Below are 115,343 nucleotides of genomic sequence, written 5' to 3'. Positions count from 1 at the left end.
ATCAAGGGACAGCGTTTCCATGAGCTCGCCTCCGATGCGTGACGAGAGTCCGCCAAGCACAACATCGGGAGCGAGCGATTCGCGCGTTTTCGCAACCCGAAATCCGTTGAGAGGATCAAAGACCACAACGCCATCGAAGCCGCAACGCTTCAGAACCTCCCAAATGGAATTGATAGTCGTATCCGGCCTGCAATCGTCACCAATCACAACAGGGTGCAAATCGTGGATATTCCCGAAAAGCACGAAGGTGCCGGTCGTTGGCAAGGAGGCATACAGAGAGCGCATCCACATGGGAGTATCCTTGCAATCCGGGTTAAGCCACGATGCATTATCCGCGGCAGAAGCATCGCAATTATCCATTATGCATTCCTCTCGCGTCTCTTCTTTTGCCCTTCGGAGCGACGCTGCCGCATTGAGGTCCTTGCGACCTTGGCCACCTCAACGGGCACCTCGCCCGGCTTCCTCTCGGATTGGAGCCGCACGCCTATCCCCGCTTCGGAAAGCTTGTTCGCAGCCGCGAATACCGCCGCGCAGCTACGTTCCTCCTCCGCCTTATCCTCTGCCGCGCTCGTAAGTCCATCCGACACCACCCGCGAGTACAGGCCGCCATTACCCGGGCTGTATTGGAAGCGAATTGCGTGGTGGGGAGCCTCTTTGATTTCGGCAAACGCCACATCACCGTAGCTTGTTGCAGTAAACCCTTCCCCTACGGAATACCCCATAGTCTCAAGTACTTCCTTTAAGGCGTTCTCCACATAACGCTGCTCTCGCATTGCCTGATCTTCGTCAACCACGTCGGCTATCATCATGCGAAGCGTACCGAGAGACTGCCTATCACATACCGTCTCTGCGAAATTGCGCGTTTCAGAGGCGGAAGCGGAGTTTACATGAGAAATGGCTTCGAGCTCTTTTCGCGCAATCGCCTGAAGGTCCTGTTTGTCCAGAACAAGGTTCACTTCTGTTTTTACCTCCAGAATTGCGCGATGGCGCGCTTTCGAGTCTTCCAAAGACTGCGCGCCTTCAAGCAGGCTAACCAGTTTTTCTCTCTGAGAGCTATCGCCAATGCCCGCAATCGCCCTCAGGGCAGACTCAATGTCGTCTCGTCTGACCTGCTTATCCCCTACGCTCGTTTTGCGAGAAGACGCAGGTGTCGCATTGGCATCGATTTTAATCGCAGAAAGGTCAACCGCCCCCGCAACGCTACGCGCACGCACCAGCACATCCCGCTCCCACTGTAGAGCAAGCTGCTCGCCGCGCAGCCTCACCTCCTCCTCTTCGACCTTCTTGCAAATCCAATCCAACTCCGAATGCCACTTTTTCACTTCAGCAAGGGAACTTGCCTTTAACCTGGGCAAAGGCTTGCTCGCTGCGACAACCTCGCATCCTCCCAGCTTCGCTATCTCCGAGCCAAGCGTACGGCAGGCCTCCCGATGTGCCTCGATGCGCCTGATAAGGCTCTCGCAGGCATTCAGACACGCCTCCCTCTCCCTCTCCTCTCTCAGCCTTTCTTGCTCCCAAGCGGATAGTCTGATATCGAAACCTTTCGGTCCGCTCATAGTCCTCCCCTATCTGAAACGACGGACTCCCGTAGGCGCTCTGCAATTTGGCTAAACGCATTTCGCGCCTCCCGTTGCCATTGCCTCCATTCGAGTCGACCACCCGTACCTGTTACATCGTCGAACTGCACGACTTGCCAGTCTGGCGATTCGACCCGCTCGTCTTCGACGCGAGATACGTCGTCGAAAAGCTCGAGGGAATGACTTTTTTCCGAGCCCCTTCTCACAAAGAAAATGAGCGGACGGACGGATGGGATGCCTTTTTCCGCCCAGGCGAGCTGTTGCTCCCTGAGCGCTTGAGCGGCCTCAGCAAAAGCCCGGGGAGAGTCGGCAACACCCCCGAACCGAAGAGAGGGAACGGAAAAATCCTCGATTCGACCGGGTCTGCTCCACACTACGCATTGCTGGCCTGCCTCGATAAAGCCAATTCGCACTCCTTCCCTGCCCCATCCCTCGCTCTTCAGCCGCGCGGTAAAACCGCTTGCAGCCTCCTGCAAAGCGCGCGTATAGAGAGCGGGAGCCGAACCTCCCGTTTCCACAACAACGAAGCAGGCTACATGGTCAACCGTCTGCGGGATCTCCAGCCCTTGCCTATTTCGCTGCGAGCCTCTCACCGCACCGCCATCTCTCGCATCCAGAAACAGGCCACGGGCAAAAGAAAGCTGCCTGCAACCGAGCAGGCAAACGCGATGAAATAGCTGCGAAGCGTCAGCGTCTTTCGCCTGCCGCAAACTTGGCGGAATACCCGCACGCATACAAGGCCTGCAAGCGACCCCGCTATAGCCAAAGCGACGCCAACCGAATACTCTAAAGCCGTCGTGAGGCCAAGCCCTTCCAGCGCCGCCGCCAAGACTGGCGCGGTTCGACCTGGCGAGCCAAAGCAATAGCTAAGCCCCGTCAGCAAAGCGAGGGCAAGCGTCACCCTGCCATATACCCGTTCGTCGGAAATAGGCAAATCAGCCCTCCCCGCCTCTACACCGACACGCAGAACGGCATCCCTTGCATCTTCGTCGGTCGCCGTCGCAACGCCGGCACCTTCGTTCTGTCTCGCATCGTGGTCAATAAGCATGGAGAGCATCGCCCGGGGACGACGTCCCAGGGCACGCAATCCCCTCAAGAGCTCTTCTTCCGCAGGCTGGCGACAGGAATCAGAACGTCCCGACCCCGTGCCAAACGCCCGCCTGAAGCAGCGGGAAAGCCGGAGAGGAAACCGCAGCGATGAAAGCCTGTACCGTCTTACAGGATACGTTCCCTTTGCGATGTCCCATCGCGGCAACGCGTAACTCATTTCCGCGATTTGGCGAGGAGACTCCTCAGGCTTTCTTTCGTTGCTCAGATTTCTGATTGAGTCCGAGCCGTTCCGAGCGAAACTCATCGGATGCCAGCCTCGAGACAAGAGGGCGAATACGTGAACGGCTAAGGCATATCGATCGCTCTCCTCGGAGTGACCCCCTGAACACAGGCTGCACAAATCCACACCCTGCAAATCAACCGGAAGCCACTCGGACGTTCCAGGGCCGAGGAACTTGCCTCTCTCCAGCCTAACCCCCGTCTCCGCAATGAAAACGCGGCATGTTCCAGCATCCACCAAAATGTTCCGAGGGTTCATATCACCCACGACCCAGCCGGTCTCATGAGCATGCTTGACTGCAATGCAGAGGTTCTCCGCTACACGCACTTTGCTTCCGAAGTGCATGGAGGGGAAATGCCCGTACAGCTTGCTGATCGGCACCCCTTCGGGCATGCAGGTGAGCACATAACCGACGAGCTCTCCGTCGCCGACACCCCCTCTAGAATGCACAACGTCGACTGGCCAGCAGATCTCGTTCTTAACGCGATCGGGGACGCTGAACTCGATCTGACGCCTCACCCGGTTGAGAACCCGCCACTGGACGGAAGACCGTAACGTCTTGACCGCGCGGCCTTCCGCTCCCTCTAGAGCATAGTAATCTCCCTCTTCGTCGCGAAAAAAAGGCGAATCGGAAGTAACGTAGGCGCGACCGCTCTCCCCGCTGAATCGCATCAGTTATCCTTGTCGGGAAGCCGGTTCCGAATGCTCTCCCCCATTCTCGCAGCGAAATCGGCAACACGTTGCGAAGCAGCTCCGAAGAGCTTCCTGCGGGCTTCCTCCCCTGTTTCCCCGGCGGCATCCTTGGCACTGCCCTCGACGCCACCGTCGACGTCATCCTCGGCAGCACCCCCGGTGCCATCAACAGCACCGTCTTCGGCGGCATCCCCGGCGTCGCTCTCCGCTTCCTCAACCGTCTCGCCCTCGAGACTCCCGTCGGCATCGATGCTGGAATCCGATTCGTCCTCGGCAACAAAGTCGGATTCGGCACTGGCTGCCTCTTCGGAGCCCCCCGTTTCAACGATTTCGCGATCCACCGATTCGGCTTCCCGAAAACCGCCGGCCTTCTTCGTCTCCTCCGTCTTTTCGCCTTTGGACTCAGACTCTTTCTTCGCCTCTGCAGCTTTCCTTTCGGCAGCCTCCCTCTCTTTTCGGGCTTCCTCCGCCTCCCTACGCGCTTTAAGTTCAGCAGCGATAGCCTCTTCACGCGCCTTTTTTTCCTCATCGGCAATACGGGCTTGCTCCCTTGCCTCGGCCTCCGCTTCCGCACGCTTGCGGATCTGCTCCGCCGCTTCGGCTTCCGCCGCAGCAATAGCCTCCTTCGCCTCAGCCAGCCGCTCAGCCTCCCTTGCCGCCTCAGCGTTGATCGCAGCCCTCGCATTCGCAATCTTCAAACGCTCTTGCTCTACGTACGCCTCCGCCGCGGCACGCGCAGACAGGATCTCTTTCTCCTTGTCCTTGGTCTTCAAGCTCTCATGCGCCTGCCTGTTGGCCTCCCGCATTGCCCTTGCGGCCGCCCGACGCTCCGCTTCTGCCTCGGCAAGAGCTTCCTTCCTCTTTTTCCGCGCTATCTCATAGGACTCTTTAATCGCCCTTTTCGCAGCAGCAGCCTGCCGCCTTTCGTTTTTCTCCCGCTCGCGAGCAATTCCTCGCTCCTTTTTTGCCACGCGGCGAGCATTGCGCTCCTCTTGGCGAATCACCGAAGGAAGCTGCGCGGCCTCGTATTCCTCCCGAATCTCCGCCGCACGAGCTTCGCGCTGCTCGCTTACCGCCACAAAAGCCCGCGTGTTTGCCTCTTTGATATCGGCGACGCGCTGGCCGATGATTTCACCACGCCTCACCTGTATAGCCGCTAATTTGCGGAGCTCCTCCAAGTAAGCCTCCACGAGAGGCATTGCCTCTGCATCGTAGGTTCCGCTATGAAACTTGTCTTCAATACGAACCATCGCATCGGCAAGCTCTCCCCGCAAAACCCCAGGCTCATTATGGCGGGCCTTTGTGTTAGCGCTTACTGCGGGATCTCCGAAAAGCAAATCGTCGAAACCGAGACTCTCGAGGCTGCCCATTGCTTCCCGCGCCTTCCTCCGACGCAGGAAAGGAAGGGGGCTCTTCTTGACCCCGAACTCCAAGCTCCTAACCCAGAGCGAGCCGCGGTCTCGAGTCGGAGGCGCACCGCCAACCCGATCTGCTGAGTTAGGCGGCTTTTCGGCGGAACCGCTCCCTTGGCTACCTGAATTGTCGAAACGAGCCATACAAGCTCCTACTCTCTAGCCAGCCATCTAGCTCAAGTCTGGATCGTAGCCAGCAAACCGCTCGTCGTGGCGGCGCCTCGGGCCGTTACTCAACGATCCATCGTTGACCATTTCTGGAGCCACTCGAACATAGCGAGAAGCCCCGTAAAGGTAAATCGACAGTTTTCTGAGATACTCCTGGCGAACAATCCCCTCGTGGGTTGCCCCTATGTCCTCGGCATCCCGGTAATCCTCCGCCGCCGCAGCCATACTGACAGCAATCCCGCGGATTGACTTTCTCAGCGTCGCTTCCTCTTCGTCAAAACAAGCACGCGCGTCCCTCTCGCGCTTCGCCTTCCGCTTGCTCACAAGATAGTCGCTTGTTCCCGCATCGCCATCAAATGTGGCGTTTCGAATCGCAGACAATACGGCGTCGCGCTCTCCGTAAAGCTCGGTAAGGCGTCCGTACAGCGTTTCGCGACGAGTCCGTTCGTGCTCCAAGAACACGCGCAGGTCAAACATTATTCCATCGCATTTCAACCATACAGCCGCAATCTGTGAGTTTGCTTCCTGGATCATCATCTCGTTGAACGGAGAGACCAGCTCACCCTCTTCACTCACGTACGTCAGCCGTCGTTTGGCATCTCCACGCCCTTGGCGCAGGAGCTCCCTTCTCTCCTTGGTGGTCAGCTGCGGGGGCGAGCAGAGCGTACGTCTCGCCTCCACCAGCACACTTCTCGGGGGCCTTGCTGCCAGCCCATTCGTTGCAGTATTTGCGTCTTCAGCCATGTCGGGTTACGCCCTACTCCTCAGCAAACCGAAGCTCGACGAACCTGTTCTTCCTGTCCGTCTCTGCCCTCTCTTCGTCGCTCGCGCCTTCTTCGTACTCATAGGGACCCTCGCCCCCTTCTTCAACAACAACCTGATAATCTCGGGCGCCGCCATCCACGAGAACGCTTTTCACTGCTTCCGCACGCAACAACTCAAGCTCCCCGTCTCCATGCCTGGTGTTTCCGCCCGCATGAGCGGTGAACCCGGTAACATGCACCGTCAAATCAGGATGGTCGGCCAACTCAGCCGCGTACTGCGCAAGCGCTCGCGATGCGACATCAAGGTCAACGAAATCCGCCTCGTCGGGCAAGAAGTAAATACCGCTATCGTCGCGAAGCTCGATCTTGGCCCCCACAAAAGTCGAAGGCTCGGGCATCTCGACAACGCTTACTTCCGGAAGACCGTCAGCGGGAAGCGCTGGTCCCGGCACAGCTTCCTCCCAAATCAGATCGCCAGCAAACCCCGAAGCACGCAACACCGACTCGTACAGGTTTTTCATGCTCCTAATCATGCCAGGTGAAGGCTTATCCTGAGGCGCAGCCACATCTCCGAAACAGTACCAACGTATCTCATCAATACTGCTTAAATCGGGAAGCCTGCCTTCTTCCTCGGCCCAAGCCAAAAACTCGTCCGCATCTGCGGTAAGCCCTATTTCGAGAAAATTCAAACTTCCGGCGGTGGAAAAGCCGGGGTCAGAAATCACCACAATATTCCTACCGGAAGAAACCTTGTCCGCACTCGCAGTAGAGAGCTCCCTACCTGCTAACTCTAGGGCACCAAGCACATCTACCTCGGGCACCTGGGCAACAAGCGCATCACTTGAAATAACGCCCTGTGCTTCTTCCACCTTCCCGGCTATCTCGCTCTCCACTCTCGTCCTGTTGCGGCTTTCTATCGCATACTTTTGCTTGCCCACCAGTTGAGGGGACCCGTCAAGCAAGATAAGGCTCAGCGTGCCTTGAGACGACACTACGTCTTCTATAGCGGAGCCAAGCAGAGTGGGATCTGCTTGCGAATTCGCGTGGCGCCCATATATCAGAACACAGCTTTCTTCGTATTCGCTCCCCTCATCGCGAACCTCTTCGGTCCCAGAACAGCCCCCGCAAACCAAAAGGGCGACTAGCGTAAAGGCACAAACAATGGTCGCGTAAAGCTTTTTTGCCCTCATGAAACAAAACCGCCTTCCGTCGTGGTCGATGCGCAACAATGGTCAATCGCCAAACTGCTGGCGGATCGAAACTCTCGCGCGTCCGCCGGATCGAGAATCCCATTAAGCTGCGAGGCAAGGGAACTCAAGCTGAAGAGAACGCCTACAGCCTCTCTATCAAGCCGCCTTTCTGCCGCCTCGTATTCTCGTTCTTTGGCAGGGTCAGCCGCAGCGCGATAATAGGCAAGCCAATAAGCCCTGCTATCGTTATGCAGGTTAGCTTGGGCGCTCCGCAAAGTTCTGCCAGCAATCGGATCGCCTTTGTAATAAGCGACAACCATGCTGAGAAAGGCGCCTAGAAACATAATTGCTGCCAGAACCGCCGCATCAATGGCCGCATCAACAAGGACGTTATCGCTCACACCGCCAGCGAGGAAATCGGCAAAGCCCGCCGGGGTGAACACCTCCCAGCCAAGCCCCGCAGATGCCGAAGCGTCGCTGAACTCACTGAAAGCACCCGAAGACATGCCGGATCCCCCGCTCAACCCCGCCTCGAGCACCTTGCAAACCAGCCTGAAGAACGCGATGCAGACAAGAGCAAGCGCTTCAACAAGAGAGGCGACAATTGTCACGACGAGACTTGATGCATTGCGAAATTCTTTGTACTCGCGCGCCTTCTTGCCCACGAGATGGCCTATAAAAAGATACGAGAGCACGAGGGAGAGGGTTATGAAAAAAGTCGTCCCGCCCGCAAGGAGATGCTCGGTACCGCCCGACAGCAGACTTGGTATCAAGTCAACAGGCTTGGTTTCGTCGAGCGCAAGACAGACGAGGTCCCACATGATGTACAAGTCTGCCACGGCAGAAATAAGAATCGCAATCCTCAAAGCGCCAATCCACGATCGGCTCGACTTGGCCGCCTTTTTCAAGTCCGAGATATACCTGTCGCCCGGAAACGCTTGATACTTTCTTGCGAGCATATGCCGCGCCAACCCCTTCGTCTCTCTGCTGAAGAGTGGGTGGCAGTTCTCGCGACCAAGAGCTCGAGAAGAAGAGCACCCACCTGGTCGCCAAACCACAAGCTGTACCTCGCGCGGAGATCAATGTCTTGCTGGCAGATGCCCTTCTGCGCGGACATTTCTCTCCAGCGAGCGTCACCTCTGAGGCGTTTTCGCATAAAAACATACGAGGTATTGCGCCATCACGGATGATGGCTTTGTGGTTTGGCTTGACCGATTATATTTACGCACGCCAATCAAAGGCAAGAGCCAAGCCTGGAAACGGCCAGACTCTACATCCCGAGGGCGCAGTTTCCAAGGCACGAGCCCAGTAAACCCCTTTCTCTAAGCACCATCCGGGTTTGGCGACCAGGCAAATGAATCAACCTCTTAGTCAATGGTACTAAGAAAGGCGAATCCTTGTTGGGCAATCGAGCTTATACATGCCCCGCCGACTGCAGCCCACAGATAGCCAGTTCTATCACTGCTCCCTCGAAATACATGACGCAGGATATTTCTTCGCAAAGTAGTCCTGGTCAAGCGAAAGAAGAACAGATGCGGCCTGCTCGTGATAGTAGTTGTAACGTTTGTCAATCTCTTTCTGTGCCCTATCCGAATTCCGGTAACCCGACACGGGGTTGCTGCGAAGAAACTTACCCTCTCCATCGACAAACAACGAGCCCCCAAGGGACTCACCGTCTGGGGTGTCGAGACCCACGGAAAAGCACACATCCGAACCATCGGAATACAGCACCACGCATCTATCGCCCGATTCGGGATAAAGATAGTAGTAAACGTAATCGATTGCACTTTTAGGGCGCCCTTCCTCCACCCATTTGCCGTAATGGCAATCCAGCCTCACACCCAGCACTTTTTCTTCGTGGAATCTGACCGCAATTTCCGATCCTCCAAGGAAATCGTGGACCGACGCTTCGCAGTTCTGAAGAATGTTGCCAGCGTAGTCGGGACATTCTGGCACATCCTTTTCGAACGAATCGTAGCTACAGCCAGACAATTGCAAGCCGACCAGCAACGCTACAGTCGAAATGGCAAAAAGCAGTTTTGCGCGCAATCCGCCCACGCGACCTCCCCTCCTCCCGAAGCCAGCTCCCTCGCAACCGCAACAGCCGAGCACTCCCGCATGGCTCCAAAATCGCTTTCTTTACCCTCATAGCAGAGAGAAAACAACTACAAGCAGATAAAGCGAATACGCCAAATCGATAATTAGTAGGACGGCAATAACGACATTCGAAATACCCTTGCTGCGCTTCGTGATGTTATGGTTCCAGAGCGCACCGAAAAGAGGGCCGCCGAAGAAAAAGTTGAGCAATGATATAGCGAAACTCGACTTTGCTTTCGGCTCGGCTCCAAAAAACGAGGGGTAGATTACCAGCGCATAAACAATTTGGACGACAATTAGCGCAATCGGCACAGGGAGAACCATGAGGTATATCTCAAAAGGAAGATACCCTGTCACGTTCAGCATGATGTTGCAAACAATAAGGAGAAAAAGCCCGAGAAACGATCCTCCGACAGAGGTTTTCCATGAGTCGAGAACGGGCCGAGCGCATGCCTGGCTTGCGCCAGCGCTTGCAGTCTCCCAGCCAATCGGCCCTACATCTTGCTCGGTTACATTAATGGCACTGTTTTCCATATCCCAGCCTTTCTCTTTGCGTCTACGGGCGGATTGTACGAGCAAGAGCGCAAAATCGTTGCCCAATGGCCTACTCGCCACATGCTAGCTTTCGCCATCCGATAAGCGGTTATAATCTCCCGCATGAGAGACTGGAATGACATTGCAACTTCTGGGATGAACGACTGCGCCCAGCTTTGTTGGCCGGAGCACAGCAACCAGTCGAAAAGTAGTCGTGGCGATTTCAAATATGCCGCCTTCATCAGCTACCGCCACCTACCAAAAGATACAGAAGTCGCCCAGGTAGTTCAGCGATTTATCGAGACCTTTCGTCTACCCCGCGACCTCGCGTTGCCCCAGAACGCGACGTGGCCACATCCAGGTTCAACATTAGGCAAATGCTTTCGGGACGAAGACGAACTAGCAGCCTCTCCCTCCCTGCCAAAAAGCATCGATGACGCCCTCGCCCGATCACATTCCCTCATCGTTATCTGTTCCCCCGAAACAGAACAAAGCACGTGGGTCCGCCAAGAAATCGATACCTTCATCCGCTATCACGGCCGTGAGCGAGTTATCTGCGTCCTTGCGTCTGGGTCATCGGAATCTAGCATTCCTAGCATGCTCAAATCGCATTTTGAACCTGACGTCCATGGGGCAATTCGGGAAATGCCTTTCCACCCCCTAGCCGCGGATCTCCGCAGCAATGATCGGACAAGCGAAAATCTCGAGCTCCTTAAAGTAGTGGCAGGAATCGCAGGCTGCGGATTGGACGACTTACGGCGCAGAGAGAAAGCCCGCCGCCAACGCCGAATCATCACATTCGCGCTCTCCGCCATCGCCATCATGGGCTTCGTCTCCGCTCTGAGCTTCCACTCCTACCGCGCCTCCCAAGACGCTCTTATCGCCGAATCGAAAAGCCTAGCGGCACTTTCTCAAGAGCAGTTCAGCAGAGGCGAAAGACTGCAAGCGCTGGAAACGGTGCTAGCCGCACTCCCCGAATCTGCCGAGCACCCGAATCGGCCCATCGTCGAAGATGCAGTAACGGCTCTCGAAGCAGTCCTAGAGTTAGATACGTATCCGCCAAAACTATGGCACCCCACATTTGCAGCTGACCTGAACGAAGAAATAGTATCCATCGAGTCGAATCCCAGCGGGGGTTGGGTGGCCGCCCTCGATGCCAGCGGCATCGTTAGCGTGTTCGATGCGTTCACTGGGCACGAACTCAGTTCAATAAATCTACGGCAGTTCGCCTTCGACCCTGTTACCATCGACGCTTGGACATGGACCATGAAAGCAGCTGGTCCCGACAATCTGCTCATAGCCAGCGCTGCGAAAGACTGCGACTTCGTCTGCGTTGATGTCAGGAAAAACCAGGTCGTTTGGGACTTCGGCCCTCTCCCAATCGATGCGTTGGCAGTCTCCGACGACGGCGCATACTGCGCTGCAGCCACCATTACCGACGAGAGCAACCCTCTTGGACAAGGAGACCTGGTTGTCGCAGTACTCGACTCCCACGACGGCACTATTGTCTACCCCATCTCAACAAACTGCCCAGGGTTCTTCGTAGATGTCGACCCTCATGAGGTGGACGAAGATGGCAAGCATGCGCTGAACATCTTTCATCCCTTCGCTCTCTCCAACGACGAATCAATCTCTTGCTTTGGCGCCGGGAAGTTCGTCGCAATTCTTGACAAAAACCGAGGCTACGCCTTTTATGACTTCGGGAATGTTGCACTCACATCCCTTGCCATTTCCGACGCCTATCTTTTGGGCGCCACATACGACGTCGATTACGAAAGCTTTCCCCAAAACTGCCCCTACTCCTTTGGCGCCTACGACATTTCTGAATCAACTTTCGATGATTCTCTCTGGACCGTCCAAGGTGTTTTTAGTCCCTCGATATCAGGCGAGCCTTTCAATAACTACAGCTACTTTGGGCTTCCGACCATACAGTGCATAATCTTGACGAATGGACATGCTACCGCCGTTTGCAGCGCAGGTAACACCCTCCGCCTCCTCGAAGTCGAAAACGGAAACGAGCTCCATACCGAAGTCTTTCCCAGCAGTATCGTGTCAGTAGGGTCCCTTCGGCTTTCTGAGAGTGACGGCCTCGTCGTCGCCCTGAGCAATGGCTCCTTAGATTTTCTTTCTCCACTTGAGCTTTTCCCGTACGTGCAAAACGACACCTACCAATGCTCCATCCCCTACCAAATCGAAGACGCTATTGTCGAAGAGTTCGAGGGGTCAATCGTCGTCGCCGCCATCAAGCCGGCAAACCAGCCGGATCGACTCCTCTGCTATCGCTTTGACCTGGGATACGATGATCCAGTCGACTACTCGCTCGACGAGCTTCTGGCCCAGGCGCACGAGCTGCTCGAAGCCGAATAACGCGCGCTTGATGCCCTCACCATTGCCCAATACCGCCTACGGTAACCGTTATCATTAGCGCCTGTGAGCCAGGCGCTGTCGCATTGCGCCTGCAAACCCACCCCAGATGGCGGGCTGTGACGCTCTTCTAGCAGAAAGGGATTGGCCAACGGATGGCTAAGGGCAGAACGCAGACCGGCGGACCGACCGCCTTCGTGCGCGGCGCGATCGAGCGCGAGCGGGCCAAGCGCGGCGACACTCTGAAGCCCATCGAGATCGTCAAGGTAGCCCTTTCCGCCTACCTCGCCCGCACCTTCAGCGACGAGCCGACCGACGCGCTGCCCGCCGAGGTGGAGTCCCCCGACCGCACGAACCTGCGCCGCGGCACCCAGTCCGCCGTGGACCGCCTGCTCTTCAACGCGAACTACTGGCGCGCCGCCTACGAGAACCGCATCGTGGCCGCCTGCACAAACCCCACGAACGCCCAGGCCTGCCTTGCCTCCGTTTCCGTCTGGACGGCCCACCCCCTGAAGCTGAACACGCTTACGCCCGAACAGGCCGTGGCCACCTTCGAGCGCTTCTGCCCGCCCTTCGCTGTGAACAACCGGCGCGGATCCCACGAGCGCGACCGCTCCGGCAAGGGGCCGCTGCCCGACTTCAAGCGCGCCATCGCCTCCATCGCCGACAACGGTTCCGAACCGCCCCAGGCCATCGCCGCTTTACGCGACGTGCTGCAGGCCATGGAAGCCGAAGCCGCCGCTTACGAGTCCCTGAACGCCGCCGGGGCTTTGGACGCGCTGTTCGTCATCCTGCCCGCCTGGTGCCTGCAGAACCGCATCGAGCTGGTGAGCGGCAGCTGGTGGGACGACTGCGCGGTCATGGGCGTCATCATCGACCTGCTGCGCGAGCGCTTCCTGGAGCTGGGCTTCGGGGAGGCGGCCGTGACCTACTTCGTCGACTCCTGCAACGAGTCCCTGGACGCCTACCACCGCGAAGTGTCCACGGACCTCTCACCCTACGCCGACTTCGAGGTTCCCCAGCTCATCGCAAGAATCCAGGAAGCCCGCGACGCCAACCCCAGCTTCGAGCAGGACGGCTACGGCCCCACGCTGCCCAGCTGGCTCATCGGCAAGGAGCAGCTGATCTGGAACATCCTGGTGTGCGCCCTCTACGGCCCGGCCACGGCGCGCCCCCTGCTGGTGGACTCCCCCGACCTGCTGGCGATCCGCGACTACGCCGGCAAGACCGACGTCATCACCGAGCTGGCGCAGACATCGTTCGCCCGCTACACCGCCGACCGCATAGCGTCCCAGGCCGACCAGGACTTCGCGAGCTTCGCCAGCCTGCCCGTCGACCTGCGCGATTCGTCCATCGCCTACATCACCAGCATCCACGACAAGCTGGAAACCCTCAACTACGAGGTGCTGCCCGCCGGCACCTGCTACCCCGAGCGGTGCGTGACCGCCTTCACCGCCAGCGAGGTGGAGTGCCTGGCCATCCTGGAGCACCGCCGGTGGCTGCGCGAGCGGCAGAAGGCCGGCTGGCACTACGGGCCGGCCAAGGACGTCGCCCGCCGACAGAGCCCCTACCTGGTGCCCTGGGAGGAGCTGCCCGACCGCGCCAAGGAATGGAACCGCTCCGCCGTCCGCTCCATCCCCAACCTGCTAGCCAGCGTGAACCTGGCCGTGGTAAGGTAGCCGGCACGCGTCAGCGCGATGCCCCAAACCCAAACAGGCAGGGGCATCCCCGACGGAATCCGTTCTGTCGCAATCTCTCTCGAATATAAATAACGGCGATTTCCGCCACCGTTATTTATACTTTTTCGGCAATGAGTATAAATAACGGCGACCCCAAGCACCCTTTATCTGCCGCGACACAGCCGCTGCTTGGCTTTTGGCTTCACCCGAAGGCCATTTTTCGACTTTTGGCGTGTTTTCAGGTCCATATTCCTTACCGGCAACTCGTTCCTCGAATCGCAGCCATCGTGCAACCGCAGGCCCTTCGCCCCTGTCGGAGACGCTTTCGCAACGCTGGCGCCACTGCCGCGGCGGTTTCGTCTATACTGAACCTTCCTTGTAAACTTGAGCGGCGATGCTTACGGGCCGGCTGCCGAAGCCCAGCCGGCAACCGCGCCGGGTGCGCCCGTCGCCCCGCCCGCATCGCCTGTCCGCACGTCAAACTAGGAGCTTGCCCCATGGCCCGCGAAACCTTCGGATCTCGTCTGGGATTCATCCTCATCAGCGCCGGATGCGCCATCGGCCTGGGAAACGTCTGGCGCTTCCCCTACATCACCGGCCTCTACGGCGGCGCCGCCTTCGTCGTCATGTACCTGGTGTTCCTGGCCGTCTTCGCGCTGCCCATCCTGGTCATGGAGTTCGCCGTGGGTCGCGCCAGCCACAAGGGCGTCGCCCGCAGCTTCGACACGCTGGAGCCCGCCGGCAGCAAGTGGCACCGCTTCAAATGGGTGGCCCTGTTCGGCAACTACCTGCTCATGATGTTCTACACCACGGTGGCTGGATGGATGCTGGCCTTCATGGTGTGCAGCCTCACCGGCACCTTCAACGGCCTGGAGGCTTCCCAGGTGGAGGGCGTCTTCAACGGTCTTCTGGCCGACCCGCTGCAGATGGCGCTCTTTATGCTCATCGTTGTGGCCATCGGCGTGCTGGTCTGCCGCGCGGGGCTGCGCAACGGCGTCGAGCGCATCACCAAGGGCATGATGGTGGCGCTCTTCGCGGTGCTCGCCGTGCTGTGCATCCGCGCCGTCACGCTGCCGGGCGCCGGCGAGGGCCTGGCCTTCTATCTGCTGCCCGACTTCGGCAAGCTCTTCGAGGGCGGCCCAGGCACTTTCGCCGACGCGGTGCTGGCCGCCATGGGTCAGGCGTTCTTCACGGTGTCGGTGGGCGTGGGCTCCATGTCCATCTTCGGCAGCTACGTGGACAAACGCTACGGGCTTACGGGCGAGGCAGTGCGCATCGCGGGCCTTGACACCCTGGTGGCCATCATGGCCGGGCTCATCATCTTCCCCGCCTGCTTCGCCTTCGGAGTGGAACCGGGAGCCGGCCCGGGGCTCGTGTTCATCACGCTGCCCAGCGTCTTCAACCAGATGCCCTTGGGGCAGCTGTGGGGGGCTCTCTTCTTCGTGTTCATGAGCTTCGCGGCGCTTTCCACGGTCATCGCCGTGTTCGAGAACATCATGAGCTTCTCCATGGACCAATGGGGCTGGTCGCGGAAGAAGTCCTGCGCCGTGAACGGCGTCGCCCTGGCGCTGCTGAGCCTGCCCTGCGTGTTGGGCTTCAACCTGTGGGCCGGCGTGGAAGTGCCCGGCATCGGAAACATCCAGGCCATCGAGGACTTCCTCATGTCCAACAACGTGCTGCCCTTAGGCGCCCTCGTGTTTCTGCTGTTCTGCACCACCAAGCGCGGCTGGGGCTGGGACCGCTTCCTAGCCGAGGCCGACACCGGGCGCGGCATCCCCTTCCCCCGCTGGGCGCGCCCCTACATCCGCTACGTGCTGCCGGCGCTCATCGTGGTGGTGCTCGTCAGCGGTTACGTCCCCATCGTGCAGACCTGGCTGGGCCTAGGCTAGCCTACCCTGGCCGCTGGGCGCATTCGCGGGCGCCGAAGCCCCGCCGCCCGCCCTCACGACGATCCCGCACGCGAGCAGCCGCGAAAGAAGCCCGCATAATCGGCAGGTTCGTGAGTATTTTTGCGCCAACCTGCCGATTGTGCGGGCTTCGGCGCTTCCTACCCTCGCCGCCTGGCGCGCTTGCTGGTGCCGAAGAACTGATCGTGCCATAGGATGAAGCTGTAGAACGACCAGATCCGCTGCATGTGCGACACGCCCGTCCGCGCGCCGGCGCGATGCTCGTCCAGAAGGCGCATAAGCTCGGCTGGCGCGAAGAACTCCCGGGCCGCGAAGCTGCCAAACGCCTCGCGCACGCGCTCGTAGTAAGCGTCCTCGCGAAGCCAGGAGGCAAGCGGCGAAGGGAAGCCCAGCTTCTGGCGGGAGGCCACCTGCCGGGGCAGCACCTGCCCGGCCGCCGCCCTCAGCGCGATCTTCGAGCGGTCGGAGGACGCGCGCTGCCCCACCGGCAGCGTCAAAGCCAGTTCCAGCACCTCGCGGTCCAGGTAGGGCACGCGCAGCTCCAAGGAATGGGCCATGGACATGCGGTCGGCCTTCAGCAGGATGTCGTAGGGAAGCCAGGTCTTCATGTCCGCGTACTGCAGCTGGGTCACCGCATCGGCCCCCGGCACCTCGTCGAAGTAGCGCCTCGACGCCTCCTGGGGGCCAGGCGACGCATCCGCCGCACGGCGCACGTCGTCGGACAAAAAGCGCAGCCGCTCCTGCGCGCCGAACACGTAGTCGGCCCGCGAGTTGCGCTGCCAGGGCTGCTTCGCCCCGCGCACAAGGAAGTTGCGGCCCCGAAACGCCGGCAGAGCGCCCGCCGTCCGTCCAAGAAGCGCTCGCATCGGGCCCGCAACCCGCCGCTCGTAGGCCGCCGTGCAGCATTCCTGCTGGTAGTTGGGGTAACCGCCGAACAGCTCGTCGGCCCCTTCGCCGGAGACGACCACCTTCACAAAGCGCGCCGCATCCTGGGCCAGGAAGTACAGCGGGTTCTCCGAGGGGTTCGGCAGCGGTTCGTCCATGAAGTACTGGATGTCGGCCGTGGCGTCGAAGAACTGCTCAGCCGACACCAGCGCTGCCCGATTGTCCACCCCCAGCTGCCCGGCCAGCCACTGCGCCTGCGCAAGCTCGCTGTAGCGCTCGTCCTCGTAGCCTACGGAGAACGTGCGCAGCCGGCTCCCCGCCGCAACCGCCCGCTGCACCAGGTAGCTGGAGTCCACCCCCGACGACAGGAACGCGCCCACTTCCACGTCGGCCACCAAATGCGCCGCCACCGAATCGTCCAACACCGCCTGGATCCGCTCGGCCCACTCCCCCTCCGACAGGCTGCGATCGGCCCGGTACGCCAGCTCGTAGTAGCACCCGGTGTCGAAGCGGCCGTCGCGCCACGTGAACCAATGGGCCGGCAGCACCTTCCGCACGCCCTCGAACAGGGTCTCCTCGTCGGGAAGGTAGCTGTAGGACAGGTAGTCGGCCAAGCGCTCGCACCGCACCGACGTCGCGAACCCCGGGTGGTCCAGAAACGCCTTCACCTCGGAAGCGAACAGAAACTCGCCGCCTCCATCGTACACGTACAGCGGCTTGATGCCGAAGATGTCCCGGGCGCCGAAGAGCGTGTTCGTGCGCTTGTCCCAGATCACGAAGGCGAACATCCCCCGCAACCGGTCCAGGATGCCCCGGCCGTACTCCTCGTAGCCGTGCAGCACCACCTCCGAATCCGACTCCGTGGCGAACCTGTGCCCGCGGCGCGTAAGCTCGGTCCGCAGCTGCCGGTAGTTGTACACCTCGCCGTTGAACACCAGCACGCAGGAGCCGTCCTCGTTGGCCAGCGGCTGGCGCCCGCCTTCCAAATCGATGATGGAAAGCCGCCGGAAAGCCAGGGCCACGCGCGAGTCCGCGTAGTACTGGGCGTCATCGGGTCCCCGGTGGGCAATGCGCTCGCCCATCAGCCGTGCCGTGGCCAGGGGATCGGCCACCCGGGCCGTTATCACGAAGCCTGCAAAGCCGCACACTGCTCCCCACCTCCGCTCAACAGCGCCTCTCCCACCGCCGCACCGTCCATCACGTACGGCCGCAACCGTTCGGCGAACGACCGATCGACCTCGCACCGGCGCACCGAGGCCCCGCATGCCGCCACGCAGGAGGCCGCCAGCACGTCTAGCGCATCCACCACCGCCATGCCGCCCATCTGGCTGGGCGCTCCCAGAAGCGACAGCTCCGTGCAACCCAGCACCACCGCATCGCATCCAACCTGGGAAAACATCGCCAGAAACGGCATGACCTGGCCCCACGACGGCACCTTGCCCGCCTTCACCTCGCCGTAGATCATCGCCTGCACCTGGCGCTGGCAAGCCGCATCGGGCATGACGGCCTCCACGCCCCGGCGGCTGAGCGCGTCGTCGTACACGCCGGAGGCCGCCGCGCCCTCGGTGACCAGCAGACCCACGCGCCGATACCCCGCCATCGCCAGCAAGCCCGCCGTCGCCTCAACCATGGACAGCAATCGTCCGCGCTGCAGCACCGCGGCAATTCGCGACGCCCGGGCATGGGCCGTGTTGCAGGGCGTTGCCAGCACCGAGCACCCCAGCGCCTCCAGCTCAAGCGCCGCCTGCTGCAAAGGCCCTACGAACGACGGCGCCCCCGGCACTCCTAAAAGGTAGGCGCTCCGGTCGGGGATCTGCGGGCGGTTCAGCACCGTCACCTCAAGATGGTCCTGGTCGCGCGACGCCTCGGTGAACTCCACAATGCGCCGCAGCAGCCGCGCCGTGGCGGCCGGCCCCATGCCGCCCACGATGCCCAGCCGCTGCCGCGCGCAGCGCCTCTCAACCATAGGATCGCCCCGCCCCGAAAAGGCGCACCCCCCCCCGTGGGACCTAATCATCTCCATGGCGCCTCCCGAAGCACTCCGCGTACTGCCGCCGGTAGTTGCGTTGGTTCATCTGGTAGCTCAGCCAACGCAGGGGCGAGCGGTCGGCACCGCCCCAATAGGTCCGCCGCACCTTGCCCTGGGCCTGCAGCCGCCGGGCCTTGCCAGCCGCCTCCTCCGCCGAATAGGCCGCCACCACCGAAAGCGGTACCATGGTCCACAGCACCTGGTCGGCGGGGCGCGCCGTCTGGAAGGGCAGCTCGCGGCCGAACACCGCGTCGTAGGCCGCATGGCGCGCTAGGTTCACGCCCGACGCCGTGGCGAAGTAGCTCGACCGGCCCTGCCGCGGGTTCAGCTCCAACAGCTTGCACGTGCCGTCGCGCCGGTCGTACTTCAGGTCGAAGTTGGAGAATCCCACGTAGCCGACGTCTTCCAGGAACCGGCGGATGCACCCTATCAGCGCATCGTCGAAGCCGGTCATAATGGCGCCGTAGCTGCCGATGCCTTCAGGGGTATGCTCCTCCAGCAGCACGTGCCCCAGCACCGCCATGGTCACCCGCCCGCGGCCGTTGCTATAGCAGTTCACCACGCGCATGGCGCTGTCGTCGCCGGGAACGAAGTCCTGCACGATCATGGGCCCATCGTAGTCCGAAGCGTACACCAGGGCCAGAATCCGGCCAAGCTCCGCCTGGTTGCGGGCAATATAGGCCTTCTTCTTCCCAGGAAACGAGCAACGCCGGTAGGCCACGTCGTCGGAGGGCTTCACGGCCACCGGGAAAGGAAGCGGCGACGCCCACCCGACCAGCGCCTCTTCGCGCGACACCTCGCACGTAGCCGGGAGGGGCAGCCCGTAGCGCTCGCAGGTACGGTAGAAGCGCCCCTTCGTGGAGAACAGCTCGAACAGCTGGGGGCTCACCACGCGAAACGCGTACTCGTCCCGCAGCACATCCTGGTGGCGCACCAGCAAGCGGGTGTAGTTGTCGCCGCAGGAAACCAGCAGTAGCCGCTTGCTCGGCTCCTCACCGTGCAGCTGCCGGGCGTAGGACAGAAGCGCCCGCACGAACACGTCGTCCTCGTCCAAGCGCGGCTCGGTCACGTCCACCGACAGCAGCCGGCTGTGCAGGCAGATGTGAAACGCCCCCTTGCACACCACGCGCGACCTCACGCCGAACTCCTCGTGAAACGACCGTGCCATGCCGTAAGCGTTCGCGTCTCCGCCTAGGAGCACCGGGATGAACCCTGCCGACCCGTCACCCATAACTTCTCCTCTCGTCGGCAATAAAGTTACCGAAACCCCAGGTAGAAGTCCCATAACGAAGGCTTAGACATTTCTTAAGGATACTTAAGAACCTGTCCGCACAGCCATAGGGCCTTAAGAATTGCTAGGCAGCCGCTGATGAAAGCATTAGGGCACCTCTGGAAAGCCGGTCGCTCCAACCGTCTTCCCGCCCAAGAGCACCTCTTCCGTTTTATCGCCGTCCGGCAACCAGACTCGGCGACCGCATGACTTGCTCGTCTGCCTCGGACGCTATACTGGTCGCATCCTGGGAAAGAAGGCTGCCGCAATGACTCGTTGCACAGCAAGCACTCGCCAACCCTGGACAAAGGTCCAATCAGCTTCTGCGACAGCCACGGAACGAGCAGCATCGACTCGCTGCTCTGCAGCCCATTCGGGGCCCCATCGAAGGAAGCAGCCCGACGATCACCAGACTGTCGCCTATCCGGCCTATCCGCGCCGTCAACGAGGTTTTTGATGACGCCCTGCGCCTTCCGGAAGCGGGAAACGCGAAGAAACCGTGCATACCGGGCAGGTTCGCACGCTTTTCTGTGCGAACCTGCCCGGTATGCACGGTTCGGCACAAGAAAGCGGGGCAAGCGCCTTGGCTGGCACTCGCCCCGCTTCTCTCTTAGCCGATGCCGTCCCTTACAGGATGCGCAGGCTCACTTCCTTGAGCTGGCGGCCCGTCACGGCGCTGGGAGCCCCGGTCATGGGGTCGGAGGCGCTGGAGGTCTTGGGGAAAGCGATGACGTCGCGGATGGACGCCTTCCCGGCCAGCAGCATGACCAGACGGTCCAGGCCCAACGCGATGCCGCCGTGCGGAGGCGCACCCAGCTCGAGCGCATGGATGAGGTGGCCGAACTTCACGTCGATCTCCTCGTCGATCAGGCCGCACACGCGAAGCACCCGGCGCTGCTCCTCGGCGTTGTGGATACGGATGGTGCCGCCGCCCACCTCGAAGCCGTCCATAACCAGGTCGTAGCTGTAGCTTCCGCAGGCAAGCGGGTCGGACTCGATCTTGTCCAGGTCCTCCTTCAGCACGTGGGTGAAGGGATGGTGCTCGGCGGCGTACTTCTTCTCGTCGGCGTCGTAGCGGAACATCGGGAAGTTCACCACCCACAGAAGCGCGTGGCCCTCGCGGGGGATGTTCAACGCGTCGGCCATGTGCAGGCGCAGGGCGGAGAGTACGGCGTTGGCCACCTCGGGTTCGTCGGCCGCGAACAACAGCAAATCGCCCGGCTCCACCTCCATCTCGGCCTTCAGCGCCGCCCATTCCTCGTCGGTGAAGAACTTCTTGATGGGGCCCTTCTCCTGGCCGTCGGTGGTGAAGGCCACCCAGGCCATGCCCTTGGCGCCGTTGGCCTCGGCGATGCTGGCCAGCTTCTCAACCTCGCCGCGGCTCCAGTCGCCGGCGCCCTTGGCGTTGATGGCCTTCACGATACCACCCGACTGCGCCACGGACGCGAACACCTTGAAGCCGGTGTTCTTCACGATATCGGTGATGTCGTGCAGCAGCATGCCGAAGCGCACGTCGGGGCGGTCGCAGCCGTACAGGCGCATGGCCTCGGAGTACTGCATCTTCTGCAGCGGGAACTGCACCTCGTCGATGCCCACCGCAGCAAGCGTCTCTGCCATGACCCCTTCCATCATGTCGGTCACGTCGTAGCCCTCGACGAAGGACATCTCGATGTCCACCTGGGTGAACTCCGGCTGGCGATCGGCGCGCAGGTCCTCGTCGCGGAAGCACCGGGCGATCTGGTAGTAGCGCTCAACGCCAGCGCACATGAGCATCTGCTTGAACTGCTGGGGGCTCTGGGGCAGCGCGTAGAACTTGCCGGGGTTCGGGCGGCTGGGCACGATGTAGTCGCGCGCGCCCTCGGGGGTGGAATTCGCCAGGATGGGCGTCTCGATTTCCAGGAAGCCGCGCTCGTCAAGCGCACGGCGCATAGCCTGGGTGACCGTGTGGCGCAGCTTCAGGTTGGCAAGCATCTCCGGACGGCGGATGTCCAGGTAGCGCCACTTCATGCGGGTGATCTCGTCGGTCTCGATGCCGTCTTCGATGGAGAACGGAGGCGTGACCGAGGTGTTCAGCACCTCCACCGCGCTGGCCAGCACCTCGATGGTGCCGGTGACCATGTTCGGGTTCACGGCCTCGGGCGCCCGCTCGCGCACGCGGCCGGTGACCTTCAGCACGTACTCGCGGCCCAGATGCTCGGCCTTCTGGAAGTCCTCGGCGCTCACGCAATCGGGGTCCACCACGATCTGGGTGTAGCCGTCGCGGTCGCGCAGGTCGATGAAGATGAGGCCGCCATGGTCGCGGGTGTGCCACGCCCAGCCGGTCAGCACCACTTCCTGGTTCACGTCGGCTGCGGAAAGCTGGCCGCAGGTGGCGGTGTGCATGCAGTACTCGTTCTTGAAGTCGGTCATGATCGTCCTTGCTCGTTATAGCCTGTGAGCAGCCGAAAGCCCTGCGCCCGCACCGTGCCCGCCGCCAATTCGCCCCCGCTCGAGGACGCCGGCGCAGAACCCTTGCGCGCGCAACCCGTCGGCCAATGCCGCAAAACTGGTTCATTCTACCGTAGCTTGGCAAAGCGGGACCCGGCCAAAGCCAACCCACACGCACATAACACCGCACGCCGACCTCATGCCATCATCCCCGTCCCCCTGACATAGCGCACCTGTCGAGGGGACGGGGATGATGGCATAATTGGTCCTCGCCTCCGCCGCGCTGCGGGCCGTCTGCCTCCCCTTAAGCCTCGTCCACCAGCTGCAGCAGCTCTTCGCGGGAGTTCACGCCCAGCTTCTTGTAGATGTTCTTCACGTGGGTACGCACGGTGCTCTCCGAAATGACCAGGGTGTTCGCAACGAACACGATGCCGTGGCCGCGCCCCAGGTAACCCAAGATCTCGGTCTCGCGCGGGGAAAGCCCGAACCTCTCAGCCGTCTTCTCGCAGCGGCCCTGCACGTCAAGGGCGTCCGCGCCGGCCGCCTCAGCTGCCGCGCCGCCAGCCGCGCGCCCGTCGGCCAGCAGGCTCGCCCCCGCCCCGGCACGCTCCCGATGCCAAGCGCCGAACAAGGGCACCGCCAGCAGAAACGCGAAGTAGCACGTGCTCACTACCAGAAGCGACGGACCGCCGTTATCCGCATCGAAGGGAGGCAGCGTACCGCAGAAGATGCCCAGCCACGACGCCGCAGCGAAGCAGGCCACGGTCAGCGAATAGATGAGCACCGGCGAGAACTCGCGGGCATGGGCCATGGCGCACAGGCTCGCCAGGGCCAGAATACCCATGGCGCCGTAGAACACATAGGTTGCATAGGCGGCGATGAACAGCGGAAACGTCCCACGGTAGAAGCTGTTGCAGATAATGAGGGCCAGCACGAACACCGGCACCAGCACCTGGTAGATGAACGGCAGCAGCGGCTTGACCCGGCGCAACGAGCACAACGGCAGCACCAGCGCCGCACCCACCACCACGCCCAGGACCTCGGCGCTCACCACGTCGAACACGAAGAACTTGCGCACGCCCATCATGAAGGCGAACATGAGCAGCCCGGCGAAGGGCACGATGAGCACCTGGGCCATCTGACGGACCGTGGCCAGAAACGACGTGGGGCCGCCCAGACTTCCGTAGAAGTCGTCGTCGCGGGAAACCAAAGGCGCCGCCTGTTCGCCCCAGGCACCGGAAAAAATGCCGCCGCGCACAGCACGCACCGCCGGAAGAACCGCCCCCAGCAGCGCAAGCAGGAAGAACACCGCAAGCCCCACTCCCACCTGCACCGACGCTAGCAGCAGCTGCAGCAGCGACGCACAGCCCATGGCTACGGCCACCCAACCCAGGGCATGGCGCAAGTCGAACCCCGACAGCATGGCGCCCCAAGCCACAGCCAGCTCCAGCGTGCCCGCCCCCAATGCCACGCCAGCACAGGCAACCGCCACCGTGGCCGCCGAACCACCCAAACCGAAGGCCGCAGTCGCCAAAGCGAACCCGCCCACATACAGCACGCAGCCCGCAACCACCCACGGGACCCTCAGGAAAAGCAGGTCGCGACGGCGCGAGGAAATCCAGGCAACCGCCACGCCCGCCAAAATGCTCGAAGCCATCAGCACGTTCACGAAAAGCGGCATGAGCTCGTCTGCGAAGGGCATCCCGTCATGAAACAGCACCATGTTCGGCGAATACAGCGGCATGGTGGCGAAAAAGGCGACGACCAGCAGGTATTCCGCCCGAAAGTCCTGAGTGAACCGCATGCAGCCCCTCCTCGCATGATTCCGTACATGAGTGGGAGTATAGCGCAACAATTCAGGCCGCGCCCGCTCTTCCGAACGTCAAGCAACCTCAAGCGCCGAGGGCGATGAGCCTGTCCTCCAAAGCACGGCGAGCAAAGGCGCTCGTGGAAATGCCCTCGCTTTTCGCCTCGCGCTCAATCGCCTTTTTCATGCCGGCAGGAAGTTTGAGCGACAGGACAGCCATGGTCTCCGCCGCAGGCGGACGCCCTGCGACAACATCGCCGACGTTATGCCAACCATCAGGCCATTCGTCCCGATCGAGCGCCTCGCACCAACCGTCAATCATAGCGTCGGTCACCATCTGCCCGTCGTTCGCCTTTATCGCAGCCATGGCTACCTCCTACCAAAACCAAGCTCGTTCCTGAACTTCTTCGTTGGGGGAACGAACGCATGAAATACGCACCACACCCCTGCTTCGTCCAAGAAGGCCACCAATTCCACCAACTTGCCATCGGGAAGAACTCCTATGGCAATCCAAAGGGGCGGATCATCGGTCCCATTCCTCTGCCTACAGCGTATTACGTTCTCCCAAGCATAGGCTATTTCCTCGTCGGTCAAACCGTGCTTCCGAGCATGGGAATGCACACGAATCATTGGCGCTCCTCGGATTACCATCACGTCTACCTATCGAGTATACCACATTTGTCTTACCAATCGTATTACGGATTGACAGCAAGGGGTGAACAGGGACTCCTTCAGGAGACTCCAAAACCTTCGATAACGCTTGCCAAAGCGCGAAAAGGCACAGCCCCAATGGGACCGCACCTTCAAGGAAGGGTGCGCTTTTGTCCTCCGCAATCTGCGCCAACCTGTCGCCAGCGCCCGCACCCAAACACAAAGTGCGGCCCCGCATTGCACGGAGCCGCACACAAGGGAGGGCTTTGTCGCCGGGGCAGAAGAGCCGCCCCGGGCATCAGATAGGCCTTACACCTGGTCCAGGAACTTCGCCACGGACTTGCCGCACTCGCGGCCGAGCACCAAAGCGAAAGCCAGCGAGCAGCCGGGGATGGGGGTCACGTACTCGGTGCCGAAGCGGCGGCCGCAGTCGTTGCCCGCCATGTACAGGCCGGGGATAGGCTCGTAGTTCTGGTCAAGGGCATTCTGCTCACCGTCGGTGATGATGCCGCCCATGGTCACCATGGTCTCGCCCAACACCGGGTCGAAGGTGCAGGCGTAGAAGGGACCGTCCTCCACGGGGAACAGCACCTTGGAGTCGCGACCGAACTGCTCGTCCACGCCGGCCTTGCAGTAGCCGTTCCACTCCTCGATCTGCTTGACGAAGTTGGTCTTCGCCTCGCCGGTCAGACCCAGCTGGTCGGCCAGGCCCTCAAGCGTGTCGTCGGCGATCCACTCCACGCCGGTCATGGGGCCGCCACCGCCACCGCCAGGGCCGCCCTCGCCGCCAGGGCCGCCACCGCCAGGGCCGCCCTCACCGCCAGGACCGCCACCGGGGGCGCCGCCCTCAGGGGCGCCACCGGGGGCTCCGCCGGCCGCAGCGCCTGCAGGCGCACCTTCGCCGCCGCCCTGCTGACCACCTGCCGACTCCTCTTCCACGTAGGTGCCGTTGAACTTCGCATAGGCGGTGTCCATGGCATCGCGCAGCGACTGGATGTTAGCCTCGGTAGCGGTAAATCCGGCGTGCTGGGGCAGCGTGTACTGGCGGTACTCGGTGAAGTTGTTGTCCACCACAGCGTACTTCGTCTTACGGCTCATGTAGACGGTCTGATAGCCGCGCTGCTCGGAAGTGGGATAGTACTCGTTGCAGAAGCGCTTGCCGTTCTCGTCGATCCACACTGCCTGGGGCAAGCAGTTCATCTTGCCCGGCACCGAGAGCCCTTTCATGTTCATACCCGCGACAGGCGTGGTCTCCAGGTGCGCGCCGGCCCAGTAGGCCATCTGCACGCCGCGGCCGTCGTTGGCCGACATGGAGGTCAGCTCGTCATCGCCGGTAAGCGCCTGGGCCATATCGGGCATGAAATAAGCCATCATGTCAGGGTTGCCGCCCATGCCGCCGCAGGAGCACACCACGGCCTTGCAGTTGAACTTCACGTAGCCGTCGGCGTTCTTCGCCACCAGGCCTGCCACCTTGCCGTCTTCCATGATGATGTATTCGGCGGTGTGGGCGTAGAAGAACTCAGCGCCCTTTGAGGTAGCCACATCGGCGTTGGTCTGCTGGATCTTCGTCTGGTTGCAGGCGCCGTAGAAGCTGCAGACGCTCGGCCAGAACTTGATGCCGGAAAGCTCGCTGAGCTGGTGGTCGGTGGGCGGGAAGAAGGCCGTCGTCATAGACGAGAAGTCCTCTTCGGTAAGCTCCGACATGTACCAGTTCGAATTCTCCTCGGAATTCTGGGCGAACTTCATAACCAACGTGGGATTAGGCTGGTTGCCCGTGATCTTCATGAAGTTCTGGTAGAACTCCACCGGGTCGATGTGGGGCACGCCGCGCTCCTGCAGGATGGCGGCGTTGAGCGAGGCGAACTCGTTGCCCACGGCCGCGTAGGTATCCTCGGGCTGCTTCTCCACCACCATGACCTTCTTGCCCTGCTCGGCAAGCTCGCGGGTTGCGGTCACGCCAGCGAAGCCGCGGCCGCACACCACCACGTCGCAGGTCTTCTCGTCCACGAAGTCGGTTACCTCGGCAGGCGGCGTCATCCAGCTGGTGTCCCGAACGTTGTGCACCACCGTGGCCGGGGTGGCGCCGGCGTTACTGGCGGAGCCGCTGTTGCCGCCATCCGACGACCCGCCGCTGCTCGAAGACGGCGTCGACGGCGAGCAGCCGGCCAGGCCCGCAGCACCCGCGGCCAATGCAGCCGTGGCGCCGAAGCCCAGAAACGCGCGGCGGGACATGCCCGCCTGGGACAGCTTCCCTTCCTTGCTCATACTATCCTCCCTGTGTCCTTGGGTTTCCCTCGCCCGGCCATCCAGCGTTGCCGACCGAGCAGGCCCATCATAGGAATCGGTGCGCCGCCGCGTAATCGCGCTTCTGGGGGAATCGCGGCCGGCCCGCCCTGCAACCCCTCGCGTTTTTGCGGTATCCGCCCCTCCTTTCGCCAGGTAAGATCTCTGCCGGCGCCGATCGCGCCCGGTTGCGGCGCTTGCGTTAGTTTTACCGTGAGGGCGCAAGCGGGCGGCCGGGCAGGCGCGCAACACGGATATAATGAAACGCCCGAGGCGCTAAGCGCACCGAATCTCGCGCGCAACCGGGCATCGGTCCCGCGACCACCCGGCAGAAGCACCGCCGCAACCATTGCACAGAAAGGCGCACCATGGCCATCAACGCACCCGAAGGAACCCGCGACCTGCTGCCTAACGAGGCGGCCTTCTGGACCCGCTTCAAGCAGCTGGCCTGCGACACCTTCGGCCTCTACGGCTACAAGCCCATCGAGACCCCCGTCATCGAGCAGACCGAGCTGTTCGTCCGCGGCATAGGCGAGGCCACCGACGTGGTGGGCAAGGAGATGTTCTCGGCGGTTTCGGGCGGCAACATGGCAAAGCTCATGGTCGGCGAGCACATCCGCTCGAAGAGCCGCCTGAGCCTGCGCCCCGAAGGCACCGCCGGCGCCGTGCGAGCCGTCGTGGAGCACGACCTGGTGCCCCAGGGATCGGCGCCGGTGAAGCTGGTGTACGCCGGCCCGATGTTTCGCGCCGAGCGCCCCCAGCACGGCCGCCAGCGCCAGTTCAACCAGGTAGGCATCGAATGCCTGGGCGCCGAGGAGGCCACGGTGGACGCCGAGGGCATCATCATGCTCATGGAGTTCTACCGCGCCGCTGGCATCCCCCAGGACAAGATGACCCTGTACGTGAACTCCATGGGCTGTTCCCAGTGCCGCCCGGCCTACCGCCAGCTGGTGCGCGACTACCTGCTGTCCCACGCCGACCAGCTCTGCGACGACTGCCGCCGCCGGGCCGACACCAACCCCCTGCGCGCCTTCGACTGCAAAGAGGAGGCATGCGCCGCCATCATGGCCGACGCCCCCAAGATCACCGACCATCTGTGCGACGACTGCCGCGACCACTACGATACCGTGAAAGGCTATCTGTCGGCCACGGGCCTTACGTTCACCGAGGACCCCACGCTCGTGCGCGGGTTGGACTACTACACGCGCACGGTGTTCGAGGTGCAGGTGCCCTTGGGCGCAGAAGGCAAGCCCTCGGCCATTGGAGGCGGCGGTCGCTACGACAAGCTCATGGAGGAAATCGGCGGCCGCCCCACTCCGGGCTTCGGCTTCGCCCTGGGCTACGAGCGCTGCGTGCTGGCGCTTCAGGAAAGCGGCGTGGACTTCGCGCCGATCCCGGGGCCGCAGGTGTTCGTGGCCTGCGTGGAGGCCGCCCAGCGCGCTGCGGCGTTCAGCCTGGTGCAGGCATTGCGCGCCTCGGGCGTGTCAGCCGATATGGACCACCAGAACCGCAGCCTGAAAAGCCAGTTCAAGCTGGCGAACAAGCTGGGGGCCGCCTTCGCGGTCACCCTCGGCCCCGACGAGGTGGCCGAGGGCAGCGCCACCCTGCGCAACATGGACAGTCACGAGGAAGCACCCTTCTCGCTGGCCGACCCCTCCTCGGTGCTGCCGCTCATCCTGTAGCGCGCCCGCAGACGCAGCCGGGGAAGCGACAAGCAGCCCGCCGAAGAAAAAGGCCCGCGGTTCGCACCGAACCGCGGGCCTTTCCTAATCGCTCAACGATCGAAGCACGTTGCTCAGGGCATCGTCGGGGCGGTAGCGCAGGCGCACGGCCAGAAGCCCGCGCGCTACGGGGAACAGGTTCTCCTGCACCGCCGCCACCACGGCCTTGTCTATCTCGTTGAGCAGGCACGGCCGGGGCGCCACGGGCACGCCGCCCTGACGCAGAGTGCGGTCCACCCGGGCCGGCTCCGGCGCCGGCATGGACGCCTCCTCCAGCAGCTCCTCCAGCTCCGCCTGGGCCTGGGACGCCACCACCGGAGAAATCTCCAGGCACTTGGCGTAGGCGGCCGCGCCCACCTCGGGCTTGCCCATCTTCCACAGCACGTAGGCCAGCTGGTAGTACAGCGCGGAGATGTCACCCGCAACCAATGCGGTCTTAAGCCCCGCCACCAACGTTTTGCGGGCACTTTCCATATCGCCGGTCAGCATGTAGGCGCGCCCGAGCACCCGGTACCCCAGCGCCACCGTAGGCGACAGCTCGATCAGGCGCTTGCCGTAGGCCACCGCCTGCTCGGTGTACTGGAACGACCGCTCCAGCAGCCGCGTCACCTCCGCATGGGCCACGAAGAACGAATCGGTGGTCAGCTCCACGTGCCTGCCGCCATCGGCCTCCACGGCGTCCACGCCGGTCACCACGCCCTCGCGCGCCAGGTTGTACAACAGGCGGCTGGCGTAGGTGTCAAAGGAGCGGAACACCGTGGTGCTGCCGTCGATGAACCCGTCTAGCGCCGCCGACTCGCGTATGGCATCGATGAGAAGCGACGCCGCCTCGTCGAATTCCCCCTGCTCGGAAAGGGCGTCTGCCCGCAGGTTGGCAAGACGGCAGCGGTCCTCGCCCAGGCACACCCCCACGATGGCGTTCTGGTCCCCCAGTCCCACGCTGCCCTCCGCCAGGGCCGTCATCAGGCGCGTACAGGCACTCACCCCGGGCTCGTTGCGCTTCTGGCTCTCCTGCTCCTGGGCGGCGCGGACCACGGCGATGGCCTGGGCCACGGTGGTCGCGTCCACGATGGAGTCCGCCAGCTCCTCGGCGAAGCGGCGCAGTTCGCCATCGTAGACGATGCGCACGTCGAAGGAGTTGCCGGCGCCCAAGGCCTTCGCGGCTTCCGGCCCCAGATCCTCGCGGCCCACTTCTGGCAGGTCCTTGCGCACTGCGGCGCTGGGCAGGCTGCGCACGGCGTCGAAGGGCCCTATACCCTGCAGCGCGAACTTCGACAGGATGGCGTCGTGTTGCCGGTACAGCGGCAGCGGATCACCCGCGCGAGCCTCCTTGAAGCCGTCGGTGGCTTCGAAAGCCTCGCGGCTCAGCGCCACCACGGCAACCCCCTGCTCCCGGTGCAGGTCGGCCACCACGGCCACGCCGTCGGGCTCCTGCTGGTTCAGGAACAGCGCGTCGAAATCGTCGCCGGACGCCATGAACCCCATGCTGCGCATCGGGCCGTCGCCCACGCTCTCGTCGTCCAGGGCGTGCAGGTACAGGTGCACCTTCGACACCGAATCGCTGGCCCGAAACGCCGTCGCCGCCGCGCACAGGCCCATGCGCAGGCCGTACAGAGACGCCGCGTCCAGCCCCCCAACCGCCGCGTCGTCGGAAGGCGCAGGCTCCTCGCTCGCGATCGAAGCCGTCGCCTCGTCGCCGGCCTGCGGGGCACTTTCCCCCTCGGCCGCCGCCGCAGCCTCGCCCTCCCCCGCCTGCATCGGCACCTCGTCGCAGGAGCGCATCATCTCCACCTGGGGCAACGTAACGTCCAGGGCCGCCACTCCCGCATCCACGTCGCTGCGGAAGGCGACGGACACGCGGAAGGGCACGCGCATGCGCTCCAGGGCCGCCGCGAACCGGCAGCGGAAACGCCATTCGGAATCGGGGAAATCCCGCCCGTCGATGTACTTGGGGCTGCCCGCCAACGGCCCTATGACCGGAGACTGGGTCGCAGCCAGGGCAATCACCTCGCGGTCGGCCTGCTGCGCCTCTTCCACCGTCGCCCGGCCCGCCGCGTCTCCCAGCCGCTCGGATGCCAGCAGAAAGCGATTGAGCGCCGCCTCGATGGCCCACACCTGCGACGCGGACAGGCGGTTGTCCTCGCTCTCGTTGCCCACGAAGAACGTGTCCCCGTAGCGAACGGTGCGCACCAGCCGCAAGTCCCCGTCAGCAAGCCCCAGCGAGCGAAGGCTTCCCCCCGCTGCCTCGTCGAGCCAACGCACCAGGCATTGCACCAGGCCGGGAACGGAAAGCGACGGGTCCCTCATCGCATCGTTCACATGGCCCACCATGGCCAGAAGCGACCGCACGAAGTTCTCGGAACGCAGCGAGTCGAAGATGCCGCCCAAACCCCGCGCCGGCACCGGCGTGGCACCTTGCGCCGGCCGGTACACGAAGGCAAAGAACGCCCTGGTCATGGCATCGTTGTAGGAAAGTCCCCTATCGTGGCCGCCGAAGGCGTACCAGGTGTCGCACAGCTCGTAGGCATCGTCCAAACACGAGTAGCGCGCCACATCCACGGCGTCTCCCTCGCCCGCGGCACCCCTCGCCAGCACGCTTCCCTCGATGCGGCGGCGTCCTTTGTTGTGCTCGTCGGGCTCGAAGCACAGGTCGGGAAGCCGAGCCGGGGGAACGGCGCTAGGCTTGTCCGTAGCGAAGGCGCGGCCGAACGGGTCGATGTAGGCCAGCACCCGCACCTGCTCGTCGTCCAGGAACTCCACCGCATAGCATCCACCGCCGGCAGGGGTGGGCAGCCCCCCTTCCACCCATCCGTAAGCCGGGCCCCCGATGGTGCCCACGCCCTCCGGCTTCGACGGCGTAGCTGCTTCAGCGGGTGTCGGCTTCGGCTCGCCTTGCCCTTCGCAAGCCTGGGAAGGCCCCTTCATCGCCAAGAGCAGGTTGGCACGGCTCCGCCGCTTCGGGAACGCGCCGGATGCTTCCGCCGGCTCTTCGGCGGCGCCGCCATCGGCAGAGCGCTCGGGCACGCCGCCCTCGCAGGCCACCGTGGCGCCGTTCGCTGCGTCTGGATGAGGCATCTCCCCCGGCTCAGGCGCGGGCGCAGATGCGGATGCACCGTCGGGTGCAGGTGCGGGCACAGCGGGCGGCAACCCGGGCACCCGGTCGGCTGCTGCAGGCGCTGGCAGCGCCGAGGCGTTGCCGCTTGCATCCGAAACCGGCGCAGCGGCAGGCGACCCGCCTTCCGCCTCCCCGGCAGGCGAGCCTTCGCTCCCAAGCGGCGCCAGCTTCACCGCGGCAAGGTTGCCCAGCTTCTTGCGCCCCGCCGACCACTCGGCCGCTTCCGACGACGCAGAGCTGCCCCGGCGCGTCGCCTCCCGAACGGGCGCCAACGCGTCGGCCAAGATCGCCTTGCGCACGGAAGCGCCGTCCAGCTGCGGCTGAAGCCGGTAAACGGCAGACGTAGATGCCTTGTCCTTGCGCGAATTGCTCACCGTGAAACCTCGGTCCTTCCCGATGCCGACCAGGCCGGCATCCCGTACAGGGGCTCGCCCCGATCATCGAGGCGTCATGGTACGAATCTTAACGGAGCGGCTATCCCCGCGCAGCCCCCGTCAGAATTTCGCTTCTATTTTTCCCGCCTCCAGCTTGCCGAGACGACGCATCTCCACGGCCATGAACACCACCGTGGTGAAGATGGACAGGAAGTCGGCCAAGGGCGTGGCGAAGTACAGGGCGTCCAGGCTGGTCAGCCCGTCGCTGAGCTGGGGGAGCACCAGCGGCATCACGAACAGCAGCGGCACGAGGAACAAGATCTGGCGCGTGAGCGACAAAAAGATCGACTTCGCCGGCTGGCCCGTGGCCTGGAAGTAGTTCGAGCCAACGATCTGAAAGCCCACGAACGGCAGCATGATCAGCTGGATGCCCAAGGCGAATACCGTGAAGTCGCGCAGGCCGCCCTCTTCGATGCCGAAGAACCCCACGATGGAAGGGGCGAACAGGTGCACCAGCGCCCACAGCACCACGGCGATGCCCGTGGCGCCGACAACGCCGCCCCAGAAGGTCTTGCGCACGCGGGCGAACAGGTGGGCGCCGTAGTTGAATCCCAGCAGCGGCTGGATGGCTATGGCCATGCCGATCAGGGGCAGCACCACGAAGCTGGCCACGCGCTGCACCACGCCGATGGAGGCAAGCGCCCCCTCGGCCCCTATGGGGTTGAGCGACCCGTAGTAGTTCAGCAGGTTGTTCAGCACGAAGTTCACCACGGCCATGCCGGCTTGGATCAGGCAGCTGGCAAGCCCCAAAGCGAAGATCTTGCGCACCGTGGCGGCCTTAAGCCCCATGAAGCGCAGCTGCAGGCGCATGGGCACGTTCTTCGTGAACAGGAAGTACCACAGCACGCAGCCGCAGGAGACGGCCTGTCCCGCTACCGTGGCCAGAGCGCTTCCGCGCACGCCCCAGCCCAGCACCATCACGAACAGGTAGTTCAGCGCCGTGCAGGAAAGGGCGCCCACCACCATGGTCACCAGCGCGCGGTTGGGGGCGCCGGCGGTGCGGATGAAGTTGTTCACGCCCATGCCGATGCTTTGGAAGATGAAGCCGAAGGAGATGATGGAGATGAAGGTATGCGCCGAGTCCCAATCGTCGGCAGTCGCGCCCGATACCGCCAGCACCCCGTCTATCACCGGCGGCATGGCGATGGCCGCAGCCACGATGGCCGACAATACGATGGACAGCGTCACGGTGTTGCCCAGGCTGCGGTTGGCCTCGTCGCGACGGCCCTCCCCCATGCGCAGGGCGGCTAGGGCGTTGCCGCCGTTGCCCACCAGCATGGACAGCGCCATGAACACCGTCATGATAGGCATGGCCACCGTGGCCGTAGCCAGGCCGATCTCGCCTACGGCCTGGCCCAGGAATATGGAGTCGATCACGTTGTAGGCACCGTTGACCAGCATGCCCGCAATGGACGGGATGGCGAACTCCACGATCAGCCCCGGGATGGGCGCCGACCCCATGCGCGTCACCTTATCCGCTTTGCCCGCCCTGCCCGGCCCCCTGCCGCCGTCCGACTTGCCCGCAGGGTTCGGGGCGCACTCCCCTCGGCCCGCCGGGACCTGCTGATTGCCGTTCTCGTGCTTCATTCGGCTTATACCCTCGATCCCTTAGGCGAAGTAGTCCACGCCGGCTTCGAAGAGCGGCATGTCGGCCCAGCCGGGGATGTTGCGGTACAGGCCCGCGCCGGTGCGTTCCGTATGGCCCATCTTGCCGAACACGCGCCCGTCGGGGCTGGTGATGCCTTCGATGGCCAGCACCGAACCGTTGGGATTGGCGGCCAGGCTCATGGAGGGAGCCCCGAAGCCGTCCACGTACTGGGTTGCCACCTGGCCGCCCTGCAGCATGGAAGCCAGCACCGCCGGCGGCGCCACGAAACGGCCCTCGCCATGGCTGATGGCCACCGTGTGGACGTCGCCCTCCTGGCAGCGCGCAAGCCACGGGCTCATGGCCGAGGCCACCCGCGTGCGAACGATGCAGCTCTGATGGCGGCCAATCTGGTTGAACGTGAGCGTGGGGCACGCGTCGTCCATGGCCACGATGTCGCCGAAGGGCACCAGCCCCAGCTTCACCAGCGCCTGGAACCCGTTGCAGATACCCAGCATCAGCCCATCGCGGTTCTGCAGCAAATCGCGCACCGCCTCGGTCACCTGGGGAGCGCGGAAGAAGGACGCGATCAGCTTGGCCGACCCGTCCGGCTCGTCGCCGCCGGAGAAGCCGCCGGGCAGCATGACGATCTGGGACTGGCCGATCAGCCGCGCCAGTTCGCGTGCGCTTTCCGCCACCGCTTCGGGAGACAGGTTGTTCACGATGAAGGTGGTGGGCACGGCACCTGCGCGCTCGAAGGCCGCCGCCGTGTCGTACTCGCAGTTGGTTCCCGGGAACACCGGGATAACCACGCGCGGCTTGGGGCACGAGGCGCCGAACGTAAGCGGCAGCGCGGAGGTGCCATGGACGAAGGGCACGGCGAAGGGATCGCTCGGACGCTCGGCAGATGCGCCCGGCTCGCCGGCCCAGGAAAGGAGATCCTCCCCCACGCCCGCCGCGCGCAGCTCGCCCACCAGCGTATCCACCTGGCCCTCCACCGCCGCCGCATCGCCGTCGCTGCTGCGGTAGGGGAACACGTCCTCGATGCCGCGCTCCCACGCTTCCTGCACCGCCGCCAAATCGGCCCGCTGGTCCTCGCATACCAGCGCATAATCCTTGGTCACCGGCCCCAGTTCCACCAGGTCGACGCCGTCGGCCAGGCCCGCCTCTTCCAAGCGGTCGGCCACCGTGTCGATGTCCTCGCCCGCCGCCAGCTCCAGCACGAAGGTGCCGTAGGCCGGCTCGAAGAGGGAGGCCAGGTCGATCGAACCCGACAGGTCGGCGCCCAGGCCATTGCCCGCGGCCATCTTCACCAGGGTCTCGGCCAAGCCGCCCCAGCCGCCGCTCGCGCAGGCCCGCACCACGCCGGCACCGATCAGGTGCTCGGCGGCATCAAGCGTATCGCGCAGGCTGGACGCTTCGGAATCCTCGAAGCACAGCCACACCAAGCTGTCACCCGGCTGCTTGAGCTCGGGGGACACGATGCGCTGAACCGACCCCACGGCCGTGGCGAAGGACACCAGGGTGGGCGGCACGTCCAGCTCCTCGAAGCTGCCGGACATGGAGTCCTTGCCGCCGATGGCGCCTACACCGAAGTCAACCTGGGCCATGAGCGCGCCCAGTACCGCCTGGGTCGGCTTGCCCCAACGCACCGGGTCGGTGCGCAGCTTCTCGAAGTACTCCTGCAGCGACAGGTACATGTCCTTGCGCTGAAAACCGGTGGCCACTAGCTTCGCCACGGAGTCGAGCACCGCCATGTAGGAGCCCGCATAGGGGTCGAACGCCGAAAGGTAGGGGTTGAAGCCCCAGGAAAGCCCCGACACCGTGGTGGTCTTGCCGCCCATCACCGGCAGCTTGGCCACCATGGCCAGGGAGGGCGTCAGCTGGCGGGCGCCGCCGAAGGGCATGAGCACGGTGCCGGCGCCGACGGTGGAGTCGAAGCGCTCGGAAAGCCCCTTGTTGGAAGCGCGGTTGATGTCGCCCATGAGCGCCTTCAGGGCCAGCTCCAAATCGTCGGCCTCGCACACGGCGTCCACCATGGGGTCGGCCAGCTCGAAGGACGCCTCGAAAGCGCGGTCGCAAGGGCTGTCGGCGAAGCTCTGGCGCGCAGGCACCTCCACCGAAGCATGCTTGGGAGCGCCGTTGCTGGCCAGGAATTCGCGGCTCACGTCCACGATGGTCTTGCCGCGCCATTCCATGCGCACCCGCGGCTCCTCGGTCACCACGGCCACCGGGGTGGCCTCAAGGTTCTCCTCGTGGGCCAGGGCTATGAAGGCGTCCACGTCCTCGGCCGCCAGCGCCACGGCCATGCGCTCCTGGGATTCAGAGATGGCGAGCTCCGTGCCGTCCAAGCCGTCGTACTTCTTGGGCACCGCGTCCAGGTTCACCCGCAAGCCGTCGGCCAGCTCGCCTATGGCCACGGACACGCCGCCGGCCCCGAAGTCGTTGCAGCGCTTGATCATGCGGCACGCCTCGCCGCGGCGGAACAGTCGCTGTATCTTGCGCTCCACGGGGGCGTTGCCCTTCTGCACCTCGGCCCCGCAGCTCTCAAGGGAGCTGGCATCGTGGGCCTTCGAGGAACCCGTGGCGCCGCCGATGCCGTCGCGCCCGGTACGGCCGCCCAGAAGCACCACCACATCCCCCGCCGCCGGCGTCTCGCGGCGCACGTGGTCGGCAGGCGTGGCACCCACCACGGCGCCGATCTCCATGCGCTTGGCGGCGTAGCCGGGATGGTACACCTCGTTCACCTGGCCCGTGGCCAGGCCTATCTGATTGCCGTAGGAGGAATAGCCGGCCGCCGCCGTGGTGACCAGCTTGCGCTGGGAAAGCTTGCCGGGGATGGTCTTCGACGCCGGCACTGTGGGATCGGCTGCACCGGTCAGGCGCATGGCCTGGTACACGTAGGAGCGGCCCGACAAGGGGTCGCGGATAGCGCCTCCCACGCAGGTGGCTGCCCCGCCGAAGGGCTCGATCTCGGTGGGATGGTTGTGGGTCTCGTTCTTGAACAGGTACAGCCAGTCCTGTTCCTGCCCGTCCACGTCCACCTTCACCTTCACGGTGCAGGCGTTGATCTCGTCGGACTCGTCCAGGTTGGTCAGGATGCCATGGGCTTTAAGCCACTTCGCGCCGATGGTGCCCATGTCCATCAGGCACACCGGCTTCTCGTCCCGTCCCAGCTCATGGCGCATGTCCAGGTACTTATCGAACGCAAGCTGCACGTTCCTGTCGGCGATGGACACCTCGTCCAGCACCGTGCCGAAGGTGGTGTGGCGGCAGTGGTCCGACCAGTAGGTGTCGATCATCTTGATCTCGGTGATGGTAGGCTGGCGCCCCTCCTCGGCGAAGTAGCGCTGGCAGAACAGGATGTCGGCCAGGTCCATGGCAAGCCCGCGCTCGGCGATGAAGGCCGCAAGCCCAGCCTCGTCCAGCTGGGTGAAGCCCTCGAGCACCTCCACGTCCGCCGGCTCCGGGTAGTCCACGGCCAACGTCTGGCGCACCTCAAGCGACGCCTCGCGGCTCTCCACCGGGTTGATGACGAAGCGCTTCACCGCTTCCACGTCCTCGGCGGACAAATCGCCCTCCAGGATGTACACCTTGGCCGACGCCACGCTGGGCTGCTCGCCCTGGCTCACCAGCTGCATGCACACGGCGGCCGAGTCGGCACGCTGGTCGAACTGCCCCGGCAGCGGCTCCACGGCGAACACCGCAGCCCCTTCCACCTGGGGAAGCTCCTCGGTGGCCCAGTCGGTCTGCGGTTCGCTGAACACCGTGGCCACGCACTGGTCGAACAGCGCGTCGTCCGCACCTTCAACATCGTAGCGGTTCAGCAGCCGCAGGCCCGTGATCGAGCCGATCCCCAGCGTCTGCCGCAGCTCGTGGAGCAGCTGAGAGGCCTCCACGTCGAATCCGGGCTTCTTCTCAACGTATACGCGCGAAACCATTGCGGCGCCTTTCTCTTGCGGGCGAAAGCTGGCAGGGCAAAGCTGGTGGACCGAAGGCTACTTCGAGGTCGAATCGGAGGCAACCTGATCGCTGGCCGCCTTCTTGGCCTGGTACTCCGCATCGGCTGCGGCCGCCTTCTCGGCCTTGGCGGCGGCGCGCTCGGCCTTCATCTGCTCGCGGTTGGCCAGGGAGAAGCCGCTGCCGAACAGGCCGCGGCGCTTGGGCTTGGCAGCCTCGGCGGCCTTGGCCTCGTCGTACTTCTGCTGGGCCTCGGCCTTCTGGGCGCGGGCCTGAGCCTTCTGGGCCTTCTCCGCCGCCCGGGCCTCCTTGGACTTGTGAGCCTCCATCTGCTCCTGGTAGCGGCGACGCTCCTTGCGGCGCAGGCCCAAATCGACGTAGAACGCGGCGATGATGGCGGCGTAGGCCAGGCCCAGCACCACGAAGCAGGGGATCTCGCCGATGTAGGGACGCAGCACCCACGAGAGCACCGTGAAGATGATGGCGCTGGCCAGAAGCGCCCACCACAGGCGCGTCAGCTTCTTGAAGCGGGCGGTGGGCGGATTGTAGTACTTGCGGTCCAGCTCCTGCTGCTTGGCGCGGGCCGCCTTCTGCTCGGCCTTGATCTCGGCCTTCGTCTTCACCGTGGACTGCACGCGAACCGACGAGGCGGCCTTGGACTTCGGACGGGCGGAAGCAGCGCTCTTGCGCGTCTGCCCCTTGCGGCCGTCGGCGGTGTAGCGGTCGTTCATGGGATTTCTCTGCGTCATGATGCTCCTTGGAATGGGCGCGGGAAACGAAATCGCGCGGGCGGAAGGCAGCGATACCTCGCCCGCGCAAGACAATCCTAGGCGGCGGGCACGAACTTCTGCCCGGTGATCAGCTCGTAGGCCTGGATGTACTTCTGGCTTGTCTTCTCGATGACGTCGGCGGGCAGATGGGGCGGCTCGCCGGTGCGGTCCCAGTTCGCCGACAGCCAGTCGCGCACGAACTGCTTGTCGAAGGAGGGCTGGTCGCCGCCGGGCTGGTAGGTGTCCCCGGGCCAGAAGCGCGAGGAATCCGGCGTCAGCACCTCGTCGGCCAGGATGATCTGTCCGTCCACGCGCCCGAACTCGAACTTCGTGTCGGCGATGATGATGCCGTGGGCCGCCGCATGGTCGCGAGCCTTCTCGTACACCGACACCGACAGATGGCGCAGCGCCTCGGCGTCCTCGTCGCCGATGATCTGGGCCAGGCGCTCGTAGCTGATGTTCTCGTCGTGGTCGCCGATCTCGGCCTTGGTGGAGGGGGTGAAGATGGGCGCGGGCAGCTTGGAGGAGTTCACCAGGCCCTCGGGAAGGGCGATGCCGCACACGCTGCCCTTCTGCTGGTACTCCTTAAGCCCGCTGCCGGCCAGGTAGCCGCGCACGATGCACTCGGCCGGGAACATCTCGCACTTCTTCACCAACATGAAGCGTCCGGCCAGGTAGTCGGCGTAGGGCTTGAACTCGTCGGGCAAGTCGGCTACGTCGGCCGAGATGAGGTGGTTTTCCACCACGCCCTCCAGCAGATGGAACCAGAACACCGACAGCTGGGTGAGCACCTGGCCCTTGTAGGGAATCTCGTCTGGCAGGATGTAGTCGAAGGCCGAGATGCGGTCGGTCGCCACCAGCAGAAGCTTGTCCCCCAGATCGTACAGGTCGCGGACCTTGCCCTGTGCTGTCGGCTTGATATCGATGGCCATCATGTGCTTCCTTTCCTCTTACGCCTGAGGACGCTTGCGGGCGTCCTTCTTTTCCCCGTGCTTCTTTCTGCGCCCGTCCTCGATCATGGGCAGGTGGATGGTGAAGCAGGCGCCCTTGCCCTCTTCGCCCTCCACGGTCACGTAGCCCTGGTGACGGTCGACGATCTCCTTCACCACCGCAAGGCCCACGCCCAAGCCGCCGCTTTCGCGGTTGCGGCCGGCGTCGGCGCGCCAGAAGCGACTGAACACCATCTTCGCCTCTTCCGGAGACAGCCCGATGCCCGTATCGCGCACGGCCACCGCCGCCATCTCGGGCCCGCGCGATACCGACACGGTGATGGAGCCCCCTTCGGGAGTGTAGCGCACTGCGTTGGAGATGAGGTTCGCGGTGGCCTGGCGAATCATGTCGGAATCGCCCATGACCCACACGTCGGGCTCGGCGCTGTAGGAAAGCGACAGGCCCGAATCCACTGCGAAGGCCTCGTGGGTGAGGATGATACCCTGGATGAGCTGGCCCAGATCGAGCGGCTCCTCCTTCATGGGCGTGGTGCGGCTTTCCAGGCGTGACAGCTTCAGGATGGCGTTCACCAGGCGGCTGAGGCGCTGCACTTCGGAGTTCACCGTTTCCAGGCGCTCCTCGTCGGCTTCGAACACGCCGTCCACCATGGCCTCCACGGTGGACTGGATGGCCATGAGCGGCGTGCGCAGCTCGTGGGCAACGTCGGTGGTGAGGCGCCGCTCAAGCTCGCGGTCGCGCTCGATGGAGTCGGCCATGGCGTCGAAGGTTTCGCCCAGGCGCGCCACCTCGTCCTCGCCGTGCAGCTCGGTGCGGGCCGACATGTCGCCCTCGGCGATGGCCTTGGCCGTCTTGGTCATGCGGTTGATGGGGCTCACCAAGGCCCGCGCGAACAGAAAGCCGATGCACGACGCCAAAACGATGGCAGCGGCCGCGGCTATGAGCATGGCCTGGTAGGACTGGTCGCGGAACTGCTCGTCGGTATGGGTGAGCAGCGCGTCGGAGCCGTACACCCACACGCGCACCGAACCCACGGCCACACCGTCCACCACGATGTTGGAGGTTTCTATGCCGGCGGCGGAGGGCGGCGGCGCCAAGGTGGGGCCGTTCATGCCCGTGAGCCCGATACCCGACCCTATGGCGGCCGAATCGTAGACGATGGAATGGTTCAGGTTGTTCGTGATGACGATGCCGGCGCCGGAGCTGAGGCTCTCGGCGTACTTGGCCACCGCGATCACCTCGCCATTGTTGTCCAGCCGGCCGGTCTCCCGGTAGATGTCCGCGACGCGGGTGGCCACGGAGTCGGCCAGGGACTGCATGTTCTCCTTCGTGTAGGACTGGAAATGCTGGTCCCACACGAACGACAGCACGCCGATGGCCACCAGCGCGGTCATGGCGGCGATGAGTCCGAAGCAGGCCGTCACGCGCATGGTGTAGGTGAAGCGGCTCCAGCGGTAGAAGAAGCCCTTGCGCGTGCTTTCGCGGCGCATGTTCGACGCGCTCTGGGACGGGCCCTTATGGCCCTCGCCGTCGGGCGTTTGGCCCGGGGCGCTCTGCTCTGGAACAGCAGAACACGCCGCCCCGTTGCTGGGTGCGGCGTGCGCCTGGGTATCGTAGGAAGGTGGTATAAACAAGGGAGAAGCCTAGTACCTTGCGGCGGATACGACGGTTGCTGCTACTGCCCGCTCTTCGAGGGGTCCTCGAACCGGTAGCCCACGCCGTGAACGGTGTGGAGCCACTTGGGATTGCGAGGGTTGTCGCCGATCTTGGCGCGCAGGTTCTTCACGTGGGAGTCGATGGTGCGCTCGTAGCCCTCGAAGTCGTAGCCGAGAACCTTCTCCACCAGCTCCATGCGCGAGTACACGCGGCCCGGATAGCGGGAAAGGGTGGTCAGCAGCTTGAACTCGCTGGCCGTAAGGTCGATCTCCTTGCCGGAGACCAGCACCTTGTGGCCCGACACGTCGATGGTGAGCTCGCCGAACTCCAGCACCTCGCGCTGAGGCTCGGAATCGGCGTGGACGCGGCGCAGCAGGGCGCGGGAGCGGGCCACCAGCTCGCGAGGGCTGAAGGGCTTCACCAGGTAGTCGTCGGCGCCCAGTTCCAGGCCGATGATGCGGTCTTCCACCTCGCCCTTGGCGGTGAGCATGATGATGGGCACGTCGGAGTTGTCGCGGATGATGCGGCACACGCGCTCGCCGGGGCAGCGGGGCAGCATGAGGTCCAGGATGATGAGGTCGAAGTGGTGCTTGGAGAACTCCTCCAGCGCATCCTGGCCGTCGCCCACGGCCGTAACCCAGTAGTTCTCGCGCTCAAGGTAGGCGGTGACTGCCTCGCGGATGGCCTTCTCGTCCTCCACCAGCAGGATGCGGCGGGTTTCTCCGTTGTTCATAGGCATGGCTCTGTTGTTCACAACTACATCCTCACACTCGTCAATGGGCATTGCGATCAACGTGGATTGGTTCCGTCTTGTTTGCGCTTATTGTAGCATTTACCCTCATAGGCTTACCCATCTGGGCGCTACCTGACACAATAGCCCCATGACAGAGAGCAGAGAGCGCACCTTCGGCGCTGGTACCCATACATCCCGCGGGCAGCGGGGGCGAACGTCTGCGCATGCCCGCTCCTCATCCCGGCCTTCCCGCCAAAGCACCTCCCGATCCTTTGGCTCCCCCACCGCCGGCCATGCCTCCTCGCGCCCGTCTCTGGGCGCCCGCAGCCACGGCCCCCATCCCAACCGCAAGCCCGTGTCGCGCACGGGCGGCTTCGACAAGCCGCTGCTCACCCGCCGTCGCTTCCTCATAGGGGCCGCCGGCGCGGGGGTGCTGGCCGTGGCGGGCGCAGGCGGCGCGTTCATGATCAACCGCTCCCGGCGGGCCGAGGAGGCCGACACCGTGGAGAACGTGCTGACCGTTCCCGAAGCGGCCGTGACCACCGTGGACGACCTGGAATATGCCGAGGACTCCACCGCCTACATGAGCAAGGTGATGGACGTCACCCTGCCTTACGGGTCTTTGGTCTGGGAAAACGACGGCAAGGTTGCCGCATGCCTCATCCCCGGCGACGACGGGACCCCGCTCACCCAGGTAGGGCTTCTGGACCTTGAGACCGGCACGCTGACCACGGCTCTTTCGCAAGCCGCAGGAGCCGCCGAAGGCTTCGAGATCTACGACGTGCGCGCCACCAGCCACGGGGCGCTGTGGATCGAGTCCGACATCATGGACGGCCTGTGGCGGGTGCTGAGCGCGAAGTCCGACGGCGAGGGCGGCCTGGGCGAGCCCGTGGTGATGGACGAGGGGCTGTGCGAGGAATGGCAGACGCCCACCTTGGCCATCGTGGAGGACCAGGGGTTCTGGCAGGTGCTTCCCTGCCTCGACGGACCCTGCTCCACCGAGGACTCGGTGCTCATGCAGGCGACGCTGGGATCGGCCGACGCCTCGGTGGCCTGCACCTCCCACGGGCGCATGGCCTGCGCGCCCTACGGGGCCGACGGGGCAGTGGTGGTGGCACCGCGCACGGACACCTCCTCCATCCACTACCAGCTGACCCGCATCGACGTGAAAACCGGCCAGGTCACCGACACGCTGGCCCTTCCCCGTTCCATGAAGCCGCTGGAAGTGGCCTTCGGGCCCACCGGCTTCTCGTTCGCCTTCGACGCCGGTTACGCCTACGGCGACGGCATCGCCAACATCGGCACCTACACGCCTGACGTGGATTCCGTCCCCTCCGGCGGCGATTACAGCCGCGTGCCCTGGTTCAACTACAGCCGCGTACCTACTTGCGCCCCGGCCTGGTGCGGTCCGTACTTCTTCGTGAAGTCCACCAGGTCTGTCTGCGGGGTCGACCTGGGGGGTAGCACCTACTTCGCCTTCGACGCAGAGGACGGAGCCCAGAGCTTCGGCGATTACCTTGCTAGCAGCGGCGCCAAAGACAGGATAGTCACCTACGCCAGCCTGCACGACGAGCCGGTTGACGGCCCTGAAGTGAAGCGCTGCAGCGTGCGCATCTGGGCACCGGTGTCGGCCTAGCGGGTTCCGAAGACGCGGCGGCGCGGCAGCCGCAAAAAACCAGCGAACGCATTCCCCTTGGGTCTCCCTTCGGCGGCCCAAGTGCTATGGATTGACTGTAGAACGGCTTCGCTGCTTCGGCTTTCATCAGTATAGAACCTGATGAAAGGGCTGCAAGGCATGAACGTCGCTGAAGTCTTCGCTACGAATGTGCGGAATTTCCGAAAGGCGCAGGGGTTGTCCCAGGAGAAGCTCGGAGAGGCTGCGGGGCTGCACCGCACCTACATTGGCAATATCGAGCAGCAGGTGGTGAACCCGTCGCTGTCCAACGTGGAGCGAATCGCCGAAGCCTTGGGCGTTCCCGTCTCGCTGCTGCTGATGAGCCCCGCCAACGACGCACAGGCCATCGTGGGACGTACGCGCAGCCGCGAGGACCGGCAGGCGCCGGTGCAAGACGACATGGCAAAACCCGGCGACTCCCAGCAAATCTTGGACAACTACGCCTTGGCTACGTTCACCGACGAGGGCATACGCCTGCAGCCGCTTACCGTAAGCAATCCCAGCCTGTCGCTGCAGCTGCTGGCCACGCTGGTGCTACAAGGGCAGCCCGACGAGCTGATCCCCCAGCTGTACGTCAAGTTGGAACGCGAGATGGTGGCGCTGCTGATGAGGACCAAGACGGACGGACCGGCCGCCCCGGAATCCCCCGTTCCGCCTGCGCTATCACGCGACGGCAAAGCGGCGCAGGCCAAGGGCCCGCGCGGAGCTACGGACTAGCGAAGCTCGCCCCCCCCCGACGCGCCCTAGTCGGTCCGGCCGGCGGCGTCGCCTTCGGTCGCCACGGCACCCGCCGCAGCATCGGCCGCCACGGCGCCTTCGCGTACGCTGGCGCCGCCTACGACGAGGCCCCGCCCCGCGAGCAGCTTGCCGTCCAGCACCTTGCTGGCCGCCGTGTAGAGCACCATGGTAAACAGGAACGACACCACCGGCGGCACGAAGAAGTTCGCGCTCAGGCACACCTGCCCCACAATGCCGCCGGCAATCCAACAGGCCAGGGCCACGGGATTCGACATGATGCCCATCTTCGGGTGCTTCACGAACACGCGCTCGGACACGATGAGCGCCGGCACCGGCGAGAGCAGCACGGACAGAAACGTGATGACCGGCAGCAGGTAGTCGAGGATGTTGCACAGGGCAAGCACGCTGGAGAGCGCCGTGATGAACACGGCCATCTGGGTGTGGGTGACCTTCCCTCCCAGCTTCGTCTCGCTCAAGATGTTCTGCATGGCAAGGCCGGCGCCGTAGATGTTGTTGTCCTGGGTGGTGCACAGGCACACCAGCGTGCAAGCCAGCACCAGGTACCCCAGGCCCATGAGCGCCGTGGCCTCGGAGAAGTTCGGGTTCTGGGCGATCTGGGCCACCACGCAGCCCACCATCTGGAACCCGAAGAGCCCCAGCAGAAACGCCCCGGCGCAGCAGACCACCACGTGGCGCTTGGATTTCGCGAACCGGCACACGTCGGCGGCGATCAGACAGCCGAACAGCCAGCTGCCCACGATGGAGGCGGTGGCGTCGGTGAACCCCATCTCCATGCCCGCAGGCGGCGCGAACGAGAGCAGCGATCCGTAGCCGCCGCTTTGCATGCCCACCATGACGAAGCAGATGACGCCCATGGCCACAGCGGTAGGCACGCCCATCCACGAGACGATCTCCATACCCTTGTAGCCGTGAGCGGCGGAGATGGACCACACCAAGATGATGACCACGCCTATGATCACGCTGGGCACGGCGATGGCCGGGAAGTTCGCCGTCACCATGGACCCGAAGGTGTTGCCGTTGATGCCGATCCAGGTGACCGACGACAGCACGATGAGCGCCGAGAAGATGGCCGAGCCGCGCTTGCCGAACACCATGCGCGATAGAAACGCCGTGGAGTATCCGGTGGCGAAGGCCGCCAGGCCCATCATGATGGCCACGGCGATAAGGAAGGCGTCGGCGCAGAGGAAGGCGGCGGTGGCCTCGGCGAAGGGCATGCGGTAGCCCACCGCGGCCCCGGTCACGAAGTTCGACACGGCTATGGGATAGCCGGCCAGCACCATGAACAGGCTGATGCCCGTCTTGCGCTTCGATTCCGGCACCGGTTCGAAAGCGTACTCGTAGGCGTTCTTGGCACCTTCGGCAGCCTGGCCCCCGTCCTGGGGCTTCTTCGATGCGGCCATGATGCCTCCCTTCCTCGGCTCCCCAACGCGAAGGCCCCGCCGCGCCGCACGCAGGGGAGCAGCGGGGCCGAAAACACTTACAACAGGTCGGACGCGTACTTCTTCACAACCTGGCGACCGGCGATGTGCACCATGATCTCCTCGGTGCCGCCGGCGAAGGAGTCGCCGCGGCAGTCCTGCCAGATGCGGCCGATGCGGCATTCGGTGGTGTAGCCGATGCCGCCGAAGATCTGCATGGCCATGGAGGCTACCTCGGTGCAGGTGCGGGACAGGTAGCGCTTGCACAGGGCGCTGTCCAGACGCACCGACATGCCCTGGTCGAACTCCCAGGCGGTGCGCAGCAGCAGATCGCGCATGGTCTGCACCTTGATCTCCATGTCGGTGAGCATCTCCTGGATGATCTGGTGCTTGTACAGCGGCACGCCGAAGGTCTCGCGCTGGGCGGCGTAGCGGGCGGCATCCTCCAGGGCGGCTTCCGCCAGGCCCAGGCTATGGGAGGCCAGCATGATGCGCTCCAGCTCGAAGTTCTTCATCAGCTGCTTGAAGCCCTCGCCCTTCTTGCCCAGCAGCATGGACTCGGGCACCACGACGTTGTCGAAGTACACCTCGTCGAAGTTCGTGATGGTCTGGCCGATCTTGTGCAGCGGGGCCATGGTGATGCCCGGCATGTCCTTGGGAACCAGGAACATGGACATGGACTTGTTGTCGTGGTCGGGATTGTCGTCCTTGCCGATGAACATGATGAAGGGCGCGGTCTCAGCGTGGCTGACCATGGTCTTCGTGCCGTTCAAGGTCACGGTGCCGTCGCCGTTCCACGTGCAGGTGGAAATCATGGACATGTTGTCCGAACCGGCGCAGGGCTCGGACAGCGCCAGGCTGAAGCACTGCTCGCCGGTCTTCGAATAGGCCTCCATACCCTCCTTGACCTGCTCTTCGCTGCCGAACTCGGCCAGGTCGAACATGGCCAGGCCGTAGGACATGAACGGCATGGTGGCGCCGGTGCAGCGCATGAGCTCGGAGACCACCAGGGCCAGCGTCACGGCGTCGCCGGGGATTCCGCCGTACTCCTCGGGCAGGAACATCCAGCCGAAACCGGCGTCCAGGTAGGCCTTGCACACCTCGGGGTCAACGCGACGGTCTTCGTACCACTTCTGAATCTTCTCTTCGGTCACCTCGCGCTCGCAGAACTCGCGCAGGCTGTCGAGCATCAGCTGTTGCTCGTCGGTAATCGTGAAATCCATGGTTGGTTCCTCCTTCAAGTAGAACTCGCCTAAAGCGAAGGCACCGTGCCTTCGTTCATCCGCCTGGGCATCGGGTCCGGGCGGAGTAACACCTTATTCGCGGCGCGCCTCCCGCCTGCGCTCCTCCAGCTTGCGCAAGGCCTTCTTGTCGGGCTTGGAGAGAAACGTCTTGGGGATGGCGTCGATGAACTCCACGTATTTGGGGCATTTGTAGGCGATCAGGTGCTCGTGGCAGTACGCCACGATGTCCTGCTCGGTAACGCAGGCCCCTTCGCGCAGCACCACGAAGCTCTTCGGGCGCTCGCCGGAGCGCTCGTCGGGCACGCCGATGGTGCAGGCCTCCACCACGTCGGGATGGGCGTAGAGCACCTCGTCGATTTCGCGCGGGAACACGCTGAAGCCGCCCACCAGCACCACGTCCTTGATGCGGTCGACCACGAACAGCGTCCCGTCCTCGTCGAAGTAGCCCACGTCCCCGCTGTACAGCCAGCCGCTGCGCAGGGCCCGCTCGGTCTCGGCCGGCGCGTCCAGGTAGCCCTCGATGATCTGGGGGCCGCGGAACACTACCTCGCCGCGCTCGCCGGCGCCCAGCGGCCTGGTGCCCGTTTCCATGTCCACCACCAGGATGTCGGTGCTGGGGGCGGGCACTCCTACGGCCCCGGGTTTGGTGCCTGCAAGCGCGGGGGTGAGCGCCACGGGCCCGGAGGTCTCGGTCATGCCGTAGTCCTCCACGATGCGGGCCGAGCTCAGCCGCGCGAACTCGCACCGCAGCTCCTGGGGGGTGGCGGCACAGCTCACCACCACGGCAGCCAGCGACGACAGGTCGCACCCCTGCGCCTCGGCCTCGCGGGTCACGCGGGCCAGCATCGCCGGCACGCTGCCCCACACCGCCGGGCGCACCTTCGCGATGGCATGGACCACATCGGCCACCGCAAGGCTTTCCGGCAGCACCGCAGCCCCTCCCGAGCATACGGCCCAGTTCACGCCCAGATCCAAGCCGTAGGCGTGAACCATGGGGCTTGTGACCAGCACCGACGGCGGCACCGCGCAGCGGCTGGCGGCAATGTCGGCGCCGGCGCCCCACGCGCGCGCCTCGGCTTCGGGCACCAGTGGGAACCCGTAGCCGGGAAAGACCGGCTGCAGCACCTGCTGGAAGAGCGCCTGGGCCTGCACCAGCATGGCGTTTGTCAGCGGGCAGCCCTTGCTCTTGCCCGTGGTGCCGCCGGTGAAGATGATCACCGCCGTATCGTTGGGGGAAACGCTTACGGCCGGCTCGCTTGCGTCGGGATAGGTCGCCAGCTCCGCCAGCGACACTTCGCTCTCGCGCAGGGAATCCAGCGCGGAGATGCTGCAAGCCGGACCGCCAAAGCCTTTCGCGACCACCACCATGAGCGCATCGGCGCCGACGCCGCCCAAAGCCTCGCGAGCCGCATCGGCGTGAACCTCGTCCACCACAATGGCCCGGGCCCTGCATTCCGCCAGCCGCTCGGCCAGCTCGCAGGCCGTGGAGCGGGCGTCGGTGCCCACCACCACGAAACCGCCCTTGTAGCAGGCCATGAACAACGCCACCAGCGCCACCGAATCTTCCAGGGCCGCCACAACGGCGTCGCCCTTGGAAAGGCCGCGGGCTGCAAAGCCGTTTGCAATACGGCACGCCTGGTCGTTCACTTGGGCAAATGTGAACAAACCGTTCGGCATGACCACGCACGGATCGCCTCCGTGGCGCCGCACCGTTTCAGCCAGGCATTCCTTCAGGGAAGGCACCGTCCGAAGCCCGCGGCGACTGACGCCCTCATCATAGGCGCGCTGCCACAACGGCTCCCAGTGCGCCAAAGCGCGCTCGAAGGCAAGACTCGTCGAAGCCGATAAACCCATGATGACCCTCCTTCCGAAACGACTCGCTGCCGAACACCGTTGCGACTACTTCGCCGCGTCCTGCTTGGCCCAGGCCTTCAGCTTCTTGCCCGCAGCCAAGGCGGCGAACAGCACCGCGATGGCCAGGGCTGCGAACACCATGTCCACGATGAACGCAATGTTGTAGGAGCCGGTCGCGTCGTAGATGAAGCCCCAGAACGACGAGCCCACCGCGGCGCACAGCGGCATGACCACGGCCACGTAGGCGAAGATGCGGTCGTAGGAGACGTTGCCGAAGACCGCGCGCACCACCTGGGGCACGTTGGTCGGTTGCACAGCGAAGAACAGGCCGAACAGGATGCCGCCCAAGTAGAGCCACATCGGGGAATCCTGGCCGAACAGCATCATGAAGGCCAGGCCGAAGATCATGGGCACGCAGCCCACCAGGTTCGACACCACGATGGAGCGGTCGTTGAGCCAGCCCAGGATGACCTTGCCCACCAGCGACGCGATCATGACGCAGGAGGCGACCATGGCGCCCACGGACAGGTCGTAGCCGATGGAGGTGGCAAAGGACGGGAAGAAGAAGTTCATGGTAAGACCCAGGTTCGCCAAACCGGCGAAGACGCAGCACAGGATGAAGGCGGAGGGCTTCTTGAGCGCCTGCTTCAGCGTGATGCCGTCCTGGCCGGCAGCCTTGGCCTCGGCCTCGCGGGCGATAACCTTCGGGTCGTCGGCGCCAAGCGGCTCGAGCCCCATGTCGGAGGGACGGCTGCGCACCACGAAGGCGGCCAAGGGCAGACACACCACCAGCGCCACGATGCCCTCGATCAGATAGCCCGTGCGCCAGCCTGCGTTCTGGATGACCTGGGCCAGAAGCGGCGAGAACACCGTGCCGCCGATGGAGGTCATGGCCATGGCGATGCCGATCATGAACCCGATGTTCTTTTTGAACCACCGGCCTACCACCACCGGCACGATCAGCCACAGAAGCCACGCGTTGGCGATGCCCAGGGCAATGCCGGCGCCGTAGAACACGTAGATGGACTGGGCCAGCGACATGGCGATCAGCGCGCCGCCCACCAGCACCACGCAGGTGCTCAGGATGATGCGCAGATCCAGCTTCTCAAGCAGCTTGCCCGCCCACAGCAGGTTGGCGACGCAGGCGGTGGCGTACACGAAGGTCATGTACAGGCCCACCTGGCCCTTGCCTACCCCGAAGGCCTCGGCGACGGAGTCGTAGTAAACGCTTGCAGTGTTGAAGGTGAAGCAGCACGGCAGCAGCATGCAAATGCAGACCGCAACGTACACCCACCATCCGTAGTACATCTTGGAGGGCTTTCCCTCCTTCGTGGTGGCCATGATCTCTCCTTTCGCTCGGGCCGGGCCCTTCCCAGCCCCTCAGCTTGCCGTTTGCAACCGGCGGGATGCGCGGGCCCGCCGGTTGCGCTCGCCTCTCTCGTAGATGCCCTTTGCGGGCGAGCCGCTCGGCTTTCCCGGGCACGCACGCGCCTAGCGCGAGTGCACCAGGTCGAAGTCGCGGTTGATGACGCCGGAATCGTAGAGCGCGGCAATCTGCTCGTCGGTGTAGCCCAGCTCGCCCAGGATCTCCTCGTTGTGCTGGCCGAACGCCGGGCACGGCGCCCATACCTTGCCGGGGTTGTTCTTGAACTTCGGCAGCGGGGCCACGGCGCGGATCTTGGTTCCCTTCACCGAATCCCACTCGATGATGTCCTCGCGCGCCTGCACGTGGGGGTCGTTCTCCACTTCGGCGAAGGTGTTGATGCGCGACACCGGGATGTTGTGGGCAAGCATGGCCTCCTCGGCCTCGGCTACCGTGGTGTTGGCCAGGTAGTCCTTAAGCGCCTGCAGGAAGATCTGGCCCCCTTCGGTCTCGATGCTCCAGGTGGCGGAGCCTTCTGGGAACACGTCGGTGCCGTAGGGCAGCCCTAGGAACTCGTTGCCGCGCTTCATGACGGCCGCGCCGTTGAAGCAGCAGAACAGGTAGCCGTCCTTGCAGGGGTAGGCGCCCCAGCCGGCGTTGATGTTCTGCTCGCCGGCCGTGGGGAACAAGCGGTGGTTCGTGAAGTAGTCGATGCTGTAGATGGAGGTGCGCATCATGAACTCGTACTGGGCCGAGTCGATGCTGTCGCCCTGGCCGGTCTTCTGCGCGTGATGCCAGGCGGCCAGAAGGGCGATGCAGGTGTAGAGCGCCGTGGTGTAGTCGCTGGCGAACTGGCCCACGGCGAAGGGTGCCACGCCGGGCGCCTCGTTCTCGCGCAGGTAGCCGGAGAAGGCCTGGCCGATGGCGTCGAACGAGGGGCGCTTCACGTACTCGGGAACGCCGGTCTGGCCGAAACCGGATACGTGGCCGATGACCAGCTTGGGATTGATCTCCCACAGCACCTCGTCGGAAAGGCCCAGGCGGTCGAACTGGCCGCCCTTGGACGACTCGATGAAGATGTCGGCGTCGGCAATGAGCTCCTTGAGGATTTCCTTGCCCTCGTCGCTCTTCAGGCGCAGGGCGATGTTGCGGCAGTTGCGGCGCTCGCCTTCGCACTGCCAGTTCGGCGTGCCGCGGGTGAAGTCGGGCATGTCGGCGTTCTCAACCCAGATGACGTCAGCGCCGTACTCGCCCATGATGGTGGCGATGAACGGACCGGCCAAGGAGCTGGAAGCACTCACCACCTTCAAATCCGACAAGGTACCGAATTCGGGTTTGCTCTGGTTCTTCCACATGACTCCTCCTAAGGTCGGTGTGGCGCGCTGCCGTCGTTCGCCCGGCGAACGGCTGGCTCGCCGCAGCTGAACTTTTCGGATGCGCCCGACGACGCCCGCCCTCCCGACGAAGGATCCGCCGTGCGGTTGGCGTCCCCCCGAAGAGGGTGTCCTAACCACGTCCCGTCCAGCTGCTTAGCTGATGGAGATAGTATGAAATTGAGTCAACTATGAATTCGGAATAATAGTTACTTGAAAACGTCCCGTTATCGAATGAGGGGACAAATTGTCACCTAAGGACAGCGCTCAACGTTGCGCAAAGCGCTACACCTTACAGAACCGCTAGCTAACCCGCGAACCAAGGGCCCTCCAGCTCGAAGGGGAGGCGGGGCGTCCCGCGCGCAGTTCCGCAGCGAAGCGAGGACTGTCTGAGCACGTGATGCCTCGGCTCCCCGCACCAGCACACGGAACGCGAACCGAGAACCGGCCAACCCGAAGGGGAGGCGGGGCGTCCCGCGCGCAGTTCCGCACGAGTGCGAACGCGAAGCGTTCAGTGCGAGCCCAGGACTGTCCGAGCACGGGATGCCCCGGCTCCCCGCACCGCGCGCAGAAATCGAGCATACCGGCAATCCTCGCCAGCAAATCGCGACGAGGCGCAGGATGCGCACGATTCGATACTGCGCAGACGGCTGCGGGCTAGCCGGCGATCCAGCGCTCGCGCATGGCGGCCCACTTCCGGTCGCGATCGGCCTCCACCTGGGCAATCTCCTGGTCGGAAAGCGCGCGGAAACGGGACTGGCGGCGCAGGTAGTCGGCGACGCTGGCAAACTGCGCGGGATTGCGGTTCAACGTGAAGCGCCCGAAGGGATGGTCGGCTCCGGCAAGGGCGGGGCCTTCGAACTCGGCCAGATACCACAGCCCGCAGTCAACCATGGCCCGCGCAATATCTACGGTCTCCTCAACGCCGCAGCCCCACCCGGTAGGGCACGGCGCGATCACGTGGATGTAGCGCGTTCCCTTGACGTCGCGCGCCCGCTCCACCTTGCGCATGAAGTCGGGCAGGTAGCCGATGCTGGCCGTGGCGGCGTAGGGGATGCCATGAGCGGCCACGATTTCGAACAGATTCTTCTTGCTCGTCAGGCACCCGTGGGCGTTCGAACCGGCCGGTGTCGTGGTAGTGCGGGCGCCGAAGGGGGTAAGCGAGCTCTTCTGGATGCCCGTGTTCATGTAGGCTTCGTTGTCGTAGCAGATATAGAGCACGTCGTCGTTTCGGTCGATGGCCCCGGAAAGCGCCTGCAGGCCGATGTCGGCCGTGCCGCCGTCGCCCGCAAAGCCGACCACGGTGCAATCATCTGGCTTGACACCCTGGGCGCGAAGCCCCGCCTCGATGCCGGAAAGCACGCTGGCCGTAGCGGCGAACGGAGTGATCATGGCGTTGTTGGCGAAGGACAGCTGCGGAAAGTTGAACCCGACCGCGCTCATGCAGCCAGCCGGCAGCGCCGCTACCGCGTTACGCCCGAGCACCTTCAAAGCAGCGCGCACCGCCAGCGACCCGCCGCACCCAGCGCATGCCTTATGCCCGAAGAACAGCTCGTCATCGGTCATGTTCCTTGCGTTCACAGCCATCGCCCGCTCACTTTCGCTCCAAAAAGTCTCATCTACCTACACAACCAACCCCGCCGCCCAACGCGAACCGAGGCACCGCCAACCTGAAGGGGGAGACGGGGCGTCCCGCGCGCAGTTCCGCACGAGTGCGAACGCGAAGCGTTCAGCGCGAGCCCAGGACTGTCCGAGCACGGGATGCCCCGTCTCCCCGCAGCCGCGCACGGAACGCGAACCGAAAACCCGCCAACCCGAAGGGGAGGAAGGGCGTCCCGCGCGCAGTTCCGCAGCGAAGCGAGGACTGTTTGAGCACGGGATGTCCTTCCTCCCCGCACCCGCGCGCAGAACGCAAGCCCTACCCGTCGATATCGAGGAAGCGCACCCGCTCGCCCCCTTCCGCATCGGAATCGCGCAGGCAGGCGAAGATGTCGCGCACCTGCTGAAGCGTGATGTCCGCACCTCCCAAGCCGCCGACGAAGTTCACCGTGGGGACGTTGCACCCCGCCTGGTAGAGCGCCGAGTTCACATCGGAGAACACGGCGCCCTCCGCGCCGAAGGACACATCCTGCTCAAGCACCGCCGCAGCCCTCGCCGAGCACAGGGCCTCCACGATGGCCCGCGACGGGAACGGGCGCATGTAGCGAATGCGCACCATGCCGGCTCGCACGCCGTCGGATCGCAGCTCGTCGACCACGGAGCGCACCACGCCGGCCGTAGCGCCCAGCGTAACCACCACGTAGTCGGCATCTTCGGCACGGTAGCATTCAGCCAAGCCCGGATAGCGGCGGCCAAACAGCTCGGCAAACCGCTCCTCCGCGCGCGCCACGGCCGCAGGCACAGCCTCGGCCATAGCCTTGTGCTCCTGGTACTTGTAGAACGCGTTGAAGGCGGGACCGGCGGAATAGCCCATGTTCACAGGATGCTGAAAGTCGAAGCGGTTGCCCGTAGCGTCGTAGGGCGGCAGGAAAGCATCGGCGTCCTGCTGGGAGGGAACATCAACCGGCTCGTAGGTGTGGGTGATGGTGAACCCGTCCAGGTTCACCATGAAGGGCGTGCGCACAGTCGGGTCCTCAGCAACGACGTAGGCCATAAGCGCCAGGTCAAGGGCCTCTTGAGCATCTTGGGCAAAGGCCTGGATCCAACCGTGGTCCAGAAGCGACAGAGCGTCGCGCTGGTCGCCGTAGATGTTCCAGGGCAGAGCAGTGGAGCGTGTGGCATTCATCATGACGATGGGAAAGCGGCCGCCGGAAGCGTAGGTAAGGCACTCGGCCATGTACAGCAGCCCTTGGCTGGAGGTGGCGGTGAACGTGCGTGCGCCGGTGGCAGCGGCCCCGATGGCGCAGGAGAGCGCCGAGTGCTCGCTTTCCACGTGCACGTACTCGGCGCGAAGCGACCCAGCCTCCACCATTTCGGACAGCCGCTCCACCACCACGGTCTGAGGCGTGATGGGATAGGCGGAAATCACCTGGGGCCGCGCCAGGCGCACGCCTTCGGCGAAAGCCTCGTCGCCGGACAGGAACATCCTCACTGCTGGCCTCCTTCCGTCGGCATTGCGTGCGACGGCTCCTGCAGGTGCGCACCGGCCGGCCCGTCGCCGCGCTCGGGCACCATGGCCAGGGCGTCGAAGGAGCACACCGCCACGCACACGCCGCAGCCCTTGCAGAAATCGTAGTCCACCGCCACGGCGGTAGCGGCACCCGATCGAGCCTGCGCCGGCGAAAGACCGGTCTTGTAGATGGCGCCGTCAGGGCAGTACAGGTAGCACTGCAGACAGCCCGTGCAGGCATCGGCGCTGATCACGGGTTTCTTGTTGCGCCAACCGGCGTTTCTGTCCGTCAGATGACCAGCCGCAAAGCACGTGTTGGCAGCAAAGGTTTGCCACGGCGGCAGCGGCTCGGCAGCGAGCGCCGGGATGCGGCACGCGGGCCGAGCGGGCGCCGAAGCCGCGCTAGGGCCGCAATCACAGTCGCGCCCCTCGGCAGAATCGACAGCAGGCCGCACAGGCGCGGCACCGCCGACGCCCCTGCAACCGACCGCATCCACCAGATCGGCCGCGGCGGACGAATCGGGGCCGGCGAGATCGCCTTCAAACGCAGCAGCCGCATCCATGGCGCGCACCGCCTGGGCGGCGGCCGCAACGATGGCCAGGTTGCCCTCGTGCAACTTGGCCGGCATGCCCGCGCGAACGGCTTGGCCGAGCGCCTGCTCGTCCACCCTGTCGCATAGCGCGCAGAGCGCCCCCAGAAACACCGTGTTGGGAATGGGCCGGCCCAGGTAGCGGCTCGATATGCCGTCCGCATCCAGGGGCACGATGCGCCCGTCGCCAAAGGCGGATGCCGGCTGCGTGCTGTTGACCAGCACTAACCCTCCCGGTTTGAGCTCGCTCTCCCACCCGTCGTCCAAAAGCGTCTCGTCCAGGTACACCACGAAGTCGGCTTGGGTTATCGCCGAGCGGTCGCCGATGGGTCTGCCGTCCATCTTCGTGAACGCCCGCATGGGAGCTCCGCGGCGCTCGGGTCCGAAAGAAGGAAACGCCAGTGCGTAGCTTCCCTCCTCCAAGGACGCCGCCGCGCCCAGCAACCGCGCCGCCGTGAAAGCCCCTTGGCCGCCGCGGCCGTGCCAGAGCACCTCGATCATCAGCACTCCCCTTCCTCTTGCGTCTCACAGCGCAAAGCGTCGTCTGCAGCCAATTCCGCCGCAGCGCCGCGCCCGCCGGCAGCCGCAGCCGCCGACCCCACATGAGGCGTGCCGCCCTCGGGCCCCACACATCTGCACATGCTCGAACCACTGCCGACGAACACCGCTCTCACCAGGTATTCCACGTTGCCTTCGGGCCCTTTGATGGACGACTCCACCACGCCGCCCGCCGCCAAGGGCACAGCGCTCGGGCCGCCGTCAACCGCAAAGCCCGCCTGCGCCAGGGCCCCGCACACCTCCGCCACCGTGCGCTCGCGCACCGCGCCGCTGGTGACCACGCCGCCGCAGGTCTCCCCCGGCCTGCTCTCGAACTGGGGCTTCACCAGGGCGACCAGCACGCTCCCCGGACGGCACAGGGCCGCGAACGTGCCGGCCAGGCCCGCCAGGCCGATGAAGCTCAAGTCGGCCACCAGCACGTCGAAGGGGGCGCCCAGCTCGACCGGATCGGCCATGCGAATGTTCGTGCGCTCGAAAGCCGTCACGCGGCCATCCTGCCTCAGCTTCCAGGCCAGCTGGCCGTAGTTCACGTCCACGCAGGCCACCGAGACAGCGCCCGCCTGCAGCAAGCAGTCGGTGAACCCCCCGGTGGACGCCCCTATATCGATGCAGCGCAGCCCGGCGACCGATTGCCCGAAGGCGTCCAGCGCCCCCTGCAGCTTCACGCCGCCGCGGCTCACAAAGGCCCGGCGTCCCTTCACGAACACGTCGGCATCGGGGCTTACCAGCGCAGCAGCGCTGCCCACGTACACGTCGTCCACGCGCACGGTGCGGGCGATCACCGCCCGCAGCACCTCGTCGCGCGTGGCGAAGGTGCCCCGGGCCACCAGCAAATCGTCCAAACGCAGCTTCTTGGGACGCTTCGCCGCGCCCACCGCGCGCTTCGCCCCCGCCGCGCCATCGCCGCCTCCCTGCCGCGATACCTTCCCCACGGCTCTACCGCGCGCCGCCCGCGTAGTAAGCGAACACCCGCTGCCGCTCGGCACCGATAGTGGTGGTATTGCCGTGACCGGGCAAAACAATAGTCTCATCCGGCAGCGTGGCCAGACGCTTCAGCGAATGCACCATGTCGTCCATGGAGCCGCCCGAGAAATCGGTGCGGCCGATAGACGCCTCGAACAGCGTGTCGCCCGCGATCAGCACCGGCACGCCGTCAGGGTTGCTGCCGAACTGCGGGGCCAAAAGCAGGCAGATGCTGCCCGGCGTGTGGCCCGGCGTGCCGATCACCTTCCACGGCATGGCGCCCAGTTCCACCACATCGCCATGGCTTACCACCACGTCCACCGGGCAGGGCTTCCAGCGGGGCATGGGCTCGGCGTCGGTGCGCTCGCCGCAGATGTAGGGGGCGTCGGCCGCTGAGGCGATCACCGGCGCGCCCGTGAGCTCGCGCAGATCGGCCGCGCCTCCCACGTGGTCGAAATGACGATGGGTCAGCACGATGGCGTCTATCTTGCCGCCGGCTGCCTCCAGGATACGCTGCGGCTCGGCGGTCGGGTCGACGGCGATAGTGGTAGCGCCGTCCGAGATAAGGTACACGTTGTTCTCCAACATGCCCACGACCAGGTACTCTATCGAGACGCACCCGCCCGCGACGTGCAAAAGCTGGCTCATGGCTATCCTTTCCTGCTGGCCTTGCTGTTCGACGGCATCATGCGCTTCGCCTCGAAGACGCCTTCGATACTCCGCAGCTTCACCAGCACTTTCTCAATGTTTGCCACGTCGGACACCTGGAACAGAAAGCGCATGTCCACGATGCCGTCGCGGTGGCTGACCGTGTTGCTGGACAGCACGTTGGCCCCCGAGTCGGACAGCACCACCACGATGTCGCGCAGCAGGTTCATGCGGTCCAGCGCCTCCACGTACACCTCGGCCTGGAACGACGAGTTCTTCGGCAGCTCGCTCTCCCACGACACGTCGATGATGCGTTCGGGGGATTTCAGCAGCTCGGCGGCGTTGGGGCAGTCGGCCCGGTGCACCGATACGCCGCGCCCGCGGGTCACGAACCCCACGATGTCGTCGCCGGGCACCGGGTTGCAGCACCGCGACAGGCGCACCAGCACATCGTCGATGCCCTTCACCACCACGCCGTTGCTGGCATGGGCCTCGTGCTTCTTCGGGCGCTTCACGCTGGTGAGCATGGGCGGCAGCTTGCCCGTAGCCATGGCGCCGGCGCCGAAACCGGGGACCTCGTCGGCCTCGGTGCCGCGGTCCACCAGAATCTTCAGCAGGCGGTTCGCCACATGCTGGGCGCTCTCCTTGCCGGTGCCGATGTTGACCAGCATGTCGTCGGCATCCTTGAAGCCCAGCGCGTCCGCTACGGTCTTGAGCGCGCGCATGGACTGGGCGCTGGAGATGCCCAGGCCGTGCTTGCGCATCTCACGGGTCAGCTTGTCGCGGCCGGCCTGCAGATCGTCACCGCGGGTCACCTTCGAGAAGTACGCGCGGATCTTGCTGCGCGCCGAAGGCGTCTTCACGATGTTGAGCCAGTCGCGCGAGGGGCTGGCGCTCTTCTGGGTGAGCACCTCCACGCGGTCGCCCAGCTGCAGCTCGTAGGTCAGAGGCACGATGGAGCCGTTCACCTTCGCGCCCACGCAGTGGTTGCCCACTTCCGTATGGATGGCGTAGGCGAAGTCCACCGGCGTCGACCCGGCGCGCAGGCTCATGACCTTGCCCTTCGGCGTAAACACGAACACCTCGGTGGGGGCCAGGTCCACCACGAGGTCCTTCAAAAACTCGCGGGAGTCCTGGGTCTCCTCCTGCCAGTCCAGCATCTCGCGCAGCCACGCCAGCTGCGAGTCCAGCGCGTCGCCGTCCTTGCCGCCCTTCTCCTTGTAGCGCCAGTGGGCCGCCACGCCATACTCGCTGGCCCGGTGCATCTCCTCGGTGCGGATCTGCACCTCAAGCGGACGTCCCGCAGGCCCTATGACCGTAGTGTGCAGGCTCTGGTACATGTTGAACTTCGGCATGGCGATGTAGTCTTTGAAGCGCCCGGGCATGGGGTGCCACAGCGCATGGACCGCGCCCAGGGCCGAGTAGCAGTCCTTCACCGACTTGGTGATGATGCGCACGGCTATGAGGTCGTAGATTTCCGAGAAGCCCTTGCCCTTCTTCGTCATCTTCTGGTAGATGGAGTACAGATGCTTGGGACGACCCATGATCTGGGCCTGAATGCCCACCTTGTCCATCTCGCCGTGCAGGATGCCGATGATCTGCTCCAAGTAGGACTCCCGCTCCGCACGGCTTTCGGTGACCATGCGGCTGACCTGCTTGAACTTGTTGGGCTCCATGTAGTAGAACGCCAAATCCTCAAGCTCCCACTTGATGGAGTTGATGCCCAGGCGGTGCGCGATGGGAGCGTAGATCTCCAGCGTCTCGCGGCTTTTGAAGATGCGGCGATCTTCCTTGAGGGCGCCCAGGGTGCGCATGTTGTGCAGGCGGTCGGCCAGCTTGATGACCACCACACGGATGTCCTTGCTCATGGCCACGAACATCTTGCGCATGGTGGCGGCCTGCTCGTCGGTGAGGCTTTCCACTTCGATGCGGGTGATCTTGGTCACGCCGTCCACCAGCTGGGCGATGCGCGGCCCGAACAGGTCGGACACCTCCTGGCTGGTCACGTCGGTGTCCTCCACCGTGTCGTGCAGGATGGCGGCGCAGAGTGTTTCCACGTCCATGCGCAGGTCGGCCAAAATGATGGCCACTTCCACCGGATGGGCGATGAAGGGCTCGCCGGACTTTCGGCACTGCCCGTTGTGGGCCTTGGCGGCGAACTGGAACGCCCGGGCCAAAACGGCCTCGTCCTCTTCGGAGAGGTAGGCCTCGGTCATGCGCTGCAGGTCCTCGAAGCGCTCCTCGGGCGTGCGGGATCTGGCCGCCTGGTTGCGCGCCTCGGTGGCGAAGGTCTTCATGGGAGCCGCAGCGCGCCCCAGCATGGACTCCGAAAGCGACGATGCGATGACGGCGTCGCTGTGGGGAGCAATCGCAGGCTTCGCCTCGGGGGCACCCAACAGCTCTTCGGGCTTGTCGTCCCTGGTCATGGCTCTCACTTCTCCTTTGGCTGGGTGGCCGGGGCGCCGTCGGGACAGACCGCGAAGCCGTCGAAGGGCCGGGTGGGCAGAATGGGGCTGATCACGCGCACGCGCACCGACGCGGCGTCGGTGTCGAGCGCCCACTGGCGGAACAGCTGGAAGTTCTCGCGCTCCTCCAGCCCTTCGCGGTAGCGCACGCTGTCGGTGAGCTCCACCTTCGACGAATCCTCGCGCACGCGCACCGAGCGCACCCGCACGCCGTCGGCATAGGCCGTGTGGGTCTCGATGAGCCCCAGCTCGCGGAAGACCGCCACGCCGCAGTCCACCGATGCCTTGCTCACCGGCATGAGCATGCTGGACGCCCGGGCCGCCAGCTCGTCGGCCGACAGCGGGAAGAACGGCTCGGCGCTTTCCCGCTGCTGGGTGCGCAGCTGGCGGTACACCTGGGCCATGCAGTCGCGGTCGGGCGTGGCCTCGCGCAGGATGCCCTCGTTGATGGTGCAGTCGCCCCGGCCGTAGAGCAGGTGTATCTGGGCCGGCTGCCCATCGCGCCCGGCGCGGCCGCTCATCTGGTTGAACTCGATCTCGTTGAAGGGCATGTGATAGAGCACCACGTTGCGGATGTTGGGGATGTTCACCCCTTCGCCGAACGCGCTCGTGGCCACCAGCACCCGCAGCGCGTCGGTGCGGAACAGCGCTTCGATGCGCTTGCGCTCGGCCCGCTCCAGGCCCGCATTGTAGAAGCCCACCTGCAGCGCCATATGGGGAAGGCGGCGGCGCAGCAGCCGCGCCACGGCCACCGACTGCTCGCGGGAGTTCACGTAGATGACCGTTTTGGCCCCGGACGCCACCAGGTTCACCAGGTAGTCGTCGCGGTTGCGCAGGTTGCGCTGGTCGTTGACCGTAAGGTTGGGCCGGTCGGTGCGGTCGAACACGCAGGCCTGCACCGGCAGCTCGCGGCGGATGTCCTCGCACACGGCGTCGTCGGCCGTGGCCGTAAGCGCCAGCACCGTGAGCGCGCGTCCCGGGTTCGCCCGCGCAAAGCCGGCAGCCAGCTTCGCCACCGAGGCGCCGATGGAGGCGTAGGCCACCCGCTGCCCGGCCTTCGCCAAGCCGATGTGGTGGGCCTCGTCGATGACGGTGAACCCGATGCGGCCGCATTCGGCCAGATCGTCGCCGTGCCATGCCAGGTATTCGGGGGTGGTCAGCACGATATCGCAGGACCCGTCGGCCAGCGACCGGTAGACGGACTTGCGTTCCTCGGGCGTGGACTCGCCGGTGAGCACCGACACCGACACGCCGAAGGCCTCCACGGCCTCGCTCAGATGGAACGCCTGGTCGGCGATGAGGGCCCGCAGCGGGTACACGAACAGACTGGCCGTGCCGTCGCGCAGGGCGCAGCGGGCGGCGTGCACCTGGAAGGTGAGCGACTTGCCGCGGCCCGTGGCCATGATTCCCAGGGTGGAGATGCCCTGGGCCAGGTTGTCCAGGATTGCCTGCTGGGCGCCGTGCAGCGAGCCCCCCTCGCCAATGATGGCGCTGATGATCTGGGACTGCAGCCCGTCCGGGTCCGAAGCCGCCTTCCGCTGCCAGAACTCGCGGTTTCGCTGCAGCGTCTCCTCGTAGGCCTCCACCTGGTCGGGGGACGGATGCACGTCCGAGCACAGCTCGGCGTCGCTGGCAGCGTAGAGGTCGTCCACGTAGGAGAGGTCCTGGCCGCTTTGGCAGGCGTTCAGGCAGGCGTTCAGCGCCTCGCACGTGCGCGCCGGCGCGATGCTCTGCAGCATGGCCTTCACGGTGCGCCGCCCGCGCCATTCGTCCACCTGCACCTCGAAGGCAGCGTTCACCACGGCGTCGGTGCCCATGAGGGCCGCGATGTCCGTGCAGTGGAACATGATGCCCGAGACCGTGGCCCGCCCGTCGGTGAGCGCGCAGCTGAAATGGTTCTTCTCGGCTCCCACGGCCCGGCAGTTCGACAGCATCACGTTCTGCGCCAGATACACCGGCACCGGGAACCCCTGGCCGAAGGGGGACAAGGCGTCCACCTGGGCCACGGCGTCCAACGTGAGCTCCGACAGCGACACGCAGGCGTCCACCGACACCAGCGGGTGGAAGGCCTGCTCGGGAAGCTGGTCCAGAAACTCGCACAGGCAGCGCTCGAATTCCGGCAGGTTCTCCTTGGGAAGGGTGATGCCCACGGCCGCCTGGTGGCCGCCGAAGCGCGTGAGCAGATGCGAGCAGGATTCCACGGCGCGGAACAGGTTGATCTGGCCCACGCTGCGGCCGCTGCCGCGGGCTTCGTCGCCCACGATGGTGAACAGAAGCGCCGGCACGCCGTAGTCGTTCACCAGGCGGCTGGCCACGATGCCCTTCACGCCCTCGTGCCAGCCCTCGCCGGCCACCACGAGCGCCCGCTGGCCATGGTAGACCTCGGCGGCCTGCTCGCGGGCCAGCTCCGACAGCTCGGACTCGATGGAGCGGCGCGCGTCGTTGATGGATTCCAGCTGCTGGGCCAGGCGCGTGGCCTCTTCGAAGTCGTCGGTCATCAGCAGGTCAACCGCCACCTGAGCATCCCCCATGCGCCCCGACGCGTTCAGGCGCGGGATGAGCGAGAAGCTGAGGTTGGTGGCCGAAAGCTCCTTGCCGGCGTTGCCGCTGGAGGCCAGAAGCGCTGCGATGCACGGGCGGGTCTGCTGGTTCAGCCGCGCCACGCCGTCGGCCACGAGCGCGCGGTTCTCGCCCTCCATGGGCATGAGGTCGGCCACGGTGCCCATGGCGGCGAAGTCGGTGAACTCGCGCCACAGATGCGGCTGGCCCAAGCGCCCGCCCAGCGCCTGCACCACCTTCAGGGCCACGCCCGCCCCGGCAAGCACGGCGCTCTTGCAGTCCTTGCCGCACTTCGGGTCGGTCAGCGGCACCCCTTCGGGAACCGCATCCCCCGGCTCGTGGTGGTCGGTGATGGCCAGGCCCAAGCCGGCGGCCACGATCTCGGCCGCCTCCTTCTTGCAGGAGATGCCGCAGTCCACCGTAACGATGAACTGGGGGCTGCACTCGCAGGCGCGCTTAAGGGCGGCGTCGGTGAGCGCATAGCCCTCGTCGAAGCGGCGCGGGATGAACGGGCGCGCGTCGGCGCCGAAGGCCCGCAGGCCCCGGGTGAGCACGGTGGTGGCGGTGATGCCGTCCACGTCGAAGTCGCCGAACACCAGGATGCGGTCGCCCCGCTTGACGGCCGCCTCCAGGGCGTCCACCACCTCTTTCATGCCGGGGATGTCGTAGGGGTTGAGCCAGTCGGTGTCGAGGGAGGGGTGCATGAACCGGCACGCCTCTACTGGCTCGGTGATGCCGCGGGCCACAAGCGTTGCCGCCACGATGCGCGGCAGGCTGAGGGCCTGCTGCAGGGCGGCGACCGCGCAAGGGTCTGCAGCTTTTATGCTGAACTGGGCTGACATACTGCTCGTACCTTACCGGGAGGCGCGTCCGCCTTGTCGGAGGGACGCGCGCGTCGTTTTGCGCTCCATTGTCCCACAAACCACCGCCGCTGTCAGCCGCCACCTTCACCAACCAGCGGCGTCAGCACCCGCTCGTCACCTAGAGACGCATCGGCGGAGGCGAAAACACTCCCTCGGTGGCGAATCCAGGGGGAATTCTCGCGACAAGAAACGCATGACGGCCGATCGCCTGCGCGCAAGTGGGGCATAATACATCTTGCAGGCGCCGACGGGAAAGGACCCATGATGCTTTTCGTGCTCACCGGGAATGTGCAGATCGGGAAGACCCGGTGGCTGCAGCAGCTTGTCGGCAATCTGGACGCCCACGACGTGCCAACCTTCGGCGTGATCGCTCCCGGGCAGTGGGCGCCCCGCCAAAGCCCCGCGCCCGGCGAAGAGCCCTTCGACAAGCTGGGCATTGACAACGTGCTGCTTCCCGAGGGCACCATGGTCCCCTTCGCAAGGCGCGCCGACCTGGCACGGGAGAACGGCACCTTCGACGAGGGCAGCCAAGCAGCCCAAGCCGAGCTGGCCTGGCATATATCCGACGAAGCCATAGCCGTTGTGAACAGCCATTTCGCAAAGGCGTTGGAAAAGGTGCCCGGCGGCGAGGGTGCCAAGCCCGCGGCACCCTCGGGCAGCCTGCTCGTAATCGACGAGCTAGGGCGCCTGGAGCTGCTGCACGACCAGGGCCTGACCGCCGCCGTGGCCCTGCTCGAGTGCGGCCCCACGCCGCGCTTTCCCCATGCCCTGGCGGTGGTGCGAGACTACCTGCTGCCCCAGGCCGTGCAGCGATTCGGCGCCGCCTGGAACGGCGCCACCGTCATCGGCCCCACCGCCCAAGCGCTTGAACTGGTGGAATCCGCAGTGCTGGGAGAGGCCCCCGCAGCAGCAAGCGCTGCCCCCTATTCCAGCCCGGCCAGCTGGCGGCCGACCAGGTAGCCGAAGGTCATGCAACGGCCCAGGCTGTTGCCGGCGAAGCGGGTGCTGTACTGGTTGGCGTAGAAGTCGCCCGCCGCAAGGCCGATGGCGTACAGGCCCTCGATGGGCTTATCGTCGGCGGTGAGCACCTGCGAGCGCGCGTTCACATGCAGGCCGCCCATGCACGCCAGCGACGCGGGAACGTCGTACTTCGTGGCGAAGAAGGGGCCGGTCAGCTCGTGCAGCGTCGCCGGGTCCTTGTGGAACTCCAGGTCCTCGCCGGCGGCGCAGTAGCCGTTGTAGTCCTCCACGGTCTTCTTGAGCGCATCGGCAGGCAGGTCGTAGGCGGAGGCGATCTCGTCCAGCGAGTCGGCCTTCATGAAGATGCCCTGCTCCACCAGGCCCTCCCACTTCGCCAGCAGCTCCTCGGGCGTGGCAGCCCACGACGGGTCGTCCGCCCGGTAGGAGATCGCCGGAAGCTGCGAGGCGTACTCGGCGTTCCACAGCGCCACCATGGTGCCACCCGTCTGGTTGAACTGGGCGGCGGCGAAATTCGACTGCCCGACGTTCTCGTCGATGAAGCGCACGCCCTCGGAGTTCACCATGACGTTCTTGATGCAGTTGGTGGAGCCCCAGAACATCATCGGCGGATGGTCGCCGTTGTGCTGCATGACGCCGCCGACCCACAGCGACTGCTTGATGCCGGAGCCGTCGCCCATGTTGAACTGGGCCACCTGGTCGCCCACGGGGTTATGGGAGACGATGGGGCAGAAGTAGTCGAGCATGGCGGCGTCCTGGCTGTAGGACCCGGTGGCGACGACTACGCCCTTCTTCGCCACGAACTTCGTGTAGGCGCCGTCGCCGTCGGTGGCGATGACCGCGCTCACGCGCCCGTCGCCTTCGCGGACGAGCTGCTGGGAGGTGTGCTTGAAGCGCACATCGGCCCCCTTGCTCTGGATATGCTGCAGGAGCGCCGCCAGCAGGTCGATCTCGGGCACAAAGCCCAGGCCCAGGTCACCGTTGTAGGGGTCCTGGTCGATGGCAGAGGTAGGCTCGTTCTCGCCGCCAATGAAGATGATGGTGCCCGGGTAGATGCGCTCGATCACCACGTCGTCGGAATGCTGGAGCACCGGATGCAGCCCATAGGGCTCAACGACGTCGGCAAACCAGTCGGCCGCCTCGCCGGAGCGGTTCGCCCAGGCCCACACGGCGCTTCCGTCCACGCGGTAGCTGCTGATGTTGAGGAAGTCCTTCACCGCCACCACCGGGTCGATGGCCTTGTCGAGCTCGAGCTGCGGCTTGGAATTGAACACGAAATGCGAGCCGCCGTTGGCGTTGAACGTCTCGTTGCGCTCGAGCACCGTCACGCTCAGGCCGTTCTCGATGGCCGACGTCGCCGCGTAGGTGCCCGACGCTCCCAGGCCCACGATGACCACGTCGGATTCCACGGTCTGGGCGATGTCGGCCTCGGCGATGGGGTCGGGAACCACCTCCCAAGGCTTGTCGCTTGCGGTCGCCTGGGTGGTCGACCCCTGGCTCGACGAAGCCACCTTCGGCTCGTCGGCCTTGCCCGCATCCTGCCCGTCGGCGGCCTTCGTCGGCGCCGGGCTCGCGCAACCAGCCAGCCCCAGCAATCCCAGCGCACCCGCGGCAACGCCGCCCGTCACGAAGCTCCTTCTTGAAAGTGCAGCCATCCGTATCCCTCCGCTCTCTTTCGTCTGCATGCGTTTCCGTTTCCGGACAATCGCAGCCTACCGCGTCACCTTGGGCGCCCGCCATCGCGCAAACCCTGCGAAAACGATGCCGCGACCAGCAAAATCAGGTGATTCACGTGATATTGCCGCCAGGGGAAATCGCGCTTCGGCTTATACTTTTGGCAGCGAAGGGAGGATATGGGCGTGCGAATTCCACAGCGGCAGAAAGAAGCGTCGGCGTTCGCGGGCGTTGCCGAATGCCTGCCCGACGTGGGATGGGGCTTTATCGTCGCCTGGGGATTGTCGACGGTGTTCACCGACGTGTTCTCCGCAAGCGGCTCGGCGAACCTGGGGCCGTTCTGGTTCGCCTCCATGGTGGGCGCGCCGGCCGGGCTTCTGCTGTGCTTCCTCGCTCCGCGCCCTGCGCACGCTGCCGTTCGCAACCTGACGCTGCTGGCAGCGGTGTCCAGCATGACGCTGGGGCTCATCTTGCTGGCGCTCTCGCTGCAAAGCGGCGCCGGTGCCGAGATGCAGGTGGCCGGCGGCTTCGTCTCGTCGCTGGGGACCGCGGTGTTCACCGTGTTGTGGGGCAGCCATTACGCGCGCCTGGACGCCGCCCGCATCGAGCGCATGGCCGCATGCTCGCTGACCGTGGCCTTCGGCTGCTACGCCCTTGTCCTGGTGCTCCCGCGCACTGCGGCAGCCCTGTTCGTCGGCTGCCTGCCCTTCCTCTCGTGCGCCTGCCTCATGATGCTCGAGTCGGCGCCCTCCCGCGCCCGCACCCCGCTCCCGCCTGCCGCCAAGCACCCCGAAAACGAGCTCGGGCGTCTCAACCTGGCGGGCTTCGCGCGGCTGGGCTTGGGCATCGTGGGCGCCACGTCCGTAGTGTCGGTTTTCTGGTCGTGGGCCAGCCAGGGCGCCATCCCCGTGCCGCCGACGGCGTTTTCGGCCTGCGTGCTGTCCGGGTCACTCGTAGCCGTGGTCATCATGGCCTACCTGGCGAAGTACGCCCGCTCCCTCAACCTGGGCATGCTGTACCGCTGGCTGCTCCCCATCGTGTCCGCCGCCATTGCGCTGCTCGCCTTCCGCAGCACGTCGCTGGACGTGTTCGCGACGTTTCTCGTATTCGCCGCCCAGGCGCTGCTCAACCTCATCACCTTCATCTACTTCGCCGAGCTGTCGCAGCGCACCGGGGCCTCCCCCGTCAAGGTGTTCGGGCTGGGACGATTCTTCCTGGAAGCCGGCTTCCTCGCGGGACTGCTGCTGCAGCCGGCGGCGAACGCCCTTGCCCAGGCCACCGGCTCCTACCAGGGCGCTCTCTGCGTGCTTTTGGCCGCGTTCGTGGCGCTGGCCATGATTTCCATCGCCAACCAGGACCGCCTGGCGTTCACCCTGGACGCCGACGATGAACCTGCGCCGCAAGCGGCAGACGCCCGCACCGACGAGACGGCATCGTCCAGCAATTCGCCTCGGCCCGACGGCCCCGTGCTGGACGATGGCACGAGGCCAGCTGACGAGCAAGGGCTATGCAACGCCCCGGCGTCCCCTTCCGGCGCCGACACCTTCGCCGAGGCATGCGCCGCCGCCTCCGACCAGTTCGGCCTCACGAAACGCGAGCGCGAGATCCTCCCCTACCTGGCCCAGGGCTACTCGCTTCCCTACATCAGAAACGAGCTGTACGTGTCGCAGTCCACCATCGACACCCACGTCCGTCACATCTACAAGAAGATGGGCCTGCACTCCAAAGAAGAGCTCATCACCTACGTGCGCCTCCGCAGCAAGCAGCAGTGAGCTCCCGCAGGAAGAACCCTTTCACGCGCGGCCCAAAGCACGCTCGTTGCTATATACTGTTTTATTGCAGAGACCTCACGTCGACAAACAAGAGAGGACGGAAGATGAGGAAATTCGCTATTGCGGCAACAGCCGCAGCCCTCGCACTTGCGCTCGCCGGCTGCGCAAAACAAAGCCAGGAGACCCCCCCCCCGACAGTAGCGTAAACGCTAACGCCGATCAGCCTGCAGAGGTATCCACGGCCACTGCGCTCGACACCGAAGGCACGTTCGGGGACATCTCGTACATGTATCCTTCCAGCTGGATCATCGACGTAGACACCGACGAAAAGCTCGCGCTCGCATCGCCCGACCGCGATAAGATACTCTCGGCAGTTTGCTCTGAAATACCGGGTTCATCGACTCTAGTATCACAGAATCCCGACGAGTATCGGTCCGCCCTCGAAGCTCTGGCGGAATCGGCAGCCTCATCCGCCCGTGATGGAGGAATGCCTCTCAACATCCGCGGCTGCACCATCGGCGAACTCGAAGGGATACGCTTCGAGTTCGAGGGGGGCGAAGGCTCCTTTTCCTATACAGCAAGTTCGATCGCCTTCATCTCGAACGACACGCTTTACTCGTTCTCTATTGCAAACACAACCGGCGAGCCCGACGCCCTTGACGAATCAATCCTTGACTCACTGAGAATCAACAAGAACACGGTACAAGCTAACTCGACAGATAAAAAGCCTGGCACCACAGAAAGCGAATCTAAGTCAGACAGCGAGGTTTCGGCCGAATCGCCCGAGAGCAACATTGAAAACAGGGCGAAAGAGGCAACTTCCGTCAGCGATTCCGAAAACCAAGCAGAATCGCAAGAAGAGCCTTCCGAACCCGCATTCCTTGCGTCTCAGCGCGACTTGATGAAGCAGGCCAGCCTAGCGTACAAAGAGAGTGTTCCGAACGACATGACCGGAAACTGGCGCTTGGCCTTCTCAAACGAGGGCATCCCGACTATCGATTACGCGATTGCATACTACAAAGAGCACTTCGCATCAGATAAAGAAGTCCATGCCATCGTGAACTACAATCTTGGAACGATTACGCGCTTGAACTACGGCAGCGGGCTTCTTTTTGTCGACACATACGAATATCGCTCAGGCGAGGAAGCCGACGCGAAATCCATGTTCGAGGGAGAAAAGCTAGACGAAATAGTCCTGAATGCCGAAACCGGTGAAGCGCTTCAATAGTTCGATACGATAAACCCCAATAGCAACTGATGCGCATGCTCACAAGCGCCATGAGCATGCGCATCAATCTTCGCCGATAACTGTTTCTCAACGGCTTAGGGCTGGCCTTTCCACGGCCCTCTTCGAAAATGAAGCGCAGGCAGACGGCCGTCTCACGAAACATCCCACAATCAAGCCAGTCGGATAAACACGCCGCAGCTCGAGACTAATACGTGAACTAGCGCAGAGTGCTTTCTGAATGTATACTTTCCCGCTATCGAAGCGCTGTCCCGTTAAGGAGAAGGTGGAATATGAGGAAGTTCTCCGTTGCGGCAACAGCCGCAGCCCTCGCGCTTGCACTTGTCGGCTGCGCAAGCCAAAGCCAAGAGACCCCCCATAGCGTAAACGCGAGTGCTGACGAAACGGAGTCGTCTCAGAACGAGCTACAATCCGACAATCAAGAAGTAGAGCAGGCCTCCGAAGAGCTTGATGCAAAAGTCGTATTAGGTAATCTTTCGTTCAAGTATCCCTCCTCATGGCCTGTTTCCGTTAACACCGATGACCATTTTCAGGTTGTGTCCCCTACCGGGGCTGTGACGGCAGCGATCCAATCTGTACAGTTTTCAACAGTACCTTTGGACGACGACCTCGTCTCGTGTGCTTATGGGGCCGCGAGTGCTGGAAAACCAGGCGGAGCGCCCTCGAATTATCAAAAGAGCAAAATATGGGGGTTTGAGGGAGCACGGTTCCAATGCGACCTAGATCTAGACGGTCGTACCTACGCAACGGATCACACATTGCTCATCTGTAACAAGACGATTTACGATTTCACCATTGGTTACAGCGACGATGCATACGAAGACGTTGCCAATAGTATCTACGAAAGCCTTTGGGTCACAAAAAACAGCTCACCTGCCGTCGAGACAGCTGCCTCGACCGACGAAAAGAATGACGATTCGTCTGGCAAACCAAACTCCTCTGATTCTGCCAACACCTCAGATTCCTCCAGGCCATCGAGCTCTTCCGGATCTTCGCACTCCCCAGACCCTTCCAGTTCCCCTGAGTCATCTAGCTCAATCTTCGAATTGGCCCCAGAGGAGTTCAACGAGCGCATGACTGGACACCTCGACGATCTGCATGAAGCGATGGACGATGCAATCGCCGCCATTCAGGCTGGAAAGAAAACCACCATCGCCCAAGCAAACAAAGACGCAGAGACTGCGTACAGCAGCATTCTGGCACTAAAAGACAAGGTGCCTTCCGGCTACGAAAAGGTATGGGAGCATCACGCCGGTTGCGCCCACGATATCAAATGGGGCATCGGCTATCTCGAAACCGCCGCGTCCCTTTCCTCTGACGCCGACCTATTCAACTACTATATGAACCTTGCGGCAGACTCATTCGAAACCGCTGCCGCTGAACTCGCCAAAGGAACTGAGGCTCTAGAAAGCATAAACGAGAATCTGAGGAAATCGAAGTAACGCTTATCCGTAATACGCCCCGCTTCCGTACCCCGCATAATCGATAGATTGGTGAGCTTTTCCGCATGAAGGCGTCGATTGTGCAGGCTTCGGGGCGCCCCTTGCCATGGGCGGTCACGGCTGCGGCCCCTAGGGCCTATCCGTTGATTGAATGACGAACGGGCAAACGGGGTGCTATCCGGTCGCCTATTCAGTACAATTGGCCGACGAAAACAGGTCCGACGCTGCTTCGCTCTTGCTTTCACCAGGTAAAACAGGGCGATACGGCATATTCGAGAACGCACCAGCGCGCTCTCGAAACCGGACTGGGCACCCGATGAATAGGACGTGCATGAACCCCGTAATCATCGTTCCTACGTTCGTATCGGCACGCCGTCGCGGCAATGGCGGCAGCGTGCTTACTACTTACGATCACGCCACCCCCCTGTCGCAGCCCGGCGAGCTGCCCCGGCTGCTCACCAGCTTGCAGAAAGTGCGCGGGCTCGGCCAGATCATCATATTGGTAGTGAGCGAGCGGGGCATCGAGGCCCAGGCGCTTCAGAAGGTGCAGGCCCAGGTGCTGCGCTTCCCCAACCTTCACACCCTGGTGGTGGGCATGCCCGAGCAGGAGCTGGTGCAGCAGCGCATGGCCCAGCTGGGCCTGAGCAAGCTGCAGATGGAGGTGGGTCTTTCCGGCTACGGCGCCGTGCGCAACCTGGGCGTGGTGCTGGCCAACGTCTTCGGCTTCGACTCCGTAGTGTTCCTGGACGACGACGCAGTGGTAGACGACGCCGCCTTCCTGGAGAAGGCCATGTACGGCCTGGGCAAGCTCACGAAAAAGGGCATCCCCATCATCGCCAAGACCGGTTTCTACTTCAACTCCGACGGCCAGTTCACCTCGAAGAGCCAGGACAAGTGGTACAACCATTTCTGGCAGCAGGGCAAAGCCTTCAACCGCTGGATCACCAAGGCCATGCGCGGGCCGCGCCTGTCGCGCTCGAACCACGTGTGCGGCGGCTGCCTGGCCCTTCACCACGAAGCCTACGACCGGCTGTCCTTCGACCCGTGGATCGCCCGCGGCGAGGACCTGGACTACATGCTCGACCTGCGCATGTACGGCTCGGACATCTGGTTCGACAACCAGTGGAGCATGCGCCATCTGCCCCCGGACACCGCAAGCGAGGGCACGCGCTTTCGCCAGGACATCTTCCGCTGGCTCTACGAGTTCCGCAAGATCGAGTACAGCGGCACCCAGATCGACCTCATCCAGGTGAAGCCCTCGTCGCTGGAGCCCTACCCCGGGCCGTTCCTGGAGCCGGGCATTCGCCGGCGCATCCGCATCACGGCGTTTCTGCGCAGCCTGGCCCGCCCCGACAAGAGCGCCTACCGCAAGGCGGCCAAGGCGGCCACCGGCGAGGCGACCACCTATGCGGCCCGCAACTGCTCGAAGTACTTCGAGTTCCAGTTCGTGTGGCCCGAGCTCATGGCGCGTCTTGCCGGCGACCAGATTCTGGCGAACGCCCTGGTGCAGTCCGCAACGCAGCGCGTAGAGGCCATGGACCCGGAACTGCTTGCGGCAGCTGCGGCCTCCCGCTCCGCCGAGGTGCGCCCCATATCGGGCGCCGACGGGAGCGCCGGAGTGGACCCGGGCATGACCAGCGAGATTCGCCTGAACATCGCGGAATAGGCCGCAGGCGGGCAGGACTTCCATGGACGCATCCTTCGCGCTTCTGGCCGGCGGCGTGGTCGGCGGCATCGTGGTCGGCATCTTCAGCGGCATGCTGGGCATCGGCGGCGGCACCCTTATGATTCCCCTGTTTCGCCTGGTGTTCGGCCTGTCTCCCCTACAGGCCACGGCTACGTCGCTGTTCTGCGTAGTGCCCACGTCGCTTTCCGGTGCCGTGCAGCATATGCGCAACAAGACCAGCCTGCTGAAACTGGGGGCAGTAGCCGGCGTAGGCGGCGCGCTCACGTCGCCTTTGGGCGTGCAGCTGGCCCAGGTGTCCCCGGAATGGCTGGTCATGCTTGCGGCCGCGGTCATCATCGTGTGGTCCGCCGCGAAGATGTTCTCGAAGGCCATCAAGATGCCGAAGGCGCACGGCGCACCCGAAACGCCGACGTCCGGCCAGCCGTCGGCACCGGAGGCGACCGCGGACGGCGGCTTGGCCGGCCCGCATGCCCCCACGACGGCTGCGCAGACGCCTGCTTCCGCGCCCCCGACCCTCACCCGCAGGCAGCTCGCCCAAGGAGCGCTCATCGGGCTGGGAGCCGGTTTGGCCTCGGGGTACGTGGGCGTGGGCGGCGGATTCCTGATGGTGCCCCTGTTCCTGTCGGTCATCGGCATCTCGGCGCGCCAGGCCAGCGGCACGTCGCTCGTGGCCGTGATGATACTGGCTATCCCCGGCGTCGTGCAGCAAGGTCTTCTGGGCAACATCGCCTACCTGGTGGGCATCGCCACCTGCGCGGGTTCCATCCCGGGCGCCCTGGTAGGCGCGCGCCTGGCCGCACGCATCCCCGAGCGCACCCTTCGCTTCGCCTTCGGCTACTTCCTGCTGCTGGCCGCGGCGTTGCTCATGGTGAACGAACTGGGTATACTCGGGTAGTCCACCCCTCCTTCGCACGAGAAAGGCGGCCGCCCTATGAGCAATCGCGGCGACCGGGCGCTCATGCCCCGCTTCTTCACCCTGGAGATGCTCCTGTTCACCATCATGGTCCTAGCCGGCATGGCCCTCATATGGAACCTGCTGTCGCTGGACAACGGCTTTCTGGGCACCGCGCTGGCCGGCATCGTGTTCACCCTGTCGCTCGTGCTGGTCATGCGCCTGCTCATGGACCCCGACTCCGTGCGCGCCCGCCAGACCGGCGCCGTCATGAAGCTTTCCAGCCAGATGCTGCACTGCATGGACAAGGGCATGGAGCGCAGCGCCGAGGGCGGCTCGGTCATGAGCCCCGAGACCGCCCAGGAGATTTGCCGGCTGCTGCTACCCGCCACCAGCGCCATCGCTGTGGCCATTACCGACACGCACCAGATTCTGGGCTACCGGGGGCACGGCGAGAAGGACACTCCGGCGGGCTTGGCCATCCGCACCGACGCCACCATGGCCACCATCGACGACGGCCAGATGCGCATCCTGCTGACCCCCGAGGAAATCGGCTTCAGCGCCGGAGCCGATGCCAAGCGCGGCCCCATCAGCGCCGCCATCATCGTGCCGCTGTTCGTAGGCCACAACAAGCTGTTCGGCACGCTGAAGTTCTACTACCGCCGCCCGCGCCACGTGTCGGAAACGCAGAAGTCCATCGCCGAGGGCCTGGGCGAGCTGCTGTCCACCCAGCTGGCCGCAGGCGCCCTGGAGGAGCAGACGAAGCTGGCCACCTCCATGGAGCTCAAGATGCTGCAGAGCCAGATCAACCCGCACTTCCTCTTCAACACCATCAACACCATCGCCTCGCTCATCCGCACCGATCCGAACAAGGCCCGCGGGCTGCTGCGCGAGTTCGCCGTATTCTACCGCCGCACCTTGGAGGACTCGGCCGACCTCATCCGCTTCTCCCGCGAGATGGAGCAGACCCAGCGCTACTTCAGCTTCGAGGTGGCCCGCTTCGGCGCCGAGCGCGTGGCCATGGAGACCCGCATCGAGCCGGCCGTGCGCGACATGCTGGTGCCGGCCTTCCTCATCCAGCCGCTGGTGGAGAACGCCGTGCGCCACGCCATGCCCGCCGAGGGCAAGCTCACCATCACCGTAAGCGGCATGGTGGTGGGCAGCGACGTGTTCATAGCCGTGTCCGACGACGGCACCGGCATGACCGAGGAGGCGTGCCGGAACATCCTGCACCCCGAATCGTCCACAGGCCTGGGAATCGCCGTGAAGAACGTGCACGACCGCATCAGCGGCTACTTCGGCGCCGACTCCCATATGGAAGTGGAAAGCAAGCTGGGCGTGGGCACCACCATGACCCTGGTGCTGGCGGACGCAGCCCCCGGGCCGGAAGACAACGAAGATGCAAGGCCGGCCGAGGCCGAAGGCATCCTGGGCCCGAATGCGGCAAGCGCGGGCGCAGCCGGGCAAGGCGAGATCTTGGGCGCTCTGGGCGCGCCGGTGCTGGCTGCCTCTACGGCCGCCGTCGCCTCCGCTGCCGCAGCGCCGAGCGACGACCTGGTGGAAGACCTGTTGGAAGGCGGTGCGCTGGCCTAGGGCGAAGGGCACCGGCAGCCCGTGCGGCTGACAGCGCGGCGGCAGTTGATGGTCGCAGCGCATCGCCCTTCGACGCTGGAGTTGGCCACCTGTTAATCCTAGTGCAATTATAGGATTTTTGCGAACCTTTGTACTGGATTCGCGGAAACCCTTGCCAGCACGCACGGGCCTCCTATACTGGGCGAACCATCGTTTACCTTTTGTTCCGAAAGGAATATCACTTGGACGTTTTGCAGATGATCATCTACGTGACGCTCATCCTGGGCTTTCTCGTGTTCATCCACGAGGGCGGCCATTACCTGGCTTCCCGGGCCTTCGGCGTGCGCGTAACGGAATTCATGCTGGGCCTTCCCGGCCCCAACATCGGCTTCAAGAAGTGGGGCACCAAGTTCGGCGTCACCCCTATTCTGCTGGGCGGCTACGCGAAGGTGTGCGGCATGGAGCCCGGCCCTATGAGCCCGCATCTCAAAGAGGTGCTGGCCAGCATCTACACCCGTGGCACGGCGAACATGGAGGACGTTGCCGCCGACTGCGGCATCAGCGACGACGAGGCCTACGAGGCCCTGGAGGAGCTGGTTGAGTGGGGATCGATCACCGGCCCCCGCAAGTCCGACCAGTACAACACCTACCGCGCCGCCGAGGTGGAGCCCACGAAGGCGCAGGTCCGCAAGGCAGAATCTGCTGGGCTACCCACGCCGCAGGGCTACGCCGAAGGCCAGGGCCGCCCGGTGCCCGACGCCCAGCAGCTCTTCGATTCCGAGTACAAGCAGCAGTATCGCAGCCTGCCCTTCTGGAAGCGCACCGTCATTTTGCTGGCCGGCATCGCGGTGAACCTGCTGTTCGCCATCGTGCTGTTCATCGTACTGTTCTCGTTCATGGGCATCGACATGCAGAACCCCACCACCGGCGTCATGCAGCATGTGGTGCTCGACCCGCTGCAGGCCGTGCAGTTCGGGTTCGCCTACATCGGCATGGTCATCCAGGCGGTCGCGAGTCTGTTCAACCCGGCGACGGCTGCCGAAACCATGCAGAACTCCGCCAGCATCATCGGCATCGCGGCCATGTCCAAGGACGCCGTGGATGCCGGCCTTGTCTCGGCGCTGCAGTTCATCGCCATGATCTCGGTGTCGCTGGGCATCATGAACCTGCTGCCCATCCCGCCGCTGGACGGCGGCCGCTTCGTGGTGGAGGCCTTCCAGAAGGTGTCGCGCCGGTCGGTATCGGCCAAGGCGCTGAACTACCTGTCCATGGCCGGCATGGCGGTGTTCGTGATGTTCTTCCTGGTCATGGCGAACCAAGACATCCAACGCTTCGTCTTCGGCAACTGGTAGGTGCGTGCGGCGACAGGGCGACGGAGATGCACGCCCCCCTGTCACCCCGAGGGTCGCCCTCCGCTATCTTGCCACCTGGCCTATTCGGCCGCAGAAAGCTCTTCGTCCAGCACGTCCAGAAACGCCTCGAGAGCGGGGGTTGCCGGCGCCTTCTTACAGCATGCCCATATGGGCATAGGCGAGCCCTCGATGGGAACGGTCACCAAATCGTCGCGGTGGGCGATGGGCGCATGACTCACGCACACGCACAGCCCGTAGCCCGCTCTCACCATAACCTCGACGCTTTGAGGGTCCTGCAGAAGCACACGCCGCTCGTTTACGTACTCTTGGCTCGGCTCGCGCTCGAGCAGGTCTTTTTCCGACAGAAGCACCTGCGGGAAACCGGCGAGGTCCCCAAAAGACACCTTCGAGCAGCTTGCCAGCGGATGATCGGACGTCATCACCGCCACATGGTCGTCCATCATCACCGGAATGCTGCGCAGCCAATCATGGGACTCCACGTAGCCTCCGTAGCCAGTCACGAAGCCCACGTCGATGTCCCCCTGGTAGATGCCGCTGACTATTTCGTGGGCGAGGCTTTGGCGCAGCGACACGTGCACAAGCGGCATGCGCTCCCGAAAGTGGGAAAGGACGCGCGGCAGAAGAGGGAGCACCACGTCGCCGAACGTAGCCAGAGAAAGGCTGCCCTCCTCGTTGCACGCCGCCTGATGGGCGGCCGTCTTTGCAGCGTCCATCTGGAAGAGCAGCTCCTGGGCGCGTTCGAGGAATACCGCGCCAGCATCCGTCAGCGCGAGCTTGCCCTTCTGGCGCGAGAACAGAAGCGTTCCCAGCGTCTTCTCCAGCTCGTTTACCTGGTACGTTACCGCAGCCTGCGTCATGAACAGGTCCTGGCCCGCCCGGGTGAAGTTCAGATAGCCCGCCGCGGTCACGAAGCAGCGGAGCTGATGCTCGTTCATAGGCTCTCCCCTCCTGCGCACACTTTACCACGTTTGCAGGAACGGCTCGCGAGCGGCAGGAAGCGAAAGTGCAAGGATGACGAAGCGCGCAGCCAGTGCAGGCAAAGAGGCCTCCCGCCGCGCAAGCGGCAGGAGGCCGAGGGAAATATGAGGCCGCAATACCGCCTCGCCGAACAACCGCGATTCCGCGGCGAAGCACCTACTTTCCGTACTGGTAGGCGTCGATCGTGGTGCCCTTGGCCAGGTTCTGGCCCACCAGGCGCCCGAATACGAGAGCGCGCCCATGGCTGATGCCCGGCACCGCCACCGGATAGGAATTGGCGAAGAAGTCGCCTTGGGCATTGCCCACCGCGTACAGGCCCTCGATGGGCTCGTCATCATCGGTGCACACGCGGGATTCGGTGTCCACATGCAGGCCGTAGGGCACGGCCAGCGTCCAGGCGTTCACCTTGCAGGCGTAGAACGGACCGTCCACCACCGAGCTCAGGAACCGGGCCGGCACGCCGAAGTCGGTGTCCACGCCGGCATCGCACATGCGGTTGTAGCGAGCTACGGACGCCTTCAGGTTGTCGGCAGGCACGCCGATGATTTTCGCCAGCTCGTCGAGGGTTTCCGCCTTCACGAACTCCTCGTTGGCCACGGCCGCCTCCACCGACTCCTCCAGGCCGTCCATCCACGCCTGGGACTTCACCGGCTCCTGACGCTGCACGTGCTCGGGATAATGGGAATCCCAAATGGCCCAGGTCACGTCCTTGACCGAATTCATACGGGCGTTGGTGACCGTGGGCTCGTAGGCCACCTCGCACATGAAGCGCATGCCGTCGTTGTTCACGAACAGCCAGCTGGTGTCGAAGCCGGGGCCCATGATGGACAGCTGCACCGGGTGCACCAGCGGCGCCGGGTAGCAACGGGAGCGGGCGGCGCCTATCTGCATGCCCATGATGATGCCGTCGCCGCTGGCACCTCCCTGGGGGAAGTACTGGATGTTGTCGGCCTTCTCCACCAGCGGGCACCAGCAGTGAATCATGTCCGGGTTGCAGCTGATACCGCCCGTTGCCAGGACGACGCCCTTCGATGCGTTCAGCTTCTTGTAGCCGTCCCCGTCGGACACGATGACGCCCACCACGCGGCCCGAGTCATCCTGCACCAGCTGCTCGGCCTTCGTTTTGAAGTGGGTGACGGCGCCGTTGGCGGTAGCGTCCTCCTGCAGCATCTTCACCAGGTTGATCTCCGGGAATGCCTCCTCCTGGTTCGGGTTGATGAAGTTGTGGGCGGTGTAGCGCAGCTGGCGGAAGCGCTCCTCCAGCTCGTACCAGTCGGAACGAGCGGTCATCTTGTCGTTGAGGACCACTTCCAGACCGTACTTCGGCGCCATGTCGATGTAGTGGTCCATAACCGCCGCGCTGTTCTCCACGAAGGTCTTGATCAGGTACCAGTTCGCCTGGGACTGGCCCCAATCGTACACCAGGCGTGCCGCCTCGTCCTTGTCGTAGGTGTAGCCCTTCTCCTTCTGCAGCTTCGAACCCAAAGCGGCGTTATCCTGGCCGTGACCGGTCACGATGTCGGACTTCTCGACCAGGCACACGCTTGCGCCCGCCTCGGCCGCGGACTGGGCGGCGGCACAACCGGCCACGCCGGCGCCGACCACCACGATGTCGTAGCTCTCCTCGGAAACGATGTCGGTGATGGGAACGAGCGGCTGCTCCCACGCGTAACCGCCTGCCGATGCGGTGGCAGCGTCGGCCGTGGTGCCGGCACCCTTGTCCGCCGACGGCTGGCTGGGCGAGCAGCCCGCCAACGCACCCACCAGAAGACCCGCACCCGCAAGCCCTGCGCCGCCGAGGAAACTCCTGCGCGAAATATCAGTCATGACAACCCCTTTCTCCTTGTCTCTCTGACAAGCCGCATTGTGCGACGCACGGCACGCCGTGAGAAGCAAAAGAAATCGCACGGGCTCCTAAAAGAATTAATAGCCGCTGCTCAGAACGCGACGCTCTTCCCGTTCATAGCCGACCAAGATATCCAGCGCTTCATCTTCGGGAACCGGCGGGGGCGCTCGGAAAGCGAGGCGGCGGAGGGCCGGATGACGGAGGGTGAGGCGACACAGAGCGGGGTGGCTCATGGCCCAAGGACGCCAGCAGCGCCCGGAACGGTTCGCCTAAGCTTGGCTCTCGCAAGGCACTGGCGATTCTGCGGGCATCGCTTGCGAGTTGTTTCAGAAAATATTCTGAAACATGCTATACTGAGGACCTAAATCGAGCACAGCCGATACGAGGAGGCCCGCCATGCCGCTCATGAGAACCGTTTCCGACCTGCAGCGCAGCTTCTCCGAGGTGGACCAGCTGTGCCACGAGACCCGCAAGCCCGTCTACATCACGCGCAACGGCCAGCCCGACCTGGTGATCATGGACGCGGACGCCTACCGGGAGCAGGCCATCCTTCGCCAGGAAGTCTACGAGTACGAGATGGAGCTGCGCGAGAAGGCCATCCAGGCCTACGAGGACATCAAAGCCGGCAAGGGCGTGCCGCTGCACGAGGCCCTCAAGCGTATGGGGTGGGAATAATGAGCAAGGAGGACACCAGCGCACAACGCGACAGGGACGAAGCACCCTACTCGGTCTCGATGGGCCCCTTGGCGGAAGCGGCGGCCTCTTTCGTCACGACGAAGAAAGATATTGCTCGCGTAAAGAAGATGCTCCTGCTGTTGGATACGGTCCCCTACATCGGCCAGGTCTACGACCCAGACTACCCCGCTTCGCGACCGCCGTTCCAAATGCGCATGGTCTTCGCCGGGCGCTACGGCATTTACTACGTAGTGGACGAAGCGGAAAAACGCGTAGACGTGCTGTTCATAGAGGACCAGCGCCGCGACCCCCTCAACCGCTTCTTCGAGCTCTACCCCCACGAAGAGCTGTAGGAGAGAGAGCAAAACGCGGGATACCTGGGGGCGACAGGCATCCCGCGTTAGGAAACACAACCTTTAGCCTCTGGCACCCTGGCACGCCCCCAGCAAGCGGCTGGTACCTTTTCCGCGCGAACCTTTCGGGGCGGCTACAAACCCTTTTCAAGATGGCGCAGGCGGCTGCTTTCAGCTTCGGCGTTTTCTAAGATTGGCTGTACCGATTCACGACGGGGCGGCGGCATACTACGCCTGACGGTCTGACCCGATTGATTACCTAGACCAGTCGGCCAATCGCCACCCCCTCATACGCCGAAAGGAGAAACCATGGCCATTCTGTCCAACCCCTTCGTCATGGAAGTGCCGCGCAAGCTCACCGACGAAGAATTGATCAACGCCATCCGCCAGGACATTATCGGCGAGCTGGAGGCCATCCACGAGTACGACGCCCACGTGCAGGCCACCGACAACGAGGACGCGAAGAAGGTGCTCTCCGACATCCGCGACGAGGAGCGCGAGCACATGGGCGAGCTCATGGAGTTGCTGGAGCGCCTGGCCCCCGACGAGAAGGGGCTCAACGACGAGGGCCGCGAGGAAGTGCGCGAGATGCTGGACAAGAAATCCGCAAAGAAGTAAACCAAACGTCATCCCGCGAAGAACCCGCACGAAAGGCGGCAGAAGCGACCAGCCATCGCCTCTGCCGCTTTCTTCTCCAAAGGAAGCACATCGCGCAACCGGCTTTTCGCCTAATCGCTGTGAGTTGGAAAAACATCGTGAAATACCAGTTCACAGCCTTGCATGAAAAATGATCGACGTGCCGATTGTGCGATGCATAACCGGCACGTCGATCATAGAAACAGCGTCGCCTGTCGCCCTATAAGCTCAGCCAAGAGGAACGGCCCCAGACAGCGCCAGGGCCGTTCGGCAGAAAACGTTTGAAGACGCACTCGTCCATTCTGCCTTCAGAGCCAATCTCGCAATAAATACCCCTCGATGGCCGATGGCGAGCGAGCTGAAAGGCTACAATGCGCCCAAAGCATTCCTCACACCGATGTAGCCCATGATTCCGCCGGCACCCAGCGTTGCCCCCGCTCCGGGGTATTGGCCGCCAAAAATACCAGCCGAGCAGTTGCCCACAGCCAGCAGTCCGGGAATAGGCTCGTGAGCAGCAGTCAGAACACATGCGTTCTCGTCGGTAACAAGGCCGCCGTTAGTCCCGCACGTACCCGGTACGTACACAGCTCCGTAGAACGGCGGCGTAGCCAAAGGCGCGAGCACCGGATTGGGCAGATCACGACCGGCAGTGCGCCAGGCCGAGATCACCACGTTGCACTCCTTCTCGCCGCGGTGGAACGTCGGGTCCGCCCCCACAGCAGCCCCCTCGTTGAAAGAGGCAACTTCGTCGACCAGCCCCTCTGGATCGATTCCTAGCTTGCCGGCCAGCTCCTGCAAAGTATCAGCCTGAACGAAGTAGTCGGGCAGCGGGTCGCCTACAGCTGCCTGCCCTGGCAGGGTCATCGTGGAAACGTACTCGTCATCACAGATAAAAAACGCAGGTATATTCGTATAGTCCAGGATGTCGGTATCGTACTGGCCAAAAGCGCGGTTGAACACGCCGTAAGCGCTAGACTCGTCGCCGAAGCGCCTGCCTTGCCGATTCACCACGATGGCACCAGCACTCCCACGGTAATAGCCCCAGTCGTTGGTAAGAAAGTCGTATACAAGCTCGCCGGTGTATTCCGGGCTACCTCCGTAAAAGCAAGGAAGACCCCAGTTGGTATCCATATTCCCCCAGGCAGCCCCAACCTTCGCTCCCATAATCTGACCATCGCCGGTATTCGTCATGGCAGCGTTACTCACGTAAACCGGCACAGCCTGGTTTTCAAGAATCATCTGTGGGTTGTGGTCGTATCCCCCCGTCGCCATCACCACGCAGGTGTTCGCCTTGATGCGCACCGGCTTGCCCCCTATCTCGGCCACCACGCCCACCACGGCGCCGGACGCGTCCGTCACCAGCTCCTTCGCCGGAGCGGACAGGCGGATGTCCACGCCCAGCTCCTTGCACTTGTTCTGCAGCTCGGACCACATGGGCACCTTTTCCTCGCTGTCGATGCTGGCGTTGCGCCCGAAGAAACGATACCCCTCGTATGGCTCGTAGTAATCGCGGAACATGCCTTGAGCCGTCCATTGCCAACCCATGAGATCTCCCAGCCAAGTAGCGAACTCGTTGGCATATTTCACATAGTTGTCAATCCCGGCCTTGTTGCCACGGTTTCCCGCCACCTTGTTCAAATACGCCGTAGCGGCCTGAACGCTGTCATCCGACCCCTCTTCCATGCCCACGGTCAGCATTGGAATGTACAGCGTGCAGCCAGATACCGCCGACGTACCGCCCCATGCCTCGGACTTTTCCAGCACCACAACGCTTCCAGCCCCCGCATCGGCCGCAGCAAGCGCCGAGAACGCGCCGGTGCCGGACCCCACAACAACCACGTCAGCCTCTTCGTCCCATGCAACCTCGCCGCCCGAAGCCGATCCCTCGTCCGGCGCGGAACCCTCGTCCGTCTTCGGCGAGGACGAGCAGCCTGCAAGGCCGAGCATTCCCCCAACCGCCAGCGCTGCGGAAGCACCTAGCAGACTGCGTCGGTCGATGGCAACCCGCCCCTGTTTCTGCGTGCTGTACATGGTTTCCCCTTTCATCATGCTTGCCCTCGCAAGCCCCCTTCCGCTTTCGGCCATAAAACCGATTCGGCCCAAAACCAAGTGTAGGGGCGCGGCCGTCGAACGGACAGAACCAAAGAGCCGAACCGACTATAAACTTTGGCGATAAGCCTATCGAAAAGTACGAACACCACCCTCAAAAGGTAAAACACCTCAACCACAAAGCAACTGCAACCTACAGGCGACCTTCCGCAACCAAGCTGATGCTATACTTCCCCCCGGAAAGCCGCTTCGGAGGCTCTGGCTGAATCGAGGACGTTCATGAGAATCGATGTGCTTCAGGAATTCGTCACCGTCGTCAAATCGCGGGGCTTCAACCGCGCAGCGAAAAACCTCCACCTTTCGCAATCCAGCCTCAGCACCCACATCTCCAGCCTGGAAAAGGACTTGGGATTCAAGCTGTTCGACCGTACAGCTCAGCCGCCCGCCCTCACCTTGAGCGGCCAGATCTTCCTGGAGTACGCCCAAGGAATCGTCTCGCTGTATCAGGAGGGGAAGACAAAGGGGGCCGATGCTGCGAACAAGGCGCCCGTTCGCATCGCCGAGATACCCTCATCGTCGTTTTTATACAAAAACATCAGCTCAGTTGAACTGGGCGACACTGTGCAATTCGTTAAGATACCCGAGGATATGCTGCCCCTCGAAGCCCTTGAAGCCGGGCTGGTCGACATCGCCATCGTCCCCGAGTTGACGACGCGAACCTCCGACTTCGAGGCCTACGCTGAAAAGTACCTCTACATCCCCCTGGGTTTCCAGAAGATGGCCATGGCCTACGACATCAGCAACCCGTTCCTCACAAGAAGACCCTTGGAGCGCACGGACCTCAACGGCATCACGGCCATCATCACCGACACTACCTACTTCGATTTTTGGACCCAGATGATCCACGAGATTATCGGCGAGGATATAAGCCTGACCACACGGCTTAAGCTAATCATGAACAATGAGTCAGAGCTATCCCGCTCCCGTCTGGACAACGACGTATACATCTGCAATTTCGACCGAACAACCAAAGCGTTCGAGAACCGCGGCGATATTGCAGTGGTAGATCAAATCGGCGATACAAAGCTCCAGTTCGCTTGCGGGATTCTATGCAGAGCAGACCGCACCGACGAAGCCACGGAGCGCGTTATCATTATGCTGAAAGAAGCCGCCAAGCTCGCACGCAACGACGAAGCCGCCAGCTGAGTTCGCAAAGCCCAGCTCGTTGCCACCTCACAGATGAGCGCTAGCCAATAGACTCACGAAAAGATTCGGAGCCAAGACTACAGGGGCCGTGTCGCCGAGCCCGAACTCCTCTGGCGGCCGTATCTCTGCTCGGGCAGCGGGCGAAAACCGGTTGCACATCGCACAACCGGTTTTTCGCCCAATCGCTGCGAGCTGCGAATTGCTGCAAAAACCCAGCTTAAATCCTTGCACAAAAAACGATCGATATGCCGGTTGCGCGATGCATAACCGGCATATCGATCACGGAGGCACCGAAAAAATCGTAGACAGGGAATGCCCGGAAACGAGTCGTGCAAGAGACGCCGGCATGCAAGCGCCCCTTCCCGATGGCAGCTCCGGGAGAGGACGCAAGCAAGGAGGGCCATCGAACCACCCGAATTCGCAGCCCTAGAAAATCCAGGGTTGCACGATGGTGATGGGCAAGGCGGCGCTCACAATCATGAGGCGCAGCACGAAGCCGCCCACCAGCACGCCCAAGTCGGAGAACCCGCTGATCATCTGACCGGTGCGCGATTCCTCCACCGCCGGCGTTGCGATCCAGAGCATCCAGCACTCAAGCGCAATGGGTATCACCAGGCCAACCGCTATGAACAGCACCCAGAAGGCCACGGCCCAGTCGCCACACAGAAGCGTCATGACGCTGTTCCAGCCCGCCGGCGAAGGGTTTGACGCTGTGATGAACAGCAGCGCCATCACCAGGGCAATCTCGACCACGGGCAGCCAGAAGTGGAACTTCTTCAGGCTGACCACGGCGTTGAACTCCTCAGGCGCCACGAACACGCCGGCCAGCAGCACGGCCGCCATGCCGGTAGACACCGCCGACACCAGGAACAGCACCGGCAAAAGCGCGTTGTTCCACAGCGGGAACCCCTGGCACACGCCCAGCAGACAGCCGGTGTAGATGGCCACGCACAGGCCCATGACCATGCCGGCGATGTCGAGCCACTGCCACACCGGCTTCTTCAGCAGATCCAGCAGCAACGCCACCAGCGCCAGCACCACGAAGGCAGCTAGAAACACAACGCCCCAGGTCATAACCGAGCCGAAGTTGGTCAGCAGCAAGGCGAAACGCAGCGGATGCATAAATCCGGCGTGGGCGTCGAACATCAGCAGGCACAGGCCTATGATCACCACGGCTGGCGCGATGATGCGCCCGGTACGGATGAGCCGCGTGCACTCCGGATGCCGGAAGCGAATGAACACCGAGGTGACGAAGGCGCCGCCGCCCAATCCGGCAAGGAAGAGGTACCATGCGATGATGGGGCCCCAAATAGGTTCGTAGGTCATCTTGATCACCTCACGTAATAGATCTTGGCGCGGGTCAGGTCGCCGGCGATTGGGTGGGCGCCGCGCTCGACGATGGCCTGGGACAGCTCGGAGTTCGGGTCATCCAGGTCGCCGAAGATGCGCGCGTGGGTGGGACAGGCGTCCACGCAGGTGCAGCTGGTAACGCCCTGCTGGGTCTGCACGGCGCAGAAGCGGCACTTGTCGACGGCGCCGGTCTGCGAATTGCGCACGCGCACCTGGTACGGGCACGCAGACATGCAGTACAGGCAGCCGATGCAGCGGCCCTGGTCCACTTCAACGATGCCGTCGGCGCCCATGTGGGCAGCCCCCGTGGGGCAGACGCTCGCACACGGGGCGTCCTCGCAGTGCATGCACTGCAGCGGCACCGACTCCACGCTCACCGCCGGGTAGGTTCCGGTCTCGCGCCGCTCGTAGCGGATGAAGCCCTCGTCGGGCAGAAGGTCGTTCTGGCGTTGGCACGCCGTGCGGCAGCTGTAGCAGCCGATGCACTTGGTCGTGTCGATCAACATTCCGTAGCGTGTCATCATGCACCTGCCTTCGTTATCGTGACCAGGCTCTCCTGCAGAAGGGGCGCACCGTAGCCAACCTCTAGCGCGAAGGGCGCGAACTTCGCCTGGCACACGCCCAGGCCCGCTTGCCCCGCATTGTCCACCGCGCCGTAATGGCACGCCATGTAGGCCGCCTGCGGCTCGATGAGCTGCGTCACGTGGGCAACCGCCGGCGCGGCGTAGCGATCGTTGGCCACCACCACTTTATCGCCGTCCTGGATGCCGGCCTCGCGGGCCTTGCCGGCATTGATCCACACGCCGTCAAGCCCGTACTCTGCAGCGATTGCCTGCAAGGGGGCCAGCCCGGTAAGCTCCTCGGCGAACAGCACGGCCTGGTTTCCCGTAGTCAGCCGGAACGTGTCCGCATCGGGAATGGTGGCATCGGGCGCCACCCACACGGGCACCGCGCTCACGCCCGCAGCGTCGGCGGCGACGCTTGCGCACTCCACCTTGCCCGACGCAGTCGGCCATGCAACAACGCCCGCCGGCTCCTCGCCGCCGAAAGCAGCCTCGCCCAAAGCGCAGCTTCCTACCTGCAAGGCGCCGTCATAGCCAACGCCCACGGCTTCGCACAGCGCTTCGGCCGCCTCGTCCACCGTCGCGGGGAAGGCAGCGCCTACGCCCAAGGCTGATGCCAGGGCGGTCGCTATCTCGGCCACCGACCGGGCACCATCAACCGCCGGTTCGATGACCTGGCCGGACACCACCAGCATGGGCGCCTTCGCCCCGGCAACCGTGGGAAGCTGGGCACTTTCAGCCCACAGTTTCTCGGGCAGCACGTAGGTGCACTTCCCCGCCGTCTCGGTCATCCACGGAGTGATGGCCACGCTCAACGCACAAGCCTTTAGCGCCTCGGTCACGTAGTCCGGGTCGGGGTATTCCGCCACCACGTTCGCATCCACCAGCACAAGCCCCTGTACCTGTCCTTCGTGGGCAAGGCGCAGAAGCGTGGCCGCCGAACCGCCTGCGGCCAGCGGCGCCTGCTCGGCGGTGATGTCGGGGGCCGCCACAGCCAACGGCGAAAACGCGCTGCCGCTCCAGTCGATTGGACGCGCCAGGTACGCGCCGCCGGGGACGTTCCAGCAGCCCAGCACCGTGTTCACAAGCGCCACGGCCCGGGCAAGCTCGCCGGTGTTGGCGTACGAGCCGCCGAACAGCGCCATCCACGAAAGGTCGATGCAGGCCGCCGGAGCCGCCTGGGCCAAATCTTGGGCCAGCCCCACGACGGTATCGGCCGGCACGCCGGTGATTTCCGACGCCCACTGGGGCGTGCAGGAAGCTATGGCCGCCTGCCAAACGTCAAGGTCGGCCATGGTCTGAACCGCCGCCGTCGCCAGCGCTTCGTTGCCCAGCAGCTCGTGGGCCAACGCCAGCACAAGGGCCATCTCGGTGCCGGCGTTCACGCCGATGTAGCGGGTAGCCAAGCTTGCGGCCTGGCTCATGCGGCTGTCAACCATGACCACCTGGGCGCCGGCCTCGCGAGCCTGCTCGAGGGCGGCCACGGTGCCCGGATCGGGAGCGTCCACCGTGCTCGCGCCCAGGATAACCACCACAGAAGCGTTCGCATAGTCGGGCTCGTAGGCGCTATAGCCGGTGGCGAGCGCCAGCCCCGACGCCACGGATATGTTGGAAGCCAGCGCGTTCACGTAGCTGTTGGAACTTCCCAGCGCCGCCAGCAGTCGCGTGACGTACCAGTCGGCCGTGGAGGTGCCGTTCGTAATGGCCGCGATGGCCTGGGGGCCGTTCTGGGCCACAATGCCCGCAAGCCCCTCGGCGATTCCGGCTATGGCCTCGTCCCAGGAAACCTCGTCGTAGAAGCCGGCGGCGTTCAGATGCAGGGGCGTGGTCAGGCGCCCTTCGCCGTAGGAAGCCGTGGCCGACCCGTAGCCGCGGGCGCACAGTGTGCCGGCGGCGTAGGGGTTCGCCCCGGTGCCCACCACCTTGTCGATGGCGTCGTTCACGACGTAGGCTGCGTAGCCGCACTGCTTGGGGCAGGCGCTGCACTGGGTGTTCACCACCTGGGCCGCATAGGCCCTCGAGTCCTCAGACCCGGATGCGCAGCCGGAAAGCGTCGCGCCCGACGCTGCAAGGGCAGCCGTGGCGGCACTGGCGGCAACGAATCCGCGCCTGGTAATTGCCTTCGTTAGCATTGCTCTCATCCTCTCTGAAAGAAGGTGCTCTCCCAAACGCCGAAGCGCTTAGGAAAGGCCTTCGACGAGGGTGGCACCGGGCACCAGCGTGGCCGTGGATACAACGCCGCCGTCGAGCACCTTCTGGGCGATGTCCTCCCAGTCGATAAACTTGATGGCGCCGTTGGGGCACTGCTCGGCGCAACGGCCGCAGGAGATGCATTTCGTAGAGGTTCCCGTTTGCGCGTTGATGCGCGGCATGTTCCAAGGGCACGCCGCCACGCACATGCCGCAGCCGATGCAGGTTTCGTCGTCCACCACGCGGGCGCCGGTTTCCGGGTCGGCGTAGATGGCGTGCACCGGGCAGTACTTGGCGCACTGGGGGTCGGCGCACTGCAGGCAGCCCTGCACGGTGAACTGGCAGTCGTCGAAGATGCCGCCGCCGGTTCCCACGCCGTAGCCGAAGTTGTAGTTCTCCCACACGTGAACGCGGGAGATGGATTGCTGGGTAAGGCCGTCGTTCTTCAGCGTGCAGCTCATCTCGCAGCGCTGGCAACCGGAACAGCGGGCCCGGTCGGTAACGATCATCTTGGTGGGCGTGGTGCGCAAATCGATCCGGCCCGAGGCGATGGCCTGGCTGGTCACGCCCCAGGAAGCCAGCACGCCGCCGACCACCAGGCCGGCAACGCCGCATCCGGCCATGGCAAGGACAGAGCGACGGGTGAAGGCAGGTTTCTTGGCCGAGGCCTCGGAGGTAGGTGCGTCCTCGGCGACCGCTGCGGTTGCATGGGCGGCCGCGGGTTCGGCAGCCGCAGTCGCAGCCGCTTCGGCGGCAGCGTTAGCCGCAGCCTCGGGAGCGGGTGCCGCCTGGGCAGCAGGCGGGTTGGTGTCGGGCGTCGCAGGCGTCTGCGCACCTGCCGATTCGTTCTTTTGGGTGTCAGTCATCGTGAACTCCCCCTCGCATAGGTGATTTCGAGAAGAGAACTCAAGATCGCCGGTCACCGCGCAACGATTGCAATCTAACTCATCGATGATGGTTCCGTGTACCCTTTTTCAGGGGGAATCGGTTCGGTTTTCCGTCGATTGAGCCGCGGTAGCCCCGCCGTTGCCGTTCAGTGGAAAAATGTCCCCTCCTTTCGGGTACAGCGTCTTCCGCCTGGACTTCTATACTGTGCGCCAACGATTACTCCAGATCGCCTCGCGGTTCCGCGCAACGGAGAGCACACGAAGAGATTTGGAGCCTCATCATGGCAGACACGAAACTGGACCCGACGAAGTCCTACGGTTGGACCGGACGCATCCTCCGCGTCAACCTCACCAACGGCACCATCACTACCGAGCCCACCGAGCCCTACAAGGACTACCTGGGCGGCATGGGCCTGGCAAACAAGATCATGTACGACGAAGTGGCGCCGGGCACCGACCCGTTCGCCCCCGAGAACAAGGTGGTCTTCGCCGTAGGCCCGCTGACCGCCTCGGGCGTGCCCCTGGCCGGGCGCACCACCATCTGCTCGCTTTCCACCTACACCAAGGACCACCAGATCGTGGACGCCCACTGCGGCGGCATGCTGGGCGCCGGCATCAAGAAGGCCGGCTACGACGCGATCGTTCTGGAAGGCGCCTCCGATGAGCCGGTGTACCTGAAGATCGACGACGATGACGTGCAGATCAAGCCCGCCGACAAGGTGTGGGGTCTGGGCACCCGCGCCACCACCGAGGCGCTCTCCCGCCGCGAGGGCACCGACTTCTGCGTGGCCACCATCGGACCGGCCGGCGAGAACCTGCTGCCCTACGCCTGCCTCATCAACTCGCGCAACCATTCCGCTGGCGCGGGCCTGGGCGCAGTCATGGGCTCGAAGAAGGTAAAGGCCCTGGTAGTGCGCGGCACCAATCCCATCTACGTGGCCGACCCGCAGGCCGTGGCCGACCTGTCCGACTACATGCTGCGCGAGATCGTGGGGTCGAACAACAACCACGTGGTGCCCTCCACCCAGCAGGAATGGGCCGAGTACTACGACAAGGGCTCGCGCTGGACCGCCCGCGACGGCCTGTACTGGGCGCTGGCAGAAGGCGGCCCCATCAACACCGGCGAGCCCAAGCCCGGCGAGATCAACACCGTTGGCTACCGCTGCATGAAGTCCACCAAGGACGACGGGCCGGCCGCCGAGCAGTACACCATCAAGATGAACGGCTGCCACGGCTGCCCCATCCACTGCTACTCCGACATGCGCGTGGGCGCCTCGGCTGCCAACGGCGGCTATGAGACCACCGGCAACACCTGCGTGCCGAACTTCCCCTACAAGTACATGATCGGCATCCTGGGCGACAACACCACCGTGAAGGACGAGACCGAGGAGTCGCTCGTTTGGAACCAGGTCATAGGCTCAACCGTGGACGACCTGGGACTGTGGTGCAACTACGCCCAGCTCTACCGCGACATCGCCCACTGCTACGCTACCGGCGTCTTCGAGCGCGTGCTGCCGCCCGAGGAGTACGCGGCCATCGACTGGGACATGTTCATCAACAACGACCCCTCCGGCATGCCGAAGCTGCTGACCATGATCGCCCAGAACGACTCCGAACTGGCCTACGTGGGCCATGGCACCTACGTGTGGACCGAGCGATGGGACGACATGGAATGGAACGACACCGTCGCCTCGTGCATGATCAGCCCCCGCGGCTGGCCGGTACACCACTCGCAGGAGTGCTTCGGCCAGGTGGGCATGCTGTACAACACTCTGTTCAACCGCGACGACATGATCCATTCCGCCGTGAACCTGCAGGGCTGCGGCCTGCCCATCGAGCTGAAGAAGGCCATAGGCGCCGAGGTGTTCGGCAGCGGGGACGCCATCGACCCGAACAAGGACTACACCCCCATGAACGAATACAAGGCGAACTTCGTGTGGTGGTCGGTGGTCACCGACGTGCTGCATGACTCGCTGACGCTGTGCAACTGGGTGTGGCCCATGACCATGAGCCCCACCAAGGAGCGCGACTACCGCGGCGACTTGGACCTGGAGGCGAAGTTCATGGCCGCCGTGACCGGCCAGGAGTACACCACCGAGGAGCTGTACAAGGCCGGCGCGAAGATCATGACCCTACAGCGCGCCAACACCGCCCGCGGCATGACCGACGAGGCTGGCGCCATGGGCACCAACGACTTCCGCAACATCCACGACGTGTACACCGAGTGGCCCTTCACCAAGGACCCCGACATCCCCGTGTTCACCGAAGGCACCGACAAGATGGACAAGGACGACATCCAGACCGGGCTCACTATGGTCTACGAGTGCTTCGGCTGGGATCCCGAACTGGGCTGCCCCACGGCCGAGTGCCTGGACTACTACGACATGCCTGACGTGAAGGAAGACCTGGCCGCCCTGGGCCTGCTACCCGACGCGTAGCCCCTTAAGCCCCCTCCTTCAAACAGCCCGCGCCGTCGCTTGCGACAGCGCGGGCTGTTTGCGTTGCCCTCGCGGCCAGAGCCCTACATATCCGCAGCAGCCCCCAGCAGTTTGTTGTTTACGCGTGTCTGAACGTCGATGTAGTAAAGCATCTCGGCGTCGTTCATTTCCTCTTCGCCCATGGCGCTCATCTTCTCCATGGCCTCGTTGTACCGCTCCATAAAGCTAAGATAATCGGTGAGCATTGCGGTGGTGTCATCCGAGTTGGAGTATTCCGTCATGAACTGCACGTACTCATCGAAGAACGCCTCGTAGCCATCCATGGCTTCCTTGAAACTAGCCCTCATCCCGTCAACCATTTCCTCTTGGGGACCCGCCTCTGCTTCGGGCTCGGACGCGACCTCGGATTCTGGATTGGCTCCAGGCGCTTCTTCGGATGGCGCTTCCGAAGAAGTATCCGAAGCGAGCTCATCCTTGTCCGCCTTCTCCTTTTCGTCGCTACCAGCGACCTTTTCTACGGCAACGGCCTCAACGTCCTTGGTCGAAGCGGTCGATTTCTCCTTCGCCGAGGAACACCCCGACATGAGCATTCCGACGCACAAGCAGAGAACCGCCAATACCAGCAAGCCCTTTTTGGCAAAGCGAATAGTCAACAGGTTCATAGCAATCTTCTCCTTTTCTTTATTGGTTTCAATACAGGCTCGATAGTCGACTGCAATGAGAGCAGTTGGCCACCGACCCAGTCTCCACTTTATTTACCGCACCGCAGGGAAACCTCCATGTAAAGACGTCGGATGGCCCGTCGTGCTTCACTGCGGAAATAAGCCCAATTCTTCGCTCCCCAACCCCTCGTTTCTTGAAATGACTTCATATTTGAAGTCATTTCAAGAATGATAGCACATAGGATTCCAGCATGGATATGGAGCAGAAAAGAAAAGCCCTCGGATCCGCCATCCGCGCTCGTCGGGAGAGCCAGGGGCTTTCCCAAGACCGGCTCGCGCTCATGGTGGGCAGCAGCAAGTCGCACATCTGGCGTATCGAAACCGGCCGCGTTGGCGTGGGAATCGACGACCTCTCGCGTATCGCGGATGCCTTGGACGTGAAGGTTCGCAGCCTTATCGGCTTCTAATCCGTCATCGAAACGGGCTGGAATCCTTGTGCATATAGTCGAGCTCTTCCGTTATTTCCCCGACATAGCATCTCTCGCAGGCCGGCTTATCCTCACCAAGCCTTAGGTTGACCACCTCTCTGGCCCGCGCCACATCGCAACCTCTCAGCTTCACGGCACCCGCTTTGTCCAAATAGAGGGTCATTTCTTCGTCCTCCAAAATACCTTTCACGTAGCCGAGCACCGAATAGGCAAGCTCGTAGGCGTCATCCCGCTTCCAAGGGGCCGCATTTACGTCATCTGGAAGGTGGACGCCCATCCTGCGAGCTACACGCCTCACCAGCTTGTCCGCTTGCGCTAGCGCCGCTATCACATCCGTTTCGGCATAGGCAGCGACGGTTTCGACGAGCTCACGCTCCTCGATCGCGAAACGCTTCATCCAGTAGAAGAACAGGTACATTTGCAGACTACCGGAAGCGAATTCACCGCCCACGCGCTGTATTTCCGACACGAGTACAGTGTCATCTTCCAGTACAGCCCAAAATCCCAGGTAACCAGCATCTTCAACGGGCTCGACATAGGTATCCCACCACATAACGAACCGCTCGATTGGGCCTTCAAGAGCATCGAAGTCCGTGCTGCCTTCGGGAAGCACCATGGCTTCAACGATGCGGCTAAGCTCGGCGAAAAGATGCGCTTTCTCCTCCTTCCCATACCGTCGTATGCGATTAATGGTTTGGGTGTACAGCGCGGTGGTCCTGGCCTTGTCGGCATACAGGTCCAAGGCTTCCGGGCCGGTCACCAAGCCCTCGAAAAGCTCCCCGCCAACGATGCGCACGTATTTCGCGAACAGGACCAAGCTGCGAAGATGCTGCTCACGCCGACGCAAGTCGACAAGTTTCCGATTCAGAGCCGCAAAGAAGTCGGCTTCTTCCTTGTCCAGCAGATCCCGTATCTCTCGCAACGAGAACTCGTAAGCCCGCAGCGCAACGATCCTTTTCAGGCGCTCTATATCCTCGAGCGAGTAGAGCTTGCGATTGTTCGCCGCATCCTCCCCGCTTCGTCGCGGACACAACAGCCCTTTCTCGTCATAGTCGCGCAACATGGCGCGCGTAACGCCGGTGAGCTTTTCCACCTCACCGACCGTTAGCAGCCTATCGCGGCGGATAATCGTCTTCGCCGGTCGTTTCTTCGCAACCATCGCTCGCCCTTCGACCCCGTAGCCCGTTTGGTGTTTCCCGAGAACGCACGCTGCCGCCGTGCACCCAAACCCCAGTGTAGACCCTGAGGCAGCCTCAGGGTCAACCGAAAGCGCAAAACTTATCCGCCACCTTAGGCAAGAGCAACTGCAGCACTGAACGCCTGCTACTTAGGCATAGGACTCCAGGTACTCCAGGATTTCCTGACGGGAGTGCATGCCGCACTTCGCGTAGATACGCTTGATGTGGGTGTGGGCCGTGGCGGGCGTTATGTACAGCTCGTCGGCCACTTTCTTCTGGGTGTGGCCGAGCGCGTAGAGCGTGAGTACGTCGATCTCGCGATCGGACAACAGGAACTGCTCGCCCATCTGACGCACGCTGCAGCGCATCGAGTCGCTGAGCACCGATACAATGCCGCCCGCGCGGCCGCTATCGCGGTCGCGGCGACCGATGCCGGAATCGATGCCGACTCGACCGACCTCGTCGCGCCGACCGAATTCGCCAATCTCGTTGCCGCTGCCAGAGATGGCGATTCGTCCGTCTGCCGATGCAGTGCCGTCTAGCACGACGCCCGCTTCCGATGCACCGCCGCGTGCAACCTGGGGCGAGCAGCCCTCGGTGCACTTTACGCAGCGCTGCGCCCGTGCGATGAGCAGCGCCTCCAACGCTTGCTGTTGGTCGGCGCTGCGCTGCTCTGCGGCCTGGCGAATGCTTTCGATCAAGTCCTGGCGAGCTTGTGCCAACTCCTCGTCCCGCGCGGCCACGTCCTTGGCTGCTTGGGCCAGAGCCTCGGCATTGCGAGCTTCGCAATAGTCCACTTCGTCGGCCCATTCACGCTGCTCGGCCAACAGAAACTGAACCAGGACCACTTGCGCGGACACCAGAATGAGTGCTCCCAGCAGCGAGTTGATGAGCAGGTCGTTGCCTGTCAGCGGGTACACGAACAAGAGCAACATCCGAGCCGCGGAGCGCATACCGAAGCACACGACCCAGCCGCCCATGGCGTACAGGTACGGATCGCGGTCGCCGAAACTGGTGAACGCCACGATCACATACCAGCAGTACGCGCAGATCACGATGTTGAGCGTGCTCACCGACGCCGCACCCACCTCCCAGTGCAGGGGAAACGCACCGAAGAGCACTAAGGACAGCGCCGCCAGCGCCTCCATGACCACGAAGACCACCACGGTCATCACCCGCTCGCGACGGCGCACCAGCAGCACCATCAGCGCCGCGCACACCGCAATGGCCCCCAGAGTGTAGGCGGCGCGCGTCGGTGGGGTGAATGCGATGGGCAGCCCGTCAGGGTATCCGCGCAAGAACCCGTCCACGAAGCTCAGCGCACCCATGCCTACCGTGCACGCCACCAAAAAGCGCATGTCCTGCATATGGCTCCGGGCGAAGGTGAAGAACGTACGCGCCCGCCTGTGAGCCCGCCCCGCAAGTTCGCCGCGGCGCGCAGCAGCAGGCCCTACCAGCACCAGCTGGGCCACAATGAGCACAGCCCCCACAATGTTCTGAGCCCGGGTGGGCGCGAAGGAAAGCGCGTACACCACCGCAACGCTCACAGCGAAGGCGCAGAACACGAACAGCGCCGCCGTCACCTCGTCGGCACCGCGCAGGCTGCGAAGCCAGTAGAACATGCACAGAGACAGCGCCAGCGTGGAAACAACGCTGAGCGCGAACTCCTCACCCATCACGGCCTCGTCCGTGCTGTCGACAAGCGACAAGGCGATGGAGCAGCCGGCGGCCACAGCCACACTCACGGCGAATCCCACTTGAACCACGTTATCAGGAAGCGTGCGCTTCGTGCGCCAGAGCACCAGCAGCGCTGCTAGGAACAACCCGCACACCACCAGCATGGCACCGTCGGTGAACACTCCGTTGTCGGTAGACGAGTAGCTGCCGTAACAGGCGACAATCAGCGCGGTCCTGGCACATATGATGCCTGCAAGCATCGGCCAGAACACCCGCAGGCGGCTCATGATTCCGCTGGCAACAGCATGCATGAGGCTCCTCCTTCTCCTCACCCCGCGCACTGCGGCGGCCACCTCTCGAGCCGCACGCCAACCTTTTCGGCACCGACTCGCCCGCGCTCCGGCATCCATGATAGCCCTTTTTATGCCCCCGCGCGAAAATACCCCTCCATTGTCTTCCGCCTTGGTTACGGAATCGTTTCCCAAGGTCGCCTGAAACAGGGTAATCGGACAAGATGGGTCATGATAGCGTACGGGCAACGAGAAAAGAGCAGGCGGGCGCACGAAGGCTGGCGTCCTGGTCCGAAAGGGTGGTCGATCATGGGAGAAGGCAGGGACATCTACCACGAGCCGCCGCAGCGCGTGCTACTGCGCACGGCCGACGTGTACCAGACCGAAGTGGACGACGGCGTGGCGGGATATTCCGAGAAGCTGCTGGCCATCGTGGCCGACTACCGCAACGGCGGTCGCCCCGAAGGATGCAACGTGCAGTCCATGGTAGGGAAATCAAAGCGCGGCGAGGTGGCCTTCCGGCTGTTCGCGCGCGTGAATTCGGGAACGCGCGTCATCGAGGCGGCCGGCTTCAAGACTCGCGGCTGCCTTGCCATGACTGCCTGCGCCAGTGCGACGTGCTCCATGATCGAGGGCCGCACGCTGGCAGAGGCGCTCGCCCTCACCACCGACGAGGTTCGCGAAGCCGTAGGCGGCGTGCCTGCAGGCAAGGCCAACACGCTCACCTTCGCCGTGGAGGCCGTTCGCGCCCTGGTCGGCGACTTCCTGGTGCGCGAAGGCGCTGGCCTGCCGAAGCTCGACGCGGCGGTGCCGTGCGATTCCTACGGCGTGGCGTGCCTCATGTGCGAGCACTGCTCCCTGCGCGACATCCGCACCGATTTGCTTGTGAGCTCGTGGGAAGACGAGCCGGAAGCGGCCTGCGCATAGCCGAACGACACAGCTGCGGCACCGCGCGAGGGCGGCACGTGCAAGCAGCGATCGGCACGAAGGACCGAAGGAGACAAAGCTATGAGCGAGGAAGACGAGATTCGCGACGCCGTGGTGGCGCTGCTGAAGGCCCAGGAGTCGGGTCAGGACATTTCCGAGCTGCTGCCATCCGCGGAAGGCTTTCCGCTGACAGCGGATGAAGAAACGCCCGAGCAGACCCCCGAGCAAGCACTGAGCGACGCCGTGGAACGCGCCTTGGCCTTCGTACGCTCGCAATCACGAGCAAGCAAGCTGGCCAGCCCCGGCGATTGGGCCGACGCGGGTCTGGTGCCCGACTCCCTGGACCCGGAGGATGTGGAAATGGCCGTCTACGATCGCTTGATGGCCTATAAGGAAACCTGTGACCTGGACGAATCCCTCGGTGACCGCTGCAAGGCGCGCGCGAAGGCCACCGCCAACGCAAGCGACCGCCCGGATGCTTCCCCCGAAAGCGCGGTTCGACGAAACCCCCACGCCGCATCCGCCTTCTCGTCCTCGCCCGGACGGCCTGTGGGGCTTTCGGGATTCAAACATCGCAAAGCCGTGGGCAGCAAGGACGCTGCCGGCGAAACAGCAGACGCAGCGCCAATCCCCCTGGAAGCCGTTGAGGGGCAGAACGGCGAACCGGCCCCGATGCAGTCGCCGGACTCCGCTTGCAACGACTTCGACGACTGCCGCGGCATCCGCCTGCTCATGGGCGCGCACAGCTACTATCTTTACGACGAGGCCGCCATGACCGACGCCTACGCCCGCTGGGCCTTCCTGGCCGCCGAAGACGACCCTGTGGCCGCCTTCCTGGAGTGCGTGCGTGACGAATCCCGCATCTATCCGCGCCCCCTGGCCCGCACGAACCTGGCGAACCCGCCCTTTTGCATGGGTGCCGAAGCGGTGGAGGCCGCCTGGCGCGCCGCCTGCGACCAGGACCGAGCCAACGACGTGCGACGCATCGAAGCCACCAACGGCGCCGTGTACTTCTACTCCACCGACTACCTCAGCCCAGCCCGAGCCCGAAGCCTGGCCCAATACGACGCAGTGGAGCGCGCCTTCAACGTGTAAGCGCCTGCGGGCAAGCTCGCGGGAGGCCGTCTCTCGCGCTTGTTTTCGCGCCGCGCTCGTCTTCCCACCTGCCCGGCTGCTGCGCCGGCGCGCAACGGCTGGATGAGCGTGGCCCTATCGCACGTGGCGCTTGGCCTCTTCTCGGGCCCAAGCGTCTACTTCTAGCAGTTGCTCGATGCTCTCCACCGGCTGCAAGCCGCCACCGCCGCCTGCCACGTGGGCGTCCATGGCAGCTTCCACGCACTCGGCAATGCCAAGGTAGCTGCCCTCTTCCGCCAGGAACGCCGCCACGGCCACTTCGTTGGCTGCGTTCATGACCGCCGGCAACGTGCCGCCCGCGCTTCCGGCCGTGCGAGCCAGCGCCAGGCAGCGGAACGTCTCCTCGTCGGGGGGCGCGAACTCCAGGTTGCCCAGCTTCGTGAAGTCAAGCGGCTCCACCGGGGCGTCCCAGCGGTCGGGATAGGACAGCGCGAACTGGATGGGGATGCGCATGTCGGTGGTGCCCAGATGCGCCTTCACCGAACCGTCGGCGTACTCCACCATGGAATGGATGGCACTTTGGGGCTGCACCACCACCGAGATCCGATCGTAGGGCATGGCGAACAGATGATGCGCCTCTATCACCTCCAGGCCCTTGTTCATGAGGGTGGACGAGTCGATGGAGATCTTCGCCCCCATGTTCCACGTGGGATGGGCCAGGGCCTGGGCCGGCGTGATGGATTGCAGCTGCTGGCGGGTGCGCCCGCGGAAGGGCCCGCCCGACGCCGTCACCCACAGCCGCGTGACCTCGCGGGGGTTCTCGCCCAGCAGGCACTGGTAGATGGCGCCGTGCTCCGAATCGATGGGCATGAGCGCACCAGCCGGACCCGTGGCCGGAGCCAAGCCCGCCGCCGTGCGCGCCGCGTCCACCTGGGCCGCCAGCGGCATGATGAGGTCGCCCCCCACCACCAGCGACTCCTTGTTCGCCAGCGCCAGCACCTTGCCGCAGCGCAGCGTCTCGTAGCTGGCCCGCAGGCCCGCGGCACCCACCAGGGCGTTCACCACCACGTCCACATCGGGAAGCTGTACCAGGTCAACCACGGCGTCGGGCCCGAATCCTACCCTCTTGCCGCCGCGGGACTGGAACGCCTCGGCCAGACTGGCGAACCGCTCTCGGGGCCGCACCGACTCCACCGCCTCGACCAGTTTCGCCACCGCCGGCGTTTCGGCCGCGCCCTCGCTTCCCACGGCCACTTGCGCCACGCCGAACTCGCGCACCTGCTCGGCCAGCAGGTCAAGACGACCGCCGCCGGCCGCCAGCCCCACCACCTGCAGCTTGTCCGGATGCCTGCGCACCACATCTAGCGTCTGCGTTCCAATGGAGCCCGTCGACCCCAGCACCACGATTCGCCTCATGACCCACCTTCCATCAACGCTCGCCCGCCCGAAAGCGCCTGCCTCAACCACGAAACTCGTCCGCACGCTTCCGCGCGCTTCTGCAACGCGACGCCGCTTTCCACGCAAAACAACGCAACATACATCACGCAGGAAGCGATTCCCACCGCCTCCGTTGCAACCGATGACGTTTATGGCAATCGAAATCTGCCATAAACGTCTTTCGTTACACGAAATCGTACATAACCGTCGTCGGTTACAGTCTTTTTTGCCATAAACGTCATCGGTTACATCCCAAAGTCGACAGGGGGCCGCAATCACTGCCCGCCGCAGAAAGCCGCGGCGAGCCCGCAACCACCAGCGCTCCCGGATGTCAACACGCCTCGTCGGCCCCGCAACCGTCTTCCGCCGCAGAAAGCGCAGTCACCGGCGTCCACCCGCGTTCACCGGCGTCCACCCGCATGCCACCAGCGGCCGCGGCAGCGCCCCCGGGCGCCAACGCATCTCACCGCCGCCACAGCCCCGCAACGTCGCGCTATGCGGCGAACGGAATGCAGCCGCCGGAAATCAGCAGCACGGCTGCGGTTGCCGACACCAAGAACAGCGAGTCGCACCGATCGAGCAGACCTCCGTGACCGGGCATCAGCGTGCCGGAATCCTTCACGCCCGAGTTGCGCTTGATGCGACTTTCCGCCAGATCGCCCAGCACGCCCATGATGCCGCTGATCACCCCGAACACCACGGCCAGGGGGATGGGCATGGTCACCCCGGGCACGAAGGACATGAGCGCCCAGAACACCGCCGAGCCCACCAGCCCCGCGAAGAATCCCTCCCAGCTCTTCTTCGGCGATGTGCGAGGCGCCAGCTTGTGCTTGCCGAACTTGCTGCCCACCAGGTACGCGAAGGAATCATTGGCCCACACGCTCAGGAACAGCAGCAGCACCAGCACGCCGCCCCAGGGCGAGGCCAGCGACCCGCGGATCACCAGCACGCCGCACAGCAGCAACCCGCAATAGGCGGCGCCGAAGAAGCTCACGCCCACGTCGGGCACGCGTGCCCGCTGCCAGAACACGTACCACACCAAAAGCGCAATCAACGTGGCCAGGCAGGCGTACACCACGCCCACCACGCCGAAGAAAAACACGCACACTGGGTAGAGCACAGCGCCTATGATGCCCAGCATCTCGTTGGGCAGCTTCGCGTCCGACCGCAGCATGTAGTAGAACTCGCCAGCGCAGATACCCGCCGTGGCCGCCAACAACGCCAAGGTAGTCCATCCGCTGATGACCAGGCATAATACAGAAACAGTCACATAGATGAAACCGGTGCGGAAGCGTACTTGCAGCGCCGAAGGATTGCGCAGCTTCTTGGGGGTTTTGTCCAGCGCGTAGTCCTTGATGCGCTCGCGGCGAGTGGGGTCGGTGCGCCCGCGCCAGAGGTCGGCACACGCATCATCCTCGATGGTGGCCTTGAACTCTTCGGTTGCGTCCTCCTTGAAACCAGCCTGGGAGTGAACGTCGGCCGACAGGTCGCCTGCCGGCCCCGCGCCCGATGCCAGACGCGGCTCTGTGCACTCGTCCTTTGCGCTCACGACGTCACCACTCCCCCGAAGCGACGGTCGCGCCCCTGGTACTCCAACAGGCAGCGCAGAAACTCGTAGCGGTCGAAGTCGGGCCAGAGCACCGGCGAGCACACGAACTCGGAATAGGCGATCTGCCACAGCAGGAAGTTCGAGATGCGCATCTCGCCCGACGTGCGGATGAGCAGGTCGGGGTCGGGCATGCCCGCGGTGTAGAGCCCCCGCTCGAACAGCTCCTCGGAAAGCGTCTCGAACGGGTCGCGCCCTTCGGCCTCTTCCAGAACCGCATGGGCCACGCACCCCTGCACCGCCTGCATGATCTCCTGCCGGGCACCGTAGTTCACGGCCACCACCAGCGTCATGCCGGTGTTGTTGCGCGTCTTCGCCCAGGCCTCCTCGAAGGCGTCCCGGGTCTCCGCCGGTAGAATGGACAGGTCGCCGATGGTGGTGACGCGCACATTCTCCTCGTGCAGTCCGTCCACCTCGGCCAGCATGGTCTTGGCGAACAGGTCCATGAGCCCCACCACCTCGTCTTCGGGGCGCTTCCAGTTCTCCGTGGAGAACGAGTAAATGGTGAGGTAGCGAACTCCTAGGTCGGAGGCGCATCGGATAGTCTCGCGCACGGCCTCGATGCCCGCTTTGTGGCCACGCAGCCGATTGAGCGCCCGTTTCTTGGCCCAGCGACCGTTGCCGTCCATGATGACGGCGATGGACTGGGGGATGCGCTCGACATCAAGCCGCGCCGGATCCAATCCTTCGGGCGGATTCGGGAATATGTAATCCAGCTCTCTGTTCACCTAGAACCACCCTCCCGCACTTCCGTACAACGATCCGAAGCGCCGCAGGAACCGCCTAAAAGCATTAGGCAACAAAGCTAGCGAGAAGGCGCCCGGCGCCTCAGATTGGCTTGCAATCCGACCGAGCGTACTTGGATACGCGACGGAAGGAATTGAAAGACCAGGTGAGGTGCCCGGCGTCTTCGCAGCAGCAGCCCGCTGCGCCGTTCGGCAGAGCAGCGCAGCCTAGATCTCCATGACCTCGGCTTCCTTCTTCTTGAACGCCTCGTCCACCGACGCGATGTACTTGTCGGTCATCTTCTGCACCTCGGCCTCAGCGCGGCGCTGCTCGTCCTCGGGAAGGTTGTCGTTCTTCACGCTCTTCTCGATGGCGGCGTTGGCGTCGCGGCGGGCGTTGCGCACGGCCACGCGGGCCTCTTCGGCGTAGGTCTTGCACTGCTTCACCAGCTCGCGGCGGCGCTCCTCGGTCAGCGACGGAAACGGCAGGCGAATGCAGCTTCCGTCGTTGGAGGGGGTCACCCCCAGGTCGGACTGCAGGATGGCGTGCTCGATGGCGCCCAGGGTGCCCTTGTCCCACGGCTCGATGACCAGCAGATGCGCGTCGGGAGTCTTCACACCCGCCATCTGGTTCACCGGGGTGGGCACGCCGTAGTAGTCCACCTTGATGCGATCCAAGATCATCGCGTTCGCACGGCCGGTGCGCACCTTCGCGAACGCCTCGTGCAGCGAGCTCAGGGCCTTGTCCATGCGCTCCTCGGCGGTCAGCATCACATCTTCGATCATAGTTGAGCCTTCTTTCCCTTGTCAGCGCCGAAGCGCCTGGTTTCCAAACAGTTCCCCGCCCGAAAGGCCGCTGCGAACCGGAGCGCCCGTCTTCCACGGACATCCGCCGCCGACGCCGCAAGCCCCTTCGGCAGGGCAAAGCCAGCTAGTCGATGACCGTGCCCACGTCCTCGCCGCGCAGGGCCCGGGCGATGTTGCCAGGAACGGTCAGGTCGAACACGATCATGGGCACGCCGTTGTCCATGCACAGCGACGTGGCCGTGGAGTCCATCACGTGCAGGCCCTTGGCAAGCACGTCCATGTAGGACACGCGGTCGAAACGCTGGGCGTCGGGGTTGGTCTTCGGGTCGCTGTCGTAGACGCCGTCCACCTTGGTAGCCTTCATGAGCACGTCCACGTCCAGCTCGCAGGCGCGCAGAGCGGCGGTGGTGTCGGTGGTGAAGTAGGGGTTGCCCGTGCCGGCGGCCAGGATGACCACGCGACCCTTCTCCATGTGGCGGATGGCGCGACGGCGGATGTAGGGCTCGGACACCTCCTGCATGTTGATGGCGCTCTGCACGCGGGAGAAGATGCCGTGGCGCTCGAAGGAGTCTTGAAGCGCCAGAGCGTTCATGACGGTGGCCAGCATGCCGATGTAGTCGGCCTGGGCGCGATCCATGCCCTCGGCAGAACCGGCCAAGCCGCGGAAGATGTTGCCGCCGCCCACCACAACGGCCATCTGCACGCCGTCCTTGACGATTTCGGCAATCTGCTCGGCCAGGTCATCCACCACTTTCGGGTCGATTCCGTAGCCCAAATCGCCGGCCAGCGCCTCGCCGGAAAGCTTCAGCAGCACGCGCTTGTACCTATAGCCCTCTGCATCCTCTGCCATGGGACCGTCCTCTCAACGGCTGGGTTTGCATAAACAGTCCCATGATAACGGAAAAGGGGCGCCCGAATAGGCGCACAGCGCTAAACCTGTAAACGCACCACGGATAGAGGCGGCAAGGGCGCCAAAGCCAGTAGCGGCGCCCTAGTTCTTCAACGAGTTCAGCGGCGCGGGGATGCGGCCGCCTCGGTGGGCGAAGGTGGTGCCAGCATAGGCGTTCACGGGCATGACCGGGGCGTATCCCAGAAGGCCGCCGAAGTCCAGGCGGTCGCCCACGGTCTTGCCGATAGCGGGGATGACGCGCACGGCGGTGGTCTTGTTGTTGATCATGCCGATGGCGCACTCGTCGGCGATGATGCCGCAGATGGTCTCCACCGTGGTGTCGCCCGGGATGGCGATCATGTCAAGCCCCACGGAGCACACGCAGGTCATGGCCTCAAGCTTCTCGATGGAAAGCGCACCGTCCTCGGCCGCGCGGATCATGCCGGCGTCCTCGGACACGGGGATGAACGCGCCGGAAAGCCCGCCCACGGAAGAGGACGCCATGACGCCGCCCTTCTTCACCGCGTCGTTGAGCATGGCCAAGGCCGCCGTGGTGCCCGGGCCGCCGCACTGCCCAACACCGATGCACTCCAGGATCTCGGCCACGGAATCGTGCTCGGCCGGGGTGGGCGCCAGCGAAAGGTCCAGAATGCCCTGGGCCACCCCCAGGCGGCGACTGGCCTCGCGCGCCATGAGCTCGCCGGCGCGGGTAATCTTGAACGCCGTGGCCTTGATCGCCTCGGCAACCGTGGTCAGGTCGGCGTCCGCAGGCAGGTCCGCCAGCACCGCGCGCACCACGCCCGGGCCCGACACGCCCACGTTCACCACCTCGTCGGCCTCGCCGGCCCCGTGGAAGGCGCCAGCCATGAACGGGTTGTCCTCCACGGCGTTGCAGAACACCACCAGCTTGCCGGCGCCGATGCACTGACGGTCGGCGGTGGCTTCGGCCGTGGCCTTCACGATACCGGCCATCTTCAGCACCGCGTCCATGTTGACGCCGGCGCGGGTGGAGCCCACGTTCACCGACGAGCACACGTTGTCCGTCACCGACAGCGCATGGGGGATGGATTCCATCAGCCGCAGGTCAGCCGAAGAAGCGCCCTTGTGCACCAGCGCGGAGAAGCCGCCCACGAAGTCGACGCCCACCTCCTTGCCCGCACGGTCCATGGCCGCCGCGATGGGCGTGAAGTCAACGGCGCTGGTAGCAGCGCAGATCTCGGCCACGGGCGTTACGGAGATGCGCTTGTTCACGATGGGAATACCGAACTCGCGCTCCAGCTGCTCGGCCGTGGGCACCAGGTGCTCGGCGGCGCGGGTCATGCGGTCGTATACCTTGCGCGCCATGACGTTAATGTCGGCGTCGGTGCAGGAACGCAACGAGAGGCCCAGCGTGATGGTGCGGATGTCCAGATGCTGCTGGCCCACCATGGCCAGGGTCTCGGCGATTTCGGCAGGGGTGATCTGCATGGGAGCGCTCCTTCGGCGATTCGGCAGGAAAAGACCTTCAGTGTAGCACAGGCCCCGCCCCGCCGCATCACCAGCACCGGCTACGGCCCCGCATCGTCGGCCCGCATCCCGCGAAACGACGGCTGACCGGGCACCGCAGGCCCGTACGGCCGCTACACCACCTCGCCGTAGCGGTAGGCCACCTGAGCGCCGTCTGGCAGGCCCACCACCAGCTCGAACGCCGGCGTGATGTCAATTGCGCGCCCACGGATGCGCCGACCTTCGCGTGACACCACCACCGACTGGCCCAGCACGAAGCATCGCTTCCGATACTCCTGATAGTGGGCACAAGCCGGCAGCTGGCGGTACAGCTTCCAGAAGGTCCTCAGAAACGCGGCGGCCAGCTCCGCACGGATGTCCTCGCCGCTCACGAACCCGGCGACAGCTTCCAGCTCGGCAGGAAAGCCGTCCCGCGGCCTGCAAACGTTCACGCCTACGCCCAGCACCACGTAGTCGAACCGGCCCGATTCGATGTCCATGGAGGCCTCGGTGAGGATGCCGCCCACCTTGCGGCCGTCGCAGAACACGTCGTTGACCCACTTGATCGAAGCCTCCCGGCCGGTCAGCTCCTCGATGGCCGCCGCGCACGCGACCGCGCCCATGGTGGTAAGCGCTTGGGCCTGATCAGCCTCAAGGGCCGGCCGCAACACCACACTTAAGTACAGGCCCGTGCCCGAAGGCGAGAAGAACGAGCGCCCGTGGCGCCCGCGCCCGGCCGTCTGCTCGCCGGCAATGACCACCGTGCCCTCCGCCGCGCCGCCCTGGGCCAGCCGATGGGCCTCGGAGTTAGTGGATTTGACCCGCGGAATCACAAGCACATCTAGCGGCAGGTTCCGCGGCAGCCGACGCGCCACGTCTTCGGCTGAAACCGTCGACCCGCTGCGCACCAGCTGGTAGCCACGGTTGGTGACGGCGCGGATATCGTAACCCTGGTTGCGCAGCGCCTGGGCGGCCTTCCATACCGCGTTACGGCTGATGGACAGCTGATTGGCCAACAGTTCGCCAGAAACAAAAGACCCTTGCTGCTCTTCGAGCATCTGCAGCAACCTGTCCTTTGTTGTGGTTCCAGCCATAAGCCGTCTCTTCCCCTCCCCCAGGCAAGCGGCAACCTTGAGCAGCCCCGTCCGCTATACGTTCTTGATCAAGATACCGTTCATAATGTCGGCGGCGTGCTCGCAGGCGTCGCAGCACTTCTCCATGCGCTCGAATATCTGAGACCACACCAGCACGCGCATGGGGTTCTCGCGGTCCACGGTGTACAGGTCGCGAATGACCTTCAGATACAACGTGTCGGCGTGTTCTTCGTAGGTGTTCACGTCGATGATGCGCTGCTTGAACGTCTTCGACTTCTTGAAGTTGCGGAAGTCCTCCATGGCGTAGCCCAGCGCAGTGCAGCTCTTCTTGATATAGGTAGCGAACTCCAGGGCCTCGTCGTGCATGAAGTGCACGTCGTACATGTAAAAGCGCTGGATAACGCTTTCAATGCCGTCGGTGATGGAGTCGAGCGACTGCACCAGGTCGATGATGTCCTCGCGTTCGATGGGCGTGATGAAGTCGGTGCCCACCACCTTGTAGATGGAGTGGGCGATCTCGTCGCCTTCGTGCTCCATCTCGTGGGCGCGTTCCATGACGCTTACCAGGTCGGCTGCGGCGGAAAAGCCCTCGATGGCTTCGATGAGGATGTCCGCTTCGGCGGCGGCCACCTTCACCTGGCGCTCAAAAGCGGCGAAGTAGTCGAACCGGTCTTTCTTTCCCATGATCACGCTCTCCTAACCAACCGAAATCATCCGACAATTATACAGGGATTCGCTTGCGGGCGTTCCGCCCGGCCTACAGAATCATCAGGAACAGGTGGGCGAACGCAAAGCCCAGCAAGCCGCAGCCCGGGAATGTGAGAATCCACGTCTTCACCATGTCCACGGCGATGCCCCACTTCACCGCGCTCTTGCGCCGCGCCGCCCCGACGCCCATGATGGCCGTGGTGTTGGTGTGGGTGGTGGACACCGGCAAACCGGCGAAGGTGGACAGCATCAGGCAGAAAAAGGTAGCAAAGCTGGCGGCGAATCCTTGATAGGGCTCCATCTTCACCATGTCCATGCCCACGGACTTGATGATGCGCTCGCCGCCCACCGCCGTGCCCACGCCCATGTTCGCGGCGCACAGCAGCATTAGCCATACGGGCAGTTCGGACTGGGCCTCCTGGCCAAGCCCCATGGACAGCACGACGGCCAGCACGAAGATGCTCATGAACTTCTGGCCGTCCTGGGCGCCGTGCATGAAGGCCACGCCCGCGCCCGCCGCAATCTCCGCCTTGCGGAAGCTGCCGGCCGTCTTGTTGCGGTCGGCATTGCGGAAGATGCGACCGATCGCCTTGGAGTTGACCCACCCCAGAAAGAACCCAAGCAGCGTGGACAACAAGATGCCGTAGATGACCTTCACCCATTCGGACCAGTTGATGGCGTCGAAGCTGCCCTGCAAGGCGATGGCGGCGCCGGTAAGCCCCGCGATGAGCGAATGGCTCTGGCTGGTGGGGATGCCGAAGTACCAGGCCACCACGCCCCACACAATGATGGAGACCATAGCCGCCATGAGCGCGGTGAGGGCCTGCTCGGAGTTGCCGCCGAAGTCCACCATGTTGAAGATGGTTGCCGCTACGGCGGCAGTGAACAGGGACACCACGAACAGTCCGACGAAGTTGCAGATAGCCGCCATGATGATTGCCGCGCGCGGTCGCATTGCCCGCGTAGACACCACCGTGGCGATGGCGTTAGGCGCGTCGGTAGCGCCGTTGACGATGATAACGCCGATGTTCAGAATCGTTACCACCACAAGCTCGGGGCTTGACATGAGGCCGGAAACGAAGGTCGCCCACTCGATTGCCACAGGCACCCTTTCCCTCTGTTTTTCCAGATAGAACGCTTGGACAACGCATGCCGCCCACCACTAAGAGCTCGATCGTCAGCCCTAAAAGATGAGCGTCGCGGTAAAGTGTAGCGCATCTTCTCCGCAGCCGTGGGCTCTGTAATTTTTTTGCCACACCAGCACACGTAAGCGGCGTAAGCCCCGGTAGCGGCAGGAGGCGAGCGGCGAGCGGCAGCGGCGACAGGCGGCGCGCGGCGAATCGCTCTACGAGCCGAGCGCGGTGCAGAGCGCTCGGAAATCGATGGGCTTGGACACGTGGGCGTCCATGCCGCATTCCGCGATGCGCAGAATGTCGGATTCAGTATTGTCCGAGGTCACAGCAACGATGCGCACCTTTTCGCCACCATGGTCGCCGGCGGAGCGGATCCGCTTCGTCGCCTCGTAGCCATCCATAACCGGCATATGTATGTCCATGGTGATGCCGTCGAAATAGCCGGCCTCATGGTTCAGGAACTCCTCGACCGCCTGGCTTCCGTCCTGGACGACCGTCACCTGGGCGCCCTCCTCTTCCAGAAACTCGCAGATAATCTCGGCGTTGAGCGCGTTGTCCTCGACCACCATAATGCGTCGATCCCGAAGGGACGAGCAAGCAACGGCCTCGGCCAGCGGGAGCTCCAGCGTCACGCGAAACGTCGAGCCGCGCCCCGGGCTGCTCTCCACCGAAAGGTCTCCGCCCATGGCATGTACCAGGCTCTTCGCCACAGCAAGCCCCAATCCCGCATGGGGAATGTCGTCATGAAGGCGGCTGTCAGCCACGCGGGCGAAAGGCTCGAAAATCCGCCCCACCTGATCAGGCGCAATGCCGATGCCCTGATCCTTCACGGCAATGCGGAACAACCCGAAGCCCGGTCGGGACGACTCTCCCTCGATTATCGACAACGAAACAGGCGAACCATCCGGCGAGAACGTGGAAGCATTCTCCAGCAGGGCCCGAAGCACCTTCACCAGGCTAGGGCAATCCCCCACCGCATAATCGTGGGCAACCTTACAGGAAATACTCAGCGTCTGACGCTTGCCGTCGTACTTCGGCCCCACCTGATACGACGCGCTGTCGACCATATCAGCCAGCGAAAAGGGAGCGCAACGAGTGGGCGCACCCACCTCGTCCTCCGACAGCTCCAGCGAGCGCTCGATCATATCCAACAGACGAAAAGCTGCGGCACGGATAACGTAGCAATCATCCCTGGTGTGATCGTCCTCAGCCCGTGCAGCAATGCGGTCGGCCGTGCCCATAATGGCGTTCAAGGGCGTGCGCATATCGTGGGACACGCGGGAGAGCAGCTCGGCTTGAAACAGATGGGCATCGTTGACCTGGCGCAACGAGCACACCCACAGCGTCGTGCCGTCGGGTGCGACGCACTCGCTGCGGCGCTCTTCGAACCAACGGGGATTGCCCGCCTTGTCCACCAGCCGATACTCCCAGCGCTCCGCCGTCGGGGAGACAATTCGGGCTAAAAACTCCTCGCGATCGTCGGGGTAAACCAGCTCCAGGAAGCTGCCGTCGGTTGCATCGAGGAAATCCTGGAATGTCATCTGCAGGTTCTGCAGGGCGAAACCGCTCACAAACCGAACGGAGAAACGCTCATCGTACATGCCCGCAACAACGCCAACCGCCTCGTTGGCCGCCAAGACAGACACGATGGCGCTCTGGTAGAACTGGCCCTCTTCGTCGCAGGCCTCGCCCACGAAATAAAGCGGCTCCCGATAAAAGGACGCCCCTTGTCGCACATCCCGCATACGAACGATCCCTCACTCCCATCTTACGACGGGCTCTCTCTTCTTCAGCTCCATTATGGCCCCGGAGCCATGGGGAGAGCTTGCGTGGGAGGGTTTTCGTTGGCGTACCGAAACTTTCGTAACCGCCCCGTTACCATAGAGAGTCTCCCCGCGTACGACCTCTTCGGGACGCGTGAGCAGAGGCGACAAGGTCTCGCGCAAAAGGCAAGCGGGAGAACACATCGAGCAACAAGGGGGCGGCAAAACGGCGCCTCGGAAGCGCCGAGCGGGCCGACCGCTGGAGCTGCCGGGCGCCGGGCCGTTGACCCCGCAGCCAACGACGCGCGCAAAGCGCACCGCGGCCCCGGCCGGCAGCACGGACGGCGGTTGAGGCGCAGCTACAGCCAACCGCAGGCGGAGCGGACGCTACTTGGCCATGCCCTCCACGTGCTGCTCCTCGGTTTCGTCGGCGGCCTCAGCCGATTGCTTCACCAGGTTCGTGAACACAGCGTCTTCGCTGGTCATCACCTCGGTACGCAGCAGCGCGTCCTCGCCGTGCTCCTGCAGCACCAAGTCCTGAATGGCCGCAAGCGGAGCGACACGCTCATCTTCCTGGAACTGCAGCTGCAACTTCTCAATCAGGTCGTCGCGCCCTTCCTCCTGCAGCACACGGATCATCTCGTCCTTCAGGGCGTCGCGTACGTCCCTCACGCTGCCGCCGCCCAGAAGACCCGTCGGCCCCAGGTCCACCACGATCTCGAACACGTTACGACGCGCCCGGGCAGCATCGATGCGCGCCTGCAGCTCGGGGTTGCGCAACGCGTTGAGGCCACCCGCGTGCTCGGCCTCCCCCTCCGCGAAGTCATCGCCGCTTTCGGAGAAAGCCACGCCCTGCTTCTGCGCCCGCTTGGCCTGCAGCATCAGGAACACGAAGCCGATGATGCCCGCCATAAGCGACGCCGCCAGAATGCCCAGCTTAGCCGTGGCAATATGCATCTCATCGGTGTAGGCCAAATTCGCCACGAAAATAGCCATGGTAAATCCGACGCCGCCCAGAATGGCCGCGCCCACCATATGCCCCCAGTTCACGTTCTCCGGAAGCGCCCCCAGCTTCGTTTTCACGCAGATGAAGCTCATGGCCAGAATGCCCAGCGGCTTGCCCAGCAACAGACCGAAGAACACGCCGTAGAGCACCGGGTCAGTCAGCATCGCCCCCATGTCGATGCCGGCGAAAGACACGTCGGCGTTAGTGAGGGCGAACACCGGCAGGATGCCGAAGTAAACCCACGGGTACAGCTTGTGCTCCAGGCGCGTGGCCGGGGGCACCACCTGGCGCGCCACGCGGGACAGGTCGGTCACTGTCTCGATGTACTCGCCCTGGGCGATGACCGGTGTCTCGGGCTGGAAGGTGTCGTGGGCCTCCTTCAACTTCTTGCCCGACCACAAGCCGAACGTGCGCAGATTCACGCGCGAGCCCGACGGAATGGCAAAGGCCAGCAGCACGCCAGCGATGGTGGAATGGATGCCCGACATGAACACGCAATACCACAACACGCCACCCATGAGGATGTAGGGCAAGAGCGAGTAGATATGGCTGCGATTCATGGCAATAAGCACGATCATGACGATTACAGCGGCCATCAACCAGAACACCTTCGGCGTCTGTCCGTAGAAAATGGCAATGATGAGAATGGCGATGATGTCGTCGGCCACGGCAAGGGTGGACAGGAACACGCGCACGCCGGCGGGCACGCGGTTGCCCAGCAACGCCAGAATACCCAGCGCGAAGGCGATGTCGGTAGCGGTGGGAACGCCCCAGCCATGGACCGCTTCGGCGTTCGAGGCGTTGAACAGCAGGTAGATGACGATAGGCATGGCAACGCCGCCGACCGCACCCATGATGGGCAGCAGCGCCGCACGGATGTTCGTAAGCTCGCCCACGGTCATCTCGTACTTCACTTCCAGGCCTACCAGCAGGAAGAAAATGGCCATGAACACGTCATTGATGATGTGCGCCAGCGACATGGTCTGCTCGGTGCCGCCGAAGATAAAGCCCACTTCCGTATGCCAGAAATGGATGAAAGGCTCGTAGACCGCCGAGTTCGCTACCACGAGCGCCACGATAGCAGCCAGCAGCATGACGCCTGCGGCCTTCGTGGAGGAGTGGGTGAACTGCACGAGTTTGCTATAGCGCTTCTGATGCCCCTGCACCTCGTCGATGAACAGATGCGGGGTAGCCTGCTTCTCACTTGCCATGATAGTCCTTGCCGCCGAGCCGTACCATCTTCTTGAAACTAGTAATGATAAATCAATTATCCTTTTTCAGCGCCCTTGTTTCGGCGTGCAGCGCCCACGGTCATCGAACGGTAAAGGGGCGATGTCGTGCAGAGGGCCGGCGGACTTGGGGGGCCGCTTTGCGGCTCGGCAGCAGCCTTGTGGGCGATGGCTTCTCTGTTTAGCAGCAGCGAGCTTGAGGGGGCGATGGCCTCGCGGTAGGGCGACAGCGGCGTTCGGGAGCGTCCTTCGCGGCTGGGTGGACGGAAGCACCTTGCGTGCGTGCGCTTCGCAAGCAAGCGCTTTGCAGGCAATGACTTCGCAGCTTGACGCTTCACGAAATGATGCTTCGCAGCTGGATGCCTTATGGCCGTTTTCGCGGTTGGGTGCCTCACGATCGGCTTCGCAGCCGGATGCTTTATGGTTGAAATTTCCGGTTTTGCATCGCCGCCTCCCCTTTTTCGCATGCAAAACCGGAGAAATCAGCCAGAAGGGCATGCAAAGCCGGAGATTTCAACCACGGCAAATGCAGAAACGGAAAAATCAGCCAAAACGAAAACCGGCGGAGCGCTGGGCCTTTGAATCGTTTCCGTAACCTTCGCGGGCACGGCAGCGGGGTGGGCCGAGTTGCGGTATCCTATGGTCACTGTACGCTTCGATCAAAGAGGTGATAACCATGAGCATTACCGTCACCGGCCGCAAAATGCCCGTAACCGAGAGCCTGCGGGAGTACGCGGAGGAGAAAATCGGTAACTCGATGAAGGTTATGGACATTAGCCCGCTCGACGCCGAAGTGGTGCTGTTCGTTGAGAAGAACCCCGCCAACCCCCGTCCCGCCGTCTGCGAGGTCACGCTGCGCCCGAAGGGCCACATCATCCGCGTAGAGGAGCACGAAGAGGATATGTACGCAGCCATCGACGTAGCCGCCGCCAAGGTGCTGCGCCAGCTGCGCAAGTACAAGACCCGCGTCATCGACCGCAAGGTGCGCGCCGAGGAGGAGAGCATCCGCGTGGCTCCTATCGTGCCCACTGGCGAGTTCGACGCCGACAGCCTGATGGCCGAGCTGACCGAAGACGAAGAGATCGTGCGCGTGAAGGAGATCGAGTTCGCCCCCATGACGCAGGACGAGGCGCTGGTGCAGATCGACCTTCTGGGCCACGACTTCTTTGCCTACACCGACCGCGATTCCGGCCTGGTCAACGTGCTGTACCGTCGCGACGACGGCGGCTACGGCCTGCTGAAGCAAACGGAAGAGTAGAAGCGCCAAGGCACCGGACGGGCGCAGCTTACCGGTTGACGCCCCCAATCCGGCAACGACGCATTGGGGGCACCGCGCGCCGATGCCCCACACCGACGATTCACCGATGGGAGACAAGAGACATGGCCGCTAACGCTGAGACTTTGGACGTGGTCCGCGACATCCTGCAGGAGAAGCTGGACATCGCCCCCGAAACCGTGACGGGCGAATCCACCTTCGAGACCTTGGGGATCGACAGCATCGACATGGTAGAGCTGGTCTGCGAGCTGGAGGACCGCCTGGACGTGGACTTCGGCGACCCCGAGGGTCTGGAAACCGTCGACCAGCTGGTGGAATACATCCAGGGGCTGTAAGAGCAAGCAAACGCAACGGCAACAGCAAAGGCGCCCGATCCGAAGAGGCTCGGGCGCCTTTTCGCGTGCTCGGTAGTCGGGTAGCGTCACCATTGGGGAAGGCGGCCGACCGGCAAGACGACGTTACCCCGCCCCCGGCATGATAGCGCCATGCGCCCCCATGCCATCATCCCCGTCCCCCTGGCATGATTGCGCGCTTGATGTCGGCTATGGCGTAGAGGCTGCCGAAGGCCACCACCAGGCCGCAGGGGCCGGCAAGGGCGACGGCGGCTCGCAGGGCGTCGTCGTAGCCAGCGGCCGCGCGGACGACCAGGGGCGATACGGGCTCGCCATCGAGCGCGCAATCGCTAGCACATGGCTTGGCGGCCTGCGCCGGCAAGGCCGATTCGCCGACTGCGGTTTCTGTCGGAACCCCCTTGGAAGCAGCTGCAGCACGAATACATTCGGCCAGGTCTTCAGCCGAAAGGGCGCGCGGGTTCGGCGGCGTGGCGGTCACGAAGGCCTGGGCCCGGGGCAGCACCGCTTCGACCATGGCCGCGTAGTCCTTGTCTGCCAGCACCCCCATGACGAACACGCAGCGCCGGCCTGGAAACACGTCGGCCAGCGAGGCTGCAAGCGCCTGGGCGCCTTGGGGGTTGTGACCTCCGTCCACCACGATGGTTGGCCGGCCGGGCACGACGGGCATCAGCTCGAAGCGCCCAGGCCAGCGGGCCGCAGCCACTCCCGCCTCGATGGCGCTTTCGGGAATCCGCCATCCGCGAGCTGCGAGCACCCGGGCCGCCTCGATGGCAAGCGCGGCGTTGCAAGGCTGATAGGAGGCCAGCAGCGCCGTGCGGTAAGAACGATTGCGGTACGCGAAGCATCGCACGAGGTCGCCCGGCAGCGGAAGGCGCGCATCCGATTCCACGACAGCGCTCTCCCCCGCCGGACGAACCTCGCCTACGGTAAGCTGGCTGAAATCGGCTACGATCAGCGGCGTCTCGCATCGGGACGCCGCCTGGGCGATGGCGCGGGCCGCCCCTTCGTCGTCCTGCGGATAGGCCACCACCGCGCACCCCGGCTTGATGATGCCCGCCTTCTCTCCCGCAATAGCCGCCGGGCTGTCGCCCAGCAAGGCCGTATGGTCGAGCCCGATGCGCGTGATGACGGCCACCTCGGGCGGGCCGATGACGTTGGTGGAATCCAGGCGCCCGCCCAGCCCCACTTCGAGCACCACGATGTCGCAGCTGACAGTGGCGAAGTGCACCAGGGCCACGGCGGTCATAAGCTCGAACTCCGTGGCGTGCTCGCCCGTGGCAGCCGCCTGAGCCTCGGCAGCCTCGCGCACCTGCAGCGTTGCCTGGCAAAGCGCATCCAGGGCGATGGGCACCCCGTCAACCTGGATGCGTTCCTCGAAGCGCTCGATGTAAGGGCTGGTAAAAAGCCCCGTCCGATAGCCCGCTGCCCGCAGGATGGAGGCGAGGTAGGCGCAGGTGGAGCCCTTGCCGTTCGTGCCGGCCACATGGACGAAGCGCAGGCGGTCCTGAGGCCGACCTAAGCGCTCCATCAGGTCGCTGATACGATGGAGCCCCAGGCGCGACGCCTGCCAGCGCGGTTCGTTGATATAGGCGATCGCGTCGAAGGGCTCGTTCATAGTCGCGTACCGCAGCCTATTCCGACATGTCGATGTAGGTCCACTCCACCACATCTCCCGGCTGCACCTCAGCCTCGCCGGCGGACACAGAGGGCATCTCGCCGTTGATAGCGAAGGTCCAGCCGCTCATGCCCTCGCTGGCAACGCCGTTGATGGCGCTCACGTAGGCACCGTAGGCGGAATCCTCCACCGTAACCTCAACGTCCAAAGCCTGCAGCGCATCCAGGGCCGTCGCCCCCTCCGGCAGCTCCACCTCACCCGAGGCCAGCGTCTCGTCGGTAACGGTATTGCCCACGGTAACGGTGACCACGTCGGAAGCAGGCGCCTGCTGGGCGGAATCCTGCGAACCCGTGCTTGCGCTCGATCCCCCATCGGAGCTGCAGCCGGCCAAAACGCCCGTGCCGAGCGCCGTCGCCAGAGCCAAAGCGAACAGCACGCGCACAGCCTTGGCCTGCCCCGCCCAAGCGGAAAGCACCGTTGCGAAACGAACCATAATGAAACCTCTTTCTTCCAGGGCTCCCTGTTGCCGGGATCGGTATTCCGACTTCGGCGCCGCACAGAAAGCTCCGCTACTCCAGCCACCCGAAACACGGCAGCCAGCACGAAGCCCTCCCGACGTACGCTCCTTACGGTTACTGGTATAGCGCGGGATTTGCACCCGCATTCCCCGAAGCATGAAGCCGC

At 64.0% G+C, this 115,343-nt stretch carries 84 protein-coding genes and 1 pseudogene (1 of these 85 only partly in view); 26 read left to right on the top strand and 59 right to left on the bottom strand.

Features of this window, described 5'->3' with window-relative positions:
* The 9 genes from NFR41_RS02125 to NFR41_RS02085 form a co-directional block, all read right to left on the bottom strand.
* Positions 1–360, bottom strand: the 5' end (the start) of a protein-coding gene (locus NFR41_RS02125; protein WP_251230524.1) for a hypothetical protein. 741 nt of this gene lie to the left of the window's left edge; 360 of the gene's 1,101 nt are visible here — the first part of the coding sequence; the start codon lies at positions 358–360; its stop codon lies off the left edge, out of view.
* The gene (locus NFR41_RS02120; RefSeq protein WP_251230523.1) at positions 360–1,556 is read right to left on the bottom strand and encodes a hypothetical protein; all 1,197 of its coding nucleotides are present in this window, start codon (positions 1,554–1,556) and stop codon (positions 360–362) included. The genes NFR41_RS02125 and NFR41_RS02120 overlap by 1 nt, the downstream gene beginning before the upstream one ends.
* Before the next feature lie 610 nt (positions 1,557–2,166).
* Positions 2,167–3,579: a hypothetical protein gene (locus NFR41_RS02115; protein WP_251230522.1), complete on the bottom strand. Its 1,413-nt coding sequence runs from the start codon at positions 3,577–3,579 to the stop codon at positions 2,167–2,169.
* Positions 3,579–5,156, bottom strand: coding sequence for a coiled-coil domain-containing protein (locus NFR41_RS02110; RefSeq protein ID WP_251230521.1), 1,578 nt, complete (start codon positions 5,154–5,156; stop codon positions 3,579–3,581). The genes NFR41_RS02115 and NFR41_RS02110 overlap by 1 nt, the downstream gene beginning before the upstream one ends.
* Positions 5,157–5,183: 27 nt before the next feature.
* Entirely contained in the window at positions 5,184–5,924 is a 741-nt protein-coding gene (locus tag NFR41_RS02105; RefSeq protein WP_251230520.1) for a hypothetical protein, read from the bottom strand.
* Positions 5,925–5,937: 13 nt separating this feature from the next.
* On the bottom strand, positions 5,938–7,134 hold the full coding sequence (locus tag NFR41_RS02100) for an OmpA family protein (RefSeq protein WP_251230519.1): 1,197 nt from the start codon (positions 7,132–7,134) through the stop codon (positions 5,938–5,940).
* The gene (locus NFR41_RS02095; protein WP_251230518.1) at positions 7,131–8,093 is read right to left on the bottom strand and encodes a hypothetical protein; all 963 of its coding nucleotides are present in this window, start codon (positions 8,091–8,093) and stop codon (positions 7,131–7,133) included. The genes NFR41_RS02100 and NFR41_RS02095 overlap by 4 nt, the downstream gene beginning before the upstream one ends.
* A 499-nt stretch (positions 8,094–8,592) precedes the next feature.
* On the bottom strand, positions 8,593–9,192 hold the full coding sequence (locus NFR41_RS02090; RefSeq protein WP_251230517.1) for a hypothetical protein: 600 nt from the start codon (positions 9,190–9,192) through the stop codon (positions 8,593–8,595).
* A gap of 87 nt (positions 9,193–9,279) precedes the next feature.
* Positions 9,280–9,765: a hypothetical protein gene (locus NFR41_RS02085; RefSeq protein ID WP_251230516.1), complete on the bottom strand. Its 486-nt coding sequence runs from the start codon at positions 9,763–9,765 to the stop codon at positions 9,280–9,282.
* Between the two features lie 123 nt (positions 9,766–9,888).
* Here NFR41_RS02085 and NFR41_RS10570 point away from each other — a divergent pair.
* The 4 genes and pseudogenes from NFR41_RS10570 to NFR41_RS02070 all read left to right on the top strand — a co-directional run.
* Positions 9,889–10,347 (top strand): annotated as a pseudogene (locus NFR41_RS10570) (TIR domain-containing protein); the annotation flags it as partial.
* Between the two features lie 15 nt (positions 10,348–10,362).
* Positions 10,363–12,132: a YncE family protein gene (locus tag NFR41_RS02080; RefSeq protein WP_251230515.1), complete on the top strand. Its 1,770-nt coding sequence runs from the start codon at positions 10,363–10,365 to the stop codon at positions 12,130–12,132.
* Positions 12,133–12,284: 152 nt separating this feature from the next.
* On the top strand, positions 12,285–13,808 hold the full coding sequence (locus NFR41_RS02075) for a RyR domain-containing protein (protein WP_251230514.1): 1,524 nt from the start codon (positions 12,285–12,287) through the stop codon (positions 13,806–13,808).
* A gap of 497 nt (positions 13,809–14,305) precedes the next feature.
* Positions 14,306–15,697, top strand: coding sequence for a sodium-dependent transporter (locus tag NFR41_RS02070; protein ID WP_251230513.1), 1,392 nt, complete (start codon positions 14,306–14,308; stop codon positions 15,695–15,697).
* Between the two features lie 158 nt (positions 15,698–15,855).
* Here the strand turns inward: NFR41_RS02070 and asnB are convergent, their stop codons facing one another.
* From asnB to NFR41_RS02035, 7 genes are all read right to left on the bottom strand, one after another.
* On the bottom strand, positions 15,856–17,748 hold the full coding sequence (gene asnB, locus NFR41_RS02065) for an asparagine synthase (glutamine-hydrolyzing) (RefSeq protein WP_251230512.1): 1,893 nt from the start codon (positions 17,746–17,748) through the stop codon (positions 15,856–15,858).
* On the bottom strand, positions 17,724–18,566 hold the full coding sequence (locus tag NFR41_RS02060; protein WP_251230511.1) for an aspartate/glutamate racemase family protein: 843 nt from the start codon (positions 18,564–18,566) through the stop codon (positions 17,724–17,726). Before NFR41_RS02060 ends, asnB begins: the two co-directional genes overlap by 25 nt.
* A 43-nt stretch (positions 18,567–18,609) precedes the next feature.
* Positions 18,610–19,860 (bottom strand): carboxylate--amine ligase, encoded by a 1,251-nt coding sequence (locus NFR41_RS02055; protein ID WP_251230510.1) that lies wholly within the window; start codon positions 19,858–19,860, stop codon positions 18,610–18,612.
* Between the two features lie 666 nt (positions 19,861–20,526).
* Positions 20,527–22,308, bottom strand: a complete 1,782-nt coding sequence (gene aspS, locus NFR41_RS02050; protein WP_251230509.1) for an aspartate--tRNA ligase — start codon at positions 22,306–22,308, stop codon at positions 20,527–20,529.
* Between the two features lie 322 nt (positions 22,309–22,630).
* Entirely contained in the window at positions 22,631–24,130 is a 1,500-nt protein-coding gene (locus NFR41_RS02045) for a helix-turn-helix transcriptional regulator (protein WP_251230508.1), read from the bottom strand.
* An 88-nt stretch (positions 24,131–24,218) separates the two neighbouring features.
* Complete coding sequence (locus tag NFR41_RS02040) at positions 24,219–24,500, bottom strand: ribbon-helix-helix protein, CopG family (RefSeq protein WP_251230507.1); 282 nt, start codon at positions 24,498–24,500, stop codon at positions 24,219–24,221.
* Positions 24,501–25,093: 593 nt separating this feature from the next.
* On the bottom strand, positions 25,094–27,049 hold the full coding sequence (locus NFR41_RS02035) for an FAD-dependent oxidoreductase (RefSeq protein WP_251230506.1): 1,956 nt from the start codon (positions 27,047–27,049) through the stop codon (positions 25,094–25,096).
* Positions 27,050–27,435: 386 nt separating this feature from the next.
* Here NFR41_RS02035 and hisS point away from each other — a divergent pair, with 386 nt between their 5' ends.
* The gene (gene hisS / locus NFR41_RS02030; protein WP_251230505.1) at positions 27,436–28,749 is read left to right on the top strand and encodes a histidine--tRNA ligase; all 1,314 of its coding nucleotides are present in this window, start codon (positions 27,436–27,438) and stop codon (positions 28,747–28,749) included.
* Between the two features lie 84 nt (positions 28,750–28,833).
* Here the strand turns inward: hisS and NFR41_RS10475 are convergent, their stop codons facing one another.
* The 7 genes from NFR41_RS10475 to NFR41_RS02000 form a co-directional block, all read right to left on the bottom strand.
* A complete protein-coding gene (locus tag NFR41_RS10475; RefSeq protein ID WP_285833840.1) occupies positions 28,834–32,277 on the bottom strand; it encodes a tetratricopeptide repeat protein in 3,444 nt (1,147 codons plus the stop codon).
* Between the two features lie 120 nt (positions 32,278–32,397).
* Positions 32,398–33,924, bottom strand: a complete 1,527-nt coding sequence (locus NFR41_RS02025; protein ID WP_251230504.1) for an MATE family efflux transporter — start codon at positions 33,922–33,924, stop codon at positions 32,398–32,400.
* A gap of 21 nt (positions 33,925–33,945) precedes the next feature.
* Positions 33,946–37,863, bottom strand: a complete 3,918-nt coding sequence (locus NFR41_RS02020; RefSeq protein WP_251230503.1) for a phosphoribosylformylglycinamidine synthase — start codon at positions 37,861–37,863, stop codon at positions 33,946–33,948.
* A 57-nt stretch (positions 37,864–37,920) separates the two neighbouring features.
* Complete coding sequence (locus NFR41_RS02015) at positions 37,921–38,631, bottom strand: hypothetical protein (protein WP_251230502.1); 711 nt, start codon at positions 38,629–38,631, stop codon at positions 37,921–37,923.
* A gap of 77 nt (positions 38,632–38,708) precedes the next feature.
* Entirely contained in the window at positions 38,709–39,587 is an 879-nt protein-coding gene (locus tag NFR41_RS02010) for a phosphoribosylaminoimidazolesuccinocarboxamide synthase (protein ID WP_160213078.1), read from the bottom strand.
* 15 nt (positions 39,588–39,602) lie between these two features.
* Positions 39,603–41,090, bottom strand: a complete 1,488-nt coding sequence (locus tag NFR41_RS02005) for a sensor histidine kinase (protein ID WP_160213099.1) — start codon at positions 41,088–41,090, stop codon at positions 39,603–39,605.
* Positions 41,091–41,275: 185 nt separating this feature from the next.
* The gene (locus NFR41_RS02000; RefSeq protein WP_160213077.1) at positions 41,276–41,989 is read right to left on the bottom strand and encodes a response regulator transcription factor; all 714 of its coding nucleotides are present in this window, start codon (positions 41,987–41,989) and stop codon (positions 41,276–41,278) included.
* Positions 41,990–42,137: 148 nt separating this feature from the next.
* On the opposite strand from NFR41_RS02000, the gene NFR41_RS01995 reads away from it, so the two are divergent.
* Both NFR41_RS01995 and NFR41_RS01990 read left to right on the top strand, forming a co-directional pair.
* On the top strand, positions 42,138–43,625 hold the full coding sequence (locus NFR41_RS01995; RefSeq protein ID WP_251230501.1) for a Tat pathway signal protein: 1,488 nt from the start codon (positions 42,138–42,140) through the stop codon (positions 43,623–43,625).
* 141 nt (positions 43,626–43,766) lie between these two features.
* Positions 43,767–44,381 carry a helix-turn-helix domain-containing protein gene (locus tag NFR41_RS01990; protein WP_160213075.1) on the top strand — a complete coding sequence of 205 codons (615 nt, stop codon included), beginning with the start codon at positions 43,767–43,769 and terminating at the stop codon, positions 44,379–44,381.
* Between the two features lie 26 nt (positions 44,382–44,407).
* Here the strand turns inward: NFR41_RS01990 and NFR41_RS01985 are convergent, their stop codons facing one another.
* The 12 genes from NFR41_RS01985 to recJ form a co-directional block, all read right to left on the bottom strand.
* On the bottom strand, positions 44,408–45,823 hold the full coding sequence (locus tag NFR41_RS01985) for a purine-cytosine permease family protein (protein WP_251230499.1): 1,416 nt from the start codon (positions 45,821–45,823) through the stop codon (positions 44,408–44,410).
* A 77-nt stretch (positions 45,824–45,900) separates the two neighbouring features.
* Positions 45,901–47,064 carry an acyl-CoA dehydrogenase family protein gene (locus tag NFR41_RS01980; RefSeq protein ID WP_160213073.1) on the bottom strand — a complete coding sequence of 388 codons (1,164 nt, stop codon included), beginning with the start codon at positions 47,062–47,064 and terminating at the stop codon, positions 45,901–45,903.
* 93 nt (positions 47,065–47,157) lie between these two features.
* Positions 47,158–48,939: a class I adenylate-forming enzyme family protein gene (locus NFR41_RS01975; RefSeq protein ID WP_251230498.1), complete on the bottom strand. Its 1,782-nt coding sequence runs from the start codon at positions 48,937–48,939 to the stop codon at positions 47,158–47,160.
* Positions 48,940–48,984: 45 nt separating this feature from the next.
* Complete coding sequence (locus NFR41_RS01970; RefSeq protein ID WP_251230497.1) at positions 48,985–50,280, bottom strand: MFS transporter; 1,296 nt, start codon at positions 50,278–50,280, stop codon at positions 48,985–48,987.
* Between the two features lie 150 nt (positions 50,281–50,430).
* Complete coding sequence (locus tag NFR41_RS01965; RefSeq protein ID WP_160213070.1) at positions 50,431–51,657, bottom strand: CoA transferase; 1,227 nt, start codon at positions 51,655–51,657, stop codon at positions 50,431–50,433.
* 675 nt (positions 51,658–52,332) lie between these two features.
* Positions 52,333–53,262, bottom strand: a complete 930-nt coding sequence (locus NFR41_RS01960) for a thiamine pyrophosphate-dependent enzyme (RefSeq protein ID WP_251230496.1) — start codon at positions 53,260–53,262, stop codon at positions 52,333–52,335.
* A 331-nt stretch (positions 53,263–53,593) separates the two neighbouring features.
* Positions 53,594–54,760, bottom strand: a complete 1,167-nt coding sequence (locus NFR41_RS01955) for a transketolase C-terminal domain-containing protein (protein WP_251230529.1) — start codon at positions 54,758–54,760, stop codon at positions 53,594–53,596.
* A 2-nt stretch (positions 54,761–54,762) separates the two neighbouring features.
* On the bottom strand, positions 54,763–55,875 hold the full coding sequence (locus tag NFR41_RS01950) for a 2-oxoacid:acceptor oxidoreductase family protein (protein ID WP_251230495.1): 1,113 nt from the start codon (positions 55,873–55,875) through the stop codon (positions 54,763–54,765).
* Positions 55,875–56,864: a TlyA family RNA methyltransferase gene (locus NFR41_RS01945; protein WP_251230494.1), complete on the bottom strand. Its 990-nt coding sequence runs from the start codon at positions 56,862–56,864 to the stop codon at positions 55,875–55,877. Before NFR41_RS01945 ends, NFR41_RS01950 begins: the two co-directional genes overlap by 1 nt.
* A 4-nt stretch (positions 56,865–56,868) precedes the next feature.
* Entirely contained in the window at positions 56,869–57,543 is a 675-nt protein-coding gene (locus NFR41_RS01940) for an MBL fold metallo-hydrolase (protein WP_251230493.1), read from the bottom strand.
* Between the two features lie 2 nt (positions 57,544–57,545).
* Positions 57,546–59,864 carry a RelA/SpoT family protein gene (locus NFR41_RS01935; RefSeq protein WP_432762681.1) on the bottom strand — a complete coding sequence of 773 codons (2,319 nt, stop codon included), beginning with the start codon at positions 59,862–59,864 and terminating at the stop codon, positions 57,546–57,548.
* A 110-nt stretch (positions 59,865–59,974) separates the two neighbouring features.
* Positions 59,975–63,409: a single-stranded-DNA-specific exonuclease RecJ gene (recJ, locus tag NFR41_RS01930; protein WP_251230491.1), complete on the bottom strand. Its 3,435-nt coding sequence runs from the start codon at positions 63,407–63,409 to the stop codon at positions 59,975–59,977.
* Between the two features lie 282 nt (positions 63,410–63,691).
* On the opposite strand from recJ, the gene NFR41_RS01925 reads away from it, so the two are divergent.
* Positions 63,692–64,390, top strand: coding sequence for a hypothetical protein (locus tag NFR41_RS01925; RefSeq protein ID WP_251230490.1), 699 nt, complete (start codon positions 63,692–63,694; stop codon positions 64,388–64,390).
* Here the strand turns inward: NFR41_RS01925 and NFR41_RS01920 are convergent.
* Positions 64,354–66,063 (bottom strand): FAD-dependent oxidoreductase, encoded by a 1,710-nt coding sequence (locus NFR41_RS01920; RefSeq protein WP_251230489.1) that lies wholly within the window; start codon positions 66,061–66,063, stop codon positions 64,354–64,356. The genes NFR41_RS01925 and NFR41_RS01920 overlap by 37 nt on opposite strands.
* 198 nt (positions 66,064–66,261) lie before the next feature.
* Here NFR41_RS01920 and NFR41_RS01915 point away from each other — a divergent pair, with 198 nt between their 5' ends.
* From NFR41_RS01915 to NFR41_RS01885, 7 genes are all read left to right on the top strand, one after another.
* Positions 66,262–67,854, top strand: coding sequence for a helix-turn-helix domain-containing protein (locus tag NFR41_RS01915; RefSeq protein ID WP_251230488.1), 1,593 nt, complete (start codon positions 66,262–66,264; stop codon positions 67,852–67,854).
* 286 nt (positions 67,855–68,140) lie between these two features.
* A complete protein-coding gene (locus NFR41_RS01910) occupies positions 68,141–69,082 on the top strand; it encodes a hypothetical protein (RefSeq protein WP_251230487.1) in 942 nt (313 codons plus the stop codon).
* A 290-nt stretch (positions 69,083–69,372) separates the two neighbouring features.
* Positions 69,373–70,542 (top strand): hypothetical protein, encoded by a 1,170-nt coding sequence (locus NFR41_RS01905; protein ID WP_251230486.1) that lies wholly within the window; start codon positions 69,373–69,375, stop codon positions 70,540–70,542.
* Positions 70,543–70,873: 331 nt separating this feature from the next.
* Positions 70,874–72,208: a glycosyltransferase family 2 protein gene (locus tag NFR41_RS01900; RefSeq protein ID WP_160213062.1), complete on the top strand. Its 1,335-nt coding sequence runs from the start codon at positions 70,874–70,876 to the stop codon at positions 72,206–72,208.
* A 22-nt stretch (positions 72,209–72,230) separates the two neighbouring features.
* A complete protein-coding gene (locus NFR41_RS01895; RefSeq protein WP_160213061.1) occupies positions 72,231–73,124 on the top strand; it encodes a sulfite exporter TauE/SafE family protein in 894 nt (297 codons plus the stop codon).
* 36 nt (positions 73,125–73,160) lie between these two features.
* Positions 73,161–74,714 carry a GAF domain-containing sensor histidine kinase gene (locus NFR41_RS01890; RefSeq protein WP_251230485.1) on the top strand — a complete coding sequence of 518 codons (1,554 nt, stop codon included), beginning with the start codon at positions 73,161–73,163 and terminating at the stop codon, positions 74,712–74,714.
* Between the two features lie 221 nt (positions 74,715–74,935).
* Positions 74,936–76,045, top strand: a complete 1,110-nt coding sequence (locus NFR41_RS01885; RefSeq protein ID WP_251230484.1) for a site-2 protease family protein — start codon at positions 74,936–74,938, stop codon at positions 76,043–76,045.
* Between the two features lie 80 nt (positions 76,046–76,125).
* Here NFR41_RS01885 and NFR41_RS01880 read toward each other — a convergent pair whose 3' ends face one another.
* Complete coding sequence (locus NFR41_RS01880) at positions 76,126–77,001, bottom strand: LysR family transcriptional regulator (RefSeq protein WP_251230483.1); 876 nt, start codon at positions 76,999–77,001, stop codon at positions 76,126–76,128.
* Between the two features lie 199 nt (positions 77,002–77,200).
* Complete coding sequence (locus tag NFR41_RS01875) at positions 77,201–78,871, bottom strand: FAD-dependent oxidoreductase (protein WP_251230482.1); 1,671 nt, start codon at positions 78,869–78,871, stop codon at positions 77,201–77,203.
* A gap of 415 nt (positions 78,872–79,286) precedes the next feature.
* Here NFR41_RS01875 and NFR41_RS01870 point away from each other — a divergent pair, with 415 nt between their 5' ends.
* From NFR41_RS01870 to NFR41_RS01860, 3 genes are all read left to right on the top strand, one after another.
* On the top strand, positions 79,287–79,565 hold the full coding sequence (locus NFR41_RS01870; RefSeq protein ID WP_160213058.1) for a type II toxin-antitoxin system prevent-host-death family antitoxin: 279 nt from the start codon (positions 79,287–79,289) through the stop codon (positions 79,563–79,565).
* Entirely contained in the window at positions 79,565–79,918 is a 354-nt protein-coding gene (locus NFR41_RS01865) for a hypothetical protein (protein WP_251230481.1), read from the top strand. Before NFR41_RS01870 ends, NFR41_RS01865 begins: the two co-directional genes overlap by 1 nt.
* A 309-nt stretch (positions 79,919–80,227) precedes the next feature.
* The gene (locus NFR41_RS01860; protein ID WP_160213056.1) at positions 80,228–80,536 is read left to right on the top strand and encodes a ferritin family protein; all 309 of its coding nucleotides are present in this window, start codon (positions 80,228–80,230) and stop codon (positions 80,534–80,536) included.
* 384 nt (positions 80,537–80,920) lie between these two features.
* Here NFR41_RS01860 and NFR41_RS01855 read toward each other — a convergent pair whose 3' ends face one another.
* Positions 80,921–82,585 (bottom strand): FAD-binding protein, encoded by a 1,665-nt coding sequence (locus NFR41_RS01855; RefSeq protein ID WP_251230480.1) that lies wholly within the window; start codon positions 82,583–82,585, stop codon positions 80,921–80,923.
* Positions 82,586–82,882: 297 nt separating this feature from the next.
* Here NFR41_RS01855 and NFR41_RS01850 point away from each other — a divergent pair, with 297 nt between their 5' ends.
* Positions 82,883–83,809, top strand: a complete 927-nt coding sequence (locus NFR41_RS01850; protein WP_160213054.1) for a LysR family transcriptional regulator — start codon at positions 82,883–82,885, stop codon at positions 83,807–83,809.
* A 426-nt stretch (positions 83,810–84,235) separates the two neighbouring features.
* Here the strand turns inward: NFR41_RS01850 and nrfD are convergent, their stop codons facing one another.
* From nrfD to NFR41_RS01830, 4 genes are read right to left on the bottom strand one after another with little or no spacing between them, the layout of a single operon-like run.
* Entirely contained in the window at positions 84,236–85,135 is a 900-nt protein-coding gene (gene nrfD, locus NFR41_RS01845) for an NrfD/PsrC family molybdoenzyme membrane anchor subunit (protein ID WP_251230479.1), read from the bottom strand.
* Positions 85,136–85,140: 5 nt separating this feature from the next.
* Positions 85,141–85,680: a 4Fe-4S dicluster domain-containing protein gene (locus tag NFR41_RS01840; protein ID WP_251230528.1), complete on the bottom strand. Its 540-nt coding sequence runs from the start codon at positions 85,678–85,680 to the stop codon at positions 85,141–85,143.
* Positions 85,680–87,854, bottom strand: coding sequence for a molybdopterin-containing oxidoreductase family protein (locus tag NFR41_RS01835; RefSeq protein WP_251230478.1), 2,175 nt, complete (start codon positions 87,852–87,854; stop codon positions 85,680–85,682). The genes NFR41_RS01840 and NFR41_RS01835 overlap by 1 nt, the downstream gene beginning before the upstream one ends.
* Before the next feature lie 48 nt (positions 87,855–87,902).
* Entirely contained in the window at positions 87,903–88,778 is an 876-nt protein-coding gene (locus NFR41_RS01830) for a 4Fe-4S binding protein (protein ID WP_251230477.1), read from the bottom strand.
* Between the two features lie 302 nt (positions 88,779–89,080).
* On the opposite strand from NFR41_RS01830, the gene NFR41_RS01825 reads away from it, so the two are divergent.
* Positions 89,081–91,237 (top strand): aldehyde ferredoxin oxidoreductase, encoded by a 2,157-nt coding sequence (locus NFR41_RS01825; RefSeq protein WP_251230476.1) that lies wholly within the window; start codon positions 89,081–89,083, stop codon positions 91,235–91,237.
* A gap of 83 nt (positions 91,238–91,320) precedes the next feature.
* Here NFR41_RS01825 and NFR41_RS01820 read toward each other — a convergent pair whose 3' ends face one another.
* On the bottom strand, positions 91,321–91,899 hold the full coding sequence (locus tag NFR41_RS01820) for a DUF6591 domain-containing protein (protein ID WP_251230475.1): 579 nt from the start codon (positions 91,897–91,899) through the stop codon (positions 91,321–91,323).
* Between the two features lie 257 nt (positions 91,900–92,156).
* Between NFR41_RS01820 and NFR41_RS01815 the strand changes: the two genes are divergently transcribed.
* Complete coding sequence (locus NFR41_RS01815; RefSeq protein ID WP_349665464.1) at positions 92,157–92,366, top strand: helix-turn-helix domain-containing protein; 210 nt, start codon at positions 92,157–92,159, stop codon at positions 92,364–92,366.
* A gap of 4 nt (positions 92,367–92,370) precedes the next feature.
* Here NFR41_RS01815 and NFR41_RS01810 read toward each other — a convergent pair whose 3' ends face one another.
* Complete coding sequence (locus NFR41_RS01810) at positions 92,371–93,546, bottom strand: MerR family transcriptional regulator (protein ID WP_251230474.1); 1,176 nt, start codon at positions 93,544–93,546, stop codon at positions 92,371–92,373.
* Positions 93,547–93,714: 168 nt separating this feature from the next.
* Positions 93,715–95,553 carry a helix-turn-helix transcriptional regulator gene (locus NFR41_RS01805; protein ID WP_251230473.1) on the bottom strand — a complete coding sequence of 613 codons (1,839 nt, stop codon included), beginning with the start codon at positions 95,551–95,553 and terminating at the stop codon, positions 93,715–93,717.
* A 288-nt stretch (positions 95,554–95,841) separates the two neighbouring features.
* Here NFR41_RS01805 and NFR41_RS01800 point away from each other — a divergent pair, with 288 nt between their 5' ends.
* Together NFR41_RS01800 and NFR41_RS01795 are read left to right on the top strand one after the other, a co-directional pair.
* The gene (locus NFR41_RS01800) at positions 95,842–96,459 is read left to right on the top strand and encodes an iron-sulfur cluster assembly scaffold protein (RefSeq protein WP_251230472.1); all 618 of its coding nucleotides are present in this window, start codon (positions 95,842–95,844) and stop codon (positions 96,457–96,459) included.
* Positions 96,460–96,540: 81 nt separating this feature from the next.
* A complete protein-coding gene (locus tag NFR41_RS01795) occupies positions 96,541–97,554 on the top strand; it encodes a hypothetical protein (RefSeq protein ID WP_251230471.1) in 1,014 nt (337 codons plus the stop codon).
* A 114-nt stretch (positions 97,555–97,668) separates the two neighbouring features.
* On the opposite strand, the gene dxr is transcribed toward NFR41_RS01795, so the two are convergent.
* The 11 genes from dxr to nhaA form a co-directional block, all read right to left on the bottom strand.
* Positions 97,669–98,949 carry a 1-deoxy-D-xylulose-5-phosphate reductoisomerase gene (dxr, locus tag NFR41_RS01790; RefSeq protein WP_251230470.1) on the bottom strand — a complete coding sequence of 427 codons (1,281 nt, stop codon included), beginning with the start codon at positions 98,947–98,949 and terminating at the stop codon, positions 97,669–97,671.
* A gap of 514 nt (positions 98,950–99,463) precedes the next feature.
* A complete protein-coding gene (locus NFR41_RS01785) occupies positions 99,464–100,327 on the bottom strand; it encodes a phosphatidate cytidylyltransferase (RefSeq protein ID WP_251230527.1) in 864 nt (287 codons plus the stop codon).
* 188 nt (positions 100,328–100,515) lie between these two features.
* On the bottom strand, positions 100,516–101,304 hold the full coding sequence (gene uppS, locus NFR41_RS01780; protein WP_251230469.1) for an undecaprenyl pyrophosphate synthase: 789 nt from the start codon (positions 101,302–101,304) through the stop codon (positions 100,516–100,518).
* A 225-nt stretch (positions 101,305–101,529) separates the two neighbouring features.
* A complete protein-coding gene (gene frr / locus NFR41_RS01775; protein WP_160213039.1) occupies positions 101,530–102,087 on the bottom strand; it encodes a ribosome recycling factor in 558 nt (185 codons plus the stop codon).
* Positions 102,088–102,232: 145 nt separating this feature from the next.
* Positions 102,233–102,958 (bottom strand): UMP kinase, encoded by a 726-nt coding sequence (pyrH, locus tag NFR41_RS01770; protein WP_160213038.1) that lies wholly within the window; start codon positions 102,956–102,958, stop codon positions 102,233–102,235.
* Positions 102,959–103,099: 141 nt separating this feature from the next.
* Positions 103,100–104,464, bottom strand: a complete 1,365-nt coding sequence (locus tag NFR41_RS01765; protein WP_251230468.1) for a PFL family protein — start codon at positions 104,462–104,464, stop codon at positions 103,100–103,102.
* Between the two features lie 152 nt (positions 104,465–104,616).
* Positions 104,617–105,540: a biotin--[acetyl-CoA-carboxylase] ligase gene (locus tag NFR41_RS01760; RefSeq protein WP_251230467.1), complete on the bottom strand. Its 924-nt coding sequence runs from the start codon at positions 105,538–105,540 to the stop codon at positions 104,617–104,619.
* Between the two features lie 90 nt (positions 105,541–105,630).
* On the bottom strand, positions 105,631–106,260 hold the full coding sequence (locus tag NFR41_RS01755; RefSeq protein WP_160213036.1) for a DUF47 domain-containing protein: 630 nt from the start codon (positions 106,258–106,260) through the stop codon (positions 105,631–105,633).
* A gap of 73 nt (positions 106,261–106,333) precedes the next feature.
* Entirely contained in the window at positions 106,334–107,386 is a 1,053-nt protein-coding gene (locus NFR41_RS01750; RefSeq protein WP_160213035.1) for an inorganic phosphate transporter, read from the bottom strand.
* Between the two features lie 243 nt (positions 107,387–107,629).
* Positions 107,630–109,162 (bottom strand): hybrid sensor histidine kinase/response regulator, encoded by a 1,533-nt coding sequence (locus NFR41_RS01745; protein WP_251230466.1) that lies wholly within the window; start codon positions 109,160–109,162, stop codon positions 107,630–107,632.
* Between the two features lie 405 nt (positions 109,163–109,567).
* Entirely contained in the window at positions 109,568–111,397 is a 1,830-nt protein-coding gene (gene nhaA / locus NFR41_RS01740) for a Na+/H+ antiporter NhaA (RefSeq protein WP_251230465.1), read from the bottom strand.
* A gap of 384 nt (positions 111,398–111,781) precedes the next feature.
* Here nhaA and NFR41_RS01735 point away from each other — a divergent pair, with 384 nt between their 5' ends.
* The 3 genes from NFR41_RS01735 (at position 111,782) to NFR41_RS01725 (ending at position 113,026) form a co-directional block, all read left to right on the top strand.
* Positions 111,782–111,997 (top strand): hypothetical protein, encoded by a 216-nt coding sequence (locus tag NFR41_RS01735; protein ID WP_251230464.1) that lies wholly within the window; start codon positions 111,782–111,784, stop codon positions 111,995–111,997.
* Positions 111,998–112,091: 94 nt separating this feature from the next.
* Positions 112,092–112,673 (top strand): ribosome hibernation-promoting factor, HPF/YfiA family, encoded by a 582-nt coding sequence (gene hpf / locus NFR41_RS01730; protein WP_160213031.1) that lies wholly within the window; start codon positions 112,092–112,094, stop codon positions 112,671–112,673.
* Positions 112,674–112,795: 122 nt separating this feature from the next.
* Positions 112,796–113,026, top strand: a complete 231-nt coding sequence (locus tag NFR41_RS01725) for an acyl carrier protein (protein ID WP_160213030.1) — start codon at positions 112,796–112,798, stop codon at positions 113,024–113,026.
* Between the two features lie 166 nt (positions 113,027–113,192).
* Here the strand turns inward: NFR41_RS01725 and NFR41_RS01720 are convergent, their stop codons facing one another.
* Both NFR41_RS01720 and NFR41_RS01715 read right to left on the bottom strand, forming a co-directional pair.
* Positions 113,193–114,659, bottom strand: a complete 1,467-nt coding sequence (locus NFR41_RS01720) for a bifunctional folylpolyglutamate synthase/dihydrofolate synthase (RefSeq protein ID WP_251230463.1) — start codon at positions 114,657–114,659, stop codon at positions 113,193–113,195.
* Between the two features lie 16 nt (positions 114,660–114,675).
* A complete protein-coding gene (locus NFR41_RS01715) occupies positions 114,676–115,152 on the bottom strand; it encodes a DUF4430 domain-containing protein (protein ID WP_251230462.1) in 477 nt (158 codons plus the stop codon).
* Between the last annotated feature and the right edge of the window lie 191 nt (positions 115,153–115,343).

It is taken from the genome of Adlercreutzia aquisgranensis, from assembly GCF_943193145.1.
Taxonomy (GTDB): domain Bacteria; phylum Actinomycetota; class Coriobacteriia; order Coriobacteriales; family Eggerthellaceae; genus Xiamenia; species Xiamenia aquisgranensis.
The sequence above is the reverse complement of the archived record's forward strand: the minus strand, read 5'-3'. Positions and strand labels throughout refer to the sequence as shown.

Excerpts from the sequence above, each read along its gene's own strand:
- NFR41_RS02120 (WP_251230523.1), bottom strand. The coding sequence starts at position 1,556 with ATGAGCGGACCGAAAGGTTTCGATATCAGACTATCCGCTTGGGAGCAA.
- NFR41_RS02115 (WP_251230522.1), bottom strand. The coding sequence starts at position 3,579 with ATGCGATTCAGCGGGGAGAGCGGTCGCGCCTACGTTACTTCCGATTCG.
- NFR41_RS02110 (WP_251230521.1), bottom strand. The coding sequence starts at position 5,156 with ATGGCTCGTTTCGACAATTCAGGTAGCCAAGGGAGCGGTTCCGCCGAA.
- NFR41_RS02105 (WP_251230520.1), bottom strand. The coding sequence starts at position 5,924 with ATGGCTGAAGACGCAAATACTGCAACGAATGGGCTGGCAGCAAGGCCC.
- NFR41_RS02100 (WP_251230519.1), bottom strand. The coding sequence starts at position 7,134 with ATGAGGGCAAAAAAGCTTTACGCGACCATTGTTTGTGCCTTTACGCTA.
- NFR41_RS02095 (WP_251230518.1), bottom strand. The coding sequence starts at position 8,093 with ATGCTCGCAAGAAAGTATCAAGCGTTTCCGGGCGACAGGTATATCTCG.
- NFR41_RS02085 (WP_251230516.1), bottom strand. The coding sequence starts at position 9,765 with ATGGAAAACAGTGCCATTAATGTAACCGAGCAAGATGTAGGGCCGATT.
- NFR41_RS02080 (WP_251230515.1), top strand. The coding sequence starts at position 10,363 with ATGCTCAAATCGCATTTTGAACCTGACGTCCATGGGGCAATTCGGGAA.
- NFR41_RS02075 (WP_251230514.1), top strand. The coding sequence starts at position 12,285 with ATGGCTAAGGGCAGAACGCAGACCGGCGGACCGACCGCCTTCGTGCGC.
- NFR41_RS02070 (WP_251230513.1), top strand. The coding sequence starts at position 14,306 with ATGGCCCGCGAAACCTTCGGATCTCGTCTGGGATTCATCCTCATCAGC.
- NFR41_RS02060 (WP_251230511.1), bottom strand. The coding sequence starts at position 18,566 with ATGGTTGAGAGGCGCTGCGCGCGGCAGCGGCTGGGCATCGTGGGCGGC.
- NFR41_RS02055 (WP_251230510.1), bottom strand. The coding sequence starts at position 19,860 with ATGGGTGACGGGTCGGCAGGGTTCATCCCGGTGCTCCTAGGCGGAGAC.
- aspS (WP_251230509.1), bottom strand. The coding sequence starts at position 22,308 with ATGACCGACTTCAAGAACGAGTACTGCATGCACACCGCCACCTGCGGC.
- NFR41_RS02045 (WP_251230508.1), bottom strand. The coding sequence starts at position 24,130 with ATGCGGTTCACTCAGGACTTTCGGGCGGAATACCTGCTGGTCGTCGCC.
- NFR41_RS02040 (WP_251230507.1), bottom strand. The coding sequence starts at position 24,500 with ATGGCTGCGATAAAGGCGAACGACGGGCAGATGGTGACCGACGCTATG.
- NFR41_RS02035 (WP_251230506.1), bottom strand. The coding sequence starts at position 27,049 with ATGAGCAAGGAAGGGAAGCTGTCCCAGGCGGGCATGTCCCGCCGCGCG.
- hisS (WP_251230505.1), top strand. The coding sequence starts at position 27,436 with ATGGCCATCAACGCACCCGAAGGAACCCGCGACCTGCTGCCTAACGAG.
- NFR41_RS02025 (WP_251230504.1), bottom strand. The coding sequence starts at position 33,924 with ATGAAGCACGAGAACGGCAATCAGCAGGTCCCGGCGGGCCGAGGGGAG.
- NFR41_RS02020 (WP_251230503.1), bottom strand. The coding sequence starts at position 37,863 with ATGGTTTCGCGCGTATACGTTGAGAAGAAGCCCGGATTCGACGTGGAG.
- NFR41_RS02015 (WP_251230502.1), bottom strand. The coding sequence starts at position 38,631 with ATGACGCAGAGAAATCCCATGAACGACCGCTACACCGCCGACGGCCGC.
- NFR41_RS02010 (WP_160213078.1), bottom strand. The coding sequence starts at position 39,587 with ATGATGGCCATCGATATCAAGCCGACAGCACAGGGCAAGGTCCGCGAC.
- NFR41_RS02005 (WP_160213099.1), bottom strand. The coding sequence starts at position 41,090 with ATGCGCCGCGAAAGCACGCGCAAGGGCTTCTTCTACCGCTGGAGCCGC.
- NFR41_RS02000 (WP_160213077.1), bottom strand. The coding sequence starts at position 41,989 with ATGAACAACGGAGAAACCCGCCGCATCCTGCTGGTGGAGGACGAGAAG.
- NFR41_RS01995 (WP_251230501.1), top strand. The coding sequence starts at position 42,138 with ATGACAGAGAGCAGAGAGCGCACCTTCGGCGCTGGTACCCATACATCC.
- NFR41_RS01990 (WP_160213075.1), top strand. The coding sequence starts at position 43,767 with ATGAAAGGGCTGCAAGGCATGAACGTCGCTGAAGTCTTCGCTACGAAT.
- NFR41_RS01985 (WP_251230499.1), bottom strand. The coding sequence starts at position 45,823 with ATGGCCGCATCGAAGAAGCCCCAGGACGGGGGCCAGGCTGCCGAAGGT.
- NFR41_RS01980 (WP_160213073.1), bottom strand. The coding sequence starts at position 47,064 with ATGGATTTCACGATTACCGACGAGCAACAGCTGATGCTCGACAGCCTG.
- NFR41_RS01975 (WP_251230498.1), bottom strand. The coding sequence starts at position 48,939 with ATGGGTTTATCGGCTTCGACGAGTCTTGCCTTCGAGCGCGCTTTGGCG.
- NFR41_RS01970 (WP_251230497.1), bottom strand. The coding sequence starts at position 50,280 with ATGGCCACCACGAAGGAGGGAAAGCCCTCCAAGATGTACTACGGATGG.
- NFR41_RS01965 (WP_160213070.1), bottom strand. The coding sequence starts at position 51,657 with ATGTGGAAGAACCAGAGCAAACCCGAATTCGGTACCTTGTCGGATTTG.
- NFR41_RS01960 (WP_251230496.1), bottom strand. The coding sequence starts at position 53,262 with ATGGCTGTGAACGCAAGGAACATGACCGATGACGAGCTGTTCTTCGGG.
- NFR41_RS01955 (WP_251230529.1), bottom strand. The coding sequence starts at position 54,760 with ATGTTCCTGTCCGGCGACGAGGCTTTCGCCGAAGGCGTGCGCCTGGCG.
- NFR41_RS01950 (WP_251230495.1), bottom strand. The coding sequence starts at position 55,875 with ATGATCGAGGTGCTCTGGCACGGCCGCGGCGGCCAAGGGGCTTTCACG.
- NFR41_RS01940 (WP_251230493.1), bottom strand. The coding sequence starts at position 57,543 with ATGAGCCAGCTTTTGCACGTCGCGGGCGGGTGCGTCTCGATAGAGTAC.
- NFR41_RS01935 (WP_432762681.1), bottom strand. The coding sequence starts at position 59,864 with ATGCTGGGGCGCGCTGCGGCTCCCATGAAGACCTTCGCCACCGAGGCG.
- recJ (WP_251230491.1), bottom strand. The coding sequence starts at position 63,409 with ATGTCAGCCCAGTTCAGCATAAAAGCTGCAGACCCTTGCGCGGTCGCC.
- NFR41_RS01925 (WP_251230490.1), top strand. The coding sequence starts at position 63,692 with ATGATGCTTTTCGTGCTCACCGGGAATGTGCAGATCGGGAAGACCCGG.
- NFR41_RS01920 (WP_251230489.1), bottom strand. The coding sequence starts at position 66,063 with ATGGCTGCACTTTCAAGAAGGAGCTTCGTGACGGGCGGCGTTGCCGCG.
- NFR41_RS01915 (WP_251230488.1), top strand. The coding sequence starts at position 66,262 with ATGGGCGTGCGAATTCCACAGCGGCAGAAAGAAGCGTCGGCGTTCGCG.
- NFR41_RS01910 (WP_251230487.1), top strand. The coding sequence starts at position 68,141 with ATGTATCCTTCCAGCTGGATCATCGACGTAGACACCGACGAAAAGCTC.
- NFR41_RS01905 (WP_251230486.1), top strand. The coding sequence starts at position 69,373 with ATGAGGAAGTTCTCCGTTGCGGCAACAGCCGCAGCCCTCGCGCTTGCA.
- NFR41_RS01900 (WP_160213062.1), top strand. The coding sequence starts at position 70,874 with ATGAACCCCGTAATCATCGTTCCTACGTTCGTATCGGCACGCCGTCGC.
- NFR41_RS01895 (WP_160213061.1), top strand. The coding sequence starts at position 72,231 with ATGGACGCATCCTTCGCGCTTCTGGCCGGCGGCGTGGTCGGCGGCATC.
- NFR41_RS01890 (WP_251230485.1), top strand. The coding sequence starts at position 73,161 with ATGAGCAATCGCGGCGACCGGGCGCTCATGCCCCGCTTCTTCACCCTG.
- NFR41_RS01880 (WP_251230483.1), bottom strand. The coding sequence starts at position 77,001 with ATGAACGAGCATCAGCTCCGCTGCTTCGTGACCGCGGCGGGCTATCTG.
- NFR41_RS01875 (WP_251230482.1), bottom strand. The coding sequence starts at position 78,871 with ATGACTGATATTTCGCGCAGGAGTTTCCTCGGCGGCGCAGGGCTTGCG.
- NFR41_RS01870 (WP_160213058.1), top strand. The coding sequence starts at position 79,287 with ATGCCGCTCATGAGAACCGTTTCCGACCTGCAGCGCAGCTTCTCCGAG.
- NFR41_RS01865 (WP_251230481.1), top strand. The coding sequence starts at position 79,565 with ATGAGCAAGGAGGACACCAGCGCACAACGCGACAGGGACGAAGCACCC.
- NFR41_RS01860 (WP_160213056.1), top strand. The coding sequence starts at position 80,228 with ATGGCCATTCTGTCCAACCCCTTCGTCATGGAAGTGCCGCGCAAGCTC.
- NFR41_RS01855 (WP_251230480.1), bottom strand. The coding sequence starts at position 82,585 with ATGTACAGCACGCAGAAACAGGGGCGGGTTGCCATCGACCGACGCAGT.
- NFR41_RS01850 (WP_160213054.1), top strand. The coding sequence starts at position 82,883 with ATGAGAATCGATGTGCTTCAGGAATTCGTCACCGTCGTCAAATCGCGG.
- nrfD (WP_251230479.1), bottom strand. The coding sequence starts at position 85,135 with ATGACCTACGAACCTATTTGGGGCCCCATCATCGCATGGTACCTCTTC.
- NFR41_RS01840 (WP_251230528.1), bottom strand. The coding sequence starts at position 85,680 with ATGACACGCTACGGAATGTTGATCGACACGACCAAGTGCATCGGCTGC.
- NFR41_RS01835 (WP_251230478.1), bottom strand. The coding sequence starts at position 87,854 with ATGCTAACGAAGGCAATTACCAGGCGCGGATTCGTTGCCGCCAGTGCC.
- NFR41_RS01830 (WP_251230477.1), bottom strand. The coding sequence starts at position 88,778 with ATGACTGACACCCAAAAGAACGAATCGGCAGGTGCGCAGACGCCTGCG.
- NFR41_RS01825 (WP_251230476.1), top strand. The coding sequence starts at position 89,081 with ATGGCAGACACGAAACTGGACCCGACGAAGTCCTACGGTTGGACCGGA.
- NFR41_RS01820 (WP_251230475.1), bottom strand. The coding sequence starts at position 91,899 with ATGAACCTGTTGACTATTCGCTTTGCCAAAAAGGGCTTGCTGGTATTG.
- NFR41_RS01815 (WP_349665464.1), top strand. The coding sequence starts at position 92,157 with ATGGAGCAGAAAAGAAAAGCCCTCGGATCCGCCATCCGCGCTCGTCGG.
- NFR41_RS01810 (WP_251230474.1), bottom strand. The coding sequence starts at position 93,546 with ATGGTTGCGAAGAAACGACCGGCGAAGACGATTATCCGCCGCGATAGG.
- NFR41_RS01805 (WP_251230473.1), bottom strand. The coding sequence starts at position 95,553 with ATGCATGCTGTTGCCAGCGGAATCATGAGCCGCCTGCGGGTGTTCTGG.
- NFR41_RS01800 (WP_251230472.1), top strand. The coding sequence starts at position 95,842 with ATGGGAGAAGGCAGGGACATCTACCACGAGCCGCCGCAGCGCGTGCTA.
- NFR41_RS01795 (WP_251230471.1), top strand. The coding sequence starts at position 96,541 with ATGAGCGAGGAAGACGAGATTCGCGACGCCGTGGTGGCGCTGCTGAAG.
- dxr (WP_251230470.1), bottom strand. The coding sequence starts at position 98,949 with ATGAGGCGAATCGTGGTGCTGGGGTCGACGGGCTCCATTGGAACGCAG.
- frr (WP_160213039.1), bottom strand. The coding sequence starts at position 102,087 with ATGATCGAAGATGTGATGCTGACCGCCGAGGAGCGCATGGACAAGGCC.
- pyrH (WP_160213038.1), bottom strand. The coding sequence starts at position 102,958 with ATGGCAGAGGATGCAGAGGGCTATAGGTACAAGCGCGTGCTGCTGAAG.
- NFR41_RS01765 (WP_251230468.1), bottom strand. The coding sequence starts at position 104,464 with ATGCAGATCACCCCTGCCGAAATCGCCGAGACCCTGGCCATGGTGGGC.
- NFR41_RS01760 (WP_251230467.1), bottom strand. The coding sequence starts at position 105,540 with ATGCTCGAAGAGCAGCAAGGGTCTTTTGTTTCTGGCGAACTGTTGGCC.
- NFR41_RS01755 (WP_160213036.1), bottom strand. The coding sequence starts at position 106,260 with ATGGGAAAGAAAGACCGGTTCGACTACTTCGCCGCTTTTGAGCGCCAG.
- NFR41_RS01745 (WP_251230466.1), bottom strand. The coding sequence starts at position 109,162 with ATGCGGGATGTGCGACAAGGGGCGTCCTTTTATCGGGAGCCGCTTTAT.
- nhaA (WP_251230465.1), bottom strand. The coding sequence starts at position 111,397 with ATGGCAAGTGAGAAGCAGGCTACCCCGCATCTGTTCATCGACGAGGTG.
- NFR41_RS01735 (WP_251230464.1), top strand. The coding sequence starts at position 111,782 with ATGGCCGTTTTCGCGGTTGGGTGCCTCACGATCGGCTTCGCAGCCGGA.
- hpf (WP_160213031.1), top strand. The coding sequence starts at position 112,092 with ATGAGCATTACCGTCACCGGCCGCAAAATGCCCGTAACCGAGAGCCTG.
- NFR41_RS01725 (WP_160213030.1), top strand. The coding sequence starts at position 112,796 with ATGGCCGCTAACGCTGAGACTTTGGACGTGGTCCGCGACATCCTGCAG.
- NFR41_RS01720 (WP_251230463.1), bottom strand. The coding sequence starts at position 114,659 with ATGAACGAGCCCTTCGACGCGATCGCCTATATCAACGAACCGCGCTGG.
- NFR41_RS01715 (WP_251230462.1), bottom strand. The coding sequence starts at position 115,152 with ATGGTTCGTTTCGCAACGGTGCTTTCCGCTTGGGCGGGGCAGGCCAAG.